At 40.9% G+C, this 100,338-nt stretch carries 97 protein-coding genes and 1 riboswitch; of the genes, 34 read left to right on the top strand and 63 right to left on the bottom strand.

The window, feature by feature from the left end:
- The first annotated feature begins 126 nt into the window (after window positions 1-126).
- From MKY93_RS19855 to MKY93_RS19870, 4 genes are all read left to right on the top strand, one after another.
- On the top strand, window positions 127-459 hold the full coding sequence (locus tag MKY93_RS19855) for a hypothetical protein (RefSeq protein ID WP_340760747.1): 333 nt from the start codon (window positions 127-129) through the stop codon (window positions 457-459).
- Between the two features lie 70 nt (window positions 460-529).
- Window positions 530-991, top strand: coding sequence for a spore coat protein (locus tag MKY93_RS19860; RefSeq protein WP_040759989.1), 462 nt, complete (start codon window positions 530-532; stop codon window positions 989-991).
- Between the two features lie 137 nt (window positions 992-1,128).
- Entirely contained in the window at window positions 1,129-1,794 is a 666-nt protein-coding gene (locus tag MKY93_RS19865) for an MOSC domain-containing protein (RefSeq protein WP_340760751.1), read from the top strand.
- A gap of 20 nt (window positions 1,795-1,814) precedes the next feature.
- On the top strand, window positions 1,815-2,612 hold the full coding sequence (locus tag MKY93_RS19870) for an alpha/beta fold hydrolase (protein WP_340760753.1): 798 nt from the start codon (window positions 1,815-1,817) through the stop codon (window positions 2,610-2,612).
- Here the strand turns inward: MKY93_RS19870 and MKY93_RS19875 are convergent.
- On the bottom strand, window positions 2,572-3,618 hold the full coding sequence (locus MKY93_RS19875; RefSeq protein WP_340760756.1) for an NAD(P)/FAD-dependent oxidoreductase: 1,047 nt from the start codon (window positions 3,616-3,618) through the stop codon (window positions 2,572-2,574). The two genes, MKY93_RS19870 and MKY93_RS19875, sit on opposite strands and share 41 nt — an antisense overlap.
- Window positions 3,619-3,737: 119 nt before the next feature.
- Here MKY93_RS19875 and MKY93_RS19880 point away from each other — a divergent pair, with 119 nt between their 5' ends.
- From MKY93_RS19880 to MKY93_RS19895, 4 genes are all read left to right on the top strand, one after another.
- Window positions 3,738-4,538: an ABC transporter ATP-binding protein gene (locus MKY93_RS19880; protein ID WP_340760758.1), complete on the top strand. Its 801-nt coding sequence runs from the start codon at window positions 3,738-3,740 to the stop codon at window positions 4,536-4,538.
- Window positions 4,535-5,467 carry an iron-hydroxamate ABC transporter substrate-binding protein gene (locus MKY93_RS19885; RefSeq protein WP_340760760.1) on the top strand — a complete coding sequence of 311 codons (933 nt, stop codon included), beginning with the start codon at window positions 4,535-4,537 and terminating at the stop codon, window positions 5,465-5,467. The genes MKY93_RS19880 and MKY93_RS19885 overlap by 4 nt, the downstream gene beginning before the upstream one ends.
- Before the next feature lie 74 nt (window positions 5,468-5,541).
- Complete coding sequence (locus tag MKY93_RS19890) at window positions 5,542-6,549, top strand: FecCD family ABC transporter permease (RefSeq protein ID WP_340760957.1); 1,008 nt, start codon at window positions 5,542-5,544, stop codon at window positions 6,547-6,549.
- Window positions 6,546-7,553: a FecCD family ABC transporter permease gene (locus MKY93_RS19895; protein WP_340760762.1), complete on the top strand. Its 1,008-nt coding sequence runs from the start codon at window positions 6,546-6,548 to the stop codon at window positions 7,551-7,553. The genes MKY93_RS19890 and MKY93_RS19895 overlap by 4 nt, the downstream gene beginning before the upstream one ends.
- Window positions 7,554-7,747: 194 nt before the next feature.
- Here MKY93_RS19895 and MKY93_RS19900 read toward each other — a convergent pair whose 3' ends face one another.
- The 4 genes from MKY93_RS19900 to MKY93_RS19915 form a co-directional block, all read right to left on the bottom strand.
- On the bottom strand, window positions 7,748-9,304 hold the full coding sequence (locus MKY93_RS19900; RefSeq protein ID WP_340760764.1) for an ABC-F family ATP-binding cassette domain-containing protein: 1,557 nt from the start codon (window positions 9,302-9,304) through the stop codon (window positions 7,748-7,750).
- Window positions 9,305-9,472: 168 nt separating this feature from the next.
- Window positions 9,473-9,937 carry a RidA family protein gene (locus MKY93_RS19905; RefSeq protein WP_040759991.1) on the bottom strand — a complete coding sequence of 155 codons (465 nt, stop codon included), beginning with the start codon at window positions 9,935-9,937 and terminating at the stop codon, window positions 9,473-9,475.
- Window positions 9,938-10,044: 107 nt separating this feature from the next.
- Window positions 10,045-11,526: a BCCT family transporter gene (locus tag MKY93_RS19910; RefSeq protein ID WP_040759993.1), complete on the bottom strand. Its 1,482-nt coding sequence runs from the start codon at window positions 11,524-11,526 to the stop codon at window positions 10,045-10,047.
- Between the two features lie 344 nt (window positions 11,527-11,870).
- Window positions 11,871-13,493 carry an ABC transporter substrate-binding protein gene (locus tag MKY93_RS19915; RefSeq protein WP_340760767.1) on the bottom strand — a complete coding sequence of 541 codons (1,623 nt, stop codon included), beginning with the start codon at window positions 13,491-13,493 and terminating at the stop codon, window positions 11,871-11,873.
- Between the two features lie 166 nt (window positions 13,494-13,659).
- Between MKY93_RS19915 and MKY93_RS19920 the strand changes: the two genes are divergently transcribed.
- The 5 genes from MKY93_RS19920 to MKY93_RS19940 are packed head-to-tail and all read left to right on the top strand — an operon-like array spanning window position 13,660 to window position 18,391.
- On the top strand, window positions 13,660-14,508 hold the full coding sequence (locus tag MKY93_RS19920) for a MurR/RpiR family transcriptional regulator (RefSeq protein ID WP_340760769.1): 849 nt from the start codon (window positions 13,660-13,662) through the stop codon (window positions 14,506-14,508).
- 16 nt (window positions 14,509-14,524) lie between these two features.
- Window positions 14,525-15,673 carry an amidohydrolase gene (locus MKY93_RS19925; RefSeq protein ID WP_340760771.1) on the top strand — a complete coding sequence of 383 codons (1,149 nt, stop codon included), beginning with the start codon at window positions 14,525-14,527 and terminating at the stop codon, window positions 15,671-15,673.
- Window positions 15,670-16,488 (top strand): GNAT family N-acetyltransferase, encoded by an 819-nt coding sequence (locus MKY93_RS19930; RefSeq protein WP_340760773.1) that lies wholly within the window; start codon window positions 15,670-15,672, stop codon window positions 16,486-16,488. The genes MKY93_RS19925 and MKY93_RS19930 overlap by 4 nt, the downstream gene beginning before the upstream one ends.
- Complete coding sequence (gene menC, locus MKY93_RS19935) at window positions 16,478-17,590, top strand: o-succinylbenzoate synthase (protein WP_340760775.1); 1,113 nt, start codon at window positions 16,478-16,480, stop codon at window positions 17,588-17,590. Before MKY93_RS19930 ends, menC begins: the two co-directional genes overlap by 11 nt.
- Window positions 17,591-17,629: 39 nt before the next feature.
- Window positions 17,630-18,391 (top strand): polyphenol oxidase family protein, encoded by a 762-nt coding sequence (locus MKY93_RS19940; protein ID WP_340760776.1) that lies wholly within the window; start codon window positions 17,630-17,632, stop codon window positions 18,389-18,391.
- Between the two features lie 99 nt (window positions 18,392-18,490).
- Here the strand turns inward: MKY93_RS19940 and MKY93_RS19945 are convergent, their stop codons facing one another.
- Together MKY93_RS19945 and MKY93_RS19950 are read right to left on the bottom strand one after the other, a co-directional pair.
- Window positions 18,491-20,485, bottom strand: coding sequence for a methyl-accepting chemotaxis protein (locus MKY93_RS19945; RefSeq protein WP_009499260.1), 1,995 nt, complete (start codon window positions 20,483-20,485; stop codon window positions 18,491-18,493).
- A gap of 227 nt (window positions 20,486-20,712) precedes the next feature.
- Window positions 20,713-21,048 carry a DUF378 domain-containing protein gene (locus MKY93_RS19950; protein WP_340760777.1) on the bottom strand — a complete coding sequence of 112 codons (336 nt, stop codon included), beginning with the start codon at window positions 21,046-21,048 and terminating at the stop codon, window positions 20,713-20,715.
- Window positions 21,049-21,231: 183 nt separating this feature from the next.
- On the opposite strand from MKY93_RS19950, the gene MKY93_RS19955 reads away from it, so the two are divergent.
- On the top strand, window positions 21,232-22,140 hold the full coding sequence (locus MKY93_RS19955) for a patatin-like phospholipase family protein (RefSeq protein WP_009499262.1): 909 nt from the start codon (window positions 21,232-21,234) through the stop codon (window positions 22,138-22,140).
- 75 nt (window positions 22,141-22,215) lie between these two features.
- Window positions 22,216-22,371, top strand: coding sequence for a hypothetical protein (locus MKY93_RS19960; protein ID WP_171805953.1), 156 nt, complete (start codon window positions 22,216-22,218; stop codon window positions 22,369-22,371).
- A gap of 15 nt (window positions 22,372-22,386) precedes the next feature.
- Here MKY93_RS19960 and MKY93_RS19965 read toward each other — a convergent pair whose 3' ends face one another.
- Window positions 22,387-22,614: a hypothetical protein gene (locus MKY93_RS19965; protein WP_009499264.1), complete on the bottom strand. Its 228-nt coding sequence runs from the start codon at window positions 22,612-22,614 to the stop codon at window positions 22,387-22,389.
- 348 nt (window positions 22,615-22,962) lie between these two features.
- Here MKY93_RS19965 and abc-f point away from each other — a divergent pair, with 348 nt between their 5' ends.
- From abc-f to MKY93_RS20010, 9 genes are all read left to right on the top strand, one after another.
- On the top strand, window positions 22,963-24,513 hold the full coding sequence (gene abc-f / locus MKY93_RS19970) for a ribosomal protection-like ABC-F family protein (protein WP_340760784.1): 1,551 nt from the start codon (window positions 22,963-22,965) through the stop codon (window positions 24,511-24,513).
- A 220-nt stretch (window positions 24,514-24,733) separates the two neighbouring features.
- Window positions 24,734-25,105, top strand: a complete 372-nt coding sequence (locus MKY93_RS19975) for a GntR family transcriptional regulator (RefSeq protein WP_078818725.1) — start codon at window positions 24,734-24,736, stop codon at window positions 25,103-25,105.
- A 5-nt stretch (window positions 25,106-25,110) separates the two neighbouring features.
- Window positions 25,111-25,971 (top strand): ABC transporter ATP-binding protein, encoded by an 861-nt coding sequence (locus MKY93_RS19980; protein ID WP_078818726.1) that lies wholly within the window; start codon window positions 25,111-25,113, stop codon window positions 25,969-25,971.
- Window positions 25,968-26,639, top strand: coding sequence for an ABC-2 transporter permease (locus tag MKY93_RS19985; RefSeq protein ID WP_176132620.1), 672 nt, complete (start codon window positions 25,968-25,970; stop codon window positions 26,637-26,639). Before MKY93_RS19980 ends, MKY93_RS19985 begins: the two co-directional genes overlap by 4 nt.
- Window positions 26,640-26,746: 107 nt before the next feature.
- Window positions 26,747-27,670: an ABC transporter ATP-binding protein gene (locus MKY93_RS19990; protein ID WP_078818728.1), complete on the top strand. Its 924-nt coding sequence runs from the start codon at window positions 26,747-26,749 to the stop codon at window positions 27,668-27,670.
- Window positions 27,639-28,586: an ABC transporter permease gene (locus MKY93_RS19995; RefSeq protein WP_340760790.1), complete on the top strand. Its 948-nt coding sequence runs from the start codon at window positions 27,639-27,641 to the stop codon at window positions 28,584-28,586. The genes MKY93_RS19990 and MKY93_RS19995 overlap by 32 nt, the downstream gene beginning before the upstream one ends.
- Window positions 28,587-28,808: 222 nt before the next feature.
- A complete protein-coding gene (locus tag MKY93_RS20000) occupies window positions 28,809-29,993 on the top strand; it encodes a M20 metallopeptidase family protein (protein WP_340760792.1) in 1,185 nt (394 codons plus the stop codon).
- 11 nt (window positions 29,994-30,004) lie between these two features.
- A complete protein-coding gene (locus tag MKY93_RS20005; RefSeq protein WP_340760794.1) occupies window positions 30,005-31,543 on the top strand; it encodes an AbgT family transporter in 1,539 nt (512 codons plus the stop codon).
- A 150-nt stretch (window positions 31,544-31,693) separates the two neighbouring features.
- Entirely contained in the window at window positions 31,694-32,992 is a 1,299-nt protein-coding gene (locus tag MKY93_RS20010; RefSeq protein WP_340760796.1) for a hypothetical protein, read from the top strand.
- A 151-nt stretch (window positions 32,993-33,143) separates the two neighbouring features.
- On the opposite strand, the gene MKY93_RS20015 is transcribed toward MKY93_RS20010, so the two are convergent.
- Entirely contained in the window at window positions 33,144-34,598 is a 1,455-nt protein-coding gene (locus MKY93_RS20015) for a protein adenylyltransferase SelO (protein WP_340760798.1), read from the bottom strand.
- A gap of 313 nt (window positions 34,599-34,911) precedes the next feature.
- Window positions 34,912-35,715, bottom strand: coding sequence for a YitT family protein (locus MKY93_RS20020; protein WP_245799559.1), 804 nt, complete (start codon window positions 35,713-35,715; stop codon window positions 34,912-34,914).
- A 781-nt stretch (window positions 35,716-36,496) separates the two neighbouring features.
- Between MKY93_RS20020 and exaC the strand changes: the two genes are divergently transcribed.
- Window positions 36,497-38,017, top strand: a complete 1,521-nt coding sequence (gene exaC / locus MKY93_RS20025; protein WP_340760801.1) for an acetaldehyde dehydrogenase ExaC — start codon at window positions 36,497-36,499, stop codon at window positions 38,015-38,017.
- A 21-nt stretch (window positions 38,018-38,038) separates the two neighbouring features.
- Complete coding sequence (locus MKY93_RS20030) at window positions 38,039-38,401, top strand: DUF779 domain-containing protein (RefSeq protein ID WP_340760803.1); 363 nt, start codon at window positions 38,039-38,041, stop codon at window positions 38,399-38,401.
- A gap of 83 nt (window positions 38,402-38,484) precedes the next feature.
- On the opposite strand, the gene MKY93_RS20035 is transcribed toward MKY93_RS20030, so the two are convergent.
- Window positions 38,485-39,204 (bottom strand): sulfite exporter TauE/SafE family protein, encoded by a 720-nt coding sequence (locus MKY93_RS20035; RefSeq protein WP_340760805.1) that lies wholly within the window; start codon window positions 39,202-39,204, stop codon window positions 38,485-38,487.
- Between the two features lie 188 nt (window positions 39,205-39,392).
- Here MKY93_RS20035 and MKY93_RS20040 point away from each other — a divergent pair, with 188 nt between their 5' ends.
- Window positions 39,393-39,929, top strand: coding sequence for an ECF transporter S component (locus MKY93_RS20040; protein ID WP_340760808.1), 537 nt, complete (start codon window positions 39,393-39,395; stop codon window positions 39,927-39,929).
- Window positions 39,930-39,980: 51 nt separating this feature from the next.
- On the opposite strand, the gene MKY93_RS20045 is transcribed toward MKY93_RS20040, so the two are convergent.
- From MKY93_RS20045 to MKY93_RS20075, 7 genes are all read right to left on the bottom strand, one after another.
- Complete coding sequence (locus MKY93_RS20045; protein WP_340760810.1) at window positions 39,981-40,688, bottom strand: ABC transporter permease; 708 nt, start codon at window positions 40,686-40,688, stop codon at window positions 39,981-39,983.
- Window positions 40,685-41,533, bottom strand: a complete 849-nt coding sequence (locus MKY93_RS20050; RefSeq protein ID WP_340760813.1) for an ABC transporter ATP-binding protein — start codon at window positions 41,531-41,533, stop codon at window positions 40,685-40,687. Before MKY93_RS20050 ends, MKY93_RS20045 begins: the two co-directional genes overlap by 4 nt.
- A gap of 250 nt (window positions 41,534-41,783) precedes the next feature.
- Window positions 41,784-42,809 (bottom strand): LytTR family transcriptional regulator DNA-binding domain-containing protein, encoded by a 1,026-nt coding sequence (locus MKY93_RS20055; protein ID WP_340760815.1) that lies wholly within the window; start codon window positions 42,807-42,809, stop codon window positions 41,784-41,786.
- 207 nt (window positions 42,810-43,016) lie between these two features.
- Window positions 43,017-44,516: a malate:quinone oxidoreductase gene (locus MKY93_RS20060; RefSeq protein WP_009499287.1), complete on the bottom strand. Its 1,500-nt coding sequence runs from the start codon at window positions 44,514-44,516 to the stop codon at window positions 43,017-43,019.
- Between the two features lie 258 nt (window positions 44,517-44,774).
- Window positions 44,775-46,037: a DUF4179 domain-containing protein gene (locus MKY93_RS20065; protein ID WP_340760819.1), complete on the bottom strand. Its 1,263-nt coding sequence runs from the start codon at window positions 46,035-46,037 to the stop codon at window positions 44,775-44,777.
- On the bottom strand, window positions 46,030-46,572 hold the full coding sequence (locus MKY93_RS20070) for an RNA polymerase sigma factor (RefSeq protein ID WP_340760821.1): 543 nt from the start codon (window positions 46,570-46,572) through the stop codon (window positions 46,030-46,032). The genes MKY93_RS20065 and MKY93_RS20070 overlap by 8 nt, the downstream gene beginning before the upstream one ends.
- 111 nt (window positions 46,573-46,683) lie before the next feature.
- Window positions 46,684-47,874: a DUF4317 domain-containing protein gene (locus tag MKY93_RS20075; protein WP_340760825.1), complete on the bottom strand. Its 1,191-nt coding sequence runs from the start codon at window positions 47,872-47,874 to the stop codon at window positions 46,684-46,686.
- Between the two features lie 131 nt (window positions 47,875-48,005).
- Here MKY93_RS20075 and MKY93_RS20080 point away from each other — a divergent pair, with 131 nt between their 5' ends.
- Entirely contained in the window at window positions 48,006-48,488 is a 483-nt protein-coding gene (locus tag MKY93_RS20080) for a DUF2798 domain-containing protein (protein WP_340760827.1), read from the top strand.
- 105 nt (window positions 48,489-48,593) lie between these two features.
- Here MKY93_RS20080 and MKY93_RS20085 read toward each other — a convergent pair whose 3' ends face one another.
- From MKY93_RS20085 to isdC, 9 genes are all read right to left on the bottom strand, one after another.
- Entirely contained in the window at window positions 48,594-49,319 is a 726-nt protein-coding gene (locus MKY93_RS20085) for a 3-ketoacyl-ACP reductase (protein ID WP_340760828.1), read from the bottom strand.
- Between the two features lie 112 nt (window positions 49,320-49,431).
- Entirely contained in the window at window positions 49,432-50,049 is a 618-nt protein-coding gene (locus MKY93_RS20090; RefSeq protein ID WP_340760830.1) for an NUDIX hydrolase, read from the bottom strand.
- 124 nt (window positions 50,050-50,173) lie between these two features.
- Window positions 50,174-50,950 carry a class B sortase gene (gene srtB / locus MKY93_RS20095; RefSeq protein WP_340760832.1) on the bottom strand — a complete coding sequence of 259 codons (777 nt, stop codon included), beginning with the start codon at window positions 50,948-50,950 and terminating at the stop codon, window positions 50,174-50,176.
- An 11-nt stretch (window positions 50,951-50,961) separates the two neighbouring features.
- Entirely contained in the window at window positions 50,962-51,732 is a 771-nt protein-coding gene (locus MKY93_RS20100) for an ABC transporter ATP-binding protein (RefSeq protein ID WP_340760834.1), read from the bottom strand.
- Between the two features lie 6 nt (window positions 51,733-51,738).
- Entirely contained in the window at window positions 51,739-52,704 is a 966-nt protein-coding gene (locus MKY93_RS20105; RefSeq protein ID WP_340760837.1) for a FecCD family ABC transporter permease, read from the bottom strand.
- 32 nt (window positions 52,705-52,736) lie between these two features.
- Window positions 52,737-53,624 carry a heme ABC transporter substrate-binding protein IsdE gene (gene isdE / locus MKY93_RS20110; RefSeq protein WP_078818769.1) on the bottom strand — a complete coding sequence of 296 codons (888 nt, stop codon included), beginning with the start codon at window positions 53,622-53,624 and terminating at the stop codon, window positions 52,737-52,739.
- A 42-nt stretch (window positions 53,625-53,666) separates the two neighbouring features.
- The gene (locus MKY93_RS20115) at window positions 53,667-54,884 is read right to left on the bottom strand and encodes an NEAT domain-containing protein (RefSeq protein ID WP_340760840.1); all 1,218 of its coding nucleotides are present in this window, start codon (window positions 54,882-54,884) and stop codon (window positions 53,667-53,669) included.
- Window positions 54,885-55,116: 232 nt separating this feature from the next.
- Window positions 55,117-56,553, bottom strand: a complete 1,437-nt coding sequence (locus tag MKY93_RS20120; protein WP_340760841.1) for an NEAT domain-containing protein — start codon at window positions 56,551-56,553, stop codon at window positions 55,117-55,119.
- Entirely contained in the window at window positions 56,550-57,191 is a 642-nt protein-coding gene (gene isdC, locus MKY93_RS20125) for a heme uptake protein IsdC (RefSeq protein WP_340760843.1), read from the bottom strand. The genes MKY93_RS20120 and isdC overlap by 4 nt, the downstream gene beginning before the upstream one ends.
- A 350-nt stretch (window positions 57,192-57,541) precedes the next feature.
- On the opposite strand from isdC, the gene MKY93_RS20130 reads away from it, so the two are divergent.
- Complete coding sequence (locus tag MKY93_RS20130; RefSeq protein ID WP_340760845.1) at window positions 57,542-58,033, top strand: hypothetical protein; 492 nt, start codon at window positions 57,542-57,544, stop codon at window positions 58,031-58,033.
- A 76-nt stretch (window positions 58,034-58,109) separates the two neighbouring features.
- Here the strand turns inward: MKY93_RS20130 and MKY93_RS20135 are convergent, their stop codons facing one another.
- Window positions 58,110-58,889 (bottom strand): TatD family hydrolase, encoded by a 780-nt coding sequence (locus tag MKY93_RS20135; protein ID WP_340760847.1) that lies wholly within the window; start codon window positions 58,887-58,889, stop codon window positions 58,110-58,112.
- 118 nt (window positions 58,890-59,007) lie between these two features.
- Between MKY93_RS20135 and MKY93_RS20140 the strand changes: the two genes are divergently transcribed.
- Window positions 59,008-59,625 (top strand): YczE/YyaS/YitT family protein, encoded by a 618-nt coding sequence (locus MKY93_RS20140; protein ID WP_340760849.1) that lies wholly within the window; start codon window positions 59,008-59,010, stop codon window positions 59,623-59,625.
- A gap of 63 nt (window positions 59,626-59,688) precedes the next feature.
- Here the strand turns inward: MKY93_RS20140 and MKY93_RS20145 are convergent, their stop codons facing one another.
- Window positions 59,689-60,558 carry a DMT family transporter gene (locus tag MKY93_RS20145; RefSeq protein ID WP_340760958.1) on the bottom strand — a complete coding sequence of 290 codons (870 nt, stop codon included), beginning with the start codon at window positions 60,556-60,558 and terminating at the stop codon, window positions 59,689-59,691.
- Window positions 60,559-60,770: 212 nt separating this feature from the next.
- Window positions 60,771-61,457 (bottom strand): peptidylprolyl isomerase, encoded by a 687-nt coding sequence (locus MKY93_RS20150; protein ID WP_340760852.1) that lies wholly within the window; start codon window positions 61,455-61,457, stop codon window positions 60,771-60,773.
- 178 nt (window positions 61,458-61,635) lie between these two features.
- Here MKY93_RS20150 and MKY93_RS20155 point away from each other — a divergent pair, with 178 nt between their 5' ends.
- Complete coding sequence (locus MKY93_RS20155; protein WP_340760854.1) at window positions 61,636-62,451, top strand: DUF817 domain-containing protein; 816 nt, start codon at window positions 61,636-61,638, stop codon at window positions 62,449-62,451.
- A gap of 123 nt (window positions 62,452-62,574) precedes the next feature.
- Here the strand turns inward: MKY93_RS20155 and MKY93_RS20160 are convergent, their stop codons facing one another.
- A complete protein-coding gene (locus MKY93_RS20160) occupies window positions 62,575-63,075 on the bottom strand; it encodes a YehS family protein (RefSeq protein WP_340760959.1) in 501 nt (166 codons plus the stop codon).
- Between the two features lie 223 nt (window positions 63,076-63,298).
- Here MKY93_RS20160 and MKY93_RS20165 point away from each other — a divergent pair, with 223 nt between their 5' ends.
- Entirely contained in the window at window positions 63,299-63,505 is a 207-nt protein-coding gene (locus MKY93_RS20165; protein WP_009499307.1) for a hypothetical protein, read from the top strand.
- A 247-nt stretch (window positions 63,506-63,752) separates the two neighbouring features.
- Here MKY93_RS20165 and MKY93_RS20170 read toward each other — a convergent pair whose 3' ends face one another.
- The 18 genes from MKY93_RS20170 to rpsF form a co-directional block, all read right to left on the bottom strand.
- Window positions 63,753-64,031, bottom strand: coding sequence for a hypothetical protein (locus MKY93_RS20170; protein WP_340760857.1), 279 nt, complete (start codon window positions 64,029-64,031; stop codon window positions 63,753-63,755).
- 424 nt (window positions 64,032-64,455) lie between these two features.
- The gene (gene gltS, locus MKY93_RS20175) at window positions 64,456-65,640 is read right to left on the bottom strand and encodes a sodium/glutamate symporter (RefSeq protein WP_009499309.1); all 1,185 of its coding nucleotides are present in this window, start codon (window positions 65,638-65,640) and stop codon (window positions 64,456-64,458) included.
- 637 nt (window positions 65,641-66,277) lie between these two features.
- The gene (locus MKY93_RS20180; protein WP_340760859.1) at window positions 66,278-68,458 is read right to left on the bottom strand and encodes an amidase family protein; all 2,181 of its coding nucleotides are present in this window, start codon (window positions 68,456-68,458) and stop codon (window positions 66,278-66,280) included.
- Between the two features lie 186 nt (window positions 68,459-68,644).
- Window positions 68,645-70,696 (bottom strand): methyl-accepting chemotaxis protein, encoded by a 2,052-nt coding sequence (locus MKY93_RS20185; protein ID WP_340760863.1) that lies wholly within the window; start codon window positions 70,694-70,696, stop codon window positions 68,645-68,647.
- Between the two features lie 201 nt (window positions 70,697-70,897).
- Window positions 70,898-71,008: riboswitch (cyclic di-GMP riboswitch) on the bottom strand.
- A gap of 459 nt (window positions 71,009-71,467) precedes the next feature.
- A complete protein-coding gene (gene rlmH / locus MKY93_RS20190; protein ID WP_078818751.1) occupies window positions 71,468-71,947 on the bottom strand; it encodes a 23S rRNA (pseudouridine(1915)-N(3))-methyltransferase RlmH in 480 nt (159 codons plus the stop codon).
- Between the two features lie 401 nt (window positions 71,948-72,348).
- Complete coding sequence (locus MKY93_RS20195) at window positions 72,349-73,602, bottom strand: S1C family serine protease (RefSeq protein ID WP_340760867.1); 1,254 nt, start codon at window positions 73,600-73,602, stop codon at window positions 72,349-72,351.
- Window positions 73,603-73,719: 117 nt separating this feature from the next.
- Window positions 73,720-74,508, bottom strand: a complete 789-nt coding sequence (locus MKY93_RS20200; protein WP_078818753.1) for an MBL fold metallo-hydrolase — start codon at window positions 74,506-74,508, stop codon at window positions 73,720-73,722.
- An 11-nt stretch (window positions 74,509-74,519) separates the two neighbouring features.
- On the bottom strand, window positions 74,520-75,332 hold the full coding sequence (locus tag MKY93_RS20205) for a two-component system regulatory protein YycI (RefSeq protein ID WP_221837422.1): 813 nt from the start codon (window positions 75,330-75,332) through the stop codon (window positions 74,520-74,522).
- The gene (locus tag MKY93_RS20210; protein ID WP_078818755.1) at window positions 75,319-76,650 is read right to left on the bottom strand and encodes a YycH family regulatory protein; all 1,332 of its coding nucleotides are present in this window, start codon (window positions 76,648-76,650) and stop codon (window positions 75,319-75,321) included. The genes MKY93_RS20205 and MKY93_RS20210 overlap by 14 nt, the downstream gene beginning before the upstream one ends.
- Window positions 76,641-78,464 carry a cell wall metabolism sensor histidine kinase WalK gene (gene walK / locus MKY93_RS20215; RefSeq protein ID WP_340760872.1) on the bottom strand — a complete coding sequence of 608 codons (1,824 nt, stop codon included), beginning with the start codon at window positions 78,462-78,464 and terminating at the stop codon, window positions 76,641-76,643. Before walK ends, MKY93_RS20210 begins: the two co-directional genes overlap by 10 nt.
- A gap of 6 nt (window positions 78,465-78,470) precedes the next feature.
- Complete coding sequence (gene yycF, locus MKY93_RS20220; protein WP_078818756.1) at window positions 78,471-79,181, bottom strand: response regulator YycF; 711 nt, start codon at window positions 79,179-79,181, stop codon at window positions 78,471-78,473.
- A 220-nt stretch (window positions 79,182-79,401) separates the two neighbouring features.
- Window positions 79,402-80,748 (bottom strand): replicative DNA helicase, encoded by a 1,347-nt coding sequence (gene dnaB, locus MKY93_RS20225; RefSeq protein ID WP_425441362.1) that lies wholly within the window; start codon window positions 80,746-80,748, stop codon window positions 79,402-79,404.
- A gap of 24 nt (window positions 80,749-80,772) precedes the next feature.
- A complete protein-coding gene (gene rplI / locus MKY93_RS20230; protein ID WP_040760012.1) occupies window positions 80,773-81,219 on the bottom strand; it encodes a 50S ribosomal protein L9 in 447 nt (148 codons plus the stop codon).
- Window positions 81,219-83,192 (bottom strand): DHH family phosphoesterase, encoded by a 1,974-nt coding sequence (locus MKY93_RS20235; protein WP_340760875.1) that lies wholly within the window; start codon window positions 83,190-83,192, stop codon window positions 81,219-81,221. Before MKY93_RS20235 ends, rplI begins: the two co-directional genes overlap by 1 nt.
- An 11-nt stretch (window positions 83,193-83,203) precedes the next feature.
- Complete coding sequence (locus MKY93_RS20240; protein WP_340760877.1) at window positions 83,204-84,142, bottom strand: YybS family protein; 939 nt, start codon at window positions 84,140-84,142, stop codon at window positions 83,204-83,206.
- A 334-nt stretch (window positions 84,143-84,476) separates the two neighbouring features.
- A complete protein-coding gene (gene rpsR, locus MKY93_RS20245; protein WP_171805962.1) occupies window positions 84,477-84,716 on the bottom strand; it encodes a 30S ribosomal protein S18 in 240 nt (79 codons plus the stop codon).
- Between the two features lie 41 nt (window positions 84,717-84,757).
- A complete protein-coding gene (gene ssb, locus MKY93_RS20250; RefSeq protein WP_009499349.1) occupies window positions 84,758-85,270 on the bottom strand; it encodes a single-stranded DNA-binding protein in 513 nt (170 codons plus the stop codon).
- 48 nt (window positions 85,271-85,318) lie between these two features.
- On the bottom strand, window positions 85,319-85,606 hold the full coding sequence (gene rpsF, locus MKY93_RS20255; protein ID WP_009499350.1) for a 30S ribosomal protein S6: 288 nt from the start codon (window positions 85,604-85,606) through the stop codon (window positions 85,319-85,321).
- A 154-nt stretch (window positions 85,607-85,760) separates the two neighbouring features.
- On the opposite strand from rpsF, the gene MKY93_RS20260 reads away from it, so the two are divergent.
- The gene (locus MKY93_RS20260) at window positions 85,761-86,303 is read left to right on the top strand and encodes a DUF3267 domain-containing protein (protein ID WP_340760878.1); all 543 of its coding nucleotides are present in this window, start codon (window positions 85,761-85,763) and stop codon (window positions 86,301-86,303) included.
- A gap of 58 nt (window positions 86,304-86,361) precedes the next feature.
- Here MKY93_RS20260 and ychF read toward each other — a convergent pair whose 3' ends face one another.
- The 3 genes from ychF to MKY93_RS20275 all read right to left on the bottom strand — a co-directional run bounded on the left by ychF (window position 86,362) and on the right by MKY93_RS20275 (window position 88,667).
- Entirely contained in the window at window positions 86,362-87,462 is a 1,101-nt protein-coding gene (gene ychF / locus MKY93_RS20265) for a redox-regulated ATPase YchF (protein ID WP_078818759.1), read from the bottom strand.
- A gap of 94 nt (window positions 87,463-87,556) precedes the next feature.
- Complete coding sequence (locus tag MKY93_RS20270; RefSeq protein WP_009499353.1) at window positions 87,557-87,754, bottom strand: DUF951 domain-containing protein; 198 nt, start codon at window positions 87,752-87,754, stop codon at window positions 87,557-87,559.
- Window positions 87,735-88,667, bottom strand: coding sequence for a mechanosensitive ion channel family protein (locus MKY93_RS20275; RefSeq protein ID WP_245799558.1), 933 nt, complete (start codon window positions 88,665-88,667; stop codon window positions 87,735-87,737). The genes MKY93_RS20270 and MKY93_RS20275 overlap by 20 nt, the downstream gene beginning before the upstream one ends.
- A 124-nt stretch (window positions 88,668-88,791) precedes the next feature.
- On the opposite strand from MKY93_RS20275, the gene yyaC reads away from it, so the two are divergent.
- Window positions 88,792-89,430, top strand: coding sequence for a spore protease YyaC (gene yyaC / locus MKY93_RS20280; protein WP_221837416.1), 639 nt, complete (start codon window positions 88,792-88,794; stop codon window positions 89,428-89,430).
- On the opposite strand, the gene MKY93_RS20285 is transcribed toward yyaC, so the two are convergent.
- The 11 genes from MKY93_RS20285 to rpmH form a co-directional block, all read right to left on the bottom strand.
- The gene (locus MKY93_RS20285; RefSeq protein ID WP_009499356.1) at window positions 89,341-90,045 is read right to left on the bottom strand and encodes a DUF554 domain-containing protein; all 705 of its coding nucleotides are present in this window, start codon (window positions 90,043-90,045) and stop codon (window positions 89,341-89,343) included. The genes yyaC and MKY93_RS20285 overlap by 90 nt on opposite strands.
- A 77-nt stretch (window positions 90,046-90,122) precedes the next feature.
- Window positions 90,123-90,953 carry a ParB/RepB/Spo0J family partition protein gene (locus MKY93_RS20290; RefSeq protein ID WP_009499357.1) on the bottom strand — a complete coding sequence of 277 codons (831 nt, stop codon included), beginning with the start codon at window positions 90,951-90,953 and terminating at the stop codon, window positions 90,123-90,125.
- Entirely contained in the window at window positions 90,946-91,707 is a 762-nt protein-coding gene (locus MKY93_RS20295; protein WP_009499358.1) for a ParA family protein, read from the bottom strand. Before MKY93_RS20295 ends, MKY93_RS20290 begins: the two co-directional genes overlap by 8 nt.
- Before the next feature lie 416 nt (window positions 91,708-92,123).
- Window positions 92,124-92,984: a nucleoid occlusion protein gene (gene noc / locus MKY93_RS20300; protein ID WP_221837406.1), complete on the bottom strand. Its 861-nt coding sequence runs from the start codon at window positions 92,982-92,984 to the stop codon at window positions 92,124-92,126.
- Window positions 92,985-93,064: 80 nt separating this feature from the next.
- Entirely contained in the window at window positions 93,065-93,784 is a 720-nt protein-coding gene (rsmG, locus tag MKY93_RS20305; protein WP_221837403.1) for a 16S rRNA (guanine(527)-N(7))-methyltransferase RsmG, read from the bottom strand.
- Between the two features lie 51 nt (window positions 93,785-93,835).
- Window positions 93,836-95,725: a tRNA uridine-5-carboxymethylaminomethyl(34) synthesis enzyme MnmG gene (mnmG, locus tag MKY93_RS20310; protein WP_009499361.1), complete on the bottom strand. Its 1,890-nt coding sequence runs from the start codon at window positions 95,723-95,725 to the stop codon at window positions 93,836-93,838.
- 51 nt (window positions 95,726-95,776) lie between these two features.
- Window positions 95,777-97,162, bottom strand: coding sequence for a tRNA uridine-5-carboxymethylaminomethyl(34) synthesis GTPase MnmE (gene mnmE / locus MKY93_RS20315; RefSeq protein WP_009499362.1), 1,386 nt, complete (start codon window positions 97,160-97,162; stop codon window positions 95,777-95,779).
- Between the two features lie 346 nt (window positions 97,163-97,508).
- Window positions 97,509-98,384 (bottom strand): RNA-binding cell elongation regulator Jag/EloR, encoded by an 876-nt coding sequence (gene jag / locus MKY93_RS20320; RefSeq protein ID WP_221837397.1) that lies wholly within the window; start codon window positions 98,382-98,384, stop codon window positions 97,509-97,511.
- A complete protein-coding gene (gene yidC / locus MKY93_RS20325) occupies window positions 98,381-99,154 on the bottom strand; it encodes a membrane protein insertase YidC (RefSeq protein ID WP_340760879.1) in 774 nt (257 codons plus the stop codon). Before yidC ends, jag begins: the two co-directional genes overlap by 4 nt.
- A 73-nt stretch (window positions 99,155-99,227) precedes the next feature.
- Window positions 99,228-99,578, bottom strand: coding sequence for a ribonuclease P protein component (gene rnpA / locus MKY93_RS20330; protein ID WP_040760028.1), 351 nt, complete (start codon window positions 99,576-99,578; stop codon window positions 99,228-99,230).
- A 119-nt stretch (window positions 99,579-99,697) separates the two neighbouring features.
- Entirely contained in the window at window positions 99,698-99,832 is a 135-nt protein-coding gene (gene rpmH, locus MKY93_RS20335) for a 50S ribosomal protein L34 (protein ID WP_040760031.1), read from the bottom strand.
- Window positions 99,833-100,338: the final 506 nt, after the last annotated feature.

Genomic DNA, 100,338 nt, shown 5'->3' on the forward strand with positions numbered 1-100,338 from the left:
ACTAGTATAGCAGATATTCATTTTAAAAAGAAACCCTTTCATTCTAATACAGTTGCCAGCAGACGCCCTGCCGTTTCCTCCAAAGTAGAGTATACATATTAGTAAATGCGATAGGAGGTGAATGAATTGGAGAAGAAGAATAATCGCGACCAACTCTATGGGCTGTCAAGTCAGTTAATGGAACTTTTTGTTTCAGACTTATTTACCAAGAATAAAGTTAGTACAGAGGAAACAAAGCAACGCCTTACAGAGGTCCAAAAAGAAAAACTTAAGCAAACTGTAGAGCAATTAAAGACACAGGTAGAGGAATTTTTAGAAGAAAAAAATTCACAAAAAATAATTACCGAAACAGAAAATGCAACGGACTTGAAATCAAATCCACTCAGAGAAGCTCTTTTGAAAAAAACAACAAAGAAAGAGAGTGAAAATGAAAATAATGAGGATGGTCAGGGACAATAAAAATAGACGTTTCGTTCAGCTCAAGAGATTTCCAACGCATGTAATAGAGAGAGAGAGGAGGGATGAACCCATGAGCCACCACTACGAACACGAAGAAGAAAGATGGTCTGCATTAGACACGTCTTCAAAACACCCTTGCGCCCCTTGTTCCAATGACTCAAACAATACAGGAGCCGACGCAGATGTAATTTCTGACATTGACCAGTTTTCCAACGAGGTCATCGTCATTCGAGATTCTTGCGATGTCATGGTTAGTACGACGGACACCCAGGTCGCAGTATCCTTACAAGCTGCACTACAAGTAGCCATTGCATTTGTTGTAAATATCTCAATTGCAGACGGTACACGTGCAGAGAAAGTGACAGCAGAATTATTGGAGAGAGCTCAGATTCGACAGACGAACCGCCAAAAACTCATCATTGAAAATAGCCGTAATATTGAAGTCACAACAGTAGACACTGACGTAGCGATTTCTTTGCAGCTATTGCTACAAATTCTCTTAGCGTTAATCGTACAACTGGATATTCTATAAGACTGGTGGGCTATCTAACCGATAGCCCATTTTTTATTATTGAAATTTAATATCATAATTAAATATCTGAATAATATAAATGTCCTACTATTTGTATGGTAGGATATAAGTTATACATAAGAGAAAAGAGTGATATCATGATTGAACCGAGTACACGGAAACTGATTACTTTATCCATCGGCCTCCCGAAAAAATTACAGACTTCTAAAGGACAAGATTACATCAGTGCAATTTGCAAACAGCCTTCTAGAGAGGCATTTCTTTCTATAGATGGTTTTCGGGGGGATGGCATTGCAGATACCAAACATCACGGAGGACCGGATCGTGCAGTTTGTATCTATCCTGCTGAGCATTATCCGCATTGGGAAAATGAATACAACTGTATTCTACCCTCTTCTACTTTTGGGGAAAATTTGACTATCTCAGGCATGCTCGAAAATGAAGTGTATATTGGAGATACTTTTCGGGTAGGAGAAGCCGTGCTACAAGTAACACAAGGCCGGGTTCCTTGCAGTACGATCAATAAACGAACCGGCTTGCCTACTCTCATGAAGAAGATCGTGGACACTGGATTCACAGGTTATTTATGTCGGGTGCTGGAGGAAGGAATGGTGCGCGATGACTCATCCATTACTTTATTGGAACGCGACCCGAATGGTGTCTCTATACTCTATGCGAATGAAATTTATTTTCATCGACCGAATGATCTGGATGGAATGAAACGGATAGTAGCAGTGGATGCCTTGGCGGATGTTTGGAAAGAAAAGCTTGTGAAACGGATAGAGAAACTTCAAACTACGTAAATTGAAAGGGTGACGGCAAAATGGCTCTTCACTATAAAGAGGCTGGTGATTCAAATGGTGAACTTCTACTGTTTATCCACGGAGGCGGCGTGGACGGTTGGATGTGGGATCAACAAATTCCGAAATTCAGTAACTACCATATTCTCGTTCCCACGCTTCAAGGACATGGTGAAAGAAGCGATAAAACCTCTTTCTCCATACATCAAAATGCAGTCGAACTGTTGGAACTGCTTGAAGAAAAGCAAGGCAGCAAACGTATACACATTGTCGGATTTTCCATTGGTGCGCAAATTGGACTGGAAATGATTCGTCTTGCACCGAACTTTATTCACTCCGCAATGATCAATAGCGCGTTGCTTACGCCAATGAAATTTGCCGTCCCTTTCGCCAAGCCAATGATTAAGCTCACTTATCCACTCATCCAAAACCGTCAATTTGCCAGGCAACAAGCGAAACAACTCTATTTGGATCGGGAGTTTTTTGAACGCTATTACACTACAAGCTTGCAGATGAGTTCTGGCACGTTGATTGAAATGATACAAGAAAACCTGTCGTTTTCGCTTTCCGAAGATTTGGAAAGCAGCACAACACGCATTTTGGCAACAGCTGGAACTAAGGAGTCGCGCAGTGTGATAAAATCCGTTTCACGGCTCGCTCAGTTCAACAACTGCCAGTCGCTTCTCATTTCAGATGTCGGACATGGGTTTCCAATTGCACAACCTGAAGCCTTCAATCGTCTTTTGACGCATTGGCTTACTACCCGCTCGCTGAGCCGCGTCAGATCAGTTGCTTCACCAACTCACGGTTCCGCTCCTTAAATAACTCATTATGAGAAGAAACCATACCGTGTTCAGTCGCTTCTGGATCTATATATATCTTTGCACAGTTCACTGCATTTGCAGCATCTTGGAATGCTCCGGCAATTAAATGCAACTTCCCATCGTGACTCAGCACATCGCCTGCTGCAAAGACTCCGTCTACAGACGTGGCACTCATGCAAGTTCCAGCGACTTGCTTATGTTCCGTCAATTGAATCCCGAGTTGCTGGTCACCAATCAATGAGGTATCTCGCTCATATCCATGATTGATGATTACTTCATCTACAGGCACTGTAATAATGGTTTGGTCTTCATTGTGCTGCAGCTCCACTGACTCAATCGAGCTATGATCATCAGATGCAATAAAACGCGAGATATTTGTATTGAAATAGCAAGTCACTCCTCCCTCTAACAATTGCCGCACTTGCGCTTCATGCCCATTCAAATTATCCTTTCGATAGGTCAAGAATACGTTCTTCGCAATCGGTTGCAATTCGTTCGCCCAGTCAATAGCCGCATTGCCGCCGCCTGAGATGAGAACGTCTTTTCCTTTGAAACGCCCCAGAGACTTTACTGTGTAATTCAAGTTTGTCACTTCATACCGTTCTGCACCTTCAACCTCAATCTTTTGAGGATTTAAAATCCCTGTTCCCGTAGCTAAGATCACTGTTTTACTATAATGAATTGTCCCAGAAGCAGCTCGTAAAACAAAATGACCTTCCACTGACTTTTCAATTTGCACAATCTTTTCATTCAGCACAACTTCAGGATTAAATGTCAGGCCTTGAGTTACCAATTTCTCAATTACATGTGCGCCTGGCGCCGGTGTGATCCCTCCTATATCCCAAATCATTTTTTCGGGATAGACATGAATTTTCCCACCGAGCTGTGGCTGATATTCAATAATTTTTGTCTTCATTTCACGTAATCCGCTATAGAAAGCCGCATATAACCCGGCAGGTCCTCCACCAACAATCGTTATATCCAATACATTGTTTTCTTCCACAATATCTACCCCTTAAAAAATTTATTGACAACGACAGCGTTTCGACTTATAGTTTTATTGTACTGAAAATGAGAATCATTATCAACAGATTTCACGTAAGAAAGGTGAGAATACAATAAATGGTTCGCCTGTATACAGAGGATTTGCAAATTTCATACGATGATCGTCTGATTGTTAAAGGGTTGTCCGTGCAAATACCAGATAAAAAAGTGACTGCTATCATCGGGGCCAATGGATGTGGAAAGTCTACCTTTCTGAAAGCTGTTACCCGATTGATTCCCCACCAAGCAGGTAAGGTCGTCTTGGATGGTGGTAATATCGCCAAACAAAATACAAAGAAGCTAGCACAGAAAATGGCGATCCTTCCCCAAACGCAGGAGGCTGCCAGCGGTTTAACGGTCGGTGAATTGGTTTCATATGGAAGATTCCCTTATCAAAATGCGATGGGCCGACTCACAACGCATGATACAGAAGTGATTGATTGGGCTTTAGAAGTGACCAATACAAGTGAATACAAATATCGTCAAGTGGATGCCTTATCAGGTGGTCAGCGTCAACGTGTTTGGATAGCAATGGCTCTTGCCCAGGAGACAGACATCATTTTCCTCGACGAACCGACAACCTATTTGGATATGGCGCATCAGCTTGAAGTGCTAGAACTGCTTCAGAAGTTAAACATTGAACAGCAGCGCACAATTGTGATGGTGCTTCACGACTTGAATCAAGCCGCACGCTTTGCTGATTTCATTGTCGCAATGAAAGATGGAGAGATTATTCGTGCCGGGATATGCGAGGAAGTCATCCAGCCAGATATATTGCGCCAAGTGTTTCGAATTGATGCCGAAATCGGCATAGATCCAAGGACTGGAAAACCGCTGTGCATTACATACGATCTACATAAAGGAGATAATAGAAAATGAAGAAATTTATATTACCCGCCATTTTGCTTCTCGCACTTGCGTTAGGGGCTTGTGGAAACAAACAGGATGAATCATCGAATAAAAACACAGTGAAAGAAGACGAAGGAAAAAGCGATACGATCACATATGAATCTGAAGATGGTCCAGTGGAAGTTCCGGCAGATCCACAAAAAGTCGTGGTGCTGGCCAGCTTTGCGGGTAATGTTATGGCACTTGATGTGAATTTGATCGGCGTCGATTCATGGTCAAAGTCGAATCCCCGTTTTGATTCCGCGTTACGTGACGTAGAAGAAGTATCCGAAGAAAACATCGAGAAAATCATTGAGCTTGAACCCGATTTAATTATTGGATTTTCTACCACTAAAAATATTGATAAATTGAAGGAAATTGCTCCTACTGTGACCTATACATACGGCAAAGTAGATTATCTGACACAACATATTGAAATTGGAAAACTTCTCAACAAAGAGGAAGAAGCGACAAAGTGGGTGGAAGACTTTAAACAGCGTGCACAAGATACAGGTAAAAAGATTAAAGAAAAAATCGGTGAAGATTCTACCGTTTCTGTTATCGAAAACTTTGACAAACAATTATATGTTTATGGCGACAGTTGGGGGCGCGGTACAGAAATCCTTTATCAAGAAATGAAACTTGCTATGCCCGAGAAAGTAAAAGAAATGGCAATGGAACCAGGCTATTACGCACTTTCCACTGAAGTGTTGCCTGAATTTGCAGGAGACTACATGATCTTAAGTTCCTTTGATGCAGCGGATAATTCCTTCATGGAAACAGATACCTATAAAAATATCCCGGCAGTGAAGAACAATCAAGTGTTTGAAGCCAATGGAGAGGAATTTTATTTCAACGATCCGCTGACATTGGAATATCAACTAGAATTCTTTACAGAGCATTTTTTGGGCACTAACTAATAATCGAACAGTGAGCCCCTCTACCACAGAAGCGGGCTCCTTTTTTAATGAACGGAAAGGCAGGAACGGTCCAAATGAAAGAACAGAAAAGAAAAACTACTCCTTTTAGTATCAAGTTGCTGGCGAGTATACTGCTTTTACTGATTGTATTTCTGCTGGCTATGAAGCTTGGAGCCGCCCACACTTCCTGGAGGGATGTCTGGCTGTCATTCACAGGCAGCAAACAACAAAGCGCTTTGATCCTAAAGGAAATCCGTATGCCGCGCGAAATCGGTGCACTGGCTGTCGGCGCCGCGTTAGCGGTCTCAGGGGCCATCATGCAAGGCATGACAAGAAATCCGCTGGCAGATCCTGGACTACTCGGACTGACTGCCGGAGCCAATGCCGCTCTGGCTACTACTCTTGCATTGGTGCCTGCCGTTAATTATTTTGGAATTATGATTGCTTGCTTCATAGGATCTGCTGTCGGCGCTCTTCTCGTTTTCGGTATCGCCTCTGCCAAACGTGGAGGATTCGCGCCTATTCGATTGGTTCTGGCCGGAGCTGCAGTGTCCACCTTCTTATTTGCAATTGCAGAAGGGGTTGGTCTGTATTTTAAGATTTCCAAAGATGTTTCCATGTGGACTGCAGGCGGATTGATCGGCACTGCATGGGGACAGCTGCAGGTGATCGTGCCTGTCATTCTCGCTGGTATTTTCATCGCAATTTTGCTGTCCCGCCAGCTGACTTTATTGAGCTTAAATGAAGAGGTTGCAATTGGACTTGGACAAAATACCTTCAAAGTGAAAGTCATTCTATTCCTAATCATTATTCTATTGGCCGGAGCCGCAGTGGCATTAGTCGGTAATCTGGCGTTTGTAGGACTCATGATTCCGCATATTGTACGTGCAATCGTCGGAACGGATTATCGATTCATCATCCCTGTATCCGTTGTAATAGGCGGAAGCTTTATGTTGCTCGCTGATATACTCGGCAGGACCTTGCAGGCACCATTTGAAACACCTGTAGCCGCTTTGATTGCTATTATTGGTCTACCGTTCTTTTTAGTGATTGTCCGTAAAGGAGGCCGTGCATTCTCATGATTCTTCCTGCTACAAGAAAAAAGCAGCGCCTCTTAGCCGGCTGCTTAGCTGTTTTAATATTGCTGCTGACCGCAGTTGCGATGGGACTCGGCTATGCATCTATCGAATGGAATCGAATAATCCCAACATTACTTGGTCAAGGAACATTCAAAGAAGAATTCGTACTGTTTTCGATCCGTCTTCCGCGAATCATCATCACCCTTCTAGCCGGCGCCGCACTCGCCCTGTCCGGTGCTATTTTACAAGGAATTACACGAAATGATTTAGCCGACCCTGGAATTATCGGAATTAATTCAGGCGCTGGCGTGGCGATCGCAATATTCTTCCTATTTTTCCCGATCGAAGCAGGATCATTCTCATTTTTCTTACCGCTGGCAGGATTTGCAGGTGCCATTGTGACTTCTGTTCTCATTTATCTATTTGCATACAGCCGTAAATCCGGACTGCAGCCTATGCGGCTTGTACTTGTCGGAATTGGGTTTTCCATGGCACTTTCTGGAATCATGGTTGTGATCACTTCCTCTGCTAAACGGGAAAAGGTTGATTTCATTTCCAGGTGGATTGCAGGTAATATTTGGGGCACTGATTGGCCGTATATTTGGGCTCTTCTGCCTTGGCTGCTGATATTGATACCTTTCGCTCTCTATAAAGCATATCGATTGGATTTATTAGGTCTGAATGAATCTATATCTACAGGGATTGGTGTTTCAGTTGAACGAGAACGGCTGATTTTGTTACTTACAGCAGTTGCATTAGCTGCTTCTGCTGTATCTGTTACAGGCGGAATTGCATTTATTGGTTTAATGGCGCCACATATTGCAAAGTCCTTAGTTGGCCCGCGCCATCGATTGAATTTACCTATTGCCATTCTGATCGGTAGCTTTCTATTGTTGCTAGCGGATACGTTGGGACGGAATATTTTAGAACCAGATGGAATTCCCGCAGGCATCATCGTCTCATTGATAGGAGCCCCGTACTTTTGTTACTTGCTATTGAAAAAATGAATTAAAAAACGCCAGAACGACACATCCTTTAAAGGATATATCGTTCTGGCTTTTAAATCCTCATCTGTCTCATTCTTATCTAACTAAATAACTCTTGTTTAAAATTGAGTAAGTAAATAGTAAGTAAAAAACCCAACCAAGTAAACGGCTGGATTTTTTAACGTTTCACGTGGAACATTGTAGGATTTTGTCAATTAAAAAAATTTTGTCGTCCATGTTTCGCCATTCCACACGGTTGAAACAACATCTTCATAAAAATCGGGTTCATGTGAGATCAGTAAGATACTGCCCTTATATTCTTTCAATGCACGCTTCAACTCTTCTTTTGCATCAGCATCCAAGTGATTGGTCGGCTCATCCAGTACCAATAAATTTGTCTCCTGATTTACCAGCTTACATAGTCGTACTTTCGCACGTTCCCCTCCACTTAACACTTTCACTTTGCTCTCGATATGCTTCGTCGTCAATCCGACACGTGCTAAAGCAGCACGTACTTCATATTGTGCAAAGTGCGGAAACTCACTCCAAATTTCTTCCAGACATGTATTATCTGTCTCAGCTTTCATTTCCTGTTCAAAATAACCAATGGATAAATGTTCTCCCTGCTCTACTTTTCCTTGCAAAGCCGGAATTTCACCGAGAATACTTTTCAAAAGTGTTGTTTTCCCAATACCGTTCGCTCCTGCCAATGCAATTTTTTGTCCTCGTTCCATCGTCAGGTCGAGTGGTTTTGAAAGGGGCTCGTCATAACCAATTACGAGTCCAGTCGTTTCGAATAAATACTTACCTGGCGTCCGTGCCGTTTTGAAATCAAAATGCGGCTTCGGCTTTTCAGAGTCAAGTTCAATTACATCCATTTTATCCAGCTTCTTCTGACGGGACATCGCCATTCGGCTTGTCGCAGCATTTGCTTTATTACGTGCAACGAAATCTTTCAAATTGGCGATTTCTTTCTGTTGCTTCTTATACGCAGCTTCCACTTGCTGTTGTTTCATCTCATGCACGCGCAAAAACTCGTTATAATCGCCTGGGTAGCGATTAATTTTCTGATTTTCCATATGATAAATTAAATTGATGACATTGTTCAAAAATGGAATATCGTGCGAAATCAAAATAAATGCACCAGGGTATTCCTGTAAGTAGGTACGTAACCACTCGATATGTTCTACGTCCAAGTAGTTCGTTGGCTCATCCAACAGCAAAATATCCGGCTTCTCAAGCAAAAGCTTCGCTAGCAATACTTTGGTCCGTTGTCCACCACTTAAGTCGTGTACGTCCCGATCCAGACCGAATTCATTCAAACCAAGACCGTTCGCCACTTCTTCCACTTTCGCATCGATCATATAAAATCCACTTTGCTCCAATGTGTCCTGAATCTGTCCCGTCTCTTCCAAAAGGCCTTCTAATTCATCCGGTTCTACTTCACCCATTTTAGCAAACAGTTCATTCATTTCAGTTTCCATATCGTATAAATACTGAAAAGCCGTACGCAATACATCGCGAATCGACATTCCTTGTTTCAAAACGGCATGTTGATCCAAATATCCAATCCGTACACGTTTCGACCAATTCACTGTCCCTGCATCTGGCTCCAGCTTGTGCGTGATGATATTCATGAACGTAGATTTCCCTTCTCCGTTCGCACCTATCAATCCGATATGTTCCCCTGCCAACAAACGAAACGACACGTCATCGAAAATCGCCCGATCTCCAAATCCATGACTAATATTTTTCACTGTTAATAAACTCATGATGTACACCTATTCCTTTTTATTCATTGATATTCTAAAAAACAATTACTGTACAACAAGAACACTTGGACAGTAATGCGTTAATCATAGCTGTTCCTATTATTTTACCATCCTCGACTTCCAATTGCTTTAAAAACAAAAAACCAGCCTCATTATAGGCTGGCTCGATTATTCTTCTTCCACTTCCACAATAAGCTCAATTTCGACAGGAATATCAAACGGAAGCGTATTGACGCCGATCGCTGAGCGAGCATGCTCTCCTTTGTCGCCAAACACTTCGACAATAACATCTGATGCTCCGTTGATCACTTCCGGCTGCCGAATAAAATCATCAGTCGAATTAACAAAGCCTAAGATCTTCACAAAGCTTTTGATTTTATCCAATGAACCAAGCTCGGCCCGCAGATTGCTCATTAACTGAAGAGCCGTTTCTCGGGCTGCCTGATAGCCTTGCTCCATTGAAACATCATCGCCCAGTTTTCCTGTAATCATTGCTTTTCCTTCACGCATATAACCGGCACCTGATGTGTAAAGTGCACTTCCCAGACGGGCAGTCATCTGATAGTTCGCCATAGGCCGTGAAGCTGGTGGTAATTCAATTCCTAGTTCTTTGAGTTTTCCTTCGATGTTCATCTCTTGTCCCCCGATCCTAAAAATATTGAATTGATCGTATCATGTAGCCTAGGAACCGTCAAAATCAATTCAAAAAGGAACATGTGACCATCCACATGTTCCTTCCATTATTTCATTTTGTACAATTCCTGATTCAAGGATTTGAATAAGGAGTAAATCATCAGCACGACGATGAACGAGAACGGCAAGGCCGCTATAATGATTGTATTTTGCAAAGCAGCGAGACCACCTACTGAAAGTAAGATCAATGCAATTGCAGATTGAATGATTCCCCAAATGACCTTCACAGAATTCGGCGGCGTCAATGAGCCATACGTTGACTGCATTCCGAGCACATATGTAGCAGAATCTGCTGATGTGATGAAGAAAGATGTCACAAGAAGAATGGCGAATAACGAGATCAAGAACGACAATGGTAGCTCGTTAAACATTTCAAACACAACTATCTCAATATCTAAAGATGCCAAGTCCACTGCGCCTGAATTCTGTATATCTACAGCTGTCGAACCGAACGCAGCAAACCAGATAAAACCGAAGAATGATGGAACGAGTAGCACACCCGCCATAAACTCACGGATTGTGCGTCCTTTTGAGACACGCGCAATGAACATACTGACGAATGGAGACCAAGAAATCCACCAAGCCCAGTAGAAAATTGTCCAACCGTCAAGCCACCCTCGATTTTCTCCATTTAACGGAGCTGTTCCCATACTCATTTCGATGAGATGAGTAAAATAGCCCCCAACTGAATCTGTGAACATATTCAAGATCAACAATGTCGGTCCTAAGATTAAAATAAACCCTAAAAGCGCGACAGCTAATATCAAATTCGTGTTGGATAGATATCGTATTCCTTTATTTAACCCTGACCACGCGGAGCCGATAAACAAAAACGTCACGACAGTTACAATGATAAATTGAGACTGTATACCGATCGAGAATCCGAATAAATAATTCAAACCTGCATTAATTTGAACTGCGCCAAAGCCGAGGGAGGTTGCTACGCCAAAAGCTGTTGCAAAAACAGCAAGAACATCAATTACTGTCCCCCAAGGACCTTTCATCTTCGCTCCAAAAATCGGCTTCAGTGTTGCTGAAATTAAACCAGGTTCACCTTTTCGAAACTGAGAATATGCTAAAGCCAATGCTACCATTCCATACAATGCCCAGATGTGAAGACCATAATGTAAAAATGTTTTTCGCATCGATTCTTTAAATGCGGCAGCTGTGAAAGGATCTTCAGTAGCCGGAACAGCGTAGTGGGATATAGGTTCTGCAGCACCATAGAAAACCAAACCAATTCCCATGCCTGCAGAGAAAAGCATTGCAATCCATGTAATTGTAGAGAATTGCGGTCGATCCGAATCTTTTCCTAAACGAATCTTTCCATAAGGGCTGAATATCATAAAAATACTGAGTAACAAGAGTGCAGTCATGAGCAACATGTAATACCAACCAAACGATGATGCTACAAATGCTTTGCCGGAGTTTGTGATCTGCTCAAAATGTTCTGGATCAATTACACCATAGCCAACAGCCAAGATGATCAATCCTATTGTAATGTAAAAGACATTTGAAATTTTCTTCATGGTTCCCCCAATTAACATAGTTTGCATAGCAGTTGTACACTATACTCTCAATTAATTAAGAAATCAAATGAATATGTGGAAGTTTTTTATTTTATTAGTACGTGAGGAGCCCTAAACCCTTGCATGGCGGTCTATATTGTGTTTTTCTGAAATTTAAAATGAAAACTTCTTACACAGTAGTTTAAAAGGAATTTCCCGGTTATTCCCCAAATATTGACCAATTGGTTAGCCTTAGGTCTTTGATACTTGGAAGTCTTTTCTAGTTGTCTTTATTTATAGTACGAAGTGTTATTCAATAAAAAAGCCGGCAAGAGATTGGACTGTCATCTCTTGCCGACTTCTTCTTATTTGTCTAAATACATTACAGCATAATTATCGTTTTCCATTGGATGCGGCTCAAATCCTTTAACATAATCAGCAAATGCGATCGGCGGTGTAGTATGCGCCAATGGAACCCAAGGAGCGTCTAAGTGGAATCGTTCCTGTGCTTTCTTATACAATTCGACCCGTTCATCTTGGTCGAATGTGACACGTGCCTGTTCAATTAATTCTTGGAACTCTTCATTATCATAGAACGCTAAATTGTTCGCAGGGGTTTCCATATTCGTATTGCTCAGATTTGGGTAGAGGAAGTTGTCTGGGTCTGCCATAACACCAGTCCATCCATATAAAGCCATTGGATGCTGTCCGTCACCCGTCTTTTCCAAATATGTTGCCCACTCATAAGTGACAATTTTTGCTTTGATACCAATTTCCTCCAAATTGGCTTGGATTGCTTCAGCTGTTTTCATTGGTTGTGGAAGGTATGGACGAGGGTTGCTCATCGCCCAGATTTCTGTCTCGAACCCTTCAGGATAGCCAGCTTCTGCAAGCAATGCTTTTGCTGCCTTTACGTCAAATTTATAATCCTCGATTTCATCGTTATACCCCCATAAAGCAGGCGGCACCGGACTTTTTGCAACATCTGCAAATCCACTGTAGAACCCATCAACAAGTGCCTTCTTGTCAATCGCCATATTGATCGCTTGTCTCACTTTGACATCGTCAAATGGTGCTTTCTGCGTATTCATCACCATAAAGCCTTCATTGAAACTTGGTCGTTTGACGAGTTTTAATTTTTCGTCTTTTTCTACGGTTTTTGCGTCTTCCGGATTCATCCCATCAATGAAATCTGCTTCTCCGCTCAGCAAAACATTCAAACGAGCCGAGTTGTCCGGAACAACTGTAAAGATAATCTGATCCAGCAGCGGCTGACTTTCTACATAATAATTTTCATTCGCTTTGACGACAATTTTGTCATTGCGTGTCCAGCTATCAAATTGGAATGGTCCCGTACCTACCGGATTTTCATAAAATCGTTCGTTGTACTGTTCTATAGCTGTCGGGCTTGCAATACCAAACATCGGGATTGCCAAATAGCTGATAAATGGAGCGACCTTTTCCTTCAACTTGATTTCTACCGTATGTTCATCCACAGCCTTCACATAGTCGATTTTATGTTCTTCGTCTCCTTTAAATCCACCATACAAGAATGGATAGTACGGGAAATCTCCGATATGATATTCGTTTTCGGTATCCATCCAACGTTCAAAATTAAACACGACAGCATCGGCGTTAAAATCAGTGCCGTCATGGAAAGTTACACCCTTTTTAAGTGCAAGTGTCCATGTTAAGCCATCTTCACTCGTTTTATAGGATTCAGCCAATTTAGGCTGTAATTGCAAGTCTTTATCATACTCAAATAAAGTTTCAAAAATAGCGTGAGTCACTCGAATGGATTCTCCGTCTGTAATATTGATCGGATCTAATCCTACAGAGTCGGCACCTCTTGCATAGACCATCGTACCGCCTTCTTTTGAGCTCCCATTCCCTTTTGAAGCATCCGCCTCTTTGTCATTATCACTCGAACAAGCGCTGAGGATAAATAACCCTAAGATTACACTCATTGCATACAAAAATCGCTTCATAAAATTTCCCCCTTCAGGTAACTATCTTAGATGTTCTTTTTCTATTCTCAGTTAATTGGTTTGAAAAGTCAATGTACTTAGAAATTTTATTCACAGACTTTTGAAGTTTTACATGCAATGTGTTTTAATATAGGAAGGATAAACTTCATACGATTGTAGGTGACTTATGAGAACATTGCAAGAAACAATAAAAGTACATTACTCTTCTTTATCACCCGGTCAACAGAAAGTAGCTGCCTTCTATATAGAACGACCCCAAGAAGCTGCATTGTTAACTGCTTTCCAGATCGGAAAGCAAGTGGGCGTCAGTGAAACGACAGTTATTCGCTTGGCTTATGCATTAGGATTTAGCGGTTATTCTGAATTACAACAAGCCCTTCGAAAAGATTGGCTTTTACCTAAACAAGACATTTCCGAAGTATTGCCTTCAAAAGATGGACAAACAAACGACAATCAACTCATTCGTCAAGTAATCCTAAGAGAGCAAGCCATTTTACAGAACCTGGCCGAGCAGATAAAAGTGGATGACGTTTGGGCAATGGCAGAGACGCTTATTCATTCAGATCGAATATATATTGGCGGTTTCGGCAGTTCATATGCTGCAGCCTACTGGTTATATTACGCACTGAAACAAATGCGAGCCAATGTTGTAATATCCAGTCCTACTGGATTTATGACGGAAGACATTTGTGACTTGACTACAAATTCAGCGGCTGTAATTTTCTCATTTCCCCGCTACCGTCAAGATACCGTGCAAGCCGCAACGATTGCGAAAGAGCAAGGAGCAAAAGTAATCGGCATTACAGACCGAACACTATCCCCTATCGGTCAACTAGCGGATATGACATTTACGAGTTCGGAAAATGAGGTGACAGATGCTCATTCCATTGCCTCGATCATCAGTCTATTGGATATGCTTCTTGCAGGTATGCGAATACGTGACTGCGAACACATTGCCAAACGCCAACAACAGCTAGAGCATTTATATGCTGAACAACAATTATTTTCAGAATAGAATGGAGGATAACTCAATGAACAACCCAATTCAATTCATTTCAGATCATAAAGAACAACTTCTACAAACCTATCAAGAGTTGCATGCACTGGCAGAGCCTAGCTGGGAAGAGAAGAAAACTTCTCGCTATCTACAGGACAAACTTTCAGTTGCCGGCTTGCAAATCAAAACATATCCAGATCACTATGGATTTATTGCAGAAATACCCGGTGAAAAAGAGAGCGTTATCGCGCTTCGTGCCGATATGGATGCGTTGGTTCAAGAAGTGGACGGCGTTGTAAAAGCCAATCATTCTTGCGGCCATGATGGACATAGCACAATGGCATTATATGCTGCGCTTGCGCTGCAGAATAGCAAAGCCACTTTACAACATACTATTCGATTCATCTTCCAGCCTGCTGAAGAAAAAGCTGAAGGAGCATTGCAGATGATGAAGGAGGGTGTCTTAGAAAATGTCTTGTTTTTAGGCGGTGTCCATGTAAGACCACACACGGAAGTACCTTATGGCAAATCGGCCCCTGTCATCTTGCACGGTTCATCTGCAACATTGACTGGCGTCATCACGGGGACACCCGCTCATGCAGCACGGCCAGAGGAAGGTAATAACCCAATTGAAGCGGCGAGTTTATTGATTCAAGCATTAAAACAAATTCGTCTGCAAGGCAATAAAAAGTACTCTATTAAAATGACGGAACTGCATGGCGGAGAGACGAGTAACTCCATCCCAGAAAGTGCTCGCTTCACGCTTGATGTACGTGCAGAAGCGAATGAAACGATGGTTGCTTTGCTGGCAAAGGCACAATATATTATCGAGAGCACCGCAAAGCTGACAGAGACGAACATTGCTTGCGAACAAATAGGCTACTCCCCGGCAGCTACCGAAAACTCAGTTGCCGTTCGAATGGCACAACATGCAATTGGTTCCGTATTGGGTCGCGAGAACGTTGCCGGCCCTTGTATTTCACAAGGAGCTGAAGACTTTCATTTTTACACATGGAAAACACCTCATATTCCAGCTACGATGATTGGATTAGGCTGCGATTTAAAGCCAGGACTACATCATCCGCAAATGACATTTAACACGGACGCTTTGGTTTATGGAACGAAAATACTGATTGAGCTGGTTATGAAGGCAGACCAAGAATTGGAGGAGAATATCCTGTGAAAAACTCAACCCTGACGATTCGAACAATCGATTCGCTTGAAGATCTACAAAAAGTTCATGCTCTTGAATCCATCGTTTGGAGTGTGGAAGACACCGTGCCAACCAGCCATACGATCGCTACCGTAAAGAACGGCGGGCTGATTTTGGGAGCATTTGATGAAGACCGACTAATTGGTTTTCAATATAGCTTCCCCGGTTTCGATGGCAAAAGTATCTATCTTTATTCACACAGTCTAGGCATTCATCCCGATTACCGCAGACTGGGTATTGGTGAACAATTGAAAGTGGCTCAAAAGAAAGTGGCACTCGAAAAAGGGTATGATCGTATCGTTTGGACATACGATCCACTTGAAACAGTCAATGCCAATCTGAATCTACATAAACTGCGTGCCGTAGTAGTGGATTATACAGAAAATGCGTACGGAGAAATGGAAGATGGAATGAACAATGGAATACCGACCGATCGTTTTACAGTGGAGTGGAATATTCGGGAACAGCCCACCGATTCTGCGCCTATCGATTTAGACAAAGTACATTCACTAGTTGAAACGAGTGTGGATAATGGTTTCTTGCATGCAGAGCATATGAATTGGCAAACCGACCATCAGAAATTAATCGTTCCAGTGCCTGCAAACTTCCAAGAACTCAAACAACATGATTTGACAGCAGCAATTATCTGGCGAGAAAAAACGAGAGAAATCTTTAAAGGTTGCTTGAGCAATGGCTGGATCGTGACCGATCTGCTTAAACATCCCGAAAACAATGAAGGCTACGTCTATATTTTAGAGAAAAGAGGAAATTATGATGGAAATTAAAACAGTTGTTTTGCGGTATATGAAAATGCAATTACTTCACCCATTCAAGACGAGTGTCGGAGTGGAGCAGGACAAAGACTTTATTTTGGTGGAAGTGAAATCAGCAGATGGGCAATCCGGCTTCGGTGAATCAGTTGCTTCGATTTCCCCGCTGTTTCATGAAGAAACGGTCCAAACGAATTGGCATATGCTGAGTGATTATTTGATTCCGTTACTTTTGAAGTCAGATATTCAGCATCCTGACGATGTTACGAAGATGTTTGATCACTTCAGAGGGAACTATAACGCGAAAGCGGCAATTGAAGGTGCTGTTTGGGACTTATATGCAAAAAAACAGAATATGTCGCTAGCTGCCGCTTTAGGTGGCACGAAAAAGCAAATCGAAGTAGGTGTCAGCGTAGGAATCCAAGAAACGGAAGCAAAATTGTTGAAGAAAGTAGAAGGCTATTTGGAGAGTGGCTTCAAACGTATCAAAGTCAAAGTGATGCCGGAAAGAGACTTGGATATTCTGCAGGCGATTCGCGGAGAATTTCCTGATATCCAGCTAATGGCGGACGCAAACTGTGCATATACGTTGGCGGATATCGAGCATTTGCGAAAATTTGATGAGTTTGGTCTGACAATGATCGAACAGCCCCTTGCACACGGCGACATTGTGGACCATGCGCAATTGCAGGCCAATATCGAAACACCGATCTGTCTGGATGAAAGCATTCATTCCGCGGAAGACGTACGAAAATCGATTGAACTCGGCAGTACGAAGATCATCAACTTAAAAATTGGACGTGTGGGTGGATTAACGGAATCGAAGAAAATCCATGACTTATGTGTTCAGCATAATATTCCGCTTTGGTGCGGTGGTATGCTCGAAGCAGGTGTCGGACGCGCTCACAATATCGCGATCACAAGCTTGCCAGGCTTCACACTGCCGGGTGACACCGCTCCTTCCGCTCATTATTGGGACGAAGATATTATCTTACCGGAAGTCACCATGAATGACGGACTCATTGATGTGCCTACAACTCCAGGAATTGGATTTGATTTAAACTGGGACAAGGTAGAAGAGTGCATGGTGCATAGCCGGGTGTTTCACAGGGGTTAAGGAAAGAAATTGGCATATAGTAAGGCTGGAGGGATCTTCATGAAATCAAAAATATATATCCAAAATGAAAAACACCAAGCAGGCATGACAATGAAAGATTTCGAAAGTCCGGAAAGCAACAACATGGCACTTCATGCATGCGAATCTGCTAAAAGTGTGCTCTACAACCGAGAGCGATTAGCCAGCTTTCTACAGTCCAGTCCTGCAAATTTCGTTTTTGCCAATCAAACACACAGCGCAAACTTTCATCATGTGACTGAAAACGATCGGGGTAAAGGTGCGCTACGTCAAGATACCGCCATAGCGGACACAGATGCGCTGTATACATTTGAACCGAACATTGTATTATGCAGCTTGACCGCAGATTGTGTTCCTGTGATTTTTTATAGCGAAGACAATCCACTGATCGGTGTCATTCATTCGGGTTGGCAAGGGACCGTGAAGGAAATCACGCTGAAACTGTTCCAGCACTTGCAGCAAACGGAACAGTGCAACCTCAATCATGTGCATGTACAAATGGGCGCGGCGCTTAGTCAGAGGAAGTTTGAAGTCGATGAAGACGTCTATACAAAATTCCACGATCTTGGCTATGCAGACGAATGGATTGAATACAATGAAGTGACAAATAAATTTCATATCGACAACCAGCTAACGGTGAAAAAGCAATGCGAATTGGCCGGTATTCCTCCTGGCAATATTTCGGTTGACCGCATGTGTACGTTTCAAAGTACGGACGGCTTTTCTTATCGTGAAGATAAACAAGCGGGCCGACATTTGAGCTTTATCCGGAGAACAAAATAAAAAGGCTATCCCAAAAAGTTGTTTCATCTTTTTGGGATAGCCACTAATTTAGTTTCCTACTATTTTTAACATGTTGTATTTTTATAAATTACTAAAAGATTAGATCTTAAATTGTTGTACTACTTTACTGAGCTCTTCACTGAGTTCTGTTAATTTTACCGCGGAGTCCGTGACGGATTGAGTAGCCCGTAGCTGCTCTTCTGTCGATGCACTCACTTCTTCGCACGCTGCTGCCGTTTCCTGTGAAGTCGCCGCCATCATTTGGATGGTCTGAGCCACTTGCTCTTTATACGTTGTCACGCTTTGTACTTGGCTATAAATATCATCAATGGACTCTTGCATATCGCTCATCAAGTGTGAAATATCTTTAAATGTTGTTTCGGTCTCTTCCACAACACTGCTTTGACGATGAAAATTATCCATAGTTTCTTGCATTTGAGTCGTGACCATTCGCGACTCTTCTTGTAATTCTAAAACTGTGACTTTCACTTCGTCCGTAGAGCGTGCAGATTGCTCTGCTAATTTGCGCACCTCTTCAGCCACAACAGCGAAACCTTTTCCATGCTCCCCTGCACGGGCAGCTTCAATACTCGCATTTAACGCCAACAGATTGGTCTGAGAAGAAATATCGGTAATCGTCTCCATAACACTGCCGATCGCTTTCACCTTATTCCCTAAGTTCCCAATCACACTGAACATGGATTTTAAATCATTTTCCCAATCGGCAAATGAACCTTGCATCTGTTTCATCTGTTCAGACCCATTTGTGTTCATCACACCTGCTTGCTGCGCCATTTCCGTCATTCGGCGAGAACGGCTTGCAATTTCATTGATTTGTTCGCCAAGTGAGTCTGCCTGTACCGTAACGTCTTCCGAATCCTCTGCAGACTTTGCCGCCCCTTTTGCAATTTCATTAACTGCATGTGCCACTTCTGAACTGGAAGCACTCGTTTCTTCTGCTACCGCGCTCATACTCTCTGAATTCATTCGTACGTCTGCCGCGGATTGATTGACTACTGTAATGATCGTATCCATATGCCCTATCATTGTGTTGAATGAATTCCCTAGTTCACCAAATTCATCCTTCGATTGATTGTTGGAACGGACAGTTAAATCACCTTGCGCGACAGATGCCATGAGATCTTTCAGTGTATCTACCGGCTTTAAGGTTTTTGACATTAAGGCATATAGGAAAGCGGCTAAAATGACCAATGTGATAAGTGTGATACTAATCATGGATGTTCTTAGCTTATTGGCCATCAGGTTAATTTCCTTCTTATCATAGACTGCACTGATTTTCCAGCCTAAATCAGGGAGTGTGGAATAGACCATCACATGATCGTTACCTTCCACCTCGTAGTGGATAACGTCCGACTCTTTATTTTTTGCATACATTTCAGCAATATATGGATGCTCCATAAGACTTTCACCTTGAAGAGTGGGATGTGAAATGGCTGTACCGGTTTTGTCTAGCATAATAGGATAGCCATGAAAGCCCAGCTCTGTTTCCTCTAACTCTGAAGTAAAGGTAGACAGATCCAATGTTATACCGATTACTCCCGCAATTTGACCATCTAACTCGACTGCTTTTGCTCCAGTGATGGCCAATTCATTCGTTCCCGCGTCTATGTATGGATCTGTCCAAAATACTGAATCAGGATTTTCTGCTGCCCCTTTATACCAGCCCCTGCTAGTGGGATCAAAGCCCTCTTCCATTTCAACGAACGGAACGTGAAGCATATTCTTGTCAGGTGTCGCATAATAAATGAATGTGGTTTTGTCATGAACTTCTAAAAAGTCTAGTAGAATTTGATTGAGTGGTTGCTGCACATCCACTTCCGATTCGCCTGTCGCACTTTTATAATCTCTAAAATCCGAAGAACTTGCTAATTGGCTAAGGCCCTTTTCAAATTGCTCTATGTATTTTCCTGTCGAGCGACTTAGTTCATGAACAATTGCTTCGCTTGCCTCGACATTATTCTCAAAAGAATTTTTTTGTACTGCGTTACTGCTGAACGCTGTCATAATTGCAGCCCCTAAGAAAAACAAAACAATTGAACTGCTGATGATTTTCGTCTTTATCGACCTTTTCATAATCCATTCTCCCTGTCTGTATATAGTACTTCCCCACTAGTTTATCGTCTAAAGTATCCGTAAGTTTAGTTTCTTTAAAACATTTTTAATAATTTTAAACCTAGTATCGAATAAAAATAATCCCCTCCACATTAAGTAGAGAGGATTTCCGACATCTTGTGTTATTCTATTCGAGATTTTTAATATTCATTTGCTCGATTTCTTACCGGTCTTCCATCAATCATTCACTATTTATCCTCGTCCTCAATTGTTATGTCTCTTTCAGTATCTTTTCTCATTGCCGTAAAGTCCGGTTCATCACCGAATTCAGTATTATAGTTCACATTTCTAAATGCTTCACGGTTTTCACTGTATTCACCTTCTATCTCTTTATCCGGCTTGAATAAAAGAGCGATCGCTGCCAATCCACTAAGCCCTACAATTGCATAGATAATCTTTGCAAGTATTGTGTTTTGCCCCCCAAATATAGTTGCCACTAAATCAAAACCGAAAAACCCTATTAATCCCCAGTTAAGAGCTCCGATAATGACCAATGCCAATGCAACCCGCATAACCATACTCATACCATACACCTCCTTCAGTAAATCCATAATCGAATTCAATACAGAACTGTAAAGATTCCTTCTTATAGTTCACTAAAAGAGATTTTTCATGCATATTTTTATACACATAGACAGTTAACAGGTTCTATTTCTGTTGTCTGGACTCTACAGTAGAAGAAGACTACAAATGAAAGTAGGGACGACATGCGAATTGATGGAGTTTTTTCAGGAGGCGGATTGAAAGGATTTGCATTAGTAGGTGCCGTTCAAGAATTGGAGAAACAAGGCTATCGTTTTAGAAACTTGGCGGGAACGAGTGCTGGGGCAATTTTAGCAAGCTTTTTGGCTGCAGGATATACAGCAAATGAGATAGAGAAAATGTTAGCGGAAGAAGATTTTCAATCATTGCTTGATCCACGAAAAACCTTGCTGCCATTTCCTTTCATGAAATGGGTTTCGCTTTATTGGAGAATGGGTCTTTATCAAGGAAAAGCGCTAGAGGATTGGTTTTTTGACAAGCTCGCACGAAAAGGTTGCTATGCATTTGGCGATTTGCCGAAAGACTCGTTGAAACTGGTGGCATCTGATTTAACGAACGGAAAAATGATGCTGTTGCCTGATGACTTAGAGCAATATGGCTATGATCCCGATAAATTTTCTATTGCGAAAGCATTGCGTATGAGTTGCGGAATTCCCTATTTCTTTGAACCCGTCCGTCTGGATGCACCAAAGGGAGCAGTAGTTGTAGACGGTGGCGTGCTGAGTAATTTTCCAATGTGGATTTTTGATGACGATACACGCCATCCATTGATTGGATTGAAATTAAGCCGCCGCCAAGAGGAAACATCCGGTCGACCCATACACAATGCATTGCAATTATTCGAAGCATTGTTTTCCACGATGAAAAATGCGCATGATGAAAAATATATTTCTCGAGAACACGAAAAAAACATCGTCTTTATTCCCGTGGATGATTACAGTGCAACGCAATTTGATCTGACCGAAGAACAAATGGAGGAATTGCTCAATATTGGACGAAACCGAACCAAGCAATTTTTACGCACTTGGTCTCCAACACGTTTACAGGTCGTCAGAAAACAAAATGTCATCTAAATGAAATATTTGCTCTTATCTCTGTTTAACTCATAGATTTGGCGGGTAAAATGACTTATAAGGAGGGTTGCAATGATGACTAATTGTCAAGAAAGTTTTATCTTCAACAGAGAGCTGCAACTTTTGACCGATGAATACCAAACTGCACCCGCCGATGTAAAATCTTTTATCCTAAAAGATATTCAGCTGCTCAAAACAGCGATTTCTCTTTTGCAAGGCGATGCAAGTTAATATAGAAACATCCACTTAGCTATACAGTTTTTCCAAGTTTTTATTACGCTCCATTCTTTCTTCTCCTGTTGCCAAATCATATTTTTTCAGTAGATGAAATACCTCATTCAACGTCCCTTGATCCAATGGCTTGCTTAAAAAAATCTCACTACGCTTGAATAAATCTTTCGGCAAAAACATGTGTTGTTCTTTCAGCTTTTGCAAGACATCATTTTGAGAATGGTCGATTGTACACCTGCTCATTTGCGTTCACTCCTTTACTCAACACTCTATCACAATTTTCAATAAACTGAAAACCAAGGCTTGTTGCTTAGATGTGTGTGCTGCAAGCCTTAGTTTATCCATTTGACAACACAACAAGCACCTACTATACTGAGGTTAATTATATGAATGGGGTGACGAGTGGACAATGGATAACTAATCTATGGAAGATTAAGGAAACGAATATTTTTTCGCTTTCAAGAACCATAGGATTAGTCTGTACATTTTGCCGCTCGCACAATAATAGTGCGATTTTTAAACATGGCTAATCCTTCTAAACTACTTGTTTAGAAGGATTTTTTCTTTCTAAACATTAAGGAGAGATGCTACATGCAAGTTACTGTGACACACCGTTTATTCAAAGAAACTACCTTGACGATCGAGCGTGGTAAAACCATTGGGATTGTCGGGCCTAATGGCAGTGGCAAATCTACGCTTCTACACCAACTACACGACACTATAAAAACAAGTGCGCTTATGACACAAGAGGCGCAAAGCGAAAAACTGGAGTATACATCCGAGGAGCTTGCATTCCTCAGTGATTGGCAGGTACCAGCCCTTCCCTACGATAAGTTAAGCGGAGGTGAGCAATTGAAGCTCCGCCTCGCCAAGGCGTTAACTTCGCGCGCACCGATTCTTTTACTCGATGAGCCGACTAATCATCTAGACGATGACAGCATAGCAAAGCTTACAGAACTGGTCCAAACAAGTTCCAAAACGTGGATAATCGTATCACATGACCGATTCTTTTTAGACCAAGTCGCCACGACTATCTGGGCGATTGATGATGGCGCGATTGATGTGGTCACTGGCGATTATAGTCATTATGAAACATGGCGCAAAGCGAAGCGTGATAGCCAGGCGCATGCGTACACTGTACAACAAAAGCACATTGCACGTGTCGAGCAGCAATTAAATGAGCTCCAGACATGGTCGGCTACTATGCATAAAGAATCCACAGCTGCCCACCACCCGAAAGCAATGGGCGCGAAGGAATATTACCGAACCAAAGCTAAACGTGCAGATAAGCAAGTGAAATCGAAACGTAAAAAACTCGAACAACAATTGCAGGAACATCACATTGATAAAGTCAGCAAGGAACATACCATTCATTTCTCGCTTGCCGTCGAGCGTACGATAGGCAAACGCATTATTGAATTAAAAAACGTAGCAGTTTCTCCTATTTTACAAGATGTAAACCTAGTTTTGACCCGTGGCGAAAAAGTTGCAATACTTGGTGCAAATGGAGCCGGTAAATCTACTTTACTACACGCAATATATACATCTGCGATAACAAGCGGAGAACTTTGGCTAACAGAGGCAGCAAACATTGGCTATTTATCGCAGTCAGTTTTCGATCTTCCTCTTGAACAAACGGTTGCCGAATTCTTTACGTACGATAACTTCGAGGAAGAAGGCACAATCCGTACACAACTCATTCTTTTAGGCTTCACTAATGCACACTGGCATACAGCCATTCATGAGTTAAGCATGGGCGAACGGATTAAACTAAAAATTGCTCAGTTTATCTTGGAGCGACGCAATGTTTTATTATTAGACGAACCAACAAATCATCTCGACATTGCGTCTCGCGAGCAATTGGAAGATGCGCTACTGGCTTATGAAGGCACGCTTATTTTCGTTTCCCACGACCGCTACTTTCGGGAAAAACTAGCTACTCGCAGTGTAACAGTTGAAAATGGCACACTGCACTTACCACAAGCTAAACAAACAATGAATGAAGTATTACTTGCACTCGAGACTGAAAAACAAGCCGTGCTTGGACAATTGTCATATTTGACTCCTAAGGATCCACAATACGCCGTGCTAGATGCTCGCTTCACTGAACTATTGAAGTTAATTAAAAAGGCTAAATCTTGATTAATTATAAGCTTGCGAATAATTAAGGCTAAGTACTTTTAATCCTATCGTCACCAATCACGCCGAAACGGTATCATTCTTCGAAAGCTTTTGCATAGTTGCACCTTCCCTTCAAATGAAATCTCATTTGAAGGTTTTTTTATTTAACTACACTTGACTCTACTTAGCTACCTGTATATACTGTGCATATACAGTATATGAAAAGAAATGAGGTGATGTATTGAATATTGTCATCTCCAATACAGTGAACCAACCAATTTATGTACAGATTAAGAACCAGCTTAAAGAGCAGATCCTACTTAAAGAATTACAGGAGAAGGAAGCACTGCCTTCCATTCGAAAACTCGCGAAAGACTTGCAGGTCAGTGTCATCACGACAAAAAAAGCGTATGAAGAGCTGGAAAGAGATGGACTGATTGAAACTTTCCCGGGAAAAGGTTCGTTTGTCGCAGCACAAAATCATGAATTGCTGAAGGAAGAGCAATTGAAGAAAATTGAGGATCAACTGGCAATGGTCATTGAAGATAGCCGAGCTTTCGATGTGGGATTAGAAGAATTGGTTGATATGCTGACATTGTTATATGAGGAGTGAGAAAAGTGGAAAATGTTGTGGAAGTCCGCCGCTTGACGAAACAGTTGAATGGCTTTGTGCTGAATGATCTGAACTTTGATATTAAGAAAGGTTTCATTACTGGTTTTATTGGACCGAATGGGGCAGGAAAAAGTACTACCATTCGCTGCATTATGGACTTAATCCGTCAAGATCAAGGCGATATCCGTATTTTTGATAGGTCTCATAGCGAACATACGGCGAAGATCAAACAGCGAATTGGGTTTGTTTACGATGAAAATTACTATTATGAGGATAGCTCAATTGAAAAAAACAAACGGATTCTATCCCCTTTCTATAAAAATTGGGATGATGAATTATTTTACTACTATCTAAAAAAATTTCACCTCCCTGCTACTAAACTCGTAAAACATTTATCAAAAGGAATGCGAATGAAGTTTTCACTCGCGATGGCACTTGCCCACCATCCCGAATTCATTATTATGGATGAGCCGACAGCCGGATTAGATCCTATTGTTCGTCGAGAATTGCTGGATCTGATGCAAGAACTTATTCAAGATGAAGAGAAAGCCATCTTCTTTTCAACACATATTACGACTGATTTAGAGAGGATTGCTGATTTTATTATTTTCATTCACGATGGACGAATCATCTTTCAAGGCGAGATGGATGAATTCACCGAGCGCTATGTGCTTGTAAAAGGCACAGCTGACCAGCGCAGCCTGCTCAATGGATTGCCTGTGATCGGGTTGAGGGAAACAGATGTAGGCTTTGAATGTCTGGTGGATTCTGTAAAAACCTCTTTAAGTCACTTTCATGCATTGCTTATGGAAAAACCGACACTCGAAGACATTATGTATTACACAGTAAGGAGTGGATACCAATGAATCTTTTGATACGCAAAGATTTATATACGCAAAGAGTGAGTACTTACTTCCTAACTATTTTGTGGTTTATTATATTTACAAACTTTTTTACAGATGGTCAACCGATCCGTCATGTCATCCTACTTGCCGTTGTTGCTTACTTTATAGCTATTTCTTCCAATACCAAGTCGTTTGAAAAGGAGTCTGTCCTAATAAATAGTCTGCCGGTCACGAGGAAACAAGTCGTGCTAGCTAAGTATGCTGCAGGGCTCATTTGGTTTGTTCTATCCGCTGTGGCAGTGCTTATATATATCTTCCTGTTTGAAACGTTCGCTCCGTTTCCTGCACGCATGATGAGTATAACTGAATTGCTTATAGCACTGGGCAGCTTTTTTCTACTGATTTCTATTTACTATCCACTGCAATTTAAAGCTGGCTATGTGTTGGCCTCCACTTTGACTGTCATGATTCCCGTGTTGGCCATGATGTCACTTACTATAATAAAAAATATTTTGGAAAATCCAAGAATGACTTCAACTCACGAGTGGATGATGCATATCGCTCAGCTATTGACTACAAATCAATGGACCTTTGCGTTCTTGTTTCTCTTGGTCAGTGCATTGGTAACGTGGCTATCCATCCAATTGTCGATACGAATTTATGGCAATTCAGATTTTGATCATGCTTAATTGCTATTAAACAGAACTTTTTCTCTTGATAGCCGTATATATAACTACGACTCACTATTCAAGGCGGTATGTACCCATACACACCTTGTAGAAAAAAAGGAGGTTCGATGATTATTAAACCAATAGTAGAATTAAAGAATCTGACCAAAGTCATTGGAAACAAGAAGATTATTGATGACCTCAATTTATCGTTATATCCCGGGCAAATCACCGGATTTCTAGGACCTAATGGAGCTGGAAAAACTACAACCATCCGTATGATGGTTGGGCTGATGAAACGAACGAGCGGCGAAATTCTCATTGATGGAAAACCACTGTCTGAAGACTTTGAAGAGGGATTGTCAAAAATCGGGGTGATCGTAGAAAATCCTGAGATGTACAAATTTATGACTGGCTATAAAAATCTGCTGCATTTTGCGCGCATGCAAAGCGATATAAGCAAAGAACGAATCGATGAAGTCATTAGCCAAGTAGGGTTGGAACAACGTATCCACGAAAAAGTCTCCACCTACTCTCTTGGAATGCGCCAGCGACTCGGTTTAGCACAAGCTTTATTGCATCGACCTGAATTTCTTATTCTAGATGAACCGACAAACGGGCTCGACCCTGCCGGTATTCGAGAGTTTCGACAATATTTGCGAGAAATCGCTGCCACTGAGAATGTCTCTGTTTTCGTTTCCAGTCATATGCTTTCTGAAATCGAATTGATGTGCGACCGGATTGCCGTCATCCAAAACGGTAAGCTTGTTGATATACAAGACATGACAGAGCCTGTGCAATCTCATTATTATCTGGAAGCGTCCCCCGCTGAAGATGCACAGGAATTACTTTTGTCCAAAGGGTTCATTGTCGAAACAATGCCTGTTGGTCTGTTGTTACAGGCAGAGAAAAGCCAAATTCCAGCAATCGTTCAACTTCTAACCGCAAATGGAATCCAAGTATTTGCCGTACAGCCACATCGAAAAACGTTAGAAGATCAATTCTTGGAAATGACGGGAGGTGGGCAGATTGCTGAAGCTCATACAAAATGAATGGATGAAACTTTGGGCTAAAAGAGGTACTTGGCTCATGACTTTGTTACTTATCGCTATCGTCATTGGCCTAATGGGACTGACGAAGTGGATAAACAGTCAGAATACGACTGAACCGACTGATTGGAAAACCAATGTTCAGGAGCAATTAAAATTTACGAACGAAACACTTCAAATGGACTTATCGAAAAGCGAACGAAAACAAACGGAAGAAACCGCTAAAATTTTGGAATATCGCTTAGACCAGAATGTCCCGCCTTTAGCGCAAGACAGTCGGGAGTCTATGATTATTAATCCTGTAGGAATTGGCAGTCTAGTTGTGTTACTGACAGTCATTGTTGCGGCAGGGATCGTTGCTTCTGAATTCTCACAAGGAACGATTAAAATGTTACTGACACGGCCAGTAAAACGCTGGAAAATCATGACGTCAAAATATATCACGGTTCTGCTGTTTGGGATGTTGCTGATGCTTATTGGTTTTGTTGTAACCATAGCCTGTGCGTACATTCTGTTCCCTTCTGGCGGTGGTCAAGAACTCAAGATGGACGGCAATGCAATCGTTTCTGTTCCTGTGTGGGGACATGGACTATATTTGCTTATTCTGTCCTTTGCCAATGTGATCATTACGGCTACCTTCGCTTTCATGATCGGCAGTGTATTTCGTTCGAACGGAATGGCAATCGGCCTTTCCCTGTTCATTTTTTTCACCGGCAACACGATTGTATTGTTGCTCTCAAATTATGAAATCGTAAAGTATCTTGTATTCACACATATGGATCTGACTGTTTATGAAATGGGTCAGCCTTTCGTAGAAGGAATGACCATGCCTTTTTCTCTTACCGTCTTGGTCGTTTATCTCGTGGTTTTCCTAGTTATCAGCTATTCTGTGTTTACGAAACGGGATATTACCGCGTAACCGATAAAAAATATTACTAGTTTATTTGGATTATTAGAAACGGGCAGAAAGATTGCTATAGCAATCTTTCTGCCTTTTCTTTTATCTATTGACAAGTAGAAAATTTCCCCTTCTTTGAAAGATAAGAAAATTTAGCTATTGATATTTCCCCCTCTCAGATACTATAATATCCAAATAACGACCTTGTCGTTAAATTCGCGTTAAGTGAGAGAGGTCAATGACATGCAAAAGAAAACGATTACAACCATGGTAGAAGAAGTATTTCCGCAGATAGTAGAATGGAGACGCCATTTACACCAGCATCCTGAACTATCATTTGAAGAGTATGAGACATCTAAATTTATTGAAGAACAACTGAATACATTTGATGGAATAGAAGTATCAAGACCCACTAAAACCAGTGTGATGGGAAGATTAAAAGGATTAGCAGGCGATGGCAAAACGATTGCTATGCGGGCAGACATTGATGCGTTGCCAATTCATGAGGAGACGGGTATCTCTTTTGAATCAAAAGTGGACGGGAAGATGCACGCTTGCGGTCATGACGGGCATACTTCTATGTTGCTAGGTACAGCAAAAGTTCTTTCCGAAATAAAGAAAACGCTTACCGGGGAATTTGTTTTTATATTTCAACACGCAGAGGAATTACCCCCTGGCGGAGCTCAGGAAATGGTTGCGGCGGGAGTGCTTGAAGGTGTGGATTGTATCTTAGGTATGCATTTATGGTCCACTGTACCTGTCGGAGAAATTCAAGTAACAAAAGGTCCAATGTCTGCTGCATCGGACATTTTTGATATTACCGTTAAAGGGAAGTCAGGACATGCTTCGCAGCCAGAAGGGGCAATAGATGCGCTAGCCATCGGTTCTCAAATCGTTTCAAACCTTCAGCAAATCGTTTCCCGAGTTTTGAGTCCTCTCGAAAGCGGAGTGGTCTCTTGTACTCGTTTCCATAGTGGAGACGCTTATAACGTGATTCCCGATCAAGCGTTAATTGGTGGTTCCGTTCGTACTCTATCCAATGACGTCAGAGAGAAAATTAAAGATAATTTAGAAAAAATCAGCACAAATATAGCAGAAGCCCATGGCGCCACAGCTGAGTTATCTTATCAATATGGTTATGATCCGGTCTTCAATGATATTGATTTATCGACCAAAGTGATGCAACATCTAACCGAATTTTTTACGGATGCAAAGGTAGAGGAGATTCCCCCGATGATGGGCGGAGAAGACTTTTCTGCATTTAGTAATGTCGTACCGGGTTGTTATATCGGAGTAGGTGCCATGAAAAAGAAAGACGATGTCTTTTATCCTCATCATCATCCTCGCTTTGAAATAAACGAAAAGGCTCTTAAAATAGGCATCTCATATTTTGTTTCAACTGCCCTATTTTTAACTAGCCAATACTAAGGGGTGCTGATATGTCGAAAAAACAAGATAAGGTAAAAACTAAAAACTCATTTTTTGATCGGATGCTAAACCGCATTGAAGTCGTCGGTAACAGGTTGCCAGATCCTATCGTTTTATTTGCCATAATGGCTTTAGCTATTCTTGTCATTTCAGCCTTATCCTCTTTCTTTAACGTTTCGGCAATTAGTCCTGTTGATGGAGAGGAGATTATAGCAAAGAATCTCCTCTCAAGAGATGGAATCTTAGAGCAACTGACAGGAATGGTCAAAAACTTTAGTGACTTTCCGCCACTTGGTGCAGTTTTGGTCATCATGCTTGGTGTCGGGCTGGCAGATGAAAGTGGATACTTTAAGACATTAATGAGAAGAGCGGTACTTTCTACGCCGAAAAAGATTATCATTCCGATGATCGTCTTAATTGGTATTATTGGTAACGTCGCAGGAGATGCAACACAAGTTGTATTGCCGCCACTTGCTGCAACGATTCTGATGTCTTTTGGCTATCACCCTTTTGTGGGATTAATTGCCGCATACGCATCAACGCTTGGTGCGTTTTCCGCAAATATACTTATTGGTATGACCGATACGTTAGCTGCCGGATTTACGGAAATCGGCGCACAAACTGTAGATCCTTCTTTCGTTGCGAATCCAGCAATGAACTATTACTTTATTGCCGTATCAACTTTCTTCCTACTGGCTGTTGGGACATGGGTCACTTATAAATTTACGATTCCTCGTTATGGCGCATTCGAGGGAGATATGTTGGAGAATGAAGCAATTACTCCACTTGAAAATAAAGGTTTGCGCTGGGCAAATATTTCTGTAGTGGCTGTAGTTGCAATCCTATTGATCGGCGTCATCCCAGTCAATGGATGGTTACGAAATGCAGAAACGGGTTCTATTATTCAGGACTCTCCACTTATGGCTTCAGTTGTTCCGCTAGTAATGATTTTGTTCTTAGTACCAGGCATTTTCTACGGAATTGGGGCACAAACGATTAAGAGCTCCAAGGATTTTGCACAACAAATTGGTCGTGCGATGAGCTCGATGGGACCTTACATTGTTCTTGTTTTCGTCTCTGCCCAAATGCTTGCATATTTCAACGCTAGTAATCTGGGAGCAATTATTTCAATTAAAGGGGCAAACTTTTTAGATTCTATTGGATTTAAAGGCATTCCACTATTCGTTTCTTTCATTTTGTTTGTGGCCTTGGTTAATTTATTAATTGGGAGCGCCTCTGCAAAATGGGCTATATTAGCTCCAATCTTTGTGCCAATGTTTATGTACTTGGATTATCATCCGGCATTCACACAAATGATGTACCGAATCGGTGACTCCATTACGAATCCTATAACACCGATGTTTCCATATTTAGTACTCATATTAGCATTCGCTCAGAAGTTTGATAAGAAAGCTGGGCTTGGCACATTAATTGCAGGACTGTTCCCTTACTCGGTGTTCTATGGCATCTTCTGGATTATTCTGTTAGTCGTTTGGTATTTACTAGGAATTCCAGTAGGACCGGATGCACCTATTTTTTTGGATAAGTAATATGCAGAGTGTCTCTTAGCAATGTTTACGGCCAAGAGACACTTTTTTGTCTAAAAGAATGAGGGGCTACTCTGCCTAAAGAAATTTGACGTTACATGTTGTTTCTTTGATATACTGACATAAATACAGTGGTTTTATGGGAGGTATAGAATGTTTAAAGTGGCAATTATCGGTCCGCTAGTTTCTGTCGAACGGATTCAGAGTGTAATTGAAGATTTTCCTTCACGACTGGCATTTACCTCTTTCACTTATGAAACAGCAATCGAAACTATCGATATCGTCAAGGCACAATATGATGAGTTTGACTATTTTTTATTCTCTGGCCCCATTCCTTATGAACTGGCTACACGGACAGGCTTGGATTCTGCTAAATTCTTTTCCATCGTTCTGTTGGAAACTGGACTTTACAAAGCACTGCTTAATATAACGAATCAAGTAAGAAAACCAATTGAGCGATTAAGTATCGATATAATTAATACCTCGAATGTAGTCGATGCCTCTCTTAGCCAACTGAATCTCCCGGTCAAAGAAGTCTTTGTGGAGGCATTTGACGCGGCTGTCGATTATTGGTCTTTGTACGAACATCATGTCCGCTTATGGGAGTCTGGAAAGGTAGATGCCGTCTTGACATGTTATCCCGATATCATGAATGCATTACACAAAAAAGGTATCCCTGCCGATTGGATCAGTACAACAAAACTAGCGACGCGGCATGCGTTGGAAATCATCGATAACCATGCAGAAATTTCATTTTTAAAACGTTCACAAATCGGAGTGTGTATGGTACATATTGATAATCTGTTGTACGAGCATCCCACCAACCTGTCATATGATATCCAGTTCACCACATTAAAATTGAATGAGGAACTACTACTATTAAGTCGAGAAATGAACGGCTCCTTTATCAGTTATCGAGAAGGACAGTACATGATTTTCAGCTCGCGCGGAGAAATCATTGACACATTTTCTGTATTACGAGAGACAATTGGGCGACTAGAGCGTGCGTGGAATAGGAAAATCACAAGTGGTATAGGATTTGGCGACTCTGCACTAAAAGCTGAGATGCATGCAAGGAAAGCATTGCAACTTACGCAACGAGAGTCTGATACGATCATTATGGTTGATCATGAAGGAAAAGTCCTCGATTTACCAAAAGATCAATATGATGAATCTTCAGTCCACCATGAGAATTATCTGCTTGAGCTTTTGAAAGCCGAAAATATTAATATTCAATTATTTGATAGAATACGCGAAGTCATAAGACGTAAGAGATGGTCTACTTTTACCGCAAAAGAGCTTGCGTTTGAACTAAAAATGAGTGACCGCAATACACAACGTGCGCTTCTTGCGTTAAGCACTGCAGGAATTATAAAGCAAGTCGGTGAGGAGAAAGCCGTTTCAAAAGGAAGACCAAGTAAGTTATATGCATTTAAGGAGCAGTATACTTAATTACACCTTGTCGTAATTGCGTCCAGATTTTAAATGGTGCTGAGACCTCCGTGCCGCAGACTTTATTCATCTCACCCGCCTTTAGAGATGGGAGCCAGAATAAAGATAAAAACGGCCTATTCGACAAGAGTCTCCGTCGAATAGGCCGTCCTTATGTTCCGCAATATGTCTGATAAGAGTTTCCATTATCGGAAGGTACTGTATAATCTTCTTGCTCAGCTGTATAAGCATATGGATGTTCCAGCACATGCAAGAGCTTTAAGAAAGGTTTCATATCCCCCTCTTCCGCGGCCTGTAATGCTTCTTCCACTCGATGATTTCTCGGAATGACAGAAGGATTATGCTTCTTCATTAGCTGCTGGACAGCTTGTACATCATTTGATTGACGTTGCAATCTAGCTGTCCACCGCTCTTTCCATTCCACAAATCCCGACTCTTCGAGCATCTTTTCCGACCGCCCTAACGTTAATGAACGGAATGTATTCGTATAGTCTGCCTGATGCTCCTGCATTAATGCCAATAAATCTTTCACAAGTATTTCATCTTGCTCTTCTTCATTGAATAATCCAAGTTTCGCTCTCATTCCACCCATCCAATTCGTCACATACAACTTTGCAAATTCGGACAGTTTATTCTCTGCAAGCTCCACTGCTTTCTCCTGATCGTCATGCAATAGCGGCAAAAGAGTTTCCGCTAATCGTGTCAGATTCCACTCTGCAATACCAGGCTGGTTGCGATAAGAATAACGTCCTTGCACGTCAATCGAGCTGAAAACTGTTGTCGGCTCGTAGGTATCCATAAATGCACATGGACCATAGTCGATCGTTTCTCCACTAATCGTCATATTATCAGTATTCATCACACCATGGATGAAACCAACTAGCTGCCATTTCGCAACTAAGGAAGCTTGGCGTGCAATTACTTCTTCTAGTAAGGATAAATAAGGATTATCTTTTTTGGCTATGCTTGGATAGTGACGATTTATGGCATAGTCCGCCAAAGCACGTAAATCTTCGACTTCTTGTCTTGCAGCTGCATATTGAAACGTCCCTACACGCAAATGACTTGATGCGACTCTTGTCAATACAGCACCTGTCAATGCAGTCTCACGCAGCACCGGCTCACCTGTTACCGTAACGGCAAGACTTCGTGTCGTCGGAATACTGAGTCCATGCATAGCTTCGCTAATTAGATATTCACGAAGCATCGGACCAAGCGCTGCACGTCCATCACCGCCGCGAGAAAATGGCGTGCGACCCGAACCTTTCAACTGGATATCCATACGGTTTCCTTGAGGTGTGATCTGTTCCCCAAGAAGCATTGCGCGTCCATCACCGAGCATCGTAAAATTGCCAAACTGATGTCCTGCATACGCTTGTGCGATCGGTTCAATTCCTTCAAGCTTTTTGTTTCCTGCAAAAACGTCTATTGTTTCCGATGTCTTCAACTGCTCCACATCCAGACCAAGTGAAGAAGCGAGCGCATCATTCACGATGACGAGTTGGGGTGAACTGACAATGTTCGGTTCCACTAATGCGTAAAATGTATCGGGCAAATCACAGAAGCTGAGTTCTAAGTTCCAACCAGACAAATGATTATTCACCATAAACTCTCCTTTCATTCCGCGTGACAAACGGTATAACTATCCCTATCGTCCTTTATACAATACAAGTTGTCCACTTCCGCGATTCCGCTAAGTTGTTCAATCAAGAAATGAATTATATTTTATTTTGCACTTCTTTAAATTAATTACTCAAATATAAATCAAATTATATACTAATCGGATGGATACTCGATAGTATTTACTAAGCTCTTATTTTGCAAAAACATTGTATCTTCTTTGAGTTTTTTGCAAATGTTCACTAAACAAAAAGAGCTGTCTAGAACGCCATGTAGACGCTTTAGACAACTCATGTCTGTTAGCTTTTCGCCAAAGAAAATCCTCTTCCTAGAATTTCAGATGCATTCAAGAACACGACAAATGAATGCGGTTCTTCTTCCTGTAGAATTTTCTTTAAATAAATCGCTTCTTGTTGCTCCACTACACATAAAATCATAGTTTTTTCTTGGTTGGCGAAACCACCGACAGACCGTACTTTCGTCAATCCCCGATCGATCTCTTCCTTAATAATCGTCTGAATTCGCTCTTCTTGCTCTGTAATAATTAACACAAGTTTCGAATGAGATGTTTGCAACTGTACAAAATCAATTACTTTACTCGTCACAAAAATCGCCATCATCGCAAATAGAGCCAACTCGAAATTAAATACAAATGCTGAGCAAATTACAACTACCCCATCTACTATGAGTTGGGCATAGCCGCTGGACAGGCCCGTATACTTTTTCACGATTTGCGCAACCGTTGCAAGCCCTCCAGTCGATCCATTCCCTCGATAAACGATACCCAGTCCCACACCTAACAGAATGCCTCCGTAGATTGCCGATAATAAAGGGTTATCGATTGTGAACGGAAGGTCTGCACTCAACCAAATCGTAAATGGCACAAAAAAAGTGCCAACTAAAGTTTTTAGACTAAAATCCTTTCCAAGAAGCGCTAGGCCGAGGAAAAATAGCGGAATATTGATCAGCCATTGCACGAACGCAGGCTCGAATCCATACAGTTCATACACAATCGTACTGATCCCTGATACTCCACCTGCTGCAAGCCTTGCAGGAAGGAAAAATATATTATAGGCCAAGCCGACAAAAACCGAGCCAATCATAATCCAAATGTACTCTGTAAGTAACTTTCTTTTTGCTGTAGAGGTCTTCAAAGTTCAATCATTCCTTTCCCAGCAGACTGATCTACCCTTGCCATTTTACCTCAAATTGAATGGCTTGGCATCTAGGCACGTTTATCTAATTTTATTTTCAATTAAAACACAGAAACATTCGTTCTGTTTTCAGCAGATAATTCTCTTTAAGCGTTATATAATGAACGCAATATAACATTGAAAAGGAGGATGAACTTATGGAAGAACGGATTCTACAATTGTTGGAAGGTTTGACTGATGATGTTAAGACAATTAAATCGGATTAGATATTTTCAAATTAATTTGTAAGAACAAGAAAAAAGCGCAAAAGAAGAGGTATTTGCCTTCCTTCCTTTGCGTCAAAAGTTTGTGTACGGTCAAACTTGTTATCATACACTACCCATGTTACTATACTACAAAAACTTAACATGTTGAATTTAACAGTCTTTCCAACCATAGAAAATAACATATTGAGTAGGATTTGTAGAACGTCCAAATTAATTCTAAGATTCTTTCTTGCGATGGAAACCGTTATGCGTCAGAGTTCCCCTTATTCTACTGTTATACAATAGATATACTGATATACCTTCAAAGAGTAGAATTAACACAAGAAAGTTTATGTTACTTGCATTTTAAAACGATTAGGAACATTATATTAATAGAACAACACCTGAATAATATTTTCATCATATAATTTTAATACAGTCGTTTGGGTGTGGTTTTAAACTACTCTTAAAGGAGACTTACATCTATGATTTACTCAAATCCTAATACAGAAGGCGCATTCGTTCAATTCAAGGAAAAATATGATAACTTTATTGGCGGAAAATGGGTCGCACCTGTAAACGGTCAATATTTTGATAATAAATCCCCTGTCACTGGAGAAGTCTTTACGAAGGCTGCTCGTTCGTCGGCAGAAGATATTGAACTAGCATTAGATGCCGCTCATGCTGCAAAAGATGCATGGGGTAAAACCTCTGCTGCGGAACGTGCAATGATTTTGAATAAAATTGCGGATCGTATGGAAGAGAATCTTGAAATGATAGCAGTCGCTGAAACTTGGGATAACGGGAAAGCAGTACGTGAAACATTAAATGCCGATATTCCACTAGCTATTGACCACTTCCGTTACTTCGCTAGCGCTATTCGTGCACAAGAAGGGCGTACATCGCAGTTAGATAACGACACAGTCGCTTACCATTTCCAAGAACCACTTGGCGTTGTTGGACAAATTATACCTTGGAACTTCCCAATTCTAATGGCTGTGTGGAAAATCGCACCAGCTTTAGCTGCCGGGAACTGTATCGTCTTAAAGCCAGCTGAACAAACGCCTGCTTCCATCATGGTACTCATGGAGTTAATCGAAGACTTACTTCCAGCAGGTGTCCTAAACATCGTCAATGGTTTCGGTGTAGAAGTAGGGAAACCGCTAGCGACAAATCCACGAATTGCGAAAATTGCATTCACAGGATCTACAGCGGTTGGTCGTCAAATTATGCAATATGCTACAGAAAATATTATTCCAGTAACGCTCGAACTGGGTGGAAAATCACCAAACGTGTTCTTTGAAGACGTAATGGCTCATGATGATGAATATTTGAATAAAGCAATTGAAGGCTTCGTAATGTTCGCCTTAAACTCAGGTGAGATTTGTACATGTCCTTCTCGTGCTTTGATCCAAGAGTCCATTTACGATGAATTCATGGAACGTGCACTTGAACGAGTAAAAGCTATTAAAATCGGCAACCCACTGGACACAGAAGTAATGATGGGTGCGCAAGCTTCTAATGAACAAAAAGAAAAAATCCTTTCATACATTAAATTGGGTACTGAAGAAGGCGCTGAATGCTTAATCGGTGGAGAAGAGAACCATTTGGGTGGCGATCTTGAGAATGGTAACTACATTAAGCCGACTGTATTCAAAGGTCACAACAAAATGCGCATCTTCCAAGAAGAAATTTTCGGACCTGTTCTTGCGGTTACGACATTCAAAGATTTCGATGAAGCAATGGAAATCGCAAACGACACACTTTACGGATTAGGTGCAGGTGTCTGGTCACGTACAGGCGATATCGCATACCGTGCAGGACGTGGCATTCAAGCAGGACGTGTATGGACAAATACGTATCATCAATATCCTGCGGGCGCTGCATTTGGCGGCTACAAATTATCGGGAATCGGACGCGAAAACCATGCAATGATGCTTGATCACTATCAACAAACTAAATGTTTATTAGTCAGCTACGATAAAAGCTCTCAAGGATTCTTCTAAATCGAAAGGATCTGTTGTTCCATGATTGAACGGGTAATAGCTACAGAAGCGGCTGTTTTATTTCTGAATACTATCAAGAATATCCATGGCTCCGTTTTACTTTATCAATCAGGCGGCTGCTGTGATGGTTCTGCGCCGCTGTGCTATAAAGAAGGTGATTTCCAACTCGGAGATGCAGATGTATTACTCGGCATGATGGCCGACACACCATTTTATATGCATAAAAGTCAATATGAATATTGGATGCATACCCAGCTCATAATCGATGCTGTACCTGGAAGAGGTGCCGAGTTTTCGCTAGATAGTATTGAAGAAACACACTTTATTACTCAATCTCGCGTGTTCACTGAAGAAGAGTATGAAGAGTTGAAAAGTCTGTTTTAACAACATAAGAGGCTGTTCTGCTAGTCGCTACAATGCGTCTACAGGACAGCCTCTATTTTTCTTAACAGATACCAATCAAGTCGTTAATAAGGCCAATTTTCAACAAGCAGATATACTCCTGTAATTAGTAAAATTGCATACATAATGAAACGGAAGGCCGTTTGGTTAATCCGATTGAACAACCGTTGCCCCAAAAACAAACCAACCACCACGATAGGCAATCCATACCCACCCGCTACCCAAATACTCTTAGCAGTCCCTACGAAAAGCACTTGGATGATCAAGCTAGCGGAATAGATAAATAAGTAAAAAGCTAATGTAGTAGCCCTCACTTTTTCTTTTAATGTATCAGCCCCTGAAAAATAAACCAAAATCGGAGGTCCCGGCATGCCGATACTGGCTGTCAGTGCCCCTGAAATGCCGCCTACTACTAAGTCCTTGCTTTTAGTTAGAGCTATTCTAAAATTGAATAGCAATAGAATTGTAACTGCGAGAAGAAATAGACCTATCCCTAACTTTAATTGTCTCATATCCAATAACGCGAAAATTAGAATGCCCAGTGGTAAAGCAGCAGTACTTCCGATTACAAATCTCTTTAGTATTCCCAAGTCAATATCTTGCCTGATTTTTAGGATCAAGACGCTAGAAATGACTAATGATAATAGTAAGTTCAACTGGATCGCTTCAAGCGGTTCGAACAAGAAGAGAAGAAATGGAGTCGCCAAAATGGAGAATCCAAATCCTGTACTAGTTTGAAGAATCGATGCGACTAAAACTATAAGAATAAATATAAAAGTCTCCATACAACACCTACAATCTTTTTTTACTATGCTACAGCTTTCTTATGTTGATGTATATTCTACCATTTCCACATTTGTATGTATGTTTATTTGCTGACCCCTAAACTTTATTAGAAAGTGATGCTTTTAAAAACACCAGATTTCCTATATCCTAAACCAATAAATCTCACAACGTTAGGAAGGTCTAGACAATGCAAAAAACACAAGGATATACAGCTTCCCGAGCGAAGACGTTCGATCTGATACTAACTTCCATGCTTGCTTCACTCGTATTTGTTGCGACTCTCTTACTCAATATTAAGTTGCCAATTGGAAATGGCGGATTGATTCATCTCGGTACCGCTATGCTGTTCATAGCTTCTATCTTATTCGGACCTAAAAAAGGTGCGCTCGCAGGAGCTATTGGAATGGGCCTGTTTGATTTGATTAGCGGCTGGACGTTATGGGCACCCATCACTTTTTTGACACGCGGTTTACAAGGTTATATCGTGGGAAAAATTGCTTGGTCGAACGGTCGTAAAGGAACCAGCCTCAAGTTTAACTTGCTAGCTATGACCGTGTCTGTTCCCATAACGATTGCTGGTTATTATATTGGCGAACGAATTTTATATAACAGTTGGATCATCCCATTGGCATCGATTCCTGGTGATATCGTCCAATGTATTGTGGGAATTGCGATTGCAATTCCGGTTTGTGCGATGCTGAAAAAAGTACAGTTTTTTAAATAACAAAAAGAGTTCCTGCGCTGTAAAGTCTCAAGCGCAAGAACTCTTTTTCTATCAATCCACCATCCGCTTTCGATAAATAGCAGCCGTCAGCATGCATAGGATAATAGTCCATGCAAGTATGATGAGTAACTCTATCAGGACATCCCCGAAACCACCGCCTGCTTCGACTTTTACAGCCAATTCTATCAGCTGAATATTTGGCAAGTACATCCCCATTTTTAAGAACGGATACTGATCCACAAATGTTGGAAGAAACGTTCCCATTGAGAAAACCGCAACTACAGGCATTACAATAACAGATGCTTCCATAACAGATTTTGAAAAGAGACCGAGTAATGTACCGACTGCAATGTAAAAGAAAGAAGATAAAATGAATGCCAGCACAATAACACCAATATTTGCAGGTCTATAATCAGCTAAGTAGGCTGTCATAGAGACAGTAATCATCGTCAAGATAAATGTGAGTAAGCTTTTCCCGCCAAGGATTTCAGTTGTGCTTGCAGGTGAAAGCATAAGACCACGCAATGTGTTTTTCTCTTTTTCTTCTGCGATTAAACAACACTGTACGAATGTCGCAATCATCACAAATGCCAAGTTAATGAGCATATAATGTGCCTCAATTGAATTCACTCCCCCACGTCCATAGAATGCCCCTAATCCAATAGGCATAATGAGAACTGTAGAAACTGCCAAGTTCCGTGAAAAGTCTTTAAAGTCTTTCTGCAATATCGCATTCATTCGTCTCAATGAAATCATCATGCCAATTTCCTCCCTGTCACTTGCACAAAAATTTCCCCTAAAGTTGGTTCATTTGAATGGACTGTTACTACCTGATTTGTATTCATATATTCAAACAAGCGATCTGCTCCTTCGGTTCCCGCAGGCAAAACTACTTTCTCTTCTGTCATCAGCTCTACTGTGATTGTAGAATCGGAATAGCGCTTTTTTAGCTTATCCGGTGTATCCAGTAATTGGATAGAACCTTTATTTAAAAAGGCTACGCGATCACATAAGAGTTCAGCTTCCTGCATGTCATGCGTTGTCAGGAAAATGGTCGTACCCTTTGCATTGAGCGCACGCAACCCTTCATGGATATGAAGAGAATTTGTCGGATCAAGTGCAGACGTCGGTTCGTCCAGGAAAAGCAACTCCGGTTCGTGAATCAACGCTCTCGCAAGCGTCACTCGCTGTGCCATCCCTTTAGATAAAGTGGAGACTCTTTTGTTTTTTTCCTTCTTTAAATTGACAGTGTCCAATACTTCATCAATTTTTGAGTACGGTATGTTATATAACTCACAGTATAATTTCAAATTATCATGAATAGATAATCTCTCATACAGTCCGCTGTTATCGGTAAGCACACCGAAACGGCTGCGAAATTCTGGTTTCTTCAGCTGTGAAACTGACTGATTGAAAACAACTGCTGTTCCGTTCGTTGGTGTTACTTGCCCAGTTAGTATTTTAATAGTTGTTGTTTTACCCGATCCACTGGGACCTAGAAAACCAAAAATTTCTCCCTTCTTAACATGAAAATTCAACCCCTCAATTGCTGTTTGATTTCCAAATACTTTTGCTAGCCCCTTCACTTCAATAATGTTATCCATTTCCTTCCTCCTCGTGTATAACTTTGCAAGTATCTGCTCTTCACACCTTTAGAATACGTAAAAGAAAAGTGGACTGCATCATATTTCAAATGAAAAGAGGCTAGTAAAGGGTGAATGGGACAATATCAAAGTTGAATGAATCGTCAATTTTGTATAGTTACAGCTGACTCTCTGAAATAATCTCCTATTCTGTTAGTCCAAATACTATTTTCATGTTATTCCCCGGGAAATAACACTTATTTCGACAACATTAGAGCCCTACCATCTCTTTTAGTTCTACCATCTTAGACTTCGATAATGGAATTGTCGATTTTTGAGTATCATCCAACACGAGACTGTAACTATTCCTAGTCCATGTAATCACTTCGCGTACTTTCTGTAAATTTACAATGTACGATCTATGGCAGCGGAAAAAACCAAATGGCAGTAACCGTGCTTCCAATTCAGTCAGTGTAGAAACGGATGGGAAGGACTCTCCTTTTATATGCAAAAGAGAGAGTCCTTCATTGCTTTCAATATAGTCAATTTCAGGTGGATCAAACAAGACAATTTTTTCATTGATTTTCGTTGGAATTTTTTCGAAACGAACAGGCAGTACCGAATCTGCAGCCAATGGCTTTTCCTCAATCAGAGTGGCTTGATCTTCAATGGCTTCCTGTGTATGAATTGAATGTAGCCCATTTTCATCCAAACTGAGGACTCTATCAGATGTAGTAACGGCACTTTCCATATTTCCCGTTAGAATTAAGACACTGCGATTCTGCTGTTTCAATCTTTGAAGTATTGATACAAAAATCCTTTTCGATTCCAAATCAAGGTTCTGATCTGCTTCTTCAAATATGTAAATATCCGGATCCCTAATAAGTAAGCAGGCCAGCTGGACACGTTTTCTTTCCGAGTAGGATAATTGCTTTATCTTTACCTTTCGCTTTGAATCTAATTGTACGGCTTGTATTACATCGTCTTTGAGTACGTTTGATGTATAAAGATCTTTTATAAAACTAATCATTTCCTCAATGGACAATCGCTCATATAGACCATCCTGAAGAAAAAGAATCCCGACCTTCTGCCTATTATTGGAGATCTTACTATCGTCTACTCTAATTTCTCCATTTGAAAGCCTCGTTTTCTCTAAAAGTAATTCTATCAGCTGTTCTCGAACATTTACGCTCGAATAGACAGCCACTATATCCCCCGGATCGACTGATAAGTCAAATGAAGGAAAGATAACAGAATCGTGAATCCGTTTTTCCGCGTTAATAAAGTGAAGTGACATGAATAAACCCTCATTTCATGAATTATCTATCATATTCATTCTATATTATCATTGAGTAAAATCCCACTTCATTGTGTGAACAGTTCTGTCGTTAACTATTTTATAACTAAACCCAATCTACCTTGCAGTGAAAGCGGTGTCGACTGGCAACAATTAAAAAAGCCCTGTGCGATAGATATCGTCACAGAGCTCTAGTTTGTTTCTTATTTAATTATGAACGACTTCTTTTTCAGTCAGGCCTAATGTTTTAGCTGTAGAAGCATGAATCTCCTTCAGAAGCTCAGGATTCTCAACCAATGACTTGCCGTAAGAAGGAATCATTTCTTTCAATCTTGGTTCCCATTCGTCTATCTGCTCAGGGAAACATTTTTGCATAAGATCCAACATTACTGCTACTGCAGTGGATGCTCCTGGAGAAGCTCCAAGTAACGCAGCAACTGAACCGTCCGCATCTGTTACTAATTCTGTACCAAACTGAAGGGTTCCTTTACCGTTCTCTGTATCCTTAATAACTTGAACACGCTGGCCTGCAGTCCACAAATCCCAATCTTCACTTTTTGCATCTGGAATAAAATCACGTAATTCATTCATACGCTGTTCTTTTGTTTGCATGACTTGTTCGATTAAATATTTAGTCAAGGACATGTTTTTCGCACCACAAGCAAGCATTGTCGTCACGTTATTCGGTTTTACAGAACCGATCAAGTCTAGCATTGAACCCGTTTTCAAGAACTTCGGTGAGAAGCCTGCAAACGGTCCAAATAGTAAGGACTTTTCATTGTCGATATAGCGTGTGTCTAAATGCGGAACCGACATTGGAGGCGCACCGACTTTTGCTTTACCGTATACTTTGGCATGATGCTGAGCAATCACTTCTGGATTTTTACAGACCATGAAAATACCGCTAATTGGGAAGCCGCCAATATGCTTGCTTTCCGGGATTCCTGTCTTTTGCAGCAATGGAAGACTTCCGCCGCCACCGCCGATGAAAACAAATTTTGCTTTATGGTACTCAAGTTTGCCGTCTCGATTATTTTTTATTTTTAATTCCCATTCGCCATCACTAGTACGTTTAATATCTTCTACTTGATGACCATAGTTAATTTCAACGTCTACTTTATTCATGTGTTCAATCAGCATCCGTGTCAATGCTCCAAAGTTTACGTCTGTTCCTGAGTCAATTTTAGTTGCTGCAATTGATTCATTCACTTGACGATTCTTCATAATAAGCGGAATCCATTCTTTTAGTTTTTCCGGATCCTCAGAAAATTCCATTCCTTCAAACAATGGATTCGCAGTCATCGCTTCGACTCGTTTTTTTAGATATGTTACATTATCTTCGCCTTGAACTAAACTCATATGAGGTAATGGCATAATAAACTGTTCTGGATTTTTAATTAGCTTTTTATCAACTAAATGAGACCAAAATTGCATCGATAATTGGAACTGCTCATTTACTTTCACAGCTTTTGTAATATCGATCGAACCATCCGCTTTTTCGGAAGTGTAGTTCAGTTCACACAAAGCTGCGTGTCCTGTTCCCGCATTGTTTAGCTCATGAGAACTTTCTTCTCCTGCTTTATCCAGCTTTTCAAACAATGTGATCTTCCAATCTGGCGCTAGCTCCTTAAGCATTGTCCCCAGCGTTGCACTCATAATTCCGGCACCTATTAAGATAACATCTGATTTTGTTTGTCTATTACTCATTTTGACCTTCCTTATATGTGAAATTTACAGAAATGTAAATGTTCCTAAATAAGGCGTCACAGCAAACATGGCGCGTCCTAGGAGCATTTTTTCTGTCTTAGTTTGACCATACATCTACTACTATCTTTTCTATTATACCTTAAATGCAACTAGGATTAAAGAGACTTGTTTAATTGTAAGGAATTAGATAGAAAAATGTCGGAATTTCGGTGTGTTTATTAAAATTCGTGACATTTTCCTTATTTGAATCTGTTATTTTCACAGTGGAATCTTAATTATTTTATTGTACTCTTTTTCATAATGAAGGCCTTCAACCAAGAAGGCATCTGGCAGTTGATTTGTATCGAATAGTAGGATTCGTTCTTTGTACTCCTTACCTTTTTCATCCGTTACATAATTCTGTCTCAATGTCGTTTGCAAAGGAACTTTATGGTCATCAATTTGCACAGCAACGTTATCCAACAGGATATTTCCATCTGTTGCTACTATAATTTCTAAGCCCTCCGATGTCACTTCTACTTTCCGGATATTTACTTCCTCACCTTCAAGATCAGCAGACATTTCTTCTCTAGAAGTTAGAATTATTGTTTCATCCACATGCTTATATCCAACAAACCTGTCTACTGCAAGTGCAAGAGAATCAAGACCTTCCGGCAAAGCATCAAAATCAATTGTAAATATATCGCCGTTGAATGCCGATGAAACACTGCCACTTATCTGATCCATCGGCACCCCATTGACCAACAACTTCACTCCGTCAAATCCTAAGGGAATCCGATCAAAATTATCAACTTTTAATTTACCTTTGATTGTCGTTTGACTGGGCGTTGCCGTAATAGAATCAAAGCGAATACTTCCTTGATCCACTTGGACGTTCTTTTTTATAGCTTTCTTCAGTTCTGTTTGCATCGCAGCTTTTGGATCATATGGAAATGTGATCTCAAACCAGTCCTGTATGTTAGAGTCATGAAATTCTAATGTCAGCTTTTTCGCGAATGGACTCACCGGCTCGAACGTCTGCATTCCTTTTAGCTCCGTTCCTTCCTCATTCATAGAGGATGTACCGAAGCGCGAAGAAGAGTTTGTAAATAGACCAGTCAATTTCATTAACGAAATATCTTCCCCTAAGCCTTCAGGATTGCTGAGTGTATAATAAAGTACCAATTGGTTTTCATCTGTCATGAGACCTTCCAGCCTCAATTCAGTTCCATCAGTCAGCATTATTTTTCGATCAATAGACTGTCCTTTGTCCGACTCATTTAATTGGGCGAGCGTAGCAGGCATGATTTCTTCAAAACCAAGCAGTTTTTTTCCGTAATAAGCAAACGCATCATATTGATAGCCAACCACAAAGAGAATGAGCAATGCAGCCACCACGGAAACCCACTTTGGTATACGTTTTCTTTGTCGTTTCGGTATTTCCTCCAATGCCGTACGTAGCCTTTCTTCCAATTCTTTTGGGGCTGTCGTCTTTTCTAAACGTCTTTTCTCTTCCGCCAATTGCCGCTCCAGTTCACTCATCGAATCCACCCCTTGCTTGTTCACGCATTTTTTTCAATCCATTAAAGACTCTCGACTTCACTGTTCCTACAGAGACTTGTGTAATCATTGCGATTGTTTCGTAATCCAAATCGTGAAAGTATTTTAACTCGATTGCTTCCCTTTGCTGTGCATTCACTCGCAGCAACAGATCCTGTATATCCATGCGTTGTTCTGTTTGCTCGAAAGGATTTTGGACAGCAGATGGATCAGAGTGAGATTCAATTGCTTCCCAATTGTCAATCAGCGTAACCTTATTTACTTTGCGAAGCATTTGTTTGCATTGATTCACTAAAATTGTCTTACTCCAGCTATAGAAGGCGTCGTTTTTCTCAAGTTGCTGTATGTTCCGATACAAACTAACAATCATTTCTTCCATAGCGTCCATGGCATCATGTGAATTACCCATATATTTGAGAGCCAGTCGATAATACTCATCTTGTTGCTCAGTAATTAATTGCAACAAAGCTTCTTTACTGCCTTTTTTCGCTTTTTTCACTAACCGAACGACCCTCATGTTCTCACCTCTCGCTTATAAGAGTCATCATAGCAGCAAAAAGTTCATTTTAATTAGAAAAACCGTTCTGCCAAGGTAGGCGAACGGTTTGTTTATATATAAAGTTTACTTCTACTTCAACAACTCTTCCGGAATCAATTTAAATCCTTCAATGATCGTATCTTCCTCTACCTCGATTAAAATACAGCGTTTTCCATCATAATTCACTTGTTTGACGTACTTTAAATCTTGCGGACTGATCGAGATATTGGCTACTTTTGTTTCAATCTTGATCGACTTGGATGTGTAGCTCGGAACAATATGGGTTGCTTTCATTTCATACAATTCATCATCAACTACAGTTTCAAAAGCTGTCTTCACTTGTTCAGCGTCTACATAATCTACACCGCTCATCTTCAGTACGCGCTCCATCTGATGCTTGTCCAAAGCAGGTGGTTCTTCTGGTTCTTCCTCTTCTTCATCCACTTCCGTCAAGCGATGTACTGCTTCGTACACGTTGGCGAGAGTTTGCGAATCCACTTCCTCCCCCACCACTTGTTTAACGATCTCTTCAAATACGGCTTTATCATCTGCCGCCGTCATGATCTCTTCTCCATTTAATACTTCCTCAATGAAGCGGTAATCCGGCTTGTTCGCCTTACCTGCTGCATACAAAATATGATTGACGTCTGCTGCATTGTCTGTGAAGCAAGGAAATAAAAATCCGCCAATAGGAGAGGCAAGATTTATGATTGGATCAACCATCTCACTCGACTTAAATTCCCTTCCAATGAAATCAAATACAAGCGAGCGTTTCGGTAAGTCCGTCTGATTCATGCTGCAAAGAATAAAAGGAGTCGTGAACACTTCGTCTCGTGCATCGACTTCTGATTCTTCACTAGCACGCTTCGTCTTTTTGAAATACTTCCCCCGAATAAACGTAACAACAAGATCTTTTTCATATTGAACGTCCTTCACCATCTTCAATGCGAGTTGCTGCATTTCGTCTTTCCATTCATCTGCTTCTTCCGCCTGAAGACCGTCATACAAAAGTTGCTGTGCGTGGTCGGGTTGTTCTTCTGTTTGACGTTCGAATTTCACTTCAAACAATTTCATACCCAGCTTTCCACCTAATACTTTTTTGAAGTTTGTTAGAAACAATTCCTGTTGCTCGCGATCCAGCAAAGGAAATGCCTGGCTTTCCTCATGATAGATCTCACTGCTCTCTTGCCTAATATAGATATTATAAATATCCGTGATCGTCAAAAGATCTGAATCCAGCTTAAATCTTTTCCTAATGTCCGCAATATCTTTTTTATTCATCTACTTTCCAACTCCCTCGTTAATCCAACCATTAATTACCGACTGAAATAAAAGACACAAAAACGTCACTTATGTAGAAAAAATTGACCATATATAATTACACTACTCACTAAAAGAAAGGAAGTTATTATTTGCCTAGTAATAAAAAAGAAGGTATTATTTTTGGGTTGTTTATGTGTTTCGGTATGGTTTTAATTATGTCCGTTTACAACATGGCGTTACATGAATTTTCATCATTTACAGTAGGTGGTGTCGCGATCCAATTTATCATAACATTTACTGTCGCATTTATCGCAGAGTCGTTGGTTGAACCAAAAGCGCGCAAACTTGCATTTGCTCTGCCATATGATAAATCCAAAGAAAACAATTTTATTTTAGCAATTGCTATTTGTATGGTCCCTGCAATGGTTCTGATTATGTCCGTCTATGGGTTAATTTTGACAGCGTTCATGACAGGTATTGAAGGCTCTATTTTCTTAGCCTATCTTAAAATAGTTGGGCTAAACTTTATAGTCGCACTCCCGGCGCAATTACTGATCGTGGGGCCGTGCTCACGCAGGCTACTGATCAAATATATTAAACCAGCAATACCAAAACCAGAACTAAATATTTAAATGAATATCTTTCGCAGCAAAATATGCGGCATATTTTGCAATTAGCCGTTAAAAAGCTAACTACCCCATATATGGATAGTTAGCTTGTTCTTTTACGATTCCAAGTCAATAAGGATTGGTCGCGATGAAGCTTGCCGCTTTTACGTAAATCCGAGGATTCAGCTTTAATTGATTCACGATCACTTCAGCAATATCTTCAGCTTGTATTAGTTTTGAATCATCATTTTCCTTAATTAAACTTAACTCCATAGCCAAGTCAGTTGCCACCGTACTTGGAGTTAATGCAGAAACACGAATATTATTTCGACGGACTTCCTGTGCCAATGATTCAGTGAATCCAATTACTCCGAATTTAGATGCACTGTATGCACTGGATGTAGCAGCTCCGTTCAACCCATTGGTCGATGAGATCGTAATGATGTCGCCGCCATTTTTTTCAATCAATTGAGGTAAGACGGCATGTGTCACATAATAAGTACCCATTAAATTCACATCAATGATTTTTTTCCATTCCTCTGGTTCCATATCCAGTACCGAACCAAAAGTCGCAATACCCGCATTATTTATTAAAATATCTGCAGCACCTAAATCAGCAGTTAATGAGGCAATCGCCGCTTCCACTTGCTCTTTAGATGAAACGTCAGCCGTAGCATACGCTGCTTTCACACCAAATGTTTCAATTTCATTAGCCACTTCTTGTAAAGTTGATTCAGTTCTTGCAAGTAAACCAACCGTTACCCCCTCTTTTGCTAACGCAATCGCAGTCGCCTTTCCAATCCCTCTAGCTGCACCTGTAATAAATGCTACTTTTCCTTTTAAAGATTGTGTCATGTGATCGTCTCCTTTTCATACTGATATCAGTCCCATTATACTGCTTGCCATGGGGTATAGCATGAATTTGAATTCATGTGAAGTTCATGAACTATCACCATACAATCTATACTCATTTGATGATCTCAATGAAGTGTTTTAAAATCCTAGCGGTTAGTCCCCAAACTGTGTATTTTCCATATTCAAAAAACCATTCTTCCATTGAATGGGCTCGCCATTGATATTGATCACCGTTCATAATCTTTTCAAAAGGAAAGGTGGACGATGGCGCTGGCTGAACGGAAACTAAATGCATATACGGCTCATAGTTTAAGAGCCATTTTACAGGAATCGTGAAGACCTCTTCCACTTCATCTTTGTTATAGCTATGAATAGTCTGATCATAATCAATGGTCGCAACAAATGGGTAGACGACAAATGAAGGAGAGGCCACGTAAGGACTTAATTGCCCTATCATAGTGATCATTTTTGGATCAACACCTAACTCTTCATTTGTTTCTCGTAAAGCAGCAGCCATAGGTGATGCGTCTGTGGCATCTATGCGACCGCCAGGGAAACTTATATCCCCTGGTTGTTTTCTCATCGTGAGTGAACGCACTTCAAACAGAACATGCCATTCTTCATCTAATTCAACTAACGGAATTAGCACTGCGGCACGAAAAGCTGTCTCCTCTCCAATGAATAAAGACTTATTTTCATTTAACTGTTGCTTTAAGTGATCAAGATTCATGAAGTTTTCTCACCCCGACATTTTACATCTATCGTATCATTAGAGAGTTCCCATTTAAAGAATTTCAAAAAAAGCCACCCAATTTAAGCAAGGTGACTTCCTAATTTAATAAGTATATGATCTCTCATCTTTTCACGAGTTTTCCTTGTACAACGTAACGTTTGTCTTTACTGTTAACTGAATTATTGCATGTAGACAGTGTGACAATTTGATCATCTCGATTAACTTCAACAGGCATTTCAATTAATGAACGCGATTCTACTTCCTCTAAATAATGCATGAAGTCTTCATCCGTTTTAAAATTTGTCTCAATGTAATAAAAGTCAATTGTCGTTTCATACGCAGCGAACACTTCGATATCATAACCATCATAAAGTGTATCCATATAAATCACGGGATGGGCATCTGCATAACTTTGCTTACCAAACTTCTTCAAACTACCAAACATCGTATCATTTCTCATCGCATGTCCGTAAATCACTGTATTGCGGCTCATATCTGTCACATCGTTACGATAGTCCATAAACACACTGCCAGCACGGCTATATTCGCCTTTAAAATTGCGATTCAGATAAAAGTCATTATCTTCCGACTGCAATATAGGATTGTTCAGTTTTGTTCCCTCTACTGAAAGCCATCCGACAATCTGTTCGTTCACCGCATGTAACTCTTCAAATTGCGGACGCATTGTATAGCGAGATAAAATATCCTCTTTAGATGAACTCTCCGTCTCCACAGGTTCTACACTATTTTCCAACGCCGTCTCATAGATCAATTGCGTTTCCTTCAAAGAACTAGAGGCTTCAACGTATGTATAAAGATATTGCGCTAGTAAGTAACCTGAGTAAAGGAACACGGCCAAATAGACGAACGGCATCAATTTAGAAATACGTTTTCTCATTCGGAGACCCCCTAAATACCAAGTGACATCATATAGAGGCCAATCTCGTCATGTTCCTTAAAAATTGCATTGACACCATACACTTTTTTTATGACATCCTTAGTGATTACTTCCCTCGGAGGGCCTTCTGCAATAATTTGTCCATCCTTCATCATGATAATCTGATCACTATAGCGGATTGCCTGGTTAATATCATGTAATACCATCACGATCGTCAACCCATACTCTTCATTTAACGATTTCACGAGTTCCAATAATTCGATTTGATAATAAATATCTAAATAGGTGGTCGGTTCATCCAAACAAAGGATTTCAGATTGCTGTGCTAATGCCATCGCAATCCACACTCGTTGACGCTCTCCTCCTGACAACGCCTCTAAGTCATTATGTCGTTTTTCGACTAGATTCGTAACAGATAATGCCCAATCAATTGCTTGATGATCCTCTTCCTGATTACGCTGTAGCATTGTCTTGTGAGGCAGCCGACCAAAGCTTACAAGTTTTTCAATTGTCAAGTCTTTCGGCACATCGTTTTGCTGGTAAACAATTGCAAATTTCTTTGCAAATTCTTTTGGCTTATACATGACCAAATCGCGATTTTCTAATGAAGCGGAACCGGATTTCGGCATGTTATTTCTGGATAAGACGCTTAATAACGTTGATTTTCCACAACCATTCGGCCCAATGATTGTTGTAATTTCACCTTTTGGAATCGTTGTCGTCACACCATCCAAATGATTTGTTTTATTATCATGCGATACGATGATACTCTTCATTTCCATAGCTGGTCACTCTTTTCGCAGTAAGAATATTAAGAACGGTCCGCCGATAATCGCCATAATCGTAGAAGCAGGTATTTCTAGTGGTGATACAATCGTTCTGCCGATGGTATCAGCCAATAATATAATAAGTGCACCTAAAAGGGCTGTAAATGGAATCAATACTTTATGATCGTAGCCAACCAAACGACGTGCTATATGCGGTACGAGTAACCCTACAAACGAAATCACACCAGCTACCACAACCGAAATTGCCGCTAGTAACACTGCCACCGCCGCAATGATCAGTCGGGCACGCGTTACATGAAACCCAATGCTTTTCGCTGTTTTATCTTGCAACACCAGTAAGTTGCACCAACTATAGAGCACAAATGATAAAATCAATCCAATTGTACCGTACGTTGCAATCGTCGATACATCACTCCATGTACGCATTGTTAGATTCGAGCCAATAACACTCGAGGCTGATACATTTAGCGCCCCCCCAAAGCTAATGAACGCTTCCGTTAACCCTGTAAACATAGCATTGATCGCAATTCCAACCAGAATCAACTTAAGCGGGCTCAAACCTGATCTCCATGACAAGGCAAAGACGAGAAAACAAGCGAATGCCCCTCCCATGAACGCAAATAAAGGCGTCATGAAAAAGAGCGCCGGGAAGAATGAAATAATGAATAGCTGAACAAACGCCGCGCCGGAAGATATCCCGATAATACCTGCGTCCGCCAAGGGATTGCGCATAACGGATTGTAATAAAACACCGGAAACGGAAAGAGCCGCACCTGCAAATAGCGCAACAATCATTCGTGGAAAACGCAAATCTCGAATTGCTTCCATCTGACTGTTACCCGGTTCAAATAATGCTCCTAAAAATTCAAAAAAACCCATCTTAATGCTGCCGATAGTAGCTGAGTAAACAATGGTCACGATGAGTAACACAGCTACTACCGCATAACTTACAATTCTTTTTGTCATGGTGGTCTTCCCTTTTCACTTGAATTCATCAATTAACGATAGAAAATCTTCATTAATTCCTTTAACGCCTCAGGTGCTTTCAATGAGGCTGTCGTTCCAAAAAGCTCTTCTTCAAGATCGTATACTCTATCGTTCTTCACTGCATCAAAATGTTTCCAAACATCATTTGTTTGAAATTCCTCATTGAACATTTCCACGACTTCTTCTGGCATTCCATGTGATAGGCGTAATATGATATCAGGATTGCTGTTATGAAGATATTCTGTATTAGATGATAAGTATTCTGGATCTTGGCCTTCCATTACATTGGTGCCGCCCGCGCGTTTTACCAAGTCCCCTGCATAAGAATTTTCAGTAGCCACTAAATAACTTCCTGGAATCCCAAGTAAAATTAGCACACTTGGTCCTTTTCTATTCGCTGCAACCGTTTCTACTGCATCAATACTTTTCTGCAAATCGGCAACCAGCTTATCGGCTTTTTCTGTCCGTTCATAGCGTTCACCGAGTGTCTGAATTTCCTGTATCATAGAATCGACACTTTGGAAGTTTAAAAAATGTGCCGGTATGTTCAATTGCTCAAAACCATCCGTCAAATCATATTCCAATGTAGAAACAGATAAAAAGTCCGTTGGGTTCAGAGACTTTACGATTTCCATATCAGGCTGCATGGCATTGCCGATCGTAGGAAGATCATTGAAACGACTGGCTAATTGCTTTTCAGACTCTGGCACGGCAATTGCATCAATATCTAATTTATCAAGAATTTCTGCAATCACGACAGTCCCCGCTATGATTCGTTGATCATTCGTTTCTTCAGCTTCATTCTCAACAGGCGAGCTTGCTGCTTCCGTTTCTTTACTGGTATCGCTGCCACTGCACCCGGCTACAACGGATAATGCCATAATCGCTACGAAGAGCATGAAATTTCTCCATTTTTTTTGCACGTTGTGATCCTCCACTCATTACTCATTAACCATTTCTTTTTTTCCATTCTTAATACGACGAATCAGCAAGATCCCCGATAGGATACAGACGAAGAAAAGAAGACCGACCTTTAATAAATTGAAGGGTATGACTTGTTCATCTGGCTTATAGGCGATTTGATCCCCCTTCACCTCTTCTTCTGCCACCTGTCTGACTGGTAGTTTCTCATCTCTCTTCAGTTCATCCAAAGTACGGTCAAATAGTAATTGCTCTTCTACAGGAACTTCTTTAGGTGTTGCGACAGTTGAACTCGACTGCTTCTCCTTTTGAGATGGCCGTGTTGACTCAGGTGATTGTACATTCCTTCTCACAAGAGGTATCTTTGTCTCATTCGACGTAACCAGTTCAGGTATATCCACTTTGGTTTCAAATTTCATTGCTTGCTTTTCATCGAACTGTAACTGTGTAAAGTAGCTAGACGAATACATTAATTGAGGAATTTCCACTTCAGCCCAAAGCCGGATTTTCTTGCGGAAGTCTTCCACTTCAAACTCAATAATACGTGTATTGTCACTCTGTGAGATGACTTTCGGCTCTACCATTTTTCCTTGACGCTCTACCGTCAGAACTTTGATCCAAGATGATTGGATGATCTCCATCTGTGCATAAAAGCTGTCATCTTTTTCAATTATTTTCATGACAGGGTTTACATATGTCTGCATGACGGAGAGTTCTTCTTTGCCGTCTTTTAATAGCGTGTAATTGATAAGGTCACGGCTTTGTTGACTGTCACTTATTGATGGTTCTTCTCTTTCGAGGAATGAATCAAAGTTAATTACCATTTCCTGAGAAAACATTCTCGGCTTTTCATCTGCCGATAATTTTACTGTCCCTTCGAGCACGATCTTCTGTTTTACATCTTTCATATCAAACTGAACTAAATTTTCAGATCTATCCAGTAGGGAGTTAATTGTGGTTTCCTGCTGTTTTGCAGTTATGGAATTGATGATGCCGCCTTCAAACCTTATTGGAACCGACAATGCATATCGACCTTCATGGATGATTAACGTAGCGTGCTTGCTGAATAACTCTCCCAGTTCCACCGCTTCAAGTGCTAGAAAATTTAGTTCAACTTGATACACGCCATTCTTAAATTTTGTTGGTTCATCTGCTGTTACGACAGATTCTCCAAAATGAAAAGGAAGCAGCGCAGAGATGATTGATGTAAGCAAAGCTATATAGATTATTCTTCTCATTTCCAACGGTCGCTCCCTTTAATTGAAAAACAATTATGCCTCGGCGTAATTGCGTCCAGATTTTGAATTGTGCTTAGACCTACAGGATGTAGGTCATGCAGGTGTTGCCACAGGATGTGGCGATCTTAGCCTACATACTTCTATTATTCAGCAGGCTGCTGAATAAAGATAAAACGACAGGAACTTCCTCCCGCTGAGTAGAACAGCGAAAGGAAGTACATGTTAAAACTTATTATTTCTCCATAAATTCAAGTGAACCATTTAAGATCTTAGCCATTTGTGTACGTTTCAATGGGCTGCCTGGATTGATAACTGTCTTACCGTCCGTCGTTTTAGAGCCTGTCATTATATCTCCCGCATACAGAAGAGCGAAAGCCTTTTTCGTCTCTGGATCTGTTATAAGAGCTCTGTCCGCATAATAGGATAGACTTGTATCTCCGTAGCTCATTTCTTTTCCTGCAGCGTAATTTACGGCACGATAAAGCATCAATGCGCCTTGCTGGCGAGTCAATGTGTTATTCGGATTGAACTTGTCACCTTTTTTGACGATTCCTGCTTCGGCCAGCGCGTTGATTGCACCTACGCGTTCTTTGTCTGTAATGTTAGCGATATCCTTAAATCCTGCAGATTGAGTTGAGTTCAAGTCCAACGCACGTGCTACCATTAATGCAAATTGGGAACGTGTAATGTTGTTACGAGGGTTAAATTGATCTGCACCTTTAACAATTCCCTTTTCATAAAGAGCTAGAATCGCAGCTTTATTTCCATCCTTGTCAATATCTTTAAAAGGATTCGCACTTGGAGTTGGATTTACAACTGGCTTGTCGCTTGGTTTTACACCATCCAAGCCGATCTGAACTTTGTGATTTGAATCATATTTAACGCCTGCTTCGTCTACGATAACGTGAAGCTCTGCATCAACTAATTTTGTAAGATCAGCCACGTTAAATGTGTATGTGCGCTCATCTGTTGACTTGTCTTCGGTAGCAATCGCTATTTTTTTGTCATCGATTTTGAATTCTTGAATATAGTGACCTTTCGGAAATGTTACTGTTACTTCATTGCCATTTGTTACTTTCTTAACGCTTGCAGTAGGTGACATGTAATTCTTCATGATCGATTCTTCACTCGTACCATCTTTGAACACTTGCACTGCTACATTCTTAACTGCCTCTGCTTCTTCTTTAGCAACCTGTGCTTTGAAATCGAAGTCATACCAATGATCCATATTGGCAGCAGCTACAACTACATGGATTTTACCTGGGTAAACGGTATCCGTTGCCATTGGGAAACTGTATGTAATCGTCCCGTCTGCATTTTTTACTTCTGTTGCATCAACATATGTTTCGCCCTGTTTTGTCTGAAGTCCTGCAATCATTGGTGCAGATTTGGTCGGAATTGTTAATTGAGCTTCATATTCACCGTCTTTTTCAATTAGCTTTCCTTGAGGGACGATGTGACCGCTAATTGCGGGCTGTGGCTCGTTAGTTCCTGGTTTGTATACATGAAAATCTATTACCTGATCCGTTGCAGCTGTAGCTGCAATAGTAGTCGCAGCCTTGTCACTTGTTCCAATATTTGCAGACGCCGCTGTTGGAATGGAGAGTGATGCTGCGAGTAATGATGCAAGGACCACTTTCGTTGCGCGTGATGATTGTTTTTTCGTCATGATTGTTCCCCCTGTTTTCTTTTAAATTTAGTTCTATAAAGTAAAAATGCAGAACCTGCTAACGCAAAGATTAATAGGTATGGCGCTGAGTCACTAGTCTGTGGGTTTGCCACTTGTCCTTCAGTTGTTGGCTTTTTAGTTGTTGTTGCGTTTGTGGTTACTTTCTTATCTTCAGTTGTTTTAGTTTCATTCGTAGCTGGCGGAGTGACCGGAGCAGCATCCTCCATCGCATCGAAAACTATTGATACTGTGTATTCATGATGGTAATTAATATCTTCAATATCAACTTTCATCGCCGTTTTAATAGGTTGTGACAAGTCACTTACTGTAAATTGAACAACACGTGTGTCGGCTTCTTTATCTTCACTGACTATAGTCGCCCCGCCCGGCGGTTCGAACTTTGTAATCCACTCACTGTTTTTCAGTGTGATTTGCACGGTGGCAGTTCCATTTTTAGTCGTTACTTTCGCCGGTTTTACGAAATAATCATTGGCGATTGAAGCAGAGTTACTATCCGGCTGATTCACTTGATATTCGAGTGAATGTGTACCATCCGCAACCTGTGCTGAAGCTTTTGGCAAGGCAACAGTAAACAGTAAAAAACTTGTAAGTAAAACAAAAATAAATCCTTTTTTCACTTGTTGTAAATCTCCTTTCAATAAATCATTGTAAAAAATAACTGACACTAGGGAAGACCCAACGACTGGGCAAAATTCCACATCTAAATTATCGCACAAATGGTAGAAAGTACGAATGATAAACTATACTTTTCTACCGTTTCTCATGGCATTTGTGTGACAATTGAAGATTCATATTCAATTGAGTCGACAAGTGAGAACGATTATCATTTAATATATCCTGTTATCGTATCAATGTCAAACCTTTCTAATAAGACTTAACTATCGTATTGTTCTAGTCAAATCATTCACCAAGCTGGGAGGAATACATAATCTATAAAGAGAAGTTAATTAATAACGCGAGGAGTCGGATGATGGAATTTCAATCTTTTAGCGGAATTGTAATGATGATTGATGATTTTTCAACAGGCCAAGATAATGGAGCCGGATGTTATAAGCTGTTCGTGGTAGATAGCGGTTACGGAAACATAGTGAATTTTGTAGTAGGACCGACAACTTATTTTGTAGATCATGTAATGGTAGAGATAGGTGATCAGGTAACTGGTTTCTACGATGCAAATGCACCAGCCCCTCTTATCTACCCACCACAATTCAGGGCACTTGTCATGAGTAGAGATTCACCATATCAAAATGTGAAAGTGGACTATTTTAACCGTCGTCTGGAAAGTAGTGACGGAACGCTGCGACTGAATCTATCCCCGCAAACTCAAATCATCTTACAAAATGGCCAATCCTTTAATGGAGATATTGGCGGACGCGATCTAATTGTGGTATACGGTGCTTCTACAAGAAGTATACCTGCTCAGACTACACCTTATAAGATTATTGTACTTTGCTCTTAAACCGACCCACGTTGAGCTCAAAATGGGTATATAAAAAGAGACGAATCCTCTACTTTTCGAGGGCACGTCTCTTCTTTTATTCAATCCGATAGAAATTTCTAGTCGTTGCATAAATCTCTCGATAGACTTCATCTATATTCAAATGCTTTATTTCCGCGATCGTTTGGATACTTTTGTGCATCATCGAAGGGTGTGTCACTTTTCCTGAAAAATGACCTTCAAACGGCCATGGTCCGTCTGTCTCGACCATCAACTGTGAAAGTGGTGTCTGGTCGACAATATGCTGAACCTTTACTTTGTATGTGACATCCGGTGTCACGGAGACGACATATCCATTCGCTAGGATACGTTTTAGAATTGTATCCTCTCCCTTAAACCAATGAAAATGTGCTTTTTCAATTGAATAAGACTCCAGTAGATCGCAAACAAGAGCAGCATCTTCATAAACGGCATGCAGCACGATCGGCAACTCATAGCCCTTCGCCTTTCGGATGAATTGCTCAAGTACTTCTATGTAAGGTTCTACTTCTAAATCAGGTTGTTCTTGACGCGTATAATACGGCAAGCCCACTTCTCCAATGGCAGTAAGCCGGTGACTGTTTTGATCGATTACGTTCAGGATTGTTTGAAGTTCTTCCTCAGCCGGCAAAGCTTGTTCTGGATGATATCCGATTGCTGGTTTGATCCTATTGTCTAAACCTGCTAGTTCCAATTGACGATTGGATGATGCTAAATTACTCGATACAGTGACTAGTGCATCAACCGAACTTTCTTCTAACTTGTCTAGGAGAACGATTCTTTCCCCGTCTTCGTACATATCCAAATGAATATGGGCATCAATCAGACGTCTGCTCATGAACACCCCTCGCTTTCTGCTCCTACAATGTTTGAACATTCTGGAAGTTACTATACAATCAGAACTAGATGATCGTTGCTATATTTATCATATTATCACGTCTAGGGGGTTATGTTCTTTGCGATTGCTGCAAGCCGGATTTCATTATTATCTCGCCGGTCTAATTGTTTTGACGTTAGGCATCACATTAACGATCCAATCCGCACTGGGTGCTTCACCGTTTGATGCCCTTCTTGTTGGCTTATACCGCACATTTGGCTTAACAATCGGCAGTTGGGAAATTGTCGTTGGGGCAGCAATGGTCTTTTGTAACGCCATTGCGGAGAAGAAAAGACCTGAATATTACGCATTAATTTCGGCATTTATCACTGGCCTTGGAATTGACACATGGTTATTTTTATTACGTGATTGGATTGCACCGGGAACTTGGATCGGTCAATGGATCTGTACAGGAGCAGGAATTGTATTGATAGGTCTGGGTATTGCGATTTATTTACAATCCCAATTTGCGCCCAATCCAATGGATCGTTCCATGCTAATATTATCCAAGCTAACGGGTTTGAGTGTGACGTATACCCGCGCTATAATCAGTTTTATTCTCGTTATCATTGCTTTATTATTTGATGGAGCAATCGGGCTGGGGACGCTAGTGAACGCGCTATTTACAGGAGTATTTATTAGTTTTTTTTCACCTTACATAAAAGCACTAACAAATCGTCCAGAACTACTTAAGTAATGAAAAAACCGTAAAAAACTGACGTGTTAATCCCTGCTAACACGTTTTCTGGTACACAGGCAACTAACGCTTCTTTCGTTGATATGTGGACAGCATGACTCCGCCAACTATAAATAAAGATCCCAAAAGTTCTGATCCGGCGATTGGTTTGTAAAGCAGTAATACTCCCATTACCATGGCGACAAAAGGTTCAAGATTAGATAATATAGATGCCTTTGAAGCATCGACATACCGTATATTATTGTTCCAAATCAATGTCGCAATGCCGTGCACCACAATGGCGGTGCTAATCAGAAATGCCCAATCTGATATCTCGAAGCTGATTCGCAAAGGAGTATTTAATGTAAAAGCGAAGGGAATTGACACTACTAAACCGACAACATTTGAATAGAGCGTAATGGTGAATGGGTCTATTCGTTGAGAAAGAAGTCTGGTCATTATAACCATAATAGCGAAGGTAATCATCGTGATCACAATCCATATTAAACCTTTGTCGATCTGCAGGGAAGATACGCCCCCTTTGGTCACGACAAAATAAATCCCTATAAGAGCAACAACTGATCCCATCAACATTCGAATGGTGAACTTTTCTTTTAAAAAGATAGCCGCTAATACGCCAGTTACAATAGGTGCTGCGGCTAAAATCAATGCAGAAGTTGTAGGGTCTGCCGTTTGCAACCCTGCGAAAAATGACCATTGATTGATGAAAACGCCGATTACTCCAAGAAAAAACAGCGCAAGGAAGTCTGCTTTCGTAACTCTTCGTAACTGCTTTTTGTAAGCAGATATCCCAATTAGAAATAATACGATAAATAAAAGTCTGAGTGTGGTTAACATGGAGGGGGAAAACACTTCAACTAACATCTTTCCGAAAACAAAATTGCTTCCCCATACCAGCACACAAAATGTTAGCCAAGCGTAAGCTTTTAACATTTGCATCATCCTTCCTGCAACATAATGCTAACTGCCCTATTTTATACCCCGCAAGAATTTTCGTATACATTTTTGTTTGGTTCTTATCATTTACGTTCATATAACAGTTAAAAAAGGTACCTGTACCATACTGATTTCGGAAATCAATATGATGCAGGTACCTTAAATTTATTTATAAAAGCCCCGAAACCTACTAGGACACCCTTCTTACATTAGTCGTTCACTTTCGGAGATGGATAGTCAAAGCCTTTCGTATCCACTTCCACCTTCTTCATTTTCTGATCTTCTAACGGCTTATCTGAAGAGTCTGTTTCAGTAGCAACGATTGCATCCACAATTTCCATGCCCTCAATTACTTTTCCAAACGCAGCATATTCTTCGTCAAGCTGGGACGTATCCTCTGCCATAATAAAAAATTGGGAGCCTGCAGAATTTGGTTCCCCTGTGCGTGCCATTGAGATAACACCGCGTTCATGTTTCAGATTATTTTTAAATCCATTACTAGTAAATTCCCCGTCAATCGAATATCCCGGACCGCCTGATCCATTTCCCGAAGGATCTCCCCCTTGGATCATGAAACCTGGAATGACTCGGTGGAAAATCAGCCCATCGTAATAACCTTCCTCAATTAATGAAATAAAGTTGGCTACTGTATTTGGAGCTACAGAAGGATCTAATTCTAGGACGATTTTTTCGTCGTTCTCCATCGTAATCGTCACAATCGGGTTTTCTTCCACTTCTTCCGAATAATCTGCTTCTTTTACCGGTTGTTCCTCTGATTGCCCGTCTGTCTTCTCCTCCTGCTGCTCGTCTTTTGTTGACGATCCACACCCCACTAAAAGAAAAGCCAGCGCCATCAGGCTAAAGATTAAATAAAATGCTTTATTTCTTATAAACATCTACTTTTACAACTCCCTTATGTAATCTGCTCGTTCATTATATAACACATAATCAGGCAATTCACGCTAAATAGCGAACCCTATCCGATCATTCATCGTCATACTAACTTCCACAGAGACTACATTTCATCTTTATTTATATTTCCAGATTATAAATGAAACTAGAAGGAGGTGCCCTATGAGAGACAGCTTAATTCAGCAAAAAACAGTAAAAACACAGATCAAGAGAGCCTGGCTGCAACTTGTCCATTTTGGATGGCAGCAAGCCCTGTCCTGCCTGTTTCCAGTCGTTATCTTTGGCTCCTTAGCCTTGACCCAAGTCATTCCCCTGCCTATACTGCCTCGATACGACTGGCTACTCATCATCTTTCTTCTTATGCAATGGTGGATGGTGCGTTCGGGGCTAGAAACTCGTGATGAATTAAAAGTCATCACTATGTTTCACTTGATCGGACTGGCCCTTGAAATATTTAAAGTTAATATGGGATCCTGGTCATACCCCGAGGATGGGTATTTCAAAATACTAGGAGTGCCTTTATACAGCGGATTCATGTATGCAAGTGTTGCAAGCTATCTTTGCCAGGCATGGAGGAGACTGGATGTGAATCTCGTGAAATGGCCGCCACTTTGGGCAGTCGTGCCACTCGCCGCTGCCATCTACTTAAATTTTTTCACTCATCATTATTGGATTGATATTCGTTGGTGGTTGTCTGCGCTGGTTGTAATTGTTTTTTGGCAGTCTTGGGTCACATATGCAGTGAACGGAACACGATACCGTATGCCCCTTGCGTTTTCATTTGTACTTATCGGTTTTTTTATCTGGGTTGCAGAGAACATCGCAACGTTTTTTGGCGCTTGGAAATATCCGAATCAAAGCGACACATGGCAGCTGGTCGGCATAGGAAAATTAAGTTCTTGGCTGCTGTTGGTCATTGTTAGTTTTCTAATTGTAGCGACGTTGAAGATGATTAAAGAAAAATCACCTGTGAAATAGCAACTTAGAGAGACCTATACAGAATGGAGAATAAGTTATGCAAAAAGGTACCTGCGCAATATTGAACCCTATATTCAATAATGCGTAGATACCTTTTTTAATCAGACAAGCAATTTACTACTCCTATTCTCTATATCTTAGCGCCAAACCTTTTAAGAAATTTCTAGCGTATCGATCGCCACATTCTTTATAATTTCGGTGTCCTTCTTTTCTGAGAACTGCACTCAATTCACTTTTTGATAAATTAATCCCTGCATCCTGTAAGATCTCCAACATATCTTCACTCGTGAGCGAAAGTGCAATTTTCATCTTCTTGAGCAGGATATTATTCACGTTTCGGTCAGTCATTAAGAATTGGTTTTGCTCGTTCTCCGGCTTAATATCCTGCACTCCTCTTTTCAGGCTCACAAATCCATTTAAAAAGGACTCCAACATAGTATTATCGACTTCTTTAACGTACTCATTTTCTTGCGCTTCATCTTCTTTTGACTTCGACAACATTTTCTGAACTTCTTCTTTCGTCGTTTCCATACCACCCAACTCAAAAATCTCTACCATCGCTGTGTCTTTTATATCCAATGCATATCTTAATCGAGTAAGTATATCGTTATTATTCAATAGGATCACCTAACACCTTTCCTGTTTTAGCTGTTGTTCTAAGTATAGTACTATTTGCATTTCATTGTCTCAATTAACCCTTTTCTTTTTTCTCGATATTATTCAACTTATTTTTACATTATTTATACATTTGAAATATGAGAATTCCGATTCCACACAGACATTTATAGAAAGAAGCGCTCGAATCTTTTAAAGGAAATGATTCGTATACAGGAGAGGAGGAGATTAAATGCAGCCTACAAATGTAAAAGCTTGCACGCAATGCGGAGGATCGGCGATCGGAAAAGGAGTTCAAAGCGGATACGCAAGCGTGACAACTTATAAAAAGATGGGAATAGGTCATAAGCTGATCCATCTCATCTGTACGGATTGTGGTTGGGTGCTCGGGAGCTATGTGGAGAATCCGAGGGTCTTCAAGAAGACGATTGGAAAATGAAATGCTTCCGGTCTTATGCCTGAAAATAAGGCTTACCTATTTATCTCGCGTTTTATTTCCATTTAGAGCAGCTGATAGAGTTACTACCACTCCATTAAAAGCTATGTAATACATTTCTAAATTCAATTGAAAAATATCAACGAATATTTTATGGAATTTAATGTCAGGCTAAGTTTTTCGTTATTTGACGGTCATGAAGAAATCACCCCAAAAGGCTAACAAAACCTAGAGGGGGGATTGTCTTCGTTTATTGGTCTTCTACAATCTCTTGTGCTTCGTTCAACTGTTTCTTCATCATGTCTAACTGTTCTTTGTTTTGTTGAACGGAATCCATACGCTCATCATATTGCTCTGCCTTCGTTAATGCCTTTTCTGTTCGTACTATCGAATTAAAAGCATGCTCCACAGCTATCTCCTCAGGATGCGACATCGCCTGCTTCACCGAACGATCAGCCTTCTGAACAGAATTGCTTAAAAAAGTGCCTGGATGATCCTTTTTCCAACTTTGTTTTGAATTCTTAGCCATTTACGATTCTTTCCCTCCTGCAAATAAGATATTTTACGGCATGCTTAGTATTGTAAAAAAACCTGGAACTATGCGTGGTCAGGGATTAATGACAGTAGATATAATTACGTGGCATTTCCTTTTATAACATTTATTTATAATAAGGTTCTCCGTTGCTAATGTAAATACGACTTTCCCAATAAATATTTAGAATATTTGGAAGGAGATAATACATATGCCAACAAATAAGCTTGTCTTAACAGGTGAGCAAGAAGTGGACTTAGTAAATATAAAAAACATTAATATAAGGATTCTCATTTATGGATGAAAACCTTATCTTCCTCATCCTTTCCTATACAAAAAAACTTCCAGCCGATAGACAAGGGCTAGAAGCTTTTTTTATTAAATTAGAGATAGTTAATCTGGAAACAGTCATTCCAATAACTCACTTGAACAAGTTAATGGTTGTGATAATGATCGGCGCGCTAAATACAACATCAATAAGGAATGCACCGACAATTGGCACGACCAGGAATGCCGTGCGAGAAGGACCATACTTGCTCACGGTTGCGGACATGTTCGCCATTGCGTTCGGTGTTGCACCCAGCCCGTGGCCTAAGAATCCGGAGATCATAACAGCCGCATCGTAGTCCTTGCCAAGCATTCGGAACATCACAAAGACGGCATATAGGACGATGACGATAACCTGGATGAGTATAATGCCGATGAGCGGTAGTGCGAGATCTGCAACTTCCCACAGCTTGATGCTCATCAGTGCCATCGAGAGGAAGATTGCAAGCGAAACGTCCCCGATTAAGTTGATTTCCTTCATGTTCACCGTACCCTTTACAAAGCGGTCAGTAAGATTCCGAACAATAACCGCTACGAACATCGCCCCGATATAGGACGGCAGTACGAAGCCGGTCACATTTGTAAACAAATCCCCAAGATACGTTCCCACTGCCATGGAGAACGTGAGAAGGGCAACTTGCACCATGAACGACCACTCTTGAATCGGCCTCTCATCATTTTCTACATATTCTTCTATTTTACCCGCTGATGGCTTTAAGTCATGTTTTTTAATCAGGTACCGCGCAACCGGACCGCCGGTAAGGCTACCACAAATTAGGCCAAGTGTGGCGGCAGCCATTCCAATCGTCAAGGCTGAGGAAACGCCCAAGTTCTCAATCGTCTGTCCGTAGGCCGCAGCACCGCCATGTCCTCCGTTCATCGAAACTGCTCCGGCCATGACACCCAATAGTGGATCAATTCCAAACAATTGAGCAAACGAAACACCGATGACGTTCTGCAAGAACACCGTGACGCCGCACAAGAGCAAATAGATGACTAAGAGCTTTCCGCCCAGTTTGATGAGCTTGAAGCTTGCTCCAAGGCCGACCGTCGTAAAGAAGGCGATCATGAACAACGACTGTAGCGATGTATCCAATGTAATCTCGACAATCCCCGTAGTTTTCAACACGAGCGCTAAAGTGGCGAATATCAAACCGCCGATGACAGGCGCCGGGATCAGGAACCGGTTAAGGAATCCGACCCGGCTGACAAGTGCCATTCCAAGCAAATAGAGAGCTACTGCAAGGAACAGTGTTGTAATCTGGTTGAGTTCAATCATATATCTTCACCTTTCTAAAAAGCCTTTACCGCTTCATTGATAAGTTCCCTCAGCCGAACCGTTCAACCGATTTATCAAGAGCTGGGTTAACCAAGCCTATGTTAAAGTTTGTCTTTTTTTACTTACGTGCCGAATGAATGTAGCCGGCTAATCACGGCATGATTCCGTTTCCCTCTCTCCTTGGTAAACGCTTTCATACCTAGAAAATAGAGTTATGTCGATATTTTACGGTAAACCTATTGAATCCTACAAAATCCAACATTTTTCGATATGTATTTCTAAAAAAATGATATTTTTTAATCTTTTGTTCAATTAGCCATCGCTATACTTTTCTTTTGCTTCAGCATTGTACAACTTGACTTGATAATTTACATAATATAAAAGACAAAACCACCTAAGTCATTGTCATGTCAACGTTTCAGGTGGTCCTCTCTATGAATTGCCTTATTTATGATAAGCTTCGCCATAACATATTAACCTGTAATTTGTTTATAGTAACCAAAGCTTTTTAACATGACCGTAATTCTACACATACAAAAGGCTTCTCATAAGCTCTGACTGCTTATGAGAAGCCTAAATCTTTTCTATAATTTTTGTGTAACCTTTATCTAAATTGAAGAAAGGCCTCTATCGGCCTTTACTTCGTGGGCTTAAATTGATCATCTAGGTATCGGGCCATAAATGCCGCGAAATGTTGACGTGATATATTAATATTAGGCTTAAATTTACCGTTGGAATAACCCGTTGTAATATTATTTGCTACCAACGCAGAAATATAGTTGTGAGCCCAATTCCCCTTGGGAACATCCTTAAAATCGGTTGGGTGAGTGCCTTTTAAATCATAAGCTAACACTAAGATTGCAGCCGCTTGCGAGCGGCTTAATTTTCCGGTAGGGTCGAAATACTTTTCACCTTGGGAATTAACTTTTCCGTTGACGATACCCAATTCAACAGCCTTAGCAATCTCCTCGTATCCATAATCACCAGGTGAAACATCAACAAATCTTGGGTTAGTAACATCTGAATAGTCGACAATTCCCTTTTCTTTCAAAATCAATCGTATAGCATGTAAACGTGTAATTGGCTCATTTGGTTTAAATGTTCCATCTGGATAACCATTAATTATTCCTTTGTCTGTCAAATACATAATTTCATCGACATATGAACTTACATCTTTAAATGCTGGCTTTTCATCTGCATTCATTTCGAAATTAGGCGTTGTTTTAGGCAGCGTTCTAGCATTGGTTGCTTGTTCAAAAGAATAAGCTATATCTAATAGAGACTGTTCACTAAATGCCAACCCCATGAAAGAGATCCCAACAGGCAGTTCTTCACCAGTAGCACCGGCAGGAACAGTAATCTCAGGGAATCCTGTAGCAGACGCTACATAACTTGCGGCATACGTGTCATAGGCATCACATAAATATGTCGGGTCTTCCTTATCGAATCTTGGTGATGCAGGACATGACATTGTTGGAAAAACAATGGCATCCAAATTTTCTTTTTCCATTATTGATTGTACTTCATCACGTACTTTAGATATCTCTTTTGTTACTAAATCATTGTACTCTGGTGTGTCTTTAAACGCCGCTTGTTTTAAATTCGTTTTTAGACCTTCCAAACCTGCTGGATTTACTGGCGTTGCTGAATTCAAAACCTCTGGTGATTCACTAATTTTAATTATTTCTTCTAGTGTTTTCGGCTGACTTTCAGGGAACTGTTTTAGATACTCTTCCAACTGAGACTTAAAATTAGCTTCATTAATTGGCCCAATAATTGGTGTCCAAAGATATTGTGTCGTCTCTGAGAAAGATACCGGAATAAGTTCCGTCCCTATTTCCTCCATTTTCTTCAAGGATTTATTAGTAATTGTATCCACCTCAGCGTTGTCTCCAAAAAAGTCAACAGCTACTCCAATTCTTGCATTTTGTAAAGCAGTATTGTCTAAGGACTTACTATAGTCTTCAACTATATGTCCCTTTGCAGATAAGGTTTGGTCATCTTTATCATCGACTCCAGCCATAAAACTCAATGCAATCGCTACATCTTCTACAGATCTAGCCATTGGACCAGCAGTATCGAAATTTAACGAGGACGGAACGATTCCGCCACGGCTTATTAAACCTAATGTCGGTCTGATAGCGACAAGTCCCGTAACATGAGATGGTCCTCTGACCGATCCAGACGTATCAGTACCTAATCCAAATACACCAAAGTTTGCTGTGATTGCCGCGGCAGTTCCGCTGCTAGAACCAGAAGCATCACGTTTAAGATTGTAAGGATTCAAGGTTAAACCGCCCAAAGAGCTATATCCTAATCTACCATAAGATGCTGCAAACTCTGACATATTTGTTTTTCCAATGATAATGGCTCCTGCATCCTTAAGTTTCCTAATAGCAAAAGCATCTTTTACGGGATAAGCATCCTTTAGTGCAACAGAGCCAGCCGTTGTCGGCATGCCTTTGACGTCAAAGTTATCTTTTACAACGATTGGAATACCATGAAGTACACTTCTTTTGCCTTTACTTTGTCTCTCTGCATCTAATTGCTTTGCAATCTCTATAGCTTCTTCATTAATATTAGTGAACGAATTAATCGCAGGACCTTGCTTGTCATATGCTTCTATACGTTCTAGATAATACTTAACCAACTGCTCAGATTTAATTTGGTTGTTATCTAAAGCATCGGAAATTTCGCTAATACTTTTTTCAAATGGATTAAATTCAGTTTCTTCCGCAGAGACACTTGCCAATGGAAGCACGGCTACTACTACCATAAGAGCTATCAAGGTTCTAACTCGATTTAATATGTTAAACATAATGTTTCCTCCCTATTCTAAAACAAATTAACTATAAAATTTTCACCCTGAAAGTTATATAACAATATTCAGAGGTCATTTTATACAACATTTCTGTATATCATAAACAAAGTTAAATATAATGGATCAAAATGTTAGGATATCTAACACATTCTTTTGGTTATTGTTTAGATAGAAATTATACTTTTACAGTTTAAATTCCTGGATGGCTACTTCCAATTCATTTGACATCCTAGCTAACTCATGAGAAACCGATGAAACCTCCTCCATTGAGGCACTCATTTCTTCGGAGGATGCTGCGACGTTTTGAGAATAATTATTTACTTCAATACTCGTTTTTGAAACGTCCTCTATGTGAACTACCACTTCAGCTATATGATTCTTCATGTTTTCCATTGCTATGTTAACCTCGGATATTTTTGTTGTACCAGCGAGAATGGAGTCCTTAATTTCTCCAAACGCTTTCCCGCTTTCATTCACGAGTTTCATTCCTTCTTTTGCCGAGCTTACCCCTAGATTTACTAGACCCATCGAATCTTCAATGCCATCTTCAATATCTTGAATAATTTCATTGATTTGCAATGCTGAATTACTGGATTGCTCTGCGAGTTTTCGAACTTCATCTGCCACTACTGCAAATCCTTTTCCATGTTCGCCAGCTCTTGCAGCTTCAATTGCAGCATTCAAAGCTAATAAATTCGTTTGCTCTGAAATTGATTGAATGATAAAGCTGATTTGTCTAATTTCATTTGATTTTTCATTTAACATGCTAATTTTCTCAGCGGAAGAACTCACGTTTTTATCAATTTCAACCATTTGATTTACAGTTTGCTCAACGACATCACTGCCCTGTATAGCAGTTTCTGTCGAATAATGTATGGAATTACTTACATTGTCCATGCTCACTGTCACGTCATCAACATGCTTATACACTTCATTGATAATACCTACCGCATTTTTCATAGCAGCATCCTGTTCATCTGTTCCAGTAGCAACAAATTGAATTGATTCGGATATTTCATTGGAAGCTGTTTGATTTTCGATTGAAGAGGCTGCCAGCTCCTCAGATGTCGCAGATAATTGTTGGGATTCATGTGCAATTTTTTTTATTGTTTCTTTTAAACTGTTAGACATGGTATTGAAATTTTCGCCCATATCCCCGATTTCATCTTTCACCTTCACCGTGACTTGTTGAGTCAAATCACCATTTGACATCGCTAAAGACAAATCACTAATACTTTTAATTCTCTTCGTTATCCGTAAACTCATAACAATAGATGCGATTACAGCAAGAATCGCAAAAATACCGCCTATAAGAAAAAGCATTGAGCGAATAAAAGTAGCGGTACTTAAAATTTCATCCTTCTTTATAACAGCAATATACTTCCAGCCATCAATTTCTGAAGTGATTGTGTTTAATACATAGTCTTCTCCATCTAGTTCAGCTTCAAATGAGCCATCTTTGCTTAGATCTTTTAAAGAAGGTATGTTTAGTTTAGACACTGGTTGGAAGTTCAATTCAGGATCTTTTGGATGTGCAAGAATTGTTCCATCTTCTTGCGCGAGAATTACATAACCATTATCGCCTATACTAATTTCCTTGATAATATCTGTTAAGCCTTCCAAACTTACATCTAAACCTAACACACCTGTTTGTTTTCCATTTTTTTCAATCGACACTACATTACTTACTATAATTCCTTCTATACCAGTTGCCTCATAGGCACTTGTTAATTTTACTTCTCCTGGTTCTCCAATAGCCGTGCTATACCAAGGACGGTCTCTAGGATCAAAACCTGCTGACACGGGGCCCTCAGGATATTGAACATAACCTCCATCCGATGTGCCCAAATAAACATAAGAGGCTTTAGGATGATTAATACTAAATTGAGAAAACACATCAAAAATGGCTTTCTCTTTATCCCCATTTTCTGAAGGGGTCATATCAATAGAGGCATCTCCCGCTATATCTTTATATGAAGTAATACTTGAATCGGCATTTAAAACGGAATCGGCATTAGCTAAAAAATTGACATTTTCCCTAATCGTTTCAAAGTATAGAGAAATGCCATTGTCCACCTGTTTAATTTCTTTCTCGCTGAAACTGATATAATCATCCTCGGTTTTTTCGCTAACTGTTTTATTAACTAAAACTCCAATAAAAATAATTGGTACTAGTGATAGTAATAATGAAAAAACCAATAACTTCGCTTTGAACGAAATTCTTTTCTTATTCATTTTTACACTTCTTTCTGTTTATGATAGTGAATCAAAGCGTAAGTTACCAACAACTGCAAAGCTTCTAAATTGATAACTTAAAGAATCTCTTAATCCTTTCTAACTATATCTTGACTCCAAACTCATGCCAGGTAATTTTAAACACTAAAAAAGCTATTCTATATAATATGGAATAGCCAAAGGAATATATTAATCCATAAACTTGGTAACCAGGCGATCATTGTTTAGATTGCAGGACTTTTAAATAATCCCTAAACTTTAGACCCTAAGCTTTGCGTCCTGCCCTTTCAGATCAGTTTGCCTTTAACTTCTATAGTTTTAGTTTAAAATTATGCTCCCTTATAATCTCACGTAACTCCATTAAATTCAAGACTTTTTGACCGCAAACAACTTTTATTATGTGATAAAAGAATCATGTGAATAATTCAAAACTGATGAAAAGGGATGTTTTTTTCACTGTGTATATAGTTTTATAAATATGAAGTCAAAAATATGATTTCAAATTAGTAATTAATTAATTTTGAGACTTTATCCGGTATTATGCTGATACTATCACTCACCCGCCTACTATTAGTTACAATATTAACTAATCTCGATTGCTCTGAAACGCCTAAAAGGCCTATCTCCAGCTTCGAAATAGACCTTGAAAACTATTAAAGCTTCGCATTTTCTACTTCAATGGAAGCACTTTTCTTATGGTTCTCTTTGAATTCATTTATGTCTAGTGTCTGTCACTGACCGAGTCTCGTCTTATTTTATCGATAACCGCCTTTACTTATGATACGGTTCTCCCTTAATAATCCGAAACCCCCGATAAACCTGCTCGACCAGCACAAGTTTCATTAACTGATGTGGAAACGTCATTTTTGAAAAAGATAACTTCTCATTCGCCCGCTGCAACACGCTCATATGCAATCCAAGCGAACCGCCAATTACAAACACGATCTTACTTTTCCCATATGTCATTAGCGATTCTATACTCGCAGCAAATTCTTCCGAAGTTTTCATCTTTCCATCAATCGCCAAAGCAATTACATAAGCATCCGGAGCAATCTTCGCCAAGATCCGATCTGCCTCTTTCTTTTTAACAATTTCCATATCCGCTTCACTCAAAGTTTCGGGTGCTTTTTCATCCGCCACTTCAATTAATTGCATTTTGGCATAGCTTTTCAGCCGCTTTGTATACTCTTCAATTCCTTGCTTCAAATACTTCTCCTTTAACTTACCCACGGTCACAATTGTTATATTCACAACTTATCCACTCGCTCTCCAAAAGTTATACACAATACTTATACACATATCCACAGCACGTTCTACATATTGTGCCCGACTATTTGTTCCCTACTACATGTAAAATTCACTAACTATTCTTATCTTGTTCTGTGGATAACCTTTTATAGTTTTATTCTCATAATGAAAACTTTCATGTCTACCAGTAAAATAGAAAATTTCAAAAACCATGAATGCCAAGGCTTTATACCTTACACTAACCAGCTTTTCTACTAGTATATACTTATTTTCTTTTACACAATACTATACACATTATTTAGATTTTATCCACAATTGGATAACTCCATAAAAAATCAGGCACCGTAGCACGTTTCTGCTCGATGCCTGATGTGGATTGTAATTTGTTCAGGTTGTGGATAGTCTTAGAATGTGTTGCCATCCTTCAAGACCATCTCTAACTCCACTGGTTTTCCATCACGATACACTTTCAATTTCAGTTGATCGCCAATTTCTTTTTTATTGTATAAATATTTACGAAGCGCGACCATATCCGTCACTTTCTCCTCATCCAATTGAACAATTGTATCATACTTTTTAACGCCTGCCGCAAGCGCTGGGGAATTCGGCATGATTTCTGTTACGACCACGCCTTCCGTCACATCCTCGGGTAAATTCAAGGTCTGTTGCTGCTGTTGACTTGGAATTTGCTGAAGATCGAGTAAGGAAACACCCATTGTCGGTCGATTCACTTGCCCTGTCTCCTCAAGATGTTCAATGATCGGTAATGCAATATTAATCGGAATTGCTAATCCGATTCCTTCTACTGTCTCCTGTGAAATTTTCATGGAGTTAATGCCGATCAGCTGACCTGCCATATTAATCAGTGCACCACCTGAGTTCCCTGGATTGATTGCAGCATCTGTCTGCAATACATCTGCTTGCCAATCGATGATTCCATCTTTATTCAGATCCATTGGAATCGAACGATCTTTCCCTGAAATGACACCGACTGTGACAGACCCTGCGAATCCTAGTCCAAGTGGGTTACCTATGGCGATGACCGACTCGCCGCGTTTTAGCGCATCGGAATCACCGAATTCCACTACCGTATCTACATGTTTCGAATCAATTTCAACTACGGCTAGATCCGTCCATAAGTCGCTGCCGATCAGCTTTCCTTCTACTTTAGTTCCGTCGTCAAAGCTGACTTCCAATTGCTCTGAATTTTCCACGACGTGATGATTGGTGACGATATATGCTTTGTCTCCATCTTTTTTGTACAAAACGCCTGAGCCTGACCCAGCTTCCTGGACAGAAGTCCTTGCCGACCAGAAATCTTGAACTGTCTGGATGTTGGTAATACCAACAACAGCCGAAGCTACGTCATCTACTACGTCCGTAATCTCTGTTGAAATATCCATAGGAACTTGGCTGTGTTGTGTCTCTGTTAAATTAGAAGGTTTATTTACTTGTACTTCATTTGTTGTTGAATCAGATGCAAACATTACGACCAACCAAACGATCAGTCCACCTATTATTCCACCTAGCAGGCCCATCCAAAAACCACTTTTACGTTTTTTCTCTTGTTTCGTTTCGGCAGGCGGGATTGGCTGCCATGATGTTTCTTCTCTTTCTTGTTCTCTTTCTCCATCCATCCCTCTTCTTTCATCATCCATTCGCATATCCTCCTTATCCAAATGTTCTCATTACATATCATACATGTACTTTACCCCAATCTATCATTGAAAATGCAAAAAAGCCTTACTAATTAAAGCAAGGCTTTTCGCATTTTTTCAGACAAGTACAAGCTCTGTAGATTCTGCTGCGTCAGTATCGCGTAAATGGACATATTCGCCTGCACGAATACCGCAACTCTCCAATGTCTGTGCCACGCTCATGCGCGCCAAGTCTTTCATATTATTATCTAAACTAAGGTGTGCTAAATAAATATGCGTCTCTTTTTGAGCTACGACTTCACTCATCGCGACAGCTGCATCTTCATTCGACACGTGGCCGACATCACTCAGGATTCGACGTTTAATAGACCATGGATAACGCCCCATTTGCAGCATGCTTACATCATGATTGCTTTCAAAGACGAAACTGTCAGCTCCTGCGATATGACCCTTCATACGATCGCTGACATATCCTGTATCGGTGATAACAGCTAGCTTTCGATCCCCTTCATTGAATGTGTAAAACATGGGATCTGCTGCATCGTGAGACACGGCAAATGATTGAATATCCAACGACCCGAATGTTTTCACTGTCTCCATGTCGAAATGAAAACGTTGATCCAATGGAATCTCTCCAACAAGACCGTCCATCGCTGACCATGTCTTTGCGTTAGCATAAATGGGGGTTTTGTATTTCCTCGCGAGAACACCAATTCCTTTAATATGATCGCTATGTTCATGTGTGACAAAAATAGCATCTATTTCTTTCATGGAGCGATTGATCGAGCCGAGCAAGCCTTCGATTTTCTTACCGCTCATCCCGGCATCCACGAGAAAAGCATGCTCGTCCGTCTCTATATAAAGCGAGTTGCCTGTACTGCCACTCGCTAAAATGCTAAAACGCATGTGGAAAACTCCTATTCTGTCTGTTCTTCTAGTAGATCGGATTGGAACTCAATCACTTTTCCTTCAATTGCATTAATGAAGTAGTTTTCGATAGTTCCATCCTTCAATTTTACCTGAATGTTCCACGTCGGTGCAAATACTTGGGTTTCCGTCAATTGGACTAGAATAGAATATCCTGACTTGACCTGTACGACAGTAGAATCGGGTTTCAAATAGCCACGCGTTACAAGTGAGCCTACTGCAGCGTCCTGTGACAACAATTCCTTTTTGTGATTGAAGCTGACAAAATCCTCTAGCATACGCTGTTCATAATGCGTAATGTTCCCTTCGTCATCCCAATGAACAACCAACATTGCATTGGGACTGTAGAAGATGGTTTCACTTTTCACTCGCTGAAAGAATACAGCACGTTGCTCTTCTTCATCGACATCCCACAATGCGTAGCTATCACCTTTGAGAATATACTTCGCTAGAAAATCATCGAACTCATAATTGCCATCCCCATCTCTCGCCTTTACTGTCTTTTTCAGATGAGAAAGCAAACGTGTTTTATCAATCAGTACAAATGACTGATTATTTAATTGCTTCAGATCTTCTTCAGTAAATGTAGCCATATGGGCTGATAAATAAGAGACTTCCTTTTTAGTGAACGGGATCGGACTGTAGGTGATATTTTCTAACTGCAACGTTTCTTCCAAAGAAGTTTTTCCAATGACCTGCATATCCCCGACATCCATTTGGCGATTCACGTATAAAGAATACAAGAAAATATTCAAAATTGAAAAGACGATGATAAAGATCGTTTTGGTTCTATTCCAATCCAACCCGGTCACCTCCTTCAGAAGAGCCGTCTGGTATAAAGCGGAACCAGTTGTCTTTGATCAGATAATACCAGCAAGGCTGCAAAATGAGCAATCTGCTATTTTCATCATGAATCAAGTAATAACCCGTGGAGATTTCATCAATCAAATCAAAGTCCAATTCGTCAGACTCTTTGAGTGCTTCTACCACATCCAAACCTGACGGAAGTTCTTCATCTACTGTCTCGAAATTGACAAGTTTGTAATACGGCCGAATGTATTTGTAGATTTGAGACTCTCCCCAGTATTCTATTATCTCATTTGTGCCGGACTGATCACTATAGACTGGCAAACCGTCCACATATAACTGAAATTTAACATAGCGGGAAATGGGATTCATATATGCATAGCGGAAGTCGTCCGTCCAACCACCATGTTCATTGATGAAATCAATTGTGTTTACAAGCAGCTCTGAAGGAATTGCAATTTCCTGACTTTCCGCGACCGGCATGACATAGGTCAGTGTTTTATTCTTCGTATTGACGTCCATTCGCGCACGATGGTCATCAACATACTCTTCTATGTTGGTATCGGTTTGATTGCGTCGGACAGCACTCGGATCACTGAATAATGCATTTCGAAATTGAATTGGATTAACCTCTTCTTGATAATACGTATACCGTTTAATAGTGACTGGATCTTTTGAAACTGCCAAGAATGGTGCGTTGCCTCGATCAATTTCAGCATACTCGGCAAACGACTGACCGACATCAACAATATTGCGTAGAAAGCTTGATCTATTCGGCAAACTGACTTGTGCTTGATAATGTATGCCACTTGTTTCACTTAAAAAATGAACAGTCGGCAGTTGAGTGGATTGACTCCAGTCGATGACCAGTCGATTGAATGTATCCTCCGGAATACTAGTATCGTCGATCAATAGTACATTATCATAGACAAGAATTGGGACTTCGCCTTGGAAGTAAAGTATCATCTGACTTGGCTGCCGCAACACTTGTGAAATATCCAATTTCGTCATGTCTTGATTCACTCTCTGCAAGTTTGTCAAATTCCAAGTACCCATCTCTGAAAGGATCGTATTAATCTTGCCAGAATCAACAGAACCAAGCACTTGATCTTTCAAATTAGTAATCACTTTATACGGTTTGATAATTTCATCAATCGTCTTCTTTTCGGCAATGGAAATATCAACCGTCTGTAATTGTTCCATCGGTTCATAATTTGGAGTGAACGTCCAAATTGTGAAGGTGAACATTACACTCAGAAGGACAAGCAACAGTAATATGATGGATTTGATTGTTTCAATATACTTCAATCCCACTCACCGTCCTCTTGTTGTTCAAATGGCAATGTAAAGAAGATCGTTGTCCCTTTTCCTTCCTCACTTTGAGCCCAAATGCTTCCTTTATGTGCAACAATCATTTCTTTTGCAATTGCGAGACCTAGACCTGTCCCACCAAGGGCACGAGAGCGTGCTCTGTCCGCTCGATAGAAACGGTCGAAAATGCGATTCACATTCGACTTGGGGATTCCCATCCCATCGTCTGAGATCATAACTTTAATATGATCACCGGAAACTGTAACGCCAAAACGGACTTCCCCGCCGTCTGGTGAATATTTCAACGCATTGGAAATAATATTGTCGAGTACTTGAGTTAGTTTGTCGGTGTCAATTTCGACAAATAAACTGCTTGAATATAGGTTGCGTGTGAAGTGTACATTTTGTGACTTGGAGAACTCAAAACGTTCGATGACTGCATTGAAGAATCGGTTGAATTCTACCCATTCTTTATTCAGCTCATATTCCTTACTGTCCATTCGAGATAGCTTCAGTAGGTCGTTAACGAGACGGATCATCCGCTCTGTTTCATTTTGTGTTACGTGAAGGAAATTCGGTGCGATTTCTTCACTTCTCCATGCCCCTTCAGCCAATGCATCCAAATAACTGCGCATCGTAGTCAACGGTGTACGTAATTCATGGGAGACGTTTGAAACGAATTCACGGCGTTCCATGTCGATCTTTTCTTGCTCCGTATTGTCATGCAATACGACAATTAAACCGTTGACGAAACCTGTTTCGCGTTGCGTCACAGAAATCGTTGCACGTAAAATATAAGATTGCTCTTCCGTACTGAAATCTAGAGGAATCGACTCTTTTACTTGAATCAGCTCTTCAAATGTATACTCTGATTCAATGCCCAGAATGCTAGCAATTGGACGGTTAATCACCAAATCCGTCGTTAGGTTAAGCATCTGTAGTGCAGAATCATTAATCAAACTGACACGACCTTTTCGATCGGTCGCAATAACTCCGTCCGTCATATTTTCCAGAACAGAGGCTAGTTTTCGTCTCTCACTCTCGGTGGTTGATTGCGACTCTTGCAGTTGATTGGTCAAATGATTAAACGCAATTGCCAGCTGGCCCATTTCGTCGGTTCCGTACACTTTAACCTTTCGCATGAAGTTTCCGCTCGCCATTGCCTGTGCCTGTCGCCGCATGTCCGAGATGGGACGAGTAAAAGTCCGCGCAATAAAAATCCCGACAATAATCGTGATGGTAAGCGAAAATGCGGCCCCTCCGGCTAGTATTCGATTAATTTGTTCGATTTGCTGAAAGACGGTCTCGATATTGGCTTCGACGTAGAGCGAACCGATAATTTCATTCCCATTGAATATAGGTTGTGCTAACGCAAGGACTCGTTTATGCGATTGAGGATCGAGTGTGATGACATCTTTAATACTTTCAGATGTGATGGACTTCCGTACACTGTCATTATTTGAATGTTGTCCGACTCTCATTTGATTTTCAAATGAAGAAGTAGCTAAAATACGATATTTTGGGTTAATGACTTGTATTTCTTTAATATCATCTGAAGTAAACTCAGTGAGAACATTTTTTAAGCCTTGTTCGAGCGTGGGATCGCCATCTTCCCGTTCTTTCGTAATTTCTTCCCTCACACTGAACTCTACCAAATTCATCCGGTCTACAATCGAATTTGTAAAGTTTTCTTTTAGTGTTTTTTCCAGCGTAGTAGCAAAATAAAGCCCGATTATCTGCATCGCCACGAGAATGAGTAATACATAGATCAAGACGAACTTGACATGGATCGACCGGAAAAAGCCAACTTTCTGCATAGTGACTTACTCCTGTTCCGGGTCGCGCAAGTAATAACCTACGCCACGTCTTGTGACAATCCAGCTTGGGTGACTCGGTGTGTCTTCAATCTTTTCACGCAAACGCCGAATCGTGACATCGACTGTTCGCACATCTCCAAAATAATCGTAGCCCCATACTGTTTGCAATAAGTGCTCTCGAGTCATCACCTGTCCAATATGCTTTGCTAAGTAAAACAGCAACTCGAATTCACGATGTGTTAGTTCAATCGTTTCACCGCGCTTTTGTACAAAATAAGCATCTGGCTGAATGACAAGCTGTCCGACCGTAATATCATTTGTCGCTTCTTCCTTGTCTTCTTCCATTGTTCTCGCATGGCGTCGCAAGTTCGCTTTTACACGCGCAATTAATTCACGAGTACCAAATGGCTTAGTGACATAATCATCTGCTCCAAGCTCTAGTCCTAATACTTTATCGATCTCTGAATCCTTAGCTGTCAGCATAATAATCGGAAAATCATATTTCTTACGGACTTCCCGACATACTTCCATACCATCACGCTTTGGCAGCATGATGTCGAGCAGCATAAGATCCGGTTGAATTTCTTCCACGCGGTTAATCGCATCTTCTCCGTCATACGCACAAAAAACCGTAAAGCCCTCCTTTTTCAGATTAAATTCTATTATATCTGCGATGGGTTTTTCATCGTCTACTATGAATATTGTTTTATTTTGCATGGTCTGTTCCTTTCCTGCCAATTTGGCAATCGGTTTTATAGACAATTAGCTACAAAGAAAAAATCTTTCCATATCCTTTAACTCTATCATGATTACACTCAAATCGCACTTTTTTCAAGTAGCTACCACATGTTGCTATTTCCCGGGAAATACATGTTCGGTGGATAGTGAAAAAACAACACTCCTTTTCTATACATCTAGAGAAAAGAAGTGTTGTCGCTCAATAGGATGGAGGTGCTTCATGCTGACTCCAGTCAATATTTAAGAACTTATTGTATTCCTTTGCAAAAGCCAACGTCACCGTACCGGTCGGACCGTTACGCTGCTTGGCTATGATGATCTCAATCATATTCTGCATTTCAGTTTCTTTGTCATAATAATCCTCACGGTACAAGAACGATACGATATCGGCGTCTTGCTCGATACTTCCGGATTCCCGTAAGTCAGACATCATCGGTCGCTTGTCTTGCCGCTGTTCTACGCCACGGGAAAGCTGAGAAAGGGCGATAACAGGTATTTTTAATTCACGCGCCAATGCCTTCAATGAACGCGAAATCTCGGACACTTCCTGTTGACGGTTATCACTGGAGCGCCCACTTCCCATAATAAGCTGCAAATAGTCGATCATGATCATCCCAAGACCGTGCTCTTGCTGCAGGCGTCGGCATTTGGATCGAATCTCATTGATACGAATCCCTGGACTGTCATCAATGAAAATTCCGGCATTGGATAAGGACCCCATCGCCATAGTCAGCTTGCGCCAATCATCCGCTTCTAAATTCCCTGTACGAAGCACTTGTGCATCGATATTACCTTCCGCACAAAGCATCCGCATGACGAGCTGCTCAGCACCCATTTCCAGACTGAAAATCGCGACGTTTTCATCCGTCTTTGTCGCCACATTTTGTGCGACGTTCAAGGCGAAAGCCGTCTTACCAACAGAAGGACGAGCCGCCACAATGATTAAATCATTGCGCTGAAAGCCTGCCGTAATTTTATCCAAGTCACGGAAACCAGTTGGAATCCCTGTCACCTCACCCTTACGTGTATGCAACAATTCAATGTTATCATACGTCTCTACTAAAACATCTTTGATATGACGGAAGTCACCGGCATTTTTGCGGTTGGACACTTCCATCATCTTTTTCTCAGCTTCACCAAGCAAAGCTTCAACTTCATCTTCTCGAGTATAACCATCTTCTACAATGCCCGTAGCTACTCGAATCAGTCGTCGCAATAAAGCCTTCTCTTCTACGATGTTTGCGTAGTGTACGATATTCGCTGCGGTTGGTACGGCGTTGGCAAGCTCCGTTAAATAGGAGATTCCTCCAACATCCTCAAGCTCATTTTTCACCTTTAGTTCTTCGGTGATGGTAACAAGATCGATCGGCTGTCCTTTATCGCTCAACACAAGCATTGTATCGAAAATCTTCTTATGGGCAATCCGGTAGAAGTCATCTGGCAATAAAATTTCCGATGCGGTAATTAGTGCCTGTGGTTCTAAAAATATAGCCCCAATGACCGACTGTTCTGCTTCATTATTATGAGGAGGTGTACGTTCGATCATCTGGTTCAAACTATTATCTCCTTATCATTCTTCTGTAACTTGCACTTTTAATGTTGCGGTTACATCAGGGTGTAATTTTATCGGTACATTTGTGAATCCAAGCGCACGAATCGCATCCGGCAGCTCCATTTTTCGACGATCCACTTTGATGTTATGTTGTTTTTCCAATGCTTGTCCAATTTGTTTCGATGTAATAGAACCGAATAGTCGGCCGCCTTCACCGGACTTTGCTTTTAGTACAACTGTTAATTTCTCAATTGTCTCTTTTAGTTCCTTTGCTTCTGCCAGTTCAGCTGCTGCATCTTTCTTTTCACGGTTCTTTTGGCCTTCCAACTGGCTAAGATTGCTTGCCGTTGCTTCGATTGCCATCTTATTTTTCAGCAAAAAGTTCTGCGCATAACCCGTTGATACTTCTTTTACTTCACCTTTTTTACCTTTTCCTTTTACATCTTGCAAAAAAATTACTTTCATCATCCATTTCCCCTCTCCACGTATTGATCTAGTGTATTCCTCAACATTTCGACAGCTTCCTCAACTGATCCTATCTCTAATTGACAAGCTGCATTTGTCAGATGACCTCCGCCTCCTAGGTCTTCCATAACGACTTGGACATTTAGCTCACCTAATGACCGGGCACTGATTCCAACTTTTCCATCAGCACGCTGAGCCACTACAAAGGAAGCGGAGATGCCTTGCATTGTCAGTAGGATGTCAGCGGTCTGTGCAATGAGCACTGAACTATGGACGACACCATCGTGTTCTTTCGCAATCGCAATATCGCCATCGCCCGCAAACTCTACGGTCTCAATTAACTTGGAACGCTCGATATACGTTGCAATATCTTCTTTTAATAAGCGTTGCACCAATACGGTATCGGCTCCATTCGTCCGTAAATATGAAGCAGCTTCGAATGTCCGGGCTCCTGTCCTCAACGTAAAGCTCTTCGTATCTACGACAATCCCCGCGAGCATTGCAGTAGATTCCAACATCGTCAATTTTTCATTTTTCGGCTGGTATTCCAGAAGTTCCGTAACCAGTTCCGCCGTAGATGATGCATAAGGTTCCATATAAACAAGAACGGTATTGTTTATGAACTCCTCGCCACGTCGATGGTGATCAATCAAGACAACCTTTTGTGCCTTTTCTAAGACACGCTCGTCAATGACCATACTTGGCTTATGCGTATCTACAATGACCACCAATGAACGCTCTGTCATCAATTCCAGTGCCTCATCTGGCATAAGCATATGCTTAAATAGTTCTTCGTCTTTTTCAACTTCATCCATCAGTCGATTGACACTTGCATCCAACTCATCAAAATTAACAACAACATAGCCTTCTACATTATTCATACGCGCCATTTTACGTACTCCGATTGACGCACCTACCGCATCCATGTCTGGCATCTTATGACCCATGACAAATACACGATCACTGCCCTGGATTAAGTCACGCAGCGCATGAGATATAACCCGCGCCCGCACTCTCGTCCGCTTTTCAACCGGATTTGTCTTACCTCCGTAAAATTTCAACTTACCATCGTAATGCTTGATGGCGACTTGGTCACCGCCTCGGCCTAGAACCAAATCTAGACTTGACTGAGCCAACTCACCAAGAGCTGTGAGAGACGTAGTACCTGTTCCAACACCAATACTCAATGTAAGCGGTGCGGTATGCTTTGCTGTATTCTCACGGATTGTATCTAGCAAGGCAAACTTGGTCTTCTCTAACTTTTCCAATGTACCTTCATTGAACACCGCTAAGAAACGATCAGAAGAAATACGCTTAACAAAAATACCATTCTCCTCTGCCCACTCGTTGACAAGTGAAGTGACCAAGGAATTCATACGGCTCCGAGTTTGATCATCCATCGTTTGCGAAAGCTCATCATAATTATCTACCAGCAAAATTCCGATGGTCGTACGGTCCTCGTAATAAAGAGATTGGATCTTCATCCGCTCCGTTACGTCAAATAGATATAGTAACTTCTCTTCCGGTTTATAATATACTCTGTACGAACGGTTATTCAGTGTGATGACTTCCTGCTCATTGTCCTCTTTCGTTATTTGACGGAAGCCTTCATTCATATCATACAGGTCGGTTCCAATCCATGTTTCATCCGGAAAGATAGAAGAGACAAATGGATTCACCCACTCGATCAAGTACTTGTCGTTTAATAAGATGATCCCGATGGGGAGTTCCAATAACGCTTCCTCACCGACCTTTTTCATTCGATAAGATAGCGTTTCAATATACTTTTCAGTTTCTTGATAACTTTCATTTTCCATCTTCCAGGCCATCGCGAGTGCCATTGCAAAAATGACCGCGAAAAACAGCCCAATCCAAAATTGGTAAAGCATCAGCAAGACAGCACCTACCGCTCCAAGGAGTGACAAGATTGCCAACGGAGTCCGTATAGCTCGTTTTTTATAAAATAAATTCAATAGTTCATCTCCTACCCTCTCTTGTCTTTACCTATCCAAGCACGAACGTTGATGGCGATATCTATAACACCTAGCATTACAGTAAACGGACTGAGGAACATTGCAAGCAACGTAGCCGGTAAATTGACGATTCCCGGTAACTTCATCGTGTGTAATGCAAAATAAATCAACGCCAAACCTTGTATGAAGAATAAGAATCTAAAGATGAGAATGGCATTCGCTTCCATAAGATACAATGTCGTTCCTTGTTCCGTCTGTGATAAAATGGAAATCAATAACAAAACCATATAGACGACCACAGTAGCAAACGGCAAACGCATAGTAAGGAAGGAAGCAAACTTAGGAACTTCAAAACGTAAGCGTGCAGCGACCGCCAAAATTGGCATTACAAACAAATAGGCCGCTATAAAAACTGATAAAATAAACAGCGACGGGACGATCGTTTGATAATAGGTAAACGCCTCAGCCACCATCTTTTCTATGTCTCTTGTTGAATTCCCCATTCCGGTAAGCATGACCAATGCTTCTTCCTGTATCGATTGGAATTGCTGCAATAGCTGTTCAATCGGATTCATCTTAAAAAACCATACAGAACCGAGATACAATAGACTCAAAGACACTAATAACGTCAGCCCTGTCGCCATAAATACATAAAGCTTTGATTTGCCTGTACGAACTGTATCTCCGATGACAAATCCGACAGCACTCAATACGATGGCTGACGGAATCGACAGCAGTCCACCGATCAGCAGTGTAATGAGCCAAGTGCACGCGGCCACCAGCAATGTAGAAAGCCGGTCATAACGCAAACGATACAGCGTTATAGGTAGCGGAATAAACAGCAGCGTCAATGCACCGAGCAACGGTACATACATCGTGAACGCCAATAGTAGGGCAAATAATGCGATCATCATCGCTCCGTACGTAATTCTCCTTGCTTGATCTTGCATATCCTTCACGCCTCAATTCATTCACAACTTGTTCTGTTCCAGCATACGGATTTTCCGTAAGCAGACAATGTTCTACTGGTCTTTATTAAAATTTTGTTACATTCATCCTTCTAATTGTATCATGATTCACTCTGAAAACAAAAGTAGAGGGAGCTATGACTTCCAGTTAATTAGGATATCTAGTGAACACTACGCAATCAATAGCTATTATTCTAAATGGACGACTCTTAAGGGATTACTTCACTGACACTAACGTAAAATGGACCAAACTTTCGTGAATTTAGATAAAAAAACCGCCACTGACTGAATAATTCAGTCAGTGGCGGTTTATATATTACCGCTCTTCTGCTACGAACGGAAGAAGTGCCATGATACGTGCACGTTTGATTGCGATCGTCAATTTACGTTGGTATTTAGCGCTTGTACCAGTAACTCGACGAGGCAACATTTTTCCTCGCTCAGAGATAAACTTCTTCAACAAATCTACATCTTTATAGTCGATGTGTGTAATGTTGTTTGAAGTAAAATAGCAAACTTTACGACGTCTGCGACCTCCACGACGTGGTGCCATAATTGTTGTCCTCCTTCCTGTTTGCGTATGAATGAACCTATCAATCAGAACGGCAAATCGTCATCTGTTACTTCAATCGGACCGCCGCCTGGTTGGAATGGATCGTTATCGACACGCGTCATATTTTGCTGATTCGGTTGGTAGGATTGCTGGTTGTACCCTTGGTCTTGCGAAGGTGCATTATTATAAGAAGGCGCTCCACCATAAGATGGCGTTTGTGGCCGTTCTTGATTGGCACTACGCGGTTCCAAAAATTGAGTACTGTCTGCAACAACTTCTGTCGTGTAAACACGCTTACCATCTTGTCCTTCAAAGCTGCCCGTCTGAATACGACCATCTACTCCGGCAAGACTTCCTTTTCGTAAGTAATTCGCGATATTCTCAGCCTGTTTACGCCAAGCTACACAGTTAATAAAATCTGCTTCTCGCTCTCCTTGCTGGTTAGAGAACGCACGGTTCACTGCCAGAGTGAAACGAGTCACTGCAATACCACTCTGTGTATACTTTAGTTCAGGATCTTTCGTTAATCGACCAACTAAAACGACACGGTTTATCATTCAGAATCAAACCTCCCTCATCATCAGATTAAATTAGTTTATATCAGCTTACGCATCCACACGAACAGTCATATGACGAATGATACCTTCGTTGATGTTCGCTAGACGTGTAAATTCATCGATTGCTTCAGTACCTGCGTTTGCAGTTACTAATTGGTAGTAACCTTCACGTAAGTCGTCGATTTCGTATGCAAGACGACGCTTGCCCCACTCTTTCGACTCGATGATTTCCGCTCCGTTTGAAGTTAGGACGTTATCAAAACGTTCGATCAATGCTTTTTTCGCGTCATCTTCAAGAGTTGGGCGCATAATGTACATAATCTCGTACTTTCTCATCAATAGTCACCTCCTTATGGACTTGGGCCCTGCTTTTCAAGCGGGCAAGGAGTAAGTAATTTTGATATTACTCACATCAGTTGATATTACCACAACTCCGTTGAAACATCAACCCTTAATAGACTATACTGAGAGGATCAAGGAGTGATTGCGTATGGAAGAACAACATCCTGTGATTGTAGAATTAGATTTGCAAAAAGTAGCGAAGGAGAGTATTTGGCTGACAGTCCTTCCACTTCTCGCACTTTTCCTGATTCGTTTTCTGCTAGAAGGCGGATTGGAGTTGACCTTTTCTTTTTGGTATTTGCTTTATGGATTTATCGGATATCTTATTTTAATTGTGGTACATGAGTTTTTCCATTTGCTAGGATTCCGTGTTTTTTGCAAAGTACCTTGGAAGAACATGGACTACGGAGTCAATTTAAAAATGGGAATTGCTTATGCCACGGCAGATCAATTAATGGACAATAAAGGAATTCGTAAAGCGTTATTACTGCCCTTTTGGATGACAGGGATTTTACCGGCTGTAATTGCGCTCTATATAGGTGACGGTGTCTTGCTGATGCTGGGTGCATTACTGATTGGCGGAGCAGCCGGGGATTTTGCAATGTATAAAGAGCTGAAGAAGTTTCCTGATAACGCCATGGTGAAAGATGATCCCGAGCTGCCGAAGCTTTACATTTATAGTACTGAATGAATGTACAAAAAAGCTGTTTCCCCATCAAGATAAGGAAACAGCTTTTCAAATACCCCAATTACACGTTAAAACGGAACAACATAACATCGCCGTCTTTAACGATGTATTCCTTACCTTCCAAACGGACTTTTCCAGCTTCTTTCGCTGCTGCCATCGACCCATTCTCTACTAAATCATCGTAAGCTACCGTTTCCGCCCGAATAAAGCCCCGTTCGAAATCGGTATGAATAACGCCCGCACATTGCGGAGCTTTCATGCCTTTACGGAACGTCCATGCACGCACTTCCTGAACGCCTGCCGTGAAATAAGTAGCCAATCCAAGCAAATTATACGTTGCTTTGATCAATTGATCGAGTCCTGATTCTTTGATGCCGAGTTCCTCTAAGAACATTTCCTTCTCATCGTCTTCAAGCTCTGCCATTTCCTCTTCAATCTTCGCGCATACGACAATGACTTCCGCATTATCTTTCGCAGCAAAATCACGCACTTGCTGAACATACGGATTATTGTCAGCGTCGGCAATTTCATCTTCCGAGACGTTTGCAACGTAAAGCATTGGCTTGATCGTCAATAAATGCATGCCCTTGACCACTTGATATTCATCATCCGTCAAATCAACAGAACGCGCTGCCAATTCGTTTTCAAAGCCCTCTTTTAACTTCAATAAAATTGGTTCTTCGATCATAGCCGCTTTGTCTTTTTGCTTCGCCATTTTGGAAACGCGCGCCAAACGTTTGTCCACGCTTTCCATGTCCGCTAAGATCAATTCCAAATTAATGATTTCAATATCATCAATCGGATTCACTTTACCTGCAACGTGCGTAATATTTTCATCCACGAAACAACGGACTACTTGGCAGATTGCATCGACTTCACGAATATGGGAAAGAAACTTATTTCCCAATCCTTCTCCTTTACTCGCGCCTTCTACAATTCCTGCAATATCAGTAAATTCGAATGCAGTCGGAACAGTCTTTTTAGGAACAACGAGTTCTGTCAGCTTATCCAAACGCTCATCTGGTACTTCAACGATCCCTACGTTCGGATCGATCGTACAAAATGGATAGTTTGCCGCTTCCGCTCCTGCCTTTGTAATTGCATTAAATAATGTTGATTTCCCCACGTTCGGAAGACCTACAATCCCAGCTGTTAACGCCATTCTTCCCACACCTTTCTCATCTATCCAAAGCTTGCATTATTCGATAGTCAACCATTTCATTATAAGGACAATATGCTTGAATGTCTATTTGTTCTCAAGACTCGTTCTTCAGAAGAACTTTTTTCATCTTTTTGGCAAATTCATTACGTGGAATCATGACACTATGCCCGCATCCCTCACATTTTATTCGGATATCGGCACCCATTCGAATGATCTTCCATGCATTCTTGCCGCAAGGATGTGGTTTTTTCATCTCCACCACGTCATGCAAATCAAACTCTTTCTCCGCCATTTTGCGAATCCCCTTCCATCTTCTCTTGGAATAACACCATTTTTGGATAAGGCAGTTCAATTCCATTTTGATCCATGAATTTCTTTAAATCTTGACGTAACTTCCTTCCCACTCTGAAATTTGCAACAGGCTCTGTTTCAGCTACAATGCGTAACACGATTTTGGATGGGTCGATACTTTGAACGCCAAGCATTTCCGGAATGCCAATTACTTCCGGATAGCGATCTTTTGGCAATCCTTTTAAAAACTCGGATATCAGCTCTTCTGCATGGTCGATATCTGTTTCATAAGATACCCCGATATCCAATATGGCCATAGAGTTAGTCACCGAAAAATTTATAACTTCGCCAATTTGTCCATTCGGCACGATAAATACTTCGCCTCCGAATAAACCAATCTTTGTCGTTCGCAGGCCAATTTCAATAACTGTTCCTTCGGCAGAATTAATGCGTACGTAATCTCCCACGCCGAATTGGTCTTCGAAGATAATAAAAAAACCTGAAATGACATCTTTCACTAAGCTTTGTGCTCCAAAACCAACTGCTAACCCAAGAACTCCAGCTCCGGCTAGAAGTCCTTTTACATCAATTTCGAACTCCGTCAAAATGGAAAGCATCGCGGAAAAAAACACGACATACGTCAATGCGTTTTCCAACAGCTTGATCATCGTCTTTTCACGCCGTTCATTCTTACGCATTGGACTCTTTAATTTGATAGAAAAAAATCGGCGGATCAACATATGTCCTACCTTAACCAACACAATAGAAATCATGACAATCAAAAAGATTCGTAGCGCAAAGAAGCCGGTACTGATCCAAAAATCCGAATCAAATAATGTTTTATTCACTTGCTTAAACGCTTCCCCAACATCTTCTAGGTTTTCTTTCACTTCTGTATTTGTAGACACTGCCATTGAAAGAAATCCTCCTTTCGTATAAACCTCAATCCCCCAGGTTATACTGCACAGCAATACGTACTTACATTTTTTTACCACAGTACCCTAACGTATAAAAATTATAAAGGACTGGTGTTTCCGTATGTATATTGCTGAGTCTTCTTATCATTACCGTATTCCCCACAAAGAAACCGGTGTTGTCTGGAAATTAAGTTCTTATTTCGCAGAGCATATCCCTTTTAACCAAAAACCTATTGTTTTCTATTGTATCGGGACAGATCGTTCAACAGGTGACTCCCTGGGTCCGTTGACTGGCTCCTACTTATCTGAACTCAGCTTATTTCCCTACCCGGTGATCGGTACTTTAAGGGAACCTCTTCATGCATTAAATTTACAACAACGAATCAAACAAACAACCGAGATTTATCCTGATGCATTCACTGTTGCTATTGACGCGTGTCTTAGTAAAAGGGACGCAGTCGGTGATCTATTGTTCCATAGCGGACCAATTTCACCAGGAAAAGCAGTGGGCAAAGAGCTTCCTCCAATCGGCGATGTCTCAATTAAAGGCATCGTCAACATTGCTGGTTTTATGGAACAAGCCGTTTTACAAAGTACCCGTTTGCATCTTCCTTTTGAAATGAGCCGCATGATTGGCAGAGCTTTACAACTAGCACATCATCGGCAAACTTCAAAAAGCATAAACAATCGTCACCAGGATGGCAACTACACCAATACCAGGGATAAAATTCGCCACACGCATCTTCGTCAGGCCGATTAAGTTCAGGCCAATTGCCGCAATCATTAGCCCACCTGTCGCAGTCATTTCAGATATAAAGAACTGTAACAAATCATCTGGAACAAAACGGCTAATGAACGTTGAAAGAAACGTAATACTACCTTGATACAGAAGAACTGGAACAGCTGAAAAAGCCACGCCAATCCCTAATGTAGAACTTAAAATAATAGAAGTAAAACCATCCAAAATCCCTTTCATCACGAGTACATTGTGATCGTTTCGAAGCCCACTGTCTATGGCACCGATAATTGCCATAGAACCTACACAGAATATAAGTGTGCCGGTCACAAAACCTTGGGCTATACCTGGGCCTTCTTTTCTTGCCGGCAGCTTTCCTTCAATCCATTGGCCGAGTCGGTTGATCTTTTGATCCAAATCTACCCACTCACCAATGATTGCTCCTATCACGATGCTGATAATTACGATGACGATTTGTGTGGACTCGAACGTCATTTGCAAACCAATTGCTACTACTGCTAGTCCGATCCCATACATGATCGTTTCTTTCATTCGCTCAGGTATACCATGTAAAAAACGCCCAATCAATGTACCTACCACAATAGTCAGCACATTAAACACCGATCCAAATAATATCATGCAGTCACATCCGTGTCCTCTTCAGTCAGAATAATACCTATTTTGCTTTATTCGCAAAATAGGTATTTGACGAATTATTAATCATTCAAGAGTTCAAGGATTCGTTCAAAATCCTCGTCTGAGAAAAATTCGATTTCAATTTTCCCTTTATTCTTTGTCTTTTTAATCGTTACATTCGTCCCAAATTGTTCTCTTAGTGTAGTTTCTTGAGCTGCAATGAACAAATCTTTCTTCTTTTCTTTTTTTGTTTCACGTGGAACATCTTCATTTAATTGTTGTACAAGCTTCTCTAATTGGCGAACATTTAAGTGCTCTTTCTTTGTCTTTTCTGCAATTAATAGGATTTGTTCCTTTTTTCGAAGACCTAATAAAGTCCGCCCATGCGCCATCGTCAGATTTCCTTGTGATATATCTTTTCGTACCTTCTCCGGTAATGCGAGCAATCGGACATGGTTCGCAATATGCGGTCTGCTCTTTCCAAGGCGAAAAGCTAGTTGTTCTTGTGTGAGTTGCAGACTTTCCATAAGCTTTTGGTAGGCTTCTGAAACTTCAATTGGAGTCAAGTCTTCTCTTTGCAAGTTTTCTAAGATAGCCATTTCCATCGATTGTTCATCTGTTAATTCGCGGACGACCGCTGGAATTTCTTTTTTCCCCGCTAACTTCGATGCACGATATCTTCTTTCCCCTACAACAATTTCGTATTGCGTCCCTGCTTTTCGTACGATAATCGGTTGTAGCACACCGTGTTCTTTAATGGATTCACTTAACTCCGAAAGCGATGTATCATCAAACTCTTTCCGTGGCTGGTATGGATTTTCTATGATGCTGTTCAAACGCAGAAGTTCCACTTTTTCCAGTGACTCACCAGGAAACAATGCGTTAAGCCCTTTACCTAGACCCTTACTCATTCTCCACCACTTCCTTTGCCAGCTCTAAATAGACTTCTGCACCTTTTGATCTTGAATCGTACATAATAATCGGCTTACCGTGACTCGGTGCCTCACTTAATCTAACATTCCGCGGAATGATCGTACGGTACACCTTGTCTTGAAAATACTTTTTCACTTCTTCAATAACTTGAATTCCCAAATTCGTTCGTGCATCGAACATTGTCAGTAATACACCGTCAATATAAAGCGAGTCATTCAAATGTTTTTGCACGAGCCGGACGGTGCTGAGCAGCTGACTGAGCCCTTCCAGTGCGTAGTATTCACATTGTACTGGAATGATGATCGAGTCAGAAGCTGTCAGTGCATTTAACGTCAACAGACCAAGCGACGGAGGACAATCGATGATGATGTAGTCATATTGATCTTTAATATCCTGTATGGCGTGTTTCATCCGTACCTCACGAGAAATTGTAGAGACTAATTCAATTTCTGCCCCTGCTAGGGAGATGGTCGCAGGGATAATCTCAAGATTTTCAATTTCCGTCTGAAGGATGACGTCTTTTACAGGTACGTCATCAATCAATATACTGTAGATGCAGTCTTGCACGTCTCCCTTATTGATGCCGACTCCACTCGTTGCGTTGCCCTGAGGATCGGAGTCGATTAAAAGCACTTTTTTGCCGATATGGGCAAGGCATGCGCTTAAGTTTACAGAAGTCGTCGTTTTGCCGACTCCTCCTTTTTGATTTGCTATGGCGATAATCTTACCCACTCTCGCACCTGCTTTCTTTCATAGTTCAATTATTTTATTCTTTAAGCAAAAACCAATAATCGCTGCCAGTCCCCGGGCTCCGGTCGACTCTGCAGTTGAACCTTCGCTAGATTTGCTTCAGTTTCTTTACTATATAAACTGAAATAAATAAATTACAATCAAAATAAAATGTGAGGACACTGATTTCCATTTCTACCTAAACTCATGTAAAAACTTTAATCCAACATTTATAAATTGGTCTCTACATTAAAAACCTCAATACTAAAGTGAAAATCATTGTGGAACTAATCGGTATTATGTTCGTAAGAGTATAAACTTTCGTTATACTGTCTCTATCATTTTATCATCTTCATTAGATGAACTCTATTGATATATAAGAAAACTCTTGCTAGTCGAGTAGCAAGAGTTTTGGTTCGTCACTTTTTAGGTATTTTGACCGTGATAGTATAGAATTCTTCTGAGTCTTCTTCTTCTGATTCCACTTCGATTCCACTCTTCGTCATCAAAGACAGAGATTGTCTCAGTGTGTTCACTGCAATTCTTACATCTTTGCTGACTGCTTTTCGACGGGGTGCTCGTTTTTTGGCAGGCTGCGCTTCTTCACTAGGATGTAGAATTTCTTGGATTCGTTTTTCGAGTTGCTTCACATTATAGTGATTGATTTTCACTTCTTCCATTACTTCTAATTGAAGAGCTGCTTCTTTTAATGGTAATAAAGCACGTGCATGCCTTTCAGAAATTTCTTGTTTCAAAATTGCATCTTGTATTTCTTCAGGCAGCTTTAATAAACGCATCTTGTTAGCAATTGTCGACTGACCTTTTCCCAATCGTTGAGCTAGCGCCTCCTGTGTCAGTTCATGGAGCTTTAACAGATTTTCATAGGCGTATGCTTCTTCAATGGCCGTCAACTCTTCACGTTGCAAGTTCTCAATCAATGCTATCGAAGCTGTTTCTTTATCATTCAGGTTACGAACAATAGCCGGGACTTCAGACCAGCCGAGCTTGCGCATCGCACGGTATCTTCTTTCCCCTGCAATGATTTCATACTGTTCTTCATCCATTTTCCGAATTACAATCGGTTGGATGACACCATGCGTATGGATCGTTCTAGCGAGTTCTTCAATTTTTTCGTCATTAAAAATTGTTCGCGGCTGAAATTGATTTGGTTTGATTAAATCAATTGCAATTTGTTCTACCTTTTCAAGATTCTGAACGTCCTCTTCTATCGATCCTATCTTCTCTCCCCCACCAAAAAAGCGCGAAAAAGTATTTTTCAACCCCTGCACCACCTTTTCGAAACTAGTCCCTTTTACAATTCTATCTCTTTTTCCGTTCCACGTGAAACATTTTTATAGGTTCAGCCTGTAATTGGCGTTTTGTTTGGTACCCCTGCTTTTCGTGGATATTTCTTTGGCGTTTGTTTCTCTTTTTTAAATATAAAGATATGTCGTTCACTGTTTTCTACTGGCAATAAAAATTCATGTTCTTCCTGCAACACTGCTCCGAGTAATTTAACAGCTTTCGTTGCGTCTTGCAGTTCTTCTGAAGCCGCAGCGCCTTTCATGGAGACAAAAAGTCCTCCTTGTTTAGCAAGCGGGATACATAGCTCGGATAGTACAGACAAACGCGCTACCGCACGGGCGGTAACTAAATCGAATTGTTCTCTATACTTTGGATCGCGTCCGAATTCCTCTGCTCTCGCATGGACGAACGCCACCTTTTCCAGCTTCAATTCATTCGCCAAATGATTTAAAAAAGTTATTCGCTTGTTCAAAGAATCTACAATTGTCACTTGAAGATGCGGAAAGCAAATCTTTAATGGAATACTCGGAAAGCCAGCACCAGCGCCTACATCACAAATCGATTCAACAGAAGACAAGTCCACGTAAAATGAACTAGTGATTGAATCATAGAAATGCTTCAAATACACAGACGGCGCATCCGTAATCGCCGTCAAATTCATTTTTTCATTCCACTCTACAAGCACTTCAAAATAGCGCTTGAATTGCTGTTTTTGCACATCGGACAATTCAATGCCTTCCTGTCGTAATGCTTCGTAAAACTGTTCTTCCGTCATGTTCTCATTCCTTTTCAAAAAGACTGACGCATCTTTGCGCCAGCCATATACTCAACCGGATACTTTCGCAATTTTCCCTTGCTCAATATAGACCAATAAGATGGATATGTCTGCGGGATTAACCCCTGAAATACGAGAAGCTTGTGCAATCGATAAAGGCTGTACAGCCTTTAAATTTGCTTTTGCTTCCTTTGCAATTCCTGAAATCGCATCGTAATCGATATGTTCAGGAATCCGCTTGTTCTCCATCTTCTTCATTCGCTCTACTTGTTGCATAGACTTTTCGATATATCCTTCGTACTTAATGAAAATCTCTACTTGCTCCGCCACTTCCTCATTTATCTCTTCAAGAGGTGGAACTACTTTGCGTAATTCGCTGTATTTCATTTCCGGACGTTTCAATAGATCAGCAGCTTTCATCGGTTCACGCAATGCGGTGCCCCCTGCTTCAGCGATAATTGCTTGGACTTCTTCTGTCGGCTTGACGGAAGTCTTACGCAAGTGATCAATTTCAGCATCAATTTGCGCTTTCTTAGCAATAAATCTTTCGTGTCTTTCTTCACTGATCATGCCAATTTGATAACCAATTTCCGTCAGTCTCATGTCTGCATTATCATGGCGAAGCAATAGACGATATTCAGCTCTAGACGTCAACAGACGATACGGTTCGCTCGTTCCTTTTGTGACCAAGTCATCGACTAACACCCCAATATACGCATCACTCCGCGCTAGTACGACCTCATCTTTGCCAAGAACATTGCGTGCTGCGTTGATTCCTGCCATCAGACCTTGCGCAGCGGCTTCTTCATAACCGGATGTTCCGTTTATTTGACCTGCCGTATATAGATTTTTAATTTTCTTCGTTTCCAGTGTTGGCCATAATTGAGTAGCAATAACGGAATCATACTCTATCGCATAGCCTGCACGCATCATCTCCGCTTTTTCTAAACCAGGTACACTGGCGATTAAGCGATGTTGTATATGTTCAGGTAAACTCGTAGACAATCCTTGGACATACACTTCACGCGTATTGCGGCCTTCAGGTTCCAAGAAAATTTGATGTCTTGATTTATCTGCAAAACGAACGATTTTATCTTCAATGGATGGGCAATAGCTTGGCCCTTTACCTTTGATCATCCCCGAATACATTGGAGACAAATGAAGGTTTTCGTTAATGATTTCATGCGTTTCAGGTGTCGTGTACGTAAGCCAGCATGGCAATTGATCCATGATGAACTCTGTCGTTTCATAACTGAATGAACGCGGCACGTCATCTCCTGGCTGAATTTCCGTCTTGCTATAGTCAATCGTATTGCTATTAATTCGAGGCGGTGTACCTGTTTTGAATCGAACTGTTTGCAAGCCCAACTCTTTCAAGTGATCTGCCAACTTAATGGACGGCATTTGGTTGTTCGGCCCGCTGGAATACTTCAAGTCTCCAATAATAACTTCCCCGCGCAAAAATGTGCCAGTCGTGATAATGACGGTCTTCGCGCGGAAAATGGCGCCGATTTGCGTTACCACCCCTTTTACTTCATCGTCTTCTACAATCAATCGTTCGACGACAGCTTGACGAAGTGTAAGGTTTGGCTGTTCCTCCAAAATTCGTTTCATTTCTTGCTGATACAAAACTTTATCGGCTTGTGCACGCAAAGCGCGTACAGCCGGGCCTTTACCTGTATTTAAAAGACGCATTTGAATATGCGTTTTATCAATAACTTTTGCCATTACTCCGCCGAGTGCGTCAATTTCACGCACCACGATTCCCTTTGCAGGTCCTCCTAGTGACGGATTACATGGCATGAAAGCAATCATATCTAAATTCATTGTTAAAACTAAAGTCGATGCGCCCATCTTTGCTGCAGCATAAGCCGCTTCTGCGCCTGCATGTCCAGCTCCGATGACGATACAATCGAACGTGCCTGCTTCAAATTGTGGCATGTTCGTTCATCCTTCCTATTATTAAATTGTTCAGCTGGTTGGCTGAACTTATTATTTTCCGAGGCAGAATTTTGAAAACAACTCCGTAATTAAACTATCTTGAACGGTATCCCCGATAATTTCACCAAGGATTTCCCATGTACGTGTTACATCTATTTGAATCATGTCAATCGGGACTCCTGTTTGAGCAGCCATTACAGCATCTTCAATCGTATTGCGTGCTTGTTTTAATAACGCTATATGACGAGCGTTCGACACATACGTCATATCATTTGACTCAATCGATCCTTCGAAAAACAATGAGGCAATTGCTTCTTCCAATTCCGTGATCCCTTGCTCCTGTAAGATGGACGTTGTGATGACACGTTCTTTTCCCGCCACTTCATAAACTCGCTGCAAGTCGATCTTCGCTGGCAAATCGGTTTTATTGACGATGACGAGCACGTCCATTCCAGCAACTGCTTCAAATAACCTTTCGTCTTCATCGGTCAATGGTTCTGAACTATTGACCATCAATAGAATCAAATCGGCTTCTTTCAGCACTTGTCTTGAACGCTCCACCCCGATGCGCTCCACAATATCTTCCGTTTCGCGAATTCCAGCCGTGTCAACAAGACGTAAAGGAACTCCTCTTACATTGACATACTCCTCTATAATATCACGGGTAGTGCCTGCAATGTCAGTCACAATCGCTTTATTTTCTTGAACTAAGCTATTTAGCAATGAAGACTTCCCGACATTCGGACGCCCGACAATAACAGTTGATAGTCCTTCTCGCAAAATTTTCCCTTGCGAAGAAGTACGTAATAGCTGATCAATCTCATCACGTACCCACTCCCCTTTTTCAATCATCAAGGGGATTGTCACTTCTTCTACATCGTCATATTCCGGATAATCAATGTTCACTTCCACTTGTGCAAGTGTTTCTAGAAGTGCTTGGCGAAGATCGCCTATCAAATGGGACAGTTTTCCTTCCATTTGATTTAGCGCTACGTTCATCGCTTTATCCGTTTTGGCTCTGATCAAATCCATGACTGCTTCAGCTTGTGATAAGTCAATCCGACCATTTAGAAATGCCCGTTTGGTAAACTCGCCGGGTTCCGCCAATCTTGCTCCCTCTGTCAATACGAGTTCAAGTACCCGATTGACCGAAGTGATTCCTCCATGACAATTAATCTCTACTATATCTTCCCGTGTAAACGTCTTTGGTCCTTTCATAATCGAGACCATGACTTCTTCCACTATTTCTGCAGTAGCAGGATTATGCAAATGTCCGTAATGAATCGTATGTGAGGGTTGCTCACTTAAGGCTAAAGCTGCAGGCGAACGGAATATACGGTCCGCTATCGTCCACGCATCCTCACCGCTAATCCGAACGATTGCAATCGCTCCCTCTCCCATTGGAGTTGATATGGCGGCTATCGTATCAAAATGCAAGTTTTTTCACCTTCCTGGCTTCGTTATCCACATGTGAATATCTTTAATGCGGACACAACTTTCTAACATCCTATATTATCATAAATCATCTAAATCTCCTAGCGTGCGAAATGAAAAAATGTGGATAATTTCACAAATAGACAAATCAGGAGATGTGTACAAGTCATAAATTGACAAGACTGCAACTGTTTGAGGATAGTTTGTTTCTGTACATAGAGAGTTTAGATCAGTCCACGGAGGCTTTGGTCAGTGCATGAGGAATTCAGTTTGGCACGGTGTATGAGGAAATTGAGTAAAAAAAAGCTGTCCCAAAGTCATATATATGACTTTTCGGACAGCCTAGTATTTATTCGATTCCTTTAATTACAATATGTCGATATGGATCTTTTCCTTCTGAGAAAGTTTCGACATCCAGCCTGCGAGATAATGCATTATGGATGACTTTTCTTTCGTATGAAGGCATCGGTTCAAGTGCTACTTGACGTTTCGTACGGATAGCACGATCCGCCATGCGGTCTGCAAGCTGCTCTAGTGATTGCTCTCGACGTTCTCGATAATCTGCTACGTCGACTCGTACAATCTTGAATTGATGGGTGACTTTATTGGCAACGAGCTGGGCTAATTGCTGAATAGCATTCAACGTCTGGCCTCTTTTTCCTATTAAGAATGCTGCCTTTTCACTATCCAATTGAAAATTGATGTACTTTCCTTTTGTTTCGTACGTGATAGCTAAGTCTGTAATCCCCATATTGTTCGCTACATCTTCTATATAACGTTTAGTTTCCTCAATTGCTTCTGCTTCGCTGTACTTCTTGAGATTAGAAGTTTCTTCATTCATATCGTCAATTGGATCCAGCATAGTTGGCTGCTGCTCCAGTTCAGAAACAATTATCGGTTCTGGCTGCAACTCCGCCGCCGGCTCCTGAACCACTTCTGGTGCAGGCTCAGTAACAATGGAAGGTACTTCGCTGACTTCATTTAATGTTCTGGATTCATCAGATTCAGTCAATTCATTTGTTACTTGAGGTGTTCGCTGCTTTGCTGGCTTCTGTTTTGTGACTGTCACAAGTATTTCTGCTTCCCTAGCCCCAAAACCTAAAAATCCTTTTCTGCCGTTTTCAAGCACCTTTATTTCTACTTCATTTCTCGTTACACCCAGGTCTTGTAAAGCTGATGCAATTGCTAGCTCAACGGTTGCAGCCCTTTGTGTAAGTTGCTTCATTTCTTTTTCCCTCCTGTTTTTACAACTTCACCGTCTTTCGGTTTGTCAAACGGCTTGTAAATAAAAATATTTTGGATAAGTGAAATGATGTTTCCAACAACCCAGTATAGGGCAAGTGCTGCTGGTAAGAATGATCCGAAAACCATGATCATGAATGGCATGATATACATCATGCCTTTCATTTGCGGGTTATCCATTGCTGGTCCCGTGCGAAGTACCATCAACTGGAACAGTCCGGCGATGATGGCGAATACGATACTCGGTGTACCAAGTGCAACGCCCAAGAAGTTCCCCAATTCAATCGTCGGTGTTGCATTCATCCGGTTGATTGCATGGTAGAAACCGATAAATATGGGCATTTGGATGATGACTGGCAAACATCCAGCAACCGGATTGATCTTTTCATTGATCATAATTTGTTGCATTTCTTCTTGATACTTTTTCTGTGTCACAGCATCTTTAGACTTGTACTTTTCCTTCAACGCCTTCAAACGTGGTTGAATTTCTTGCATCCGTTTCGAGCTCTTCGTTTGTTGAATAATTAATGGTAGCAAAGCAGTACGAATGATAGCAGTTACGACTATGATCGCCAATCCGTACGTCCCAAGCCAAGATTTGAATTTCATAATCAAGGTAACGAGCGGCCAAACTATGTACTCGTTCCAAATCCCTGTACTTTCCGCGGTGATCGGCTCTTTGAATTCCGTACAACCAGCCATGAAGACAGCGACCACGACGAGCAACGAAAGGAATATTAATTTCTTCTTCACATGTTTTCCCCCAAACAATCACAAGGTGATTTCTCAACTTTTTTCTCAGTTTATCATGATGACACTAAACGTTCTACTTCTTCTTGTCTTTAAATACTTTGGCAATTCGCAGGACATGCTGCAGATTTTTTTTGGCCGTATGGAAATCGAGCGTGGCTGCTTGATTTCTTGCGATGATAACATAGTCGAGATCCTGTCTAATCTCATCTTTCATTTCTAGGAAAGATTGACGGATATAGCGTTTCACTCGATTGCGGGTGACTGCATTGCCCACCTTTTTGCTGACAGACAAGCCAATGCGAAACTCTTCTTGATGCTCTTTTTTATAGGTATAGACGATGAATTGCCGATTGGCGAATGATTTACCTTTCTTAAAAACCGTCTGAAATTCTTTATTCTTTTTAATCCGCTGGCTCTTCTTCATAATTCCACCTGCTTTAATTTTCTTCAAACTTCATCTGCTGGTCCTCAACAACGTAAACAAATTCCGTTAGCCTAAATAGCCATAATAGCAAAAAAAAGACCACTGATAAGTCAGTGGCCTTATGCTGAAAGAACTTTTCTTCCTTTACGGCGACGAGCTGCTAAAATTCTACGGCCGTTTTTAGAACTCATTCTAGTACGGAATCCGTGGACTTTACTGCGTTTACGTTTATTTGGTTGGAATGTACGTTTCATTTCGTAAGACACCTCCTGCTTGATTGTCTCTTTTCCTATTGTGACAGTCTTGAATAGTATAGCCACCCAGTAAAAGAATGTCAATGCTTTTCTATTCATTAGCATTTGACTACCCACTAGATTTTAGCTCGTTCAACATATAACTTATCCACAATTCTTTGCAAGCAGATTCTTGATGAATTGTGTGCAGACTAAAATTGTGGATTTTTTATTCCGGCATTTGTCGACAAGTTTTTCACATATACAAGGCTGTGGATAACCATTTTATGCACAGTTGCGGGCATTGTGAATAAATCATTAGACACCTTGTCATTATTCATGTTCCCTGTTACAATTAAAAAGCTTTTATTGTGTGTATAATTTTTTTAAAGAATCTTATCCACATATGTGAATAGTATGTGGATAGTTTTTTCAACATGTTTCGATAAGTTTTATCCACAAGCTTGGATACTGTGCATAAGCGGATTCCAGGCTTTTTAATATCTCATCGTAAAGGAGGCACACGA

Source organism: Sporosarcina sp. FSL W7-1283, from assembly GCF_038003105.1.
GTDB classification, from domain to species: Bacteria; Bacillota; Bacilli; order Bacillales_A; family Planococcaceae; genus Sporosarcina; species Sporosarcina newyorkensis.

Bases quoted from the DNA above. Each gene is read 5' to 3' on its own strand.
- MKY93_RS19860 (WP_040759989.1), top strand. From the start codon at position 530: ATGAGCCACCACTACGAACACGAAGAAGAAAGATGGTCTGCATTAGAC.
- MKY93_RS19865 (WP_340760751.1), top strand. From the start codon at position 1,129: ATGATTGAACCGAGTACACGGAAACTGATTACTTTATCCATCGGCCTC.
- MKY93_RS19870 (WP_340760753.1), top strand. From the start codon at position 1,815: ATGGCTCTTCACTATAAAGAGGCTGGTGATTCAAATGGTGAACTTCTA.
- MKY93_RS19880 (WP_340760758.1), top strand. From the start codon at position 3,738: ATGGTTCGCCTGTATACAGAGGATTTGCAAATTTCATACGATGATCGT.
- MKY93_RS19885 (WP_340760760.1), top strand. From the start codon at position 4,535: ATGAAGAAATTTATATTACCCGCCATTTTGCTTCTCGCACTTGCGTTA.
- MKY93_RS19890 (WP_340760957.1), top strand. From the start codon at position 5,542: ATGAAAGAACAGAAAAGAAAAACTACTCCTTTTAGTATCAAGTTGCTG.
- MKY93_RS19895 (WP_340760762.1), top strand. From the start codon at position 6,546: ATGATTCTTCCTGCTACAAGAAAAAAGCAGCGCCTCTTAGCCGGCTGC.
- MKY93_RS19900 (WP_340760764.1), bottom strand. From the start codon at position 9,304: ATGAGTTTATTAACAGTGAAAAATATTAGTCATGGATTTGGAGATCGG.
- MKY93_RS19905 (WP_040759991.1), bottom strand. From the start codon at position 9,937: ATGAACATCGAAGGAAAACTCAAAGAACTAGGAATTGAATTACCACCA.
- MKY93_RS19910 (WP_040759993.1), bottom strand. From the start codon at position 11,526: ATGAAGAAAATTTCAAATGTCTTTTACATTACAATAGGATTGATCATC.
- MKY93_RS19915 (WP_340760767.1), bottom strand. From the start codon at position 13,493: ATGAAGCGATTTTTGTATGCAATGAGTGTAATCTTAGGGTTATTTATC.
- MKY93_RS19920 (WP_340760769.1), top strand. From the start codon at position 13,660: ATGAGAACATTGCAAGAAACAATAAAAGTACATTACTCTTCTTTATCA.
- MKY93_RS19925 (WP_340760771.1), top strand. From the start codon at position 14,525: ATGAACAACCCAATTCAATTCATTTCAGATCATAAAGAACAACTTCTA.
- menC (WP_340760775.1), top strand. From the start codon at position 16,478: ATGGAAATTAAAACAGTTGTTTTGCGGTATATGAAAATGCAATTACTT.
- MKY93_RS19940 (WP_340760776.1), top strand. From the start codon at position 17,630: ATGAAATCAAAAATATATATCCAAAATGAAAAACACCAAGCAGGCATG.
- MKY93_RS19945 (WP_009499260.1), bottom strand. From the start codon at position 20,485: ATGAAAAGGTCGATAAAGACGAAAATCATCAGCAGTTCAATTGTTTTG.
- MKY93_RS19950 (WP_340760777.1), bottom strand. From the start codon at position 21,048: ATGAGTATGGTTATGCGGGTTGCATTGGCATTGGTCATTATCGGAGCT.
- MKY93_RS19955 (WP_009499262.1), top strand. From the start codon at position 21,232: ATGCGAATTGATGGAGTTTTTTCAGGAGGCGGATTGAAAGGATTTGCA.
- MKY93_RS19960 (WP_171805953.1), top strand. From the start codon at position 22,216: ATGACTAATTGTCAAGAAAGTTTTATCTTCAACAGAGAGCTGCAACTT.
- MKY93_RS19965 (WP_009499264.1), bottom strand. From the start codon at position 22,614: ATGAGCAGGTGTACAATCGACCATTCTCAAAATGATGTCTTGCAAAAG.
- abc-f (WP_340760784.1), top strand. From the start codon at position 22,963: ATGCAAGTTACTGTGACACACCGTTTATTCAAAGAAACTACCTTGACG.
- MKY93_RS19985 (WP_176132620.1), top strand. From the start codon at position 25,968: ATGAATCTTTTGATACGCAAAGATTTATATACGCAAAGAGTGAGTACT.
- MKY93_RS19990 (WP_078818728.1), top strand. From the start codon at position 26,747: ATGATTATTAAACCAATAGTAGAATTAAAGAATCTGACCAAAGTCATT.
- MKY93_RS20000 (WP_340760792.1), top strand. From the start codon at position 28,809: ATGCAAAAGAAAACGATTACAACCATGGTAGAAGAAGTATTTCCGCAG.
- MKY93_RS20005 (WP_340760794.1), top strand. From the start codon at position 30,005: ATGTCGAAAAAACAAGATAAGGTAAAAACTAAAAACTCATTTTTTGAT.
- MKY93_RS20010 (WP_340760796.1), top strand. From the start codon at position 31,694: ATGTTTAAAGTGGCAATTATCGGTCCGCTAGTTTCTGTCGAACGGATT.
- MKY93_RS20015 (WP_340760798.1), bottom strand. From the start codon at position 34,598: ATGGTGAATAATCATTTGTCTGGTTGGAACTTAGAACTCAGCTTCTGT.
- MKY93_RS20020 (WP_245799559.1), bottom strand. From the start codon at position 35,715: ATGATTGGCTCGGTTTTTGTCGGCTTGGCCTATAATATATTTTTCCTT.
- exaC (WP_340760801.1), top strand. From the start codon at position 36,497: ATGATTTACTCAAATCCTAATACAGAAGGCGCATTCGTTCAATTCAAG.
- MKY93_RS20030 (WP_340760803.1), top strand. From the start codon at position 38,039: ATGATTGAACGGGTAATAGCTACAGAAGCGGCTGTTTTATTTCTGAAT.
- MKY93_RS20035 (WP_340760805.1), bottom strand. From the start codon at position 39,204: ATGGAGACTTTTATATTTATTCTTATAGTTTTAGTCGCATCGATTCTT.
- MKY93_RS20040 (WP_340760808.1), top strand. From the start codon at position 39,393: ATGCAAAAAACACAAGGATATACAGCTTCCCGAGCGAAGACGTTCGAT.
- MKY93_RS20045 (WP_340760810.1), bottom strand. From the start codon at position 40,688: ATGATGATTTCATTGAGACGAATGAATGCGATATTGCAGAAAGACTTT.
- MKY93_RS20050 (WP_340760813.1), bottom strand. From the start codon at position 41,533: ATGGATAACATTATTGAAGTGAAGGGGCTAGCAAAAGTATTTGGAAAT.
- MKY93_RS20055 (WP_340760815.1), bottom strand. From the start codon at position 42,809: ATGTCACTTCACTTTATTAACGCGGAAAAACGGATTCACGATTCTGTT.
- MKY93_RS20060 (WP_009499287.1), bottom strand. From the start codon at position 44,516: ATGAGTAATAGACAAACAAAATCAGATGTTATCTTAATAGGTGCCGGA.
- MKY93_RS20065 (WP_340760819.1), bottom strand. From the start codon at position 46,037: ATGAGTGAACTGGAGCGGCAATTGGCGGAAGAGAAAAGACGTTTAGAA.
- MKY93_RS20070 (WP_340760821.1), bottom strand. From the start codon at position 46,572: ATGAGGGTCGTTCGGTTAGTGAAAAAAGCGAAAAAAGGCAGTAAAGAA.
- MKY93_RS20075 (WP_340760825.1), bottom strand. From the start codon at position 47,874: ATGAATAAAAAAGATATTGCGGACATTAGGAAAAGATTTAAGCTGGAT.
- MKY93_RS20085 (WP_340760828.1), bottom strand. From the start codon at position 49,319: ATGACACAATCTTTAAAAGGAAAAGTAGCATTTATTACAGGTGCAGCT.
- MKY93_RS20090 (WP_340760830.1), bottom strand. From the start codon at position 50,049: ATGAATCTTGATCACTTAAAGCAACAGTTAAATGAAAATAAGTCTTTA.
- srtB (WP_340760832.1), bottom strand. From the start codon at position 50,950: ATGAGAAAACGTATTTCTAAATTGATGCCGTTCGTCTATTTGGCCGTG.
- MKY93_RS20100 (WP_340760834.1), bottom strand. From the start codon at position 51,732: ATGGAAATGAAGAGTATCATCGTATCGCATGATAATAAAACAAATCAT.
- MKY93_RS20105 (WP_340760837.1), bottom strand. From the start codon at position 52,704: ATGACAAAAAGAATTGTAAGTTATGCGGTAGTAGCTGTGTTACTCATC.
- isdE (WP_078818769.1), bottom strand. From the start codon at position 53,624: ATGCTCTTCGTAGCGATTATGGCATTATCCGTTGTAGCCGGGTGCAGT.
- MKY93_RS20115 (WP_340760840.1), bottom strand. From the start codon at position 54,884: ATGAGAAGAATAATCTATATAGCTTTGCTTACATCAATCATCTCTGCG.
- MKY93_RS20120 (WP_340760841.1), bottom strand. From the start codon at position 56,553: ATGACGAAAAAACAATCATCACGCGCAACGAAAGTGGTCCTTGCATCA.
- MKY93_RS20130 (WP_340760845.1), top strand. From the start codon at position 57,542: ATGATGGAATTTCAATCTTTTAGCGGAATTGTAATGATGATTGATGAT.
- MKY93_RS20135 (WP_340760847.1), bottom strand. From the start codon at position 58,889: ATGAGCAGACGTCTGATTGATGCCCATATTCATTTGGATATGTACGAA.
- MKY93_RS20145 (WP_340760958.1), bottom strand. From the start codon at position 60,558: ATGTTAAAAGCTTACGCTTGGCTAACATTTTGTGTGCTGGTATGGGGA.
- MKY93_RS20150 (WP_340760852.1), bottom strand. From the start codon at position 61,457: ATGTTTATAAGAAATAAAGCATTTTATTTAATCTTTAGCCTGATGGCG.
- MKY93_RS20155 (WP_340760854.1), top strand. From the start codon at position 61,636: ATGAGAGACAGCTTAATTCAGCAAAAAACAGTAAAAACACAGATCAAG.
- MKY93_RS20165 (WP_009499307.1), top strand. From the start codon at position 63,299: ATGCAGCCTACAAATGTAAAAGCTTGCACGCAATGCGGAGGATCGGCG.
- MKY93_RS20170 (WP_340760857.1), bottom strand. From the start codon at position 64,031: ATGGCTAAGAATTCAAAACAAAGTTGGAAAAAGGATCATCCAGGCACT.
- gltS (WP_009499309.1), bottom strand. From the start codon at position 65,640: ATGATTGAACTCAACCAGATTACAACACTGTTCCTTGCAGTAGCTCTC.
- MKY93_RS20180 (WP_340760859.1), bottom strand. From the start codon at position 68,458: ATGTTTAACATATTAAATCGAGTTAGAACCTTGATAGCTCTTATGGTA.
- MKY93_RS20185 (WP_340760863.1), bottom strand. From the start codon at position 70,696: ATGAATAAGAAAAGAATTTCGTTCAAAGCGAAGTTATTGGTTTTTTCA.
- MKY93_RS20195 (WP_340760867.1), bottom strand. From the start codon at position 73,602: ATGGATGATGAAAGAAGAGGGATGGATGGAGAAAGAGAACAAGAAAGA.
- MKY93_RS20200 (WP_078818753.1), bottom strand. From the start codon at position 74,508: ATGCGTTTTAGCATTTTAGCGAGTGGCAGTACAGGCAACTCGCTTTAT.
- walK (WP_340760872.1), bottom strand. From the start codon at position 78,464: ATGCAGAAAGTTGGCTTTTTCCGGTCGATCCATGTCAAGTTCGTCTTG.
- yycF (WP_078818756.1), bottom strand. From the start codon at position 79,181: ATGCAAAATAAAACAATATTCATAGTAGACGATGAAAAACCCATCGCA.
- dnaB (WP_425441362.1), bottom strand. From the start codon at position 80,748: ATGATCGAACGTACACCTCCTCATAATAATGAAGCAGAACAGTCGGTC.
- rplI (WP_040760012.1), bottom strand. From the start codon at position 81,219: ATGAAAGTAATTTTTTTGCAAGATGTAAAAGGAAAAGGTAAAAAAGGT.
- MKY93_RS20240 (WP_340760877.1), bottom strand. From the start codon at position 84,142: ATGCAAGATCAAGCAAGGAGAATTACGTACGGAGCGATGATGATCGCA.
- ssb (WP_009499349.1), bottom strand. From the start codon at position 85,270: ATGATAAACCGTGTCGTTTTAGTTGGTCGATTAACGAAAGATCCTGAA.
- rpsF (WP_009499350.1), bottom strand. From the start codon at position 85,606: ATGAGAAAGTACGAGATTATGTACATTATGCGCCCAACTCTTGAAGAT.
- MKY93_RS20260 (WP_340760878.1), top strand. From the start codon at position 85,761: ATGGAAGAACAACATCCTGTGATTGTAGAATTAGATTTGCAAAAAGTA.
- ychF (WP_078818759.1), bottom strand. From the start codon at position 87,462: ATGGCGTTAACAGCTGGGATTGTAGGTCTTCCGAACGTGGGGAAATCA.
- MKY93_RS20270 (WP_009499353.1), bottom strand. From the start codon at position 87,754: ATGGCGGAGAAAGAGTTTGATTTGCATGACGTGGTGGAGATGAAAAAA.
- MKY93_RS20275 (WP_245799558.1), bottom strand. From the start codon at position 88,667: ATGGCAGTGTCTACAAATACAGAAGTGAAAGAAAACCTAGAAGATGTT.
- yyaC (WP_221837416.1), top strand. From the start codon at position 88,792: ATGTATATTGCTGAGTCTTCTTATCATTACCGTATTCCCCACAAAGAA.
- MKY93_RS20285 (WP_009499356.1), bottom strand. From the start codon at position 90,045: ATGATATTATTTGGATCGGTGTTTAATGTGCTGACTATTGTGGTAGGT.
- MKY93_RS20290 (WP_009499357.1), bottom strand. From the start codon at position 90,953: ATGAGTAAGGGTCTAGGTAAAGGGCTTAACGCATTGTTTCCTGGTGAG.
- rsmG (WP_221837403.1), bottom strand. From the start codon at position 93,784: ATGACGGAAGAACAGTTTTACGAAGCATTACGACAGGAAGGCATTGAA.
- mnmG (WP_009499361.1), bottom strand. From the start codon at position 95,725: ATGCCACAATTTGAAGCAGGCACGTTCGATTGTATCGTCATCGGAGCT.
- jag (WP_221837397.1), bottom strand. From the start codon at position 98,384: ATGAAGCAACTTACACAAAGGGCTGCAACCGTTGAGCTAGCAATTGCA.
- rnpA (WP_040760028.1), bottom strand. From the start codon at position 99,578: ATGAAGAAGAGCCAGCGGATTAAAAAGAATAAAGAATTTCAGACGGTT.
- rpmH (WP_040760031.1), bottom strand. From the start codon at position 99,832: ATGAAACGTACATTCCAACCAAATAAACGTAAACGCAGTAAAGTCCAC.